Genomic DNA, 115,343 nt, shown 5'->3' with positions numbered 1-115,343 from the left:
TCACTGCATCTGGATGCTGATTCAGCTGTCGTCCGATCATGAAAAAGGTAGCCTTCGCTTCGTGTTGCTTCAAAATATCCAGCAATTGTTCCGTATACTCCGTTGGGCCATCATCAAACGTTATGTATGCCAATTTGCGAACCTGGCCCTGGAACCGTACCGGCTCCTCCTTCGCATCCGGAGTAACTTGTATCATACCCAGCTTGGCGGGCTGTTCGATTACAGTCATCGGAGGCGGCGCAACAACACTTTTGATCCAATGCGTCATACCAAGGAATATATAGGTTACACCGGTAACGAACAATACCAGAAGCATTAGAGCTATGCTAATCCTTCCATACCGGATTTTTCTTCGTTTATGTGTTTTCTTGCGACTTGTGCTAGGCGGAATACTTCCACGTTCTCCCGCTCTCTCTTGTTGGACTCTCACTGCCATGCCACTTCCTTACTTTCATTTATTCCCGATTATTGGTATATTATCTCGTTTCATGTCTCTATATAGAAGATTAATAGAAAAATGGATCGGGAGAATGACAGAATAGTTACAAGCCCGGTTACAATCTGCTTATCTCTTTGTTCACTATATCTTTCCTGCGGTTACCTTCTCCTGTATAATGAAGTGATTTACGCCATCAGACTTCAAGAAGGAGCTACACCCATGACAAGCTTGAACCGTGCCGGCAGATCCATCTATCTGTTATTCTTTGTCGGCATTATCGCGATTTCTTTCTCTTCGATCTTTGTACGCTGGTCTACCGCAGACGTTGCGGTCATTGCCATGTACCGTCTTTTTCTGACCAACCTGCTGATGCTCCCTTTTGTCTGGAAATATAGACACGAGATGATGCGTCTGAATGCACGACAGTGGGGATTGCTGCTTGCATCCGGTGTGATGTTGGCCCTTCATTTCCTGCTCTGGATGGGTTCGCTTCGGCTCACCAGTGTTGCCAGTTCCACCGTTATTCTTGCGCTGGAGCCTATCCTGATTCTTGCAGGTTCGGTATGGCTGTTCAAAGCCAAAATTAACCGGATGATGATCATAGGCATGGGTATCGCCCTGCTTGGTTCGATTGTCATTGGTGCAGGAGATTTCCAGTTGGCTGGTACTGCCCTGCAAGGGGATATCCTGTCTTTACTTGGCACAATTGCCGTCGCTGTCCATATGCTACTGGGTCAATTTTTACGAGCGGGACTAAGTGCATTTTCGTATAACTTCTGGGTATTTTTTGTCGCTGCTTGTACGCTGGCGGTATATAATCTGATTATGGGCCACCCATTTGGGGGTTACGCTGCGTCAGAGTGGGGGATCTTCCTACTGCTCGCCATTGTGCCAACGATCTTCGGACATTATCTCTTCAACTGGTTGCTTCAATATATGAATGCCACGACGGTATCCATGGGTGTACTTGGAGAACCCGTATTCTCTTCATTACTGGCCTGGATGCTGCTCGGTGAATCCCTCAGTGCAGTACAGATGTCTGCCGGGGTCGTCATTATATTCGGGGTATGGATCTTCATTCGATATGGCAAAACCAAACCTCAACCTATTCCCACCGATGCTCCTATCGCTGGTAAAGGGCCTGTTGAACCTACAGTGGTGTAACTTGCGTTTGTATTAGGATTTTTGTAAAAAACAACTGGGACCTGCACCACGCAGATTCCGGTTGAATCCATCCCACTACATATAAGGCGGTGTGTTTTCATGAAAAATATTGTATCCATGCGCTGGCTGCTCGCCAGAATGTATGAACCGGATGTGGTCATTGCCGATTGCCGATTCTTGCTCGGTCAGCCGAAGGCTGGACGACAAGCCTATGAAGCTGGACATATTCCAGGAGCTGTCTATCTCGATTTGGAAAAAGACCTGTCTTCTCCTGTATCTACGCATGGAGGACGTCACCCGCTTCCTGATCCGGCTGTACTCGCCAATCGTCTCGCCAAAGCGGGGATTGGCTCCAATAGTCGAATTGTTGCTTATGACGATCAAGGCGGCATGAATGCTTCACGGTTGTGGTGGCTGCTTCGCTATATCGGTCATGAACAGGTGTACATCATGGACGAAGGCTTCTCCGCTTGGCAAAATGCCAAATTCCCGGTGACTCAGGATGTGCCAGTTCAAATCCCGTCTTCCTTTGAGGTGAACGTACAGCCGCAGATGCTGGCAAGTGTGCAAGATGCGCAACAAGCCTCGGTAACTAGCAGCGCTGTCTTGATCGATTCTCGCGATGCCCGCCGTTATGCGGGGTTGGAGGAACCGATTGATGCCAAGGCCGGACATATACCGGGTGCGTTGAACTATTTTTGGAAAGATGTGTTGGATTGGGATGGACGTTGGACAGGTACTGAGGTGTTAGAAGAGCGTTTCAGTAAGTTGGACAAGGATGGGGCGATCATCGTGTACTGTGGTTCTGGCGTCTCGGCTTGCCCGAACGTGATTGCGCTGGAAGAAGCGGGATATACAAATGTGAAGTTGTATTCCGGAAGCTGGAGTGACTGGATTAGTTATGAGGAGAATCCGGTGGCTACAGGTAATGCGGAAGCGGACAAAGACGTATAGCAGTATATCGATGTTGAATACATCGCCAGGTGGCTTATCTGTCCCGGTGATGTATTTTTCTATATTTGAATTCATGATAACAGAAAAAACCGTGATGGACGTCCGTCCACCACGGTTGAATAATGAAATCTATTATTGCTTTTTACTTAAAGATACATTTGCCGTTAACGTCTTGTCGATCGTCGTCCAGTTAACATAAGCACCGAGTATTTCATTAACAACAGTAACCGGAACTACGGTTTCCCCATTTAAAAGCTTTGGTACGTTACTATTAAACACCAGTTTATCGTTGATTGAATACACATCTGAACCAATTTGAGCACTTATATTTTTCGTACCTAATTTGATTTGCGTGGTACGCGTCTTATGATCCCATTTTACTGTGCCGCCCAATAGTTCCGAAATGGTTCGAATCGGTACGTAGAACTCATCATTATGAACAACCGGTTTGATTGTCGTACCCCCTACATTCATGGCAACGTCAACATATTCAAGGAAATCGGTCTTTCGAATGAGTCCATGAACGCCTTTTGTTCGGTCCACGACCTGAGATACTTCGTAATCCGTTGCGGCTGACAGGTACGCATAAGCTACACTTCTATCCATATCAAGCTTATCGGATAAGAATTGAATCGATTCACGTACTGATTCTTTCATAGCTTCATCCAGATCAGGGTCCAGTCCAATTGGAATCCAATAATCCTCCGTTTCAGCAAAGGGTTGCGTGAATTCTCCGCTGTGTGGTAGTGATGGATCACCTTTCTTTAATACCGTTAACCGAACTGTTCCCCTCAAGGAAGCTTCCAATGCAGTTAACGCTACTTCTCCATCCCCTTGAGCAAAGTGCGGATCTCCAGTATAGAATAGCCCGCCTTTAACTTGGATCGGATAATAAATAGTTGCACCAACACCCAACTCATTAATATCCATATTGCCTCCTGTTTCAATAGGTGGAATGGAACTCACAACCTCGCTAGTATTTGGTGCAACCCCCATCACACCTAGAAACGGGTTAATGGGGAAACGTACATTTTTGCCAGCTTTTGTTGGTAATACCCCATACCAGTTACCGTTGATTTCTTCTATCGGCGTAAATATAGATACATTATTATATAATTCCGGTTTTGTTGCGCTAGCTCCCTCTTGTGGGCCTGTGTTTTCTGGAAATTCGTTAGGAAGGGCACCTTTGCCATGGCGGTTAGAAATGACACCATATGGAACTCGCGTTTGCAACGAAAGGACTTCTACTTTAAGAACATCACCCGGCTCTGCTCCCTCAACCGCTACTGGCCCAGTGATAATATGAGGTCCGTCTTTTACAAAATCATGCTTAACCCCAGAAGCTGCAATTGCCTTCGCATCATCCAACACGCCATCGGATGAGATACCAAATTTGCCGAAGTACTCTCCTGGATTTCTCCCTTGATCCTCCATAAGTCCCTCATGCGATACCGTATCAAATGTTACAGCACTTCCTGAGGGTACAGTAAGAATCGGAGAGCTGTCTCGATTAGGCAGTGATCCCCAGCGAATGTTCTCAATCGCAGACGTTACATAATAATCACCTTCAACCTTCTCAAGGGTTGTTGGTTGCAGTGGCATACTAAAGCCCACGGAAGGTAGAGCAAATGTAAACATACTTAAAATCCCTACTGAAACCCCAAATTTCCTAATCGTTCGGTTAATAAACATAATGCTCCCCCTCTTTACTATGTAATGTTATCTAACACAAATAAACACTAACATAAAAATACATTTACAACAATATCATTTTTGTTAGAAAACATAACAATAAAAGGCTAGAATTCAAGAATAAACTTATAAAAATATAAAACAACGTTAATATATCTAACATATAAAAGCATGTAAAACTTAAATATATTTCCTAAACTTGATGAACATTCTTCAGAGATTTGAACAAACAAAATGAAGCAAGTTGGAGCGACTAGATCCGTTATGAGGGGAATGCGGTGGTTGCCCTTATTTTGTTATCTATTAAACGTGGTAAAAAAGGGTTTGGACCTGCTAAACTTATTGAGGGATACCCCTCGATCCATGAAGAAGAGGTGAACAACGATGACGGAGTCATATCATGGAATACATTCGAATTTGCAATTTCCAAGCAGCATCTTTAATATCGATCGCAAAGATGTTCCAGCATTTCTGTCTGCCCCAGACTTTAAGCAGCAGGAGACCATTGTAGAAAGACTGATTGGTTCAGAGTATGCACTTCATCTGATCCTCGCTGTAGAAGCTGCTAAGCAACTAGTAGCAGAATGGACTGAAGCATTACAGCAGTGGTCACCACCGCTTACGCCTGATCTGTCCATATGCTCAATTGACTGTTCTGTTGAATTCCTTCAAAATCCTGAGCGGCGACTGCTTCGCTTCTGGTTTTATTCCGAAGATGTTCCTGAGGACTGGAGAGAGGCTTCAGGTGCTGCTGATCACTAACAATCGTAGTTCACTTTATTTCAGGGGAATCTTTATTTCCAGCTCTTCAATATAATTTTTCATAGTCTTCCACTCGTCTCTGTCTACTTAGGCAACTCCGCCATAACAACGTTTCTTTTGCGCATACGCAGCACCTGATTACATTCGTTGGGCAGGATGCGAATCAGCCACGTTTTAAAATACCTACCCATTCACCATTCTCCCAGATGTAGACCAGTTCCTTACCTCTAATGAAACAGGATCTGCAAAAGAAAATGAGGAGAAGCATTCATGAGTCCATGAATCAGAATAATCACCCATATTTTACGATAGCGGGCCCACATATAACCAAGAAACAGACCCGTAACCCCATGATTTGCAATCACTGTTGCCACATCTATATCCCACTGACCATTTCCTTGAATGGCGATATGCCAAATGGACCATAGTATTGAAACTAGTAGTATGGCGGGCCATCTTCCAAGCAACGCCTCCAATCGGGTTTGCATCCATACTCGATAAAAAACTTCCTCCAATACGCTATTGATCACAAAACCAATCAACACCAAGAGAAGTAATTCTGTCGTATCGGTTCCTACAATTGCTCCTTCTGGTTGTGCAATTGGAGAATAGAACTTTAGATAACCCCACACCACAATAACGATTAGTGGTGCGATGACGTGTCTGTGGGTGCGAGGCTTTGCAGAGATATTATCTTGCTGTCCGCCAGTCATTTTTCGATAAATCAGTAATAAAATCAATGGGATTAACAATAATGTCGTCAACTTGAACGTCAAATAATATAGCTGGAAATGTAATCCTTGCGGGTCTATCGTTATCAGAGAAACCGTAAATAAAACGCCTGACAGCAATAATACAATGGATTGAACGACCAAGTGCTTTTTCTCCATTTGCTTGAAATAAAAGAGATCTTGACTTTTATAAGGAATAATACGGATTAGAACAATGCTAAGGAATGCCGGCAACATACTATGCCATATTGGAATCACTTCCTCACGATCAGCCGTGTACCTTATATTCAAGTTTCCGGTCCACACTAACCACAATTCAGCAGCAAATATCATGATCATGCATAATAAGCCGATTGCCTTTCCCCATGCTGGAAACATTACTTTGAATTGCTGATTCATTCCAATTCCCCTCCTTGAGTGCTATGTCGCCTTCGCTTCTTTTTTAATTCAATTGAGTTAAATAAACTCTAGCACATCTCATCTTCATCGTCTATTTATTTCAGTTGAGTTAAATAATATGATATTCTGTGTGTATGCCAAAAATCGTGGACCATGAGAAGATGAAGAATATTATTGCTGAAGCAACTTGGAAAATCATTAGTGAGCAAGGCATTCATCATGCAACGTCAAGAACAATTGCGAAGGAAGCCGGATTATCACAAGGAGCCTTAAGACATTATTTTCCCAAACAAGAGAGCCTGCTAGCATTTGCAATGGAGTTAGTTAAAGAAAAGGTACTTACTCGGCTAAGGAATCTGAATGCAAAAAAACTAGCGCCTCAAGAAAGAATTGTTGAATACTTGCTCGAGCTAGTACCTACGGATGAACAAACATTATTGGAAATGGAGGTTTGGTTTGCATTTGTAACCTATGGAAAGACGCAAAAAGGGTTCGATGCCAATTATGAGGACCTGCAGAGTGCAATCAGGAATTGCATTATGTACTTAAAAAATGAAGGTCTTCTGCGCACTACCGATGAAGAGAAGGAACACGAAAAGCTGTATGCCTTTATGAATGGGATGGCTCTCAATTTGTATCTAGAGCCGCATAAGATAAATCGAACACGAAGCAAAGAAATGATACAAGACTACATCTATTGGATTATACGTTAGAGGAATACCTGACGCGTAAACGGGGAGTTATGTCAGCTGGCACGTTCCAAGCAGAGTACACAGGCGAATCCGGTGAAGATCGGGGAAAAATAAAGACCAAAGAGCCCACGTCCTGCGCGGGCTTCTCTGTGCTTTCATTATATTCATGTACATTCTAGATACTTACATTAGCCCACTTCTGTCACGTTCAGATTTAGCTTATGTTTTTGGCATACTTCGTAAAAATCTTTTGAAACGATGGGTTTGAATATATTGATATAATCCAGCATAAAAAATTCATGTTCGCCAATTCGCTCTTCATGAAGGCAGATCCGAGATACAACTTTGACGATCTTACGTGGAGGCTGTTGTACAGATGCAGCAATGACCGCTTTGCGCCCATATTCCGAACGTTCATAATCGAAAACATCCAGACGATCAAGCTGATGTGCAGTCCAATAGGTTTCTTCCACCGTACGACCGTCATGGTAACATACCGTTGTCGGAATAAACTGTGTGTTTGTATTCGTTTCCTCCAACAGCTTTTTAAAACGATCTGATACATGTCTTGTTCCTGTGATCGTCTCAAAATAATCTACATTCAGGTTGCGCACCGAAGGCACTAACTCAACCTCTGCAGTCGTCCCCTCTGGCAATGGATTCTCTACCGCCACATAATTCATATCTAATTGGGGAGTAAAAATCGTTCCACCACTAATAAACCCTCTGCGTGGATATTGAGATTCCAGAAAATAGTATTTCAAAGAACGATGTCTCCTTTCCGAATGAAGTGCTTTTCATCCATTGTACTGTTTAAGAGGTTTAAGTTTCGATTAGGAGGGAATACAAAAAAATCCAAGTGTCTTAATTGATGTCAACAAAGAGTCAACTTGCATACAAAATAGGGGGCGGATCACTCACTAAAGTGAGTACCCGCCCCCTTGCTTTAATATACATATGAATATACAGACCTTAAGCAACACTATAACAGATCGAAAAGAAACAGTCTATATTTTTGGAAAAATGTTCTATATATTTAGATTGCTGGCCGGCAAAATACAGATGAAACGGAGCATAAATCAATGATTTTCAACAATCATCTTACTCGTGAAGAATTACAAGATTATGTGTACAATGTATTTGGAGCCAGTTACCTTATAACACAATGCGCAAGAATTCACGGAGGCGCACAAAAAGTCATTTACAAAATGGATTGCACGAATGGTTTTACTTGTATGTTGTACGTTTGGGATATTTCCAGCAACTATTTTCAGGAAGAGATCGTGAATGAACCCACTTTTCACAGTTCATATGGTAGCGAACTTTTCTCTTTGAATACTCGCTTTTTTGCACAACATGGAATTCGAACACCGAACTTGTATGATCTGAATACCGATAGAGACCGGCACCCTTATGATTTTGCTCTTGTTGAATATGTAGATGGGCAGAAAGCCGAAGCTTATTTCCAGCATAAAAATCACAACGATCGGGATGAGTTATTTCACCGGATCAGGGATATGTTGTCTACTATGCATAACCTCCAAAGAAATGTTTATGGAAACGCCAACGATAACAGCAAAAAGGCTGGGCCTTGCTCTCATATTCAGCGCTTGGATGCCGAAACAGCCTTATCCTATGCATCCAAGCACATGACAGATATAAGGAAAAATGACGAAAGGCTGCTTGAGAAACTTTACGAATTGGAAGCAGCCATTCAACCCAGAGATCTCTATAGTTTCATTCATGGAGAGCTAGGGCCGGATCATATATGGATAGATCATGCGATGCAACCATGCCTTATTGATATTGATGGTGCAGGATTTTTCGATCTCGAACATGAGCATAGCTTTCTGGAGATTCGCTTTGGAGACTTTTATCATCACTTGAGAAATTACGATCTCGACCCGGAGCGGATGATATTTTATCGATTTTGCCATCATTTGTCCTTAATATCAGGAGGACTGAGACTGCTTCACAGACAATTCCCCGATCAGCAATTCGCCAGGGATCTCGTAGAGTATCATGCCAGATGTGCAGTTCAGATGCTCAAGCAATAATAACCACAAACATATATATGGATATAAGTCTGGAAGGAGATTTGAGCATGGAATTGATTTACGAAGATGAAAGACTTGCCGTGAGCGTTATTCAAGCCATTCATACTGGAGATATTCCATCGTTACATCAATTGCTGGCTGAGCACCCTGGATTGGCAAAGATAAGAATATTGGAAAAAAAGCCTGACAACATAAATTCAGACTCTAACATCTCTCGAACGTTGCTGCACGTGGTCACAGATTGGCCGGGGCACTTCCCTCATGGAGCGGATGCCGTGCGAGTATTGACCAAGTTCGGTGCGGAAGTGAATGCTCCTTTTGTCGGTGCACATATCGAGACACCTTTGCATTGGGCTGCAAGCTCCAATGACGTTCAAGTGCTCGATGCCCTTCTTGATGCTGGAGCAGACATTGAAGCGCCAGGCGCGGTAATCGCAGGTGGTACACCACTGGACGATGCTATTGCTTTCGCACAATGGGATGCAGCACAACGCTTGGTTGAGCGCGGGGCGACCTTTGCCCTATGGCATGCGGCCGCCCTTGGAAATATTCACGCCATACAAGAACACTTCAAAGGAGCCAAACTCCCTGAAAATTATCCTTGGGGAACAAGCATCTCCCCTTCTCCTCCCGATTCAGTAACCGTTGCCTTCTGGTGTGCTTGTCATGGAGGTCAAAGAGAATCAGCAGAATACCTTCTTGACCGAGGCGCCGAACTGAACTGGATAGCTACCTGGGATGGAATGACTCCACTGGACACGGCCAAACGACATTCATGGGTTGAACTGATTCCCTGGCTTGAGAATCAAGGTGCCAAATCTGCTGGCGAGATTCACAATTAGATGAATGACTGGAAAGGAAAAGCCCGCGATCTTTGCGGGCTTTTTTTGCGCGTGCTTATAACCGAAACGTTTACCGCAAAATCGATATTTCGAAGTTGGATGGGTTTTCCTCTATCTCCTCATCTACTTTGCCGTAGAGCTTTTCCATATGCATCACATGCCCTGCTCCCCAGTCGCTCATTATCTGGAGCACAGGTTTCATGAGCTGTCCGTACTCCGTAATCGAGTATTCGACCTTAGGCGGAATTTGCGGATACACTTCCCGACGCACAAAATTGTGAGAAGATCGGCGTGGATATCTTTTTTATCGTTCTTGTGTTGATCATAACCATTGGTAGACTGTTTTTTAGAAAGATTAGGCGTGCAAGTCTGTTTCCAACCTGTCTTAAAAAACAATAAAGTATAGTAGCATTTCTAGCTATCCTATTACAGGGTAATCACGTATAAACAGGGACCCCTCGTTATATTTGTAAGGGTCCCTGTTTAAGAACTTGCTATATAAATTTCCGTTAAGTGATTGTAAGCCCACCGCTTGCATAACCGGCCACGGTTGTAGCCACATCAATTCCGGCTGTTACGGATGCTGAGAAGACCATCAGCAGGCGGTCACCTGCCGATACCGGAATACTCAGTCCCGTAGTTAACCCGCTGGATATTGTCCCCAGTGCCAAAACCCCGGTAAGTGCAGGAGCCAAAGTTACCAATGCACCCGGTACAGCTGTAAAGGAGTTATTAGGTGTAGTGGAACGGAATAATTGTGCAGTTATCGTTACTGTAGATCCCACCAAGCTAAGTCCGGCAGTCGTGCTGAAATAAGCGGCCAATGAAGTAATCGTTCCTGAACGTGATGCCGAGAACGCAAAGTTAAGCAAGGTACCCGCAGCGCCAGTGAGATCAATAATTCCTCCGGTAACACTTACTCCTGTAGCATTGTTACCAAAACCAACTAAACTGGAAGTATTCAAAAGTCCACCCAATACCGTAGTCAACGCAACCGGAAGTCCTGATGCATACGGAATAATTGCTCCAGAACCTGTCGCTCCCGTAGCCCCAGTTACACCTGCTGTGCCTGTTGCTCCCGTTACCCCGGTTACACCTGCTGTGCCCGTTGCTCCCGTTGCCCCGGTTACACCTGCTGTGCCCGTTGCTCCCGTTGCCCCGGTTACACCTGCTGTGCCTGTCGCTCCCGTTACTCCGGTTGTACCTGCTGTGCCTGTCGCTCCCGTTACTCCGGTTGTACCCGCTGTGCCTGTTGCTCCCGTTACTCCAGTTGTACCTGCTGTACCTGTCGCACCCGTAGCCCCGGTTACACCTGCTGTCCCCGTTGCTCCCGTTGCCCCGGTTACACCTGCTGTGCCTGTTGCTCCTGTAGCTCCGGTTACACCTGTCGTGCCTGTTGCTCCAGTTGCCCCGCTGCCTGTCGCCCCCGTTGCTCCGGTTGCCCCCGTTGTGCCTGCTGCTCCTGTAGCCCCGGTTACACCTGCTGTACCTGTCGCTCCTGTAGCCCCGGTTACACCTGCCGTGCCTGTTGCTCCAGTTGCCCCGCTGCCTGTCGCTCCGGTTGCCCCCGTTGTACCTGCTGTGCCTGTAGCTCCGGTTGCCCCCGTTGTACCTGCTGTGCCTGTAGCTCCGGTTACACCTGTCGTGCCTGTCGCTCCAGTTGCCCCGCTGCCTGTCGCCCCCGTTGCTCCGGTTGCCCCCGTTGTGCCTGCTGCTCCTGTAGCTCCGGTTGCACCTGTGGCTCCCGTGATACCTGGGATTTCACCCAGCAATTCGGAAGAAACCAAACGATGGGCTGTTACCAATGAGCCTGTACTGCTCTTACCCCATACAGATACTTGAATAGGATCATTAACCATGGTTGTTGTTGCGAAAGTAAACTCGAAGGCGTCCAGATTCGCAAAATAATTGTTGGTTATTACTTGATTCGGTGCGATGTCAAAAGACTCACTGACATACAAAACCCTTAAGCCACCGCTCATATAATACCCTTGTATCTGCACGGTTGATACTGTCACATCACTACGATTATCTATTCTTACTGTAACTGTTTGAGTCGGTCTTACACCGCCAACCGCATTATTTTCTATCGGCCCTGTTGATAAAAAGCTCATCGCTCCATCTCCTCTTTTGGTTATTTCTGCTCTGCTAGTTGTTATGAACTGTTTTTTCGTGCTCCACCACCCGGTGGGCATCAACCAATTGCCCGGACGATTGCTTGCCCCACACTGAAATTCCCACTTCGTCCACACTTTCTGGTGCTGTTACAAAAACAAACTCGAAAGCATCTAAATTCGCAAAATAATTTCGGGTCACTGCTTCATTAGGGGCAATACTGATCACTTCATTCACATACAGCGTTCTTGTTGTACTTAACACATAACCCTGAATGGATACTGTTACAGAGTCCACATTAGCCCGACTTGTCAATCTAATCGTTACCTGTTGTGTCGGTCTAATCCCGGAAACCGGATTGTTTTCTATCGGCCCAGTTGATAAAATAGACATTTTTCCCATCCCACCTTTTATGAAACCTTATACTCTAGCAGTATTTGGCATAAGCTCACTCAATAGTAGTATTCAAACACTAAATCGACGGTGTGGACAAAACACATGCGGCAATTGCACCATTATTACTAACCAGACCGTTATGAATAACCGGAAAAGCCCGCACCATATGGCGCGAGCTTGTTTCGAATATACTTACAATAACCCCTTTCAAAGCTTATCTAGCAATCATCTCAGGAAAATCATTCAGCATCATCACTTCATAATTTTATCTGGTCTCGATAAAAGTGACTTTTCCGCTAATGCTCTTGTTCATCCTCTACTAAAAAATAGAAAAAGATTGTATTATCTTTAAATTGTGATATGATATCGTCAAGTTAATAAACATTTAAAAGAAAATATGAAAAATAATTACATTTTAAAGTGGCCAAATGTCTTTCTTCGCCAAATTTCAGTCTTCTCCCCCATTTTATTGAAAGCGATTACAAAAAGAAACCTGACAGATTATAGCTTTTCTCCTCACATACTCAGATGAGGCTTACTTCGGGTTCTAGCCACTCCCCTTCACGCCGTGACTAAATACGCGGTGCACAGGTCGTCTGGCTTATACCATACATGACAACATGAAGACTTACCTAGCTGCCAACCTAATAACTATTCAAAAAGGGGGTGACATGAGGGACAACTCTTCATTTTTTCGACATTTCATCATCTCAGCTATTCTGAATTTCGGTTCACCACTAATCCAATCTCATGGAGGCGAAACGTATGATTCGTAAACCGCTAGTTATGTTGTTGTCGTGTCTGCTCATCTTTGTCACACTGCCCGTTGAATCAAGCCATGCGGCCAATGCAGCCGTTGCCAAACTTCCTGGAAACGCCAACCCCCTCGTTGATCATAAACTTGGAGCCGACCCTTACGTGCTTGTCCATAACAATCGGGTCTATGTCTACATGACAGGTGATGCATATCTGTACAACAGTGACGGCTCTGTCAGAGAGAACCAGTACAGCACCATCGGGAAAATTAACGTCATCTCTTCAGCTGACATGGTGAACTGGACAGACCATGGTTCCGTCCCTGTAGCGGGTGCGAATAATGCCAATAATGGACAAGGTATTGCCAAATGGGCTACCCAATCCTGGGCTCCTGCCATGGCGAAGAAAACTATTGCTGGCAAAGAGAAATTTTTCCTGTATTTTGCCAACTCGGGCGGAGGTATTGGGGTACTCACAGCGGATTCCCCCATCGGTCCTTGGTCCGACCCAATCGGACGTGCCCTCTTGACGCACGGAACACCAGGTATGTCAGGTGTAACCTGGCTCTTTGATCCGGCTGTACTTGTCGATGATGATGGCTCTGCTTATTTGTATGCTGGAGGAGGCATTCCGAACGATACCAATGCTGCTTCCATTGCCAATCCCAAAACCGCTCGGGTCATTCGTCTTGGTGCCGACATGACTAGCGTGGCGGGCAGTGCCGTTACGATTGATTCTCCTTATATGTTCGAAGATTCGGGCATTCATAAGTATAACGGCAAATATTACTACTCCTACTGCATCAACTTCGCGGGAACACATCCCACGGCATATCCAAAAGGTGAGATCGGATACATGGTTAGCGACAGCCCGATGGGGCCTTTCACGTATAAAGGACACTTTCTGAAAAATCCAGGCACGTTCTTCGGCGTAGGCGGCAATAACCACCATGCCGTGTTCCAATTCAACAACGAATGGTATGTGGCATACCATGCACAAACAGTAAGTAAGGCATTCCTCGGGGATGGCAAAGGGTACCGTTCCACACATATCAACAAACTGACACATAATGCGGATGGAACAATCCAAGAGGTTCAGGGAAACATGACTGGTGTATCCCAAACGACCAACCTCAACCCGTATGTCCGGGTGGAAGCGGAAACCATTGGCTGGCAAGCAGGCATTAACACCGAGCCGAGTCAAGCGAGCGGTGGACCTGTATCCAATCAGAATGTCACTAATATTCATAATGGGGATTGGATCGCAGTCGGCAATGTTGATTTTGGCTCAGCTGGAGCCTCCAAATTCAAGGCTAACGTCGCTTCTACCGGAAATGGCAACATCGAGATTCGACTGGACAGTCCGACAGGTCCTCTGGCTGGAACACTTAACGTAAGCTCAACCGGCGGTTCACAGACTTGGCGGGAGCTGGAGACGAATGTTACCAACGCGACAGGTGTACACCGGTTATATCTGGTGTTTACAGGCGCAGGTAACGGAAATCTATTCAATCTGGATTATTGGCAGTTCACATCCGGTTCGGGTGGCAACCCTAACCCAAATCCCAATCCAAACGTTACCCGTTACGAAGCAGAGAATATGACACTTGGCGGCCAATATGCAGGTGTAATCAGTTCCCCATTTAATGGAGCCGCTCTTTACGCGAACAATGATTATGCAGCATACAATCAATATTTTGCATTCCCAACCCATCAATTCTCTGTCCGCGGTGCTTCCAACAATAATAATACAGCCCGTGTTGATCTGGTCATCGGGGGTGTAACCGCAGGCTCATTCTACTTCACCGGAACGGAGCCAACCGTTCAAACGCTTACCGGCATCACTCATGCTACAGGCAATCAGGAAATCAAGCTGGTAGTAACAACGGATAATGGCACTTGGGATGCTTACATTGATTATCTGGAGTACTCGCTTTAATTCATAGGACATGATCGATCGGGAGGATAGAATATGTGGAAAAAACTGAGTACTCTTCTGCTCGCTCTTCCTTTGCTTCTGGCATCATTCCCATTGACAAGCCCGGCTGCTTCCGCAGCAACGTTTAGCAATCCGGTGATTTATGCGGATGTTCCTGACAGTGATGTCATCCGGGTGGGCAATGCCTTTTATATGACCAGCACAACGATGCATATGAATCCGGGTGTACCTGTGATGAAGTCTTATGATCTGGTCAACTGGAGCATCGTAAACTATGTTTACGATACGCTTGGAAACGGCGATATACAGAATCTGAACAACGGACAAAACGAATATGGACGTGGTTCCTGGGCGAGTAGCTTGCGGTACAACAACGGTGTTTATTATGTGGCTTTTGGCTCGCTTTCCACCGGCAAGACGTATATTTACCAAACGAGCAATATTGAAACAGGGCCATGGACACCTTACACCTTGAACAGTTATTACCATGACCCCTCCCTCTTGTTTGACGGGAATCGAACCTTTCTTGTTCACGGCAGTGACAACATCAGTATCGTTGAGCTGACACCTGATGCCAAGTCCGTCAAGTCCGGCGGGCTCAATCAGGTCCTGATTCCCAACGCGAGCAGTGTAGCTGGCTCCAACATGATTGTGAAGGCAGAAGGAGCACACATTCAGAAGATCAATGGCATGTACTATGTATTCCTGATTGCCTGGCCATCGGGTGATGGTCGCATTCAGCTTGCTTATCGTGCAAACACATTGACAGGGCCATACACAGGTAAAGTTGTACTCAGAGACTCGGGCATTGCGCAAGGAGGCATCGTGGATACCGCATCCGGTGCATGGTACGGATTGCTGTTTCGGGATAGCGGGGCCATTGGACGCATCCCTTATCTCGTTCCGGTGACGTGGTCGGATAATTGGCCTGTGTTTGGGGTGAACGGGAAGGTTCCCCTGAACATGAATATGCCCGTTGAAGGTCAGCCTGCTGCCAAAATCTACGGGTCCGATGAGTTCAACGCAACCACATCAGGTACACCCTTAGTATCGCAACTGTTAGTGAACGGCGGCTTTGAGGATAGCACCCTTCAGCCGTGGACCAGCAACAATACGGCAACCATCAACTTAACGAATGGCGAAGCGTTTAGCGGTACCAAAAGCTTGCTCGTCAGCGGCAGACAGCAGACAGCAGGCGGTGCCAAACAGATGGTGACAGGCAAGCTAGTACCGGGAGAAACGTACTCTTTTTCGGCAAAAATTAAATACACAACTGGTCCTGCAACCAAAACGTTCAATCTTAGCATCCAGAACGGTGCAAGTTACACCGGAATTTCCATTATGGGCAGTGCGACACTAGCCCGCGGACAATGGGGCACCCTTCAAGGTACGTATACCGTTCCGTCGAATGCAGACCTGTCCCAAAGCTTTATTTTTGTGGAAACACCGTATAACTCGAATCCGGACCCGACCAATGATCTGATGGCGTTTTATGTGGATGATGTCTCCCTGACGAGCAATTCATCTACCGGTACATCTAAGCTAGCCCCATTCTGGCAGTGGAATCATAACCCTGATGCTGCTAACTGGTCCCTACTCCAGCGGCCCGGTTTCATGCGGTTAACTGCAGGCAAAATCAGCAAAAACCTGTTGGAAGCCCGCAACACGCTGACACAACGAACCTTTGGTCCAAAAAGTACAGGCATTACCGCTTTGGATACAGCAGGCATGAAGGATGGTGACTATGCCGGATTTGCTGCTTTTCAGGCCAGATATGGTTTTGTTGGGGTAAAAATGACAGGCAGCACCAAATCCATCATTATGGCTAATGCCAGTTCCGGCACCATGACCGAAGTAGCAACTGTGCCATTAAACCAGAACAGAATCTATCTCCGCGTCATCTGTGATTTTACGAACCAGACAGACAAGGCCTACTTTGCTTATAGTCTGGATGGTAGCAACTGGACAACCATTGGCAATACACTTCAAATGTCTTACACCCTGCCACACTTTATGGGATACCGGTTTGCACTATTCAATTATGCAACGAAGGCTACCGGAGGATATGCAGATTTCGATTATTTCCGCGTAGAATAAATGTAGTTTTATTCGGTTATTAATTTTTCGGTTATTGATCAGGACCTGGAACTCCATCCTGTGTGGAGGCAGGTCCTTTTCAACATACTTCTTATGAAGAATTTTACCTTGTTAACTTCAAAAATCCCGAAACTGTTTTATATAACGCACGTATCCTTCAGCACTTCGGTTAATCTCTTCAGCGGTTGCCTGGAACGAGGCACCATAGACTGCATAATGCGGCAATGCCTGAGCCCCTACATGATTCATGCTTGCTATGAAAGGGGCAACAAGTTCCTCAACGCTGTATCCGATAGGACCATCCTGCGCATAGTTTTCCTGCTTATCCCCTATGGACATCGCTAGCCCCATGCGCTTTCCCTTCAATTGATTTCCTTTCGATCCGTACGCCCATCCATGGGTGAACACATCATCAAACCATTTTTTCAGCAACGGTGGATAACTGTACCAATAGAACGGGAACTGCAACATAATATGATCATGCGTCTCCAGCAGCTCTTGTTCTCGGGATTCATCAATCTTCCCATCGGGATAGGTCGTGTATAATTCGTGAAGAGCAATATCATCTGTATACCGTAACAACTCCTCCTTCCAGCGACGATTGACTCTTGAACTTTCTATATCGGGATGTGCCAGAATAACAAGTGTTTTCATTATGGCGTTACCGCCAACACCATCGTGGATGTCATGTGTACTTGGGGAAGGGACAATATCGCTCTCAGACAGCAGCGGGGCGAAGATGTTGTATTGTTGGAGAACAACCAGCCCGAGTCTTGATTTCACAGTTGCACATCCCCCATACATTATGTAGGACATATGTCTCTTTTTCCACGAAAACGTTTAAAAAACCTTTATATTCCAGACCAAATGATCGATATACAAATTGGGGCACCTGAATATCCCGTGTTGAGCATTGGATTCACATCTCACAAATGCAACACGGGAGAACAGAATGATACATACGGTAGCCAGTATAGGAAAAAGATAAGCTCTATCTGGTGAGATGGAAAGGGCTAACAAAGGAGAGTCATATGAAGGTAAGAACGAGTCAAAGAGGAAAAACACGCCACATCTACATCAACTTGCTGTTATCAGTTCTGTTGTTGATTAGCAGCATCCCGCTGTGGCCGGTCTCAAAAGTGAACGCCGCAGATGAGGAACATCATCTGTTATCCCTGAACCGGCCTGTGTACAGTTCCTCATCTCTGGGGGGCAATACGGCAGATCATGTGGTTGACGGCAACAAAAACAGCCGCTGGGAAAGCATATGGCAGCAAGATCCGCAATGGATCTATGTTGACTTAGGTGCGGTAGCCTCCATCTCGGGCATCTCCATCCAGTGGGAAAATGCGTATGCTTCCGCCTTTGATCTGGAAGTATCCAACGACGAGGTCAACTGGCAGTCTGTTTACTCGACAATGAAGGGGCAAGGCGGCCTGACCGAAATTGAGGTCACAGCGGAGGCACGATATGTGCGCTTGTTCAGTCATCAAAGAGCACAGCAAGCCTATGGCATCTCTCTATACGAATTCAATGTATACGGGACGGGCGGAGCAAATCCACCTCCCAAACCAGTAGCCATGAACCTTGCACTTGGACAACCGGTTACCGCGTCTTCGGAAGAAATTGATGAGCCCAGCCGTTCAGCCGAGGATAAATCAAAAATGGAAAAAAAGAATTACGAAGCTCGGAATGTAACGGATGGCAATCCGGATACACGCTGGTCTTCCATCTACAAGGATCAGGAATGGATTGTTGTAGACCTTGGATTGATCCGGGAAATAGGGAACGTATCCCTGCAATGGGAGAACGCTTTCGGACGTGCATATGATATTCAAGTATCCAATGATGCACAGCAATGGACTACATTGTACCGGGAACTGCACAGCGACGGTGGACGGGATGAAATTCCGGTATACGCAGAAGCAAGGTATGTGAAATTGGCCGGACTTGGCAGAGGAACAACCAACGGATACTCCCTGTACGCATTTGATGTCTACGAGTATATCGAAGGCGATGCCAAACCTGTGCATACCATTCCGAATATCCCTGAACCGTCCTCGGTACAGGTGGGTTCCGGCAGTTACGCTGTAAATGACATCACGATGCTGCAGCCGAAAAATCCGAAAAATCGTACGGCTGATATTACGGCTCCCCTCCCTTCCAATGACTGGTGGCAGTCCATTCTTGTATCCGATCTGGGGGATGGGAACAGTCTGGTCACACTCCCGCTCAAAAGCAGATATACCAAACAAGGACTTCAACTTCTGAATCCCGGAGCTGGTTACGTTTCGGCTGATGGCGGTTCTATGGACGCTGACGGGGAACCGGATCTGATCATGACCACCAGCAATATGAATCCGGTGGAGGTCAATACCAAGGTGGCGGGATATGGGGATTATTCCGCAACGATCATCATGAGCGACGATGACACGGCCAAAATGAACACCACGTTTGTGAAGGGTTCCCCTTTCCTGTACAACACCTTCGATAACCCGGATACCATTATTGTTCGTTCGCCGAACATCACACGTCTCTTCGATGATCAGAACCGTGAAATTGTTCTGAAGGATGGAGAATCACTAACGGCCGATCATATCGGCGTTGAAATAACCAATCAGGACAGAGCGCCCACGCCTCAGACCTTTACAAGAAACTACGGGATCTTTGCACCTGAAGGAACCGTATTTATGAAACTTGGCAATACGCTCAAGATCAAGCTTGGCCAAAGCGAAAACTATCTGTCACTGGCTACCCTGCCGTCCGCGGCAGAGCTGCCTTATTATTACCAGCATGCCTACGCCTTTGTTACCGATACACAAGTGGACTACAATTATAACGAGAGCACTTCACTGGTAACGACTACCTTCAACTCGGTAACCCAGACGAAGCGGGCAGGCTATTCCTCCGAGACACTCATGGCCTTGTTCCCGCACCAATGGAAACTGGCGACTACTCCGGTAACGGAGCTTGCTTACCCTTCCATTCGCGGCATGATGAAAGTAAGTGAAGGCAATTCGTTTACGACACAGGATCGATTCTACGGCATTATCCCACAATTTGTGGAGGCGGATGATCCAACCTACTCGCGTGCACAATTAATCAGCTATCTGGATCAGCTTGACGCGGATACGGCAGGCAATCTGATGAGCGAGGATCCTTACTGGCAAGGGAAAAAGCTTCATCCGCTTGCGCTGGGTGTGCTCATCAGCGACCAGATCGGAGATACGGCAAGGCGAGACCACTATCTGTCCCTGCTTCGAACCATTTTGACAGATTGGTATACTTATTCGCCGGATGAACCTTTGCATTCGTATTATTTTTATTATTCAGATGAATGGGGAACCATTTTCCCTTACGGTAGCGGATTTGGTGTTAATACCGGATTGACAGATCATCATTTTACCTACGGCTATTATGTGTTTGCATCGGCTGTGCTGGCCACATATGACCAGACATTCTTGCAAGATTATGGCGACATGGTTGAGCTTCTGATTCGCGACTACGCCAATCCTTCACGGACAGATGATCAGTTTCCAAGGCTTCGCAATTTCGATGCGTACGCAGGTCACTCCTGGGCAGGTGGTTACGCCGATAATCGCAGCGGGAATAACCAGGAGGCCGCAGGTGAAGCCCTCTTTAGTTGGGTCGGCCAATATATGTGGGGTGAGGTGACAGGCAACAAAGCCTATCGCGACACCGGGATCTGGGGTTTCGTAACCGAAGAGAAGGCTGCCGAGCAATACTGGTTTAACTATGACGGGGATAACTGGCTGGAGGACTACCAACATGCTACGGTAGGTCATGTCTACGGCAGCGCCTACCTGTATGGAACGTACTTCTCGAATGAGGCCGAGCACATTTATGGTATTCACTGGCTGCCGCCAGCGGAATGGATGACTTATTATGGACGTGATCCGCAGAATACTAAGGCTCTCTACAATGGTCTCATCAAGGATCTGGGCGGTCAGCAGGAGCGCACATGGCAGCACATTATCTGGCCGTTCCAGTCCATTGGAGACCCGCAAGGTGCTCTAGCCAAATGGAATACGAGCGAGATGCAGCAAAATGAAGTCTTTAACGCGTACTGGTTCATGCACAGCATGGCTTCTACGGGAACACGCACGATGGAAATATGGGCGGATGATCCAGCAGCAACCGTGTACGAAAAAGACGGCGTCTATACAGCGCAAATCTGGAATCCGTCCGACACTGTCAAAACAGTGCACTTCTACAATGCCAATGGCGCTTTGGGTTCGGCTGCCGTTTATGCCAAAGCGCAAGTAAAGGTTAACCCGCTGGAACATTCCGTTGTTAAACAGCCGGATGCCTCTCAGGGTGTAGTCTATCTCGATCGGAGCCAATGGACCATTACGGCATCCTCCAGTTCAGAGCCGGTAGAGCGCATGGTCGACGGTGATCTGACTACACGCTGGTCATCCGGACAGCTTCAGAAGCCCGGCGATTGGCTGCATATCGATCTGGGGAGCGAACAGTCTCTGGATACGGTATTCATGAACTCCGGCAACAACGGCGGTGATTATGCTCACGGGTACGAAATCTACGTATCCAAAGATAACGAGAACTGGAGCCAGCCTATCGCAGAGAGCGCTGGAACATCTCCAAGTCTATCCGTGGAATTGGGCATGCAAACCGCCCGTTATGTCAAGATTGTACTGACTTCCTCTGCAGACAGCTGGTGGTCGATCTCTGAACTCAAGCTTGCCCGATTTGGCAAACTTGAAGCAACACCGGAGTTCCCACAGCCCGCACCGCTTCCAGATCGCTCTTCATGGATCGTAACCGCCTCCTCTACTCAAGGAGCCGATGTGACAGCCAATATGCTGGATGGACGTTCAGATACCCTATGGACCAATGGGAGGAAACAAATCGAAGGACAATGGATTACCATTGACCTCGGCCAAAAGAGTTCTTTCGATGCCATAGAATTGGACCCGGGTCATGCGAAAGAAGACTATCCGAGACAGTATCGGATTTATGTCTCGGATGACGGCGAACACTGGGGCACGTCCATTGCAGGCGGCGAAGGCAAGCCTGGACGCATGTCCATCACCTTCCCTGAACAACAGGCACGTTATGTGAAGGTGGTACAGATCGGGGATTCCGATCAATGGTGGTCTATCTCCGAGTTGTTTATTCATCATAATGGGACGGGCAAACAAAAGCGGTTGCTGCCAGACGGCTGGTCCGTGATCACTTCCACCGGAGACGATGCAGCGGCTATACGCGACGGCTCGGACCAAACACGCTGGACCTCCGGCCAGACTCAAACAGGCGGCGAATGGATTCAGATTGATCTGGGAGCCTCGCAGCCAGTGAATCGGATTGTGCTGGACAGCGCGCACAGCCGGGAAGACTTTGCTCGCGGTTATGAAGTATATACTTCCCTGGATGGAGAGCAATGGGGAGAAGCCCTCGCTTCGGGTGAAGGATCAGATCCGCTGGTTTCCATCCCCTTTGCATCGCATGAAGCACGTTATATTAAGGTCGTACAGACGGGTACTGATTCTCATTGGTGGTCCGTGGCTGAATTAGAGGTCTATACCGCTGATCAGACACCCTGGATATCCGGGGAACAGGATCATCTGCTACCTGCTGAACTGGATCGAACATCATGGACAGCGACTGCCTCCACCTCTGAAGATGTTGTGGCGATGCTGGACGACGATCTGAATTCACGCTGGACCTCTTCATCTGGTCAACATGCCGGTCAATGGGTCCAGATTGATCTGGGAAGCAAACAGAACTTCAGCCGCTTGACCATGGATTCGGGCAGCAGCAGTAACGATTATGCTCGCAGTTTCCAGTTCTTCACTTCTGATGATGGCGAGCACTGGAATGGAGTTACGGAAGTCCTGGGAACAGGACCCGCCATTTCACATACGTTCTCCAAACAAACGGCGCGATACATCAAACTGGTATTGACCGCGGACACTCCCGAGTGGTGGTGGTCCATTGCCGAGTTAAAACTTTACCATTAATGTCATCACGATCTGTTCAACCACCTCTCTCCCGTCCCTGCGGGACAGGGGTGGTTTTTCATTGCCAAGGATGAAGCATACCTCATTCAAACTTCATGTTTCATATATCATCTCTGTAGTAAGATATAGATTAATATAAATTCACTACATTCTATTCAACAAGGAGGGTTCCGTATGAAAAATATGATTGTTTTCGGTGCAAGCAAAGGATTGGGCGATGCCTTCGTCCGGGGTGTGCCACAGTCCGGTGATAAAGTCTGGGTGGTCTCCCGTAGTAAGCCGGAAAGTCTGACCATTGAGGATGGCGTCCAACGAATATGGATTCAGGCCGATCTTTCCGAGCTTCAGGCCGCAGAGCATATTGCCAGCCAGCTTCAAGGCGAGACGTTGGATGTGCTTATATACAACGTGGGGATCTGGGAAAAGGAAGGATTTGAAGAGCACTATACGTTTGATCGGGATGAACCCGCAGATATCAGTCAGCTGATCCATGTGAATGTGACTTCAACGATTGTATGTATACAGGCTTTACTGCCTCATCTTCGCCAGTCAGAGGCAGGCAAAATCATCCTGATCGGTTCAACAGCCGGTTTGAGCAATGCAGGCAACAGCCAGGTTTCATTTGTCGCCTCCAAATTTGCCATACGGGGTGTTACGGAAGCTCTAAGAGAGCATACGAGAGAAGATCGCATCGCGGTGACATGTATCAACCCGGGAGAACTGGCGGGAGAAATTCCTTATGAAGACGGAATCGAGCGTGCACTTGCCGAGTATGATGGGACCCGCATTCCCTTACAGGATATGGTCGCCATCGTTCGATGTATTATCAGCTTGTCCAAAGCGGCCTGCGTGAAAGAGATCAACATACCCGCATTAACGGATACGAACACTTAGATAGTAATGACATCGGCCCACCTCAATCGGTGCGTTCACCTGAATTCGCTCTGTTACATACGCTGGACAGAAGCCCGTTTACATTAATACATGCGACAAATGTGCAATACCTATGGAATTCATACGTTCATGCTCAGGGATATTTTCATATAACAAATGAGACTTTCCTGCCTTGGCCAGGTGATCACGCATAGCTGCAATCCGTCCTTTATTAACATCAATATAACGAAAATCGATTTGGCGCAAGTGCTCCAGCCCGGTCAGTCCAGCAAAAGAATCCGCCTTGAGCGCCGTATTAATCTCTTTTAGTTCAATAGACTCCAAAGCGCCGGCTGTCCATAGATGTTCGGTATCTCGTAACGATTTCATATAGTCCAGTTCGAGCTGTCTGAGAAAGGACATATGGGAAAAGTCACATAACCGCTCCAGCTTGGGCAAGGACAGATGCAGATATTCCAGCCCGTGCATCTGTTCGATTCCCTGAACACTCGTCAGCTTGCGAACAGAGCTTAGCTTCAACATCGAGATGGTTGACTCTGTCAATACATCCAGTCCCCCTTTTAACTCACCATGATCCAGGGACAGATATTGAAGCATAGGAAGTTTCGCCAACACATCGAGCGTTTCAATGGAGCAGTTCAGAATTATCGTATTGAGACTTAGGCATGTTGCAATTGAAGCAAGATCTTTGAATTTGCCGCGGAGTTCAAGATAGGTTAATTGGTTATAGTGTTTAATAAAATCGAGGCGGGTTGCCTTTGCAGGTGAATTCAATCTTAGAAACTGCATTTGCTCCATGGCGCCCAAGATCGTCAGGTCTTGCGCCTGAAGTAGATCAAGCTCATGCTTCAACTGACCAAGTCGCCCCAGAAATCCCGATGAATATGCTGCTGTAGGGTCCGCATTCGATATGTGAAGAATCAGATCGGGCCTGGCAGCGAACACGTTGGTATCCAGTGCGGCAAGATCCTCGAATGTATCCGCACCAACGCGAAAATGAACCGTCCCCCTGCGACGCAAGAGGTTCACCGCCTGGTCCATTTTTTCGGCATTCCATGGAATGCCTTGTATCGAAGCGTGCCATGTCTCACTCATAGATATTCCTCCTTTTTCTCCATGCTGATCATCCCATTCCATTTCATTCCATTATAAACAACATCGTCTGGATGAACCACCAACAATCCCCGTCCTTTCTATTCCTTTCATCTCTTCGTTCCTCCCTTTCATCCTTCCCATTCATTTCACCCTGGTCCTTCTTTTTATTCTCAATATCATTCGACATAAATCTACACAAAACTATAATTCATACCGACATATAACTTAGGACTTTCAAGCTATTATTAAACATCTGGGGAGATGGAATATGTCGAACATGTTGAACAAGTGGGGAAAAACGGGAGCAAGGACATCCAGTATAGCAAATACGTTGTCTATTGTGCTGCTGGTTATTATCGTAGTTGTCTTTAGCGTACTGGGGACATTTATGTTTACAAGCACACGAAACATTCTGATTAAACAGCAGGAATCCATGCTCCAGACCAAGACACAAGCTATTGTTAGTGAATTTGATGCGTTATTCAAGGAAAAGGGCGCGCTGGTCAAACAAATGTCCACCAACACATTATTTAAGCAATACATAGAAACAACAGCATCTGCTGCAGATGCGGCGAGTTCAACCTATGCTGCGGAAACACAGTCAACACTGGCCGCTATCGTTAAGGCAGAGCCTTCGTTTGCCGATGCCTGGGTCGGGGGTCTGGATGGAAAAGGATTCTGGATTCAAAATGATGGTGTCGTATCTGCACCGGACTTTGAAATTCAGTCTCGTCCATACTATAAGCCCGTTATCGATGCAGACGGACTTTATTTCTCCGATCCATACATTGATATTGCAGCAGGCGATGTACTTATGGGTATCTTTTATCCCATCAAAGACGACAACAACAACATGATCGGATTCGCCGCAGCGGATATTGCATTCAAGGATATTCCAGCCATCATGGAGAGTTATTCCCTTGGTAGCACGGGTTATTCCATGCTGTTGTCCAAGAGCGGAGAAATTCTGTACCATCCCGATCAAGAGAAGGTGCTGAAGGAGAACATCCTCGACAGTACGGGGGACATGGGGGAAATCGGTAAGAAAATGCTTGCCGGTGAGAACGGCGTACAACTTATGAACGACAATGGGGAACGTCGTTATATCGGCTACGCTACGAGCGAGGATACGGGATGGTCCGTTGGTCTGACCATATCCGAAGAAGAAGTTCTCGCGGAATTAAAAACATTCACATGGATTACGCTTGGCGGTTTTGCTGCAGCCACCCTTCTGCTTGTGATTATCTGTTACATTACCCTTCGCCGTCTGTTACGCTCCATCCCGCAATTGCTGGCCAAGATCAAGCAGATTGAACAAGGTGACCTGACTGTCAAACTGGATATCAAGTCTACTAATGAGATTGGACAGATTGCCACAGGCTTGAATTCCATGGTACAGAAAATTCAGAGCATGCTGCAAATGGTCGGTAGCTCGGCGCAGGTTCTGAACCAGTCGTCGAATGATCTGCAAGCCATCTCTTCACGAACGGCTGTGACCATGAATGACACATCGACAGCTATTAACGAGATAGCCAATGCAACAAATTATCAGTCCATCGAAACAGAAAATATTTTACGCAAAACAGGCTCGTTATCCAGCCAGATCGATGAAATTGCTACTGATGCGCAGGCTATGGAAAAAGTTGTGCAGACATCTGCCGATCAGAGTAGCCAGGGGCTTTCGGTCGTGGAACAATTATCGAAATGGTCCGAGGAGAATCATCAGTCCACCCAAGCGGTGTCCTCTATTATTCAGGAGATTGATCTGAGCCGGAATGAAATATCCAGTTTTGTGGACACGGTCAAACAGATTGCCTCTCAGACGAACCTGCTCGCACTGAATGCTTCCATTGAGGCTGCACGTGCTGGCGAACATGGAAGAGGATTTGCCGTCGTTGCCGAAGAGGTCCGCAAACTGGCCGAACAGACAGCTCAGGCAACTGAGGAAATTAACAAAAAAGTGAATGTGATTGAGGAGAAAACAACTCTGTCAGTCGAACATACCATGCGCGGTATGAAGATTGCGGAGGAGAATGCCAAATCCGTAGAAGATACCAAGCAGGTATTCTTCAGTATTAACCAAGACCTGAAAGATCTGCAGCAGCGTATGATACAGATTACCAGCAACACTGCCAATGTGCACAAACACAAAGACGAGATATTCCAGGCACTGGAGATCATTTCTTCCACCACAGAGGAGAACTCGGCATCTACGGAAGAAGTAAGCGCCAGCACGCAGGAGCAGCTGGATAGTATCGAACAAGTAGCGGATCTGTCAAAACAGTTAAACCAGCTCTCTGGTAAACTGCAAGACGAACTGAGCCAGTTTAAAGTGGAGTCATGATTTACAAGCTTCCCTCTGCTCTTCTCTTTTAGTCGCTGTCCATTTATTATTAATGAATATGTGTACGAAGAGGATTGGAGGCTGAATCATCATCATGAACTTTGCTAAACGAATGGATCATTTCAATGAAGGAATCTTCACCCGGTTGCTGGAGATCAAGCGCCGCAGACTGGAGAACGGCCAGCCCGTAATTGATCTCAGTGTGGGTACGCCGAATATCCCACCTGCACAGCATATTATAACTGCACTATGCGAGGCCGCAGCTGATCCGGCTAATTATATATATGCAGTGAATGATCAGACTGAGTTGCTGCAAGCTGCAAGCGATTGGTACAAGCAGCGCTATCAGGTCGAATTGGACCCGGCAACACAAATCTGTTCCTTGCTCGGTTCACAGGAAGGGCTTGCACATATATCCCTGTCCATTGTAGATGAAGGTGAACTGGTGCTGGTCCCTGACCCTTGTTATCCCGTTTTCGCAGATGGACCACTACTGGCAGGTGCAGAACTGTATTATATGCCGCAAAAAGAAGAAAACGGATATGTTATTCAGCTTCAAGATATTCCGGAAGATATCGCTCATCGAGCAAAATTCATGCTGATATCCTATCCCAACAATCCGACAACAGCGATGGCACCGGATCAGTTCTATCTCGACCTGATTGCCTTTGCCAAGAAATATGATATTATCGTGCTTCACGATAATGCGTACAGTGAACTCGTATTTGATGGAAAGTCTTGCGGAAGCTTCCTCGCGTTCCCTGGCGCCATGGACGTTGGTGTGGAATTCAATTCCTTATCCAAGACCTATGGCCTGGCCGGAGCTCGAATCGGCTTCTGTGTGGGCAATACAACCCTGGTTTCCATGCTGAAAAAGCTAAAATCCAATATGGATTACGGGATGTTTCTGCCGATCCAAAAAGCAGCAATTGCTGCCATTACCGGAGATCAATCCGAGGTTGAACGGGTCAGAGCGATATATGAACAGCGTCGAGACATCCTCTGTGAGGGCTTCAGCCAACTCGGTTGGCCTATTGCCAAACCGGAAGCAACCATGTTTGTCTGGAGCCGCATTCCGGCTCACTACGACAGTTCGGAGCGATTTGCCATGGATCTGATCACACATGCGGGTGTCATTGCAACCCCAGGCAGTGCCTTTGGTCCTTCAGGCGAAGGTTACGTTCGATTCGCGCTTGTTCAGGATGTTGAAGTATTGCAGCAAGCTGTGGAATCCGTCGATCACAGCGGGATTTTGAAATCCAGCTAACGGAAACACGATTCGAATGTGCTTACCCCATAATCCCCTCAAGGTACACAGGAAACGAGAACTTCACGTTTGGACACGTGACTCTCTATCCCTTAGACCTGAGGGGATTTTGTCATTTGCGAAGAAATATAGGCATTTATTAAGTGATTCTGCATATTTTGTGGACAGCAAAAAGCCTGCTCAGGGAGCAGGCTTCCGGTTTCAACCATTTATACAGACTTGCGCCAGTTAGAACGATACATCAGATACAGGAAATACGGCGTTCCAATGATTGCAATGAGTATGCCTGATGGAATCTCGGTCGGTGCCATGACGGTTCTGCCGATGGTATCGGCGAGCACCAGCATCACTGCACCCGCTAATGCGGACAGGAACATGGATCGTCTTAACTTATTCCCCGTCAATAGCCGTACCATATGTGGAGCAATCAGACCGATAAAACCGACGGTTCCTACACAAGCAACAGCACCTGCTGCAAGTAATACACCAACTGCCATGGCCAATAATCGTGTACGGCGCACACCCAGTCCAAGCCCGGATGCACTATTGTCGTCGAATACAAGTAGTTCGAAGCGGCGTGCCAACCACCACGCCACGGGTACCAGAATAACTAAAAATAATCCGATAACCTTCACCTGTTCCCAGGTACGAGCATAGGTACTTCCTGTTAGCCAGATATATCCGCTGCTACCGTATACCGCACCACGTACAATCAGAATCTGAATACCTGCCCCAGCAATGGCCGACATCGCGATCCCGAGCAACACAACAGCAGACGGATTCAGCCCTTTTTTCCAGGAGAGGGAGAATACAACCACCGCGGCAACGGCTGCACCGACAATTGCTGCAATTGGCAGCAAGTACATTGGAAGACCCGGCCATAAAATAATGACCATCATCGCTCCAAGCCCTGCACCAGAAGACACTCCAACAATAGAAGCATCTGCCAGGGGGTTACGTACCGCCATCTGAATGAGCACACCGCTAATTGCCAGTGCTGCACCAGCACCTGCGGCAACAAGGGTACGTGGAATCCGAAGCTGAATCAACCCGGAGAACAGTCCATCCGACTGGAACAGACTCGGCAACAGATCAGCCAGCGGAATTCGCATACCACCAAACATTGTGCTGAGCAGGATAAGAACGACGGTAATGACTGAAAATAATGCGGCCATCGGGCCAAATGCAAAGCGACGTGAAGGTGCTCCTGTGCTCATGGAGGTGGACATGCCTGAGCCGTTCGCGGCCTTCATGCGTGTAAGAACAAGCCAGATGAGCCAAGGTGCACCAATGATCGCCATAACCGCACCTGTCGGCAGCTCCATACTGGAGTTACGTACCATCTTGGCAAGTACATCCGCCCCAACCAGGAGCGCTGCGCCCCATATGAACACACCGGGTAACAGTAGTCGGTTGGAACGTACGCCGCTCAATCGAACCAGATGTGGCGCAACCAGTCCCACGAAACCAATCGGCCCAATTACACTGACGATGACTGCAGCCAGCAATACCGCGAGAATTAAGCCACCCGATCGAGCCAATCCTACCTTTTGCCCCAAGGAAGAAGCCGTTGATTCATCCAGCTCCAGCATATCCCACTGTCTGGACAAGATTAACGCGAGAAGGGTAATGCCAATCACCCAAGGCCAAGCATAGGTCACACCACTCCAGTCATTCTGAACAAGCGTTCCGGAGCCCCAAAGGAATAATCCTTGTGTCTCCATGGAGAAAAAAATATGTAATGCGCTTGTAAATGAACCAAGCACCATCGATACAATTATACCGGACAATGCAAGCCGAACCGGGCTTGATGTTCGTCCGCCACCCATGAAATAAGCCGCAAATGCTGCAAGCAGACCACCAAGAGCTGCGAAGAGAAAAGGTGACTGGCTTAACAGGCCTGGAAAAGCAATAGCTCCCAGCACCACCACAAAGTATGCGCCTGCATTAATTCCCAGTGTATCCGAAGCAGCCAGTGGATTGCGCGTAATCGTCTGAAGCAATGCGCCTGCAACAGCCAGTGCACCACCTGCAAGAATACCAATGACTGTACGCGGCATACGCAAATCCCAAACCATATTGTGCTCTAATGTATCCTGTCTTCCTGAAAGTGCATCCCAGACGACATGCAAAGGAATAGCTGCCTCTCCATAACACAGACTTACAAAAAAAAGCACGATGAGAGCGGTTAGACCGCCCCCATATATGCTTATTGTGCGCCAATTCATCGTTGGCTTAGATCCTTGAACCGAACTCATTTGGTGATCGCCTCAACTACGCCATCAACCAATACTTTGGAGGAAATCGGTCCACCAAATGTCCATGTTGTGCTATCCAGCTGATAGGTGCGTTTTTCCTTCACAAAGTTCAGTCCGTTCCAAACCGAATTATCTTTCATTGCTGTGCCAAAGACGTCATCATCTGGTTGTGTAATATAAATGAAGTTACTGTCCTGCACATCGGATAAGGATTCAATGCCTACTGTAGAGAAGCCATAGTTCTCAACTTTCTCGGGCTTCCAATCGTTAACCAATCCAATTTTGTCCAATGTACCAATAACAACCGAGTTGTCGGTAAACATACGCAGGCTGACTGCATTTTGATACGTGAATGCTTGAGTTAATGCAAAGTTGAAGTTTTCTTTACCCGCAGCAGCCAGCTTTTCTTTGGCATCTGCATAATGCTGATCGAGGTCACTAAGAACTTCTTTTGCTTTGTCTTCTTTACCAAGAGCAGTTGCAATGTTAGTAAAGATCTCTGTCATTTTGTCATAATTATAACCATCGCCATCATACGGATCGAATTCAATCGTTGGTGCAATTGCATTCAGTTGATCATAGACCGCATTATTATTATCTGCATTCGCAATGATGAGATCTGGCTTCAATGCAGCGATAGCTTCCAAATTCGGTTCACTGCGTGTTCCGATATCCGTTACACTGTCATCCAATGCTGCTTCAGAGGTTACCCACACTTTATAATTAGCGTTATCCGCATTACCTACTGGTTGAACTCCCAGAGCTACGACATCTTCCGTATATGTCCATTCAAGTGTAACTACACGTTCTGCTGGCTTGTCCAGCTTAAGCTCTCCACGTTTATGCTTCACGGTAACAGGACCTGCTGTTTCTTCAGCTGGAGCACTACCCGAACCAGCACCTTGACTTGGTTCTGATGTAGTCGTGGTTTTACCACACCCCGCCAAAACCAGCACAAAGGCCAGCATAATCAACAGTCCATTCAACCCTTTTTTCATATCTTGATCTCCCCTGTTTATATGTATTTACATGATAACAATTATCATTATCACTATTGGATTATGCCGTAGGAATGAATTTTTGTCAATGGAAAGTACCTTATTTCAACTCTTTAATACAAATAAAAAAAGAAAGGGGTAGCTCAACTGGCCATCCCTCCCTTCCATTGCTTCTCTGTTTGCGTTAACTCAACTGCATCGTAGTGATGCATGTATTATCATTTTCGTATGTAGATAATTGCGTTTCTGCAACCTTTCCATCTTGAACAATACGAATCAGATAGGTTCTATCTCTGGGCACCCAAAAATCCATAAAGCCGTTCGCACCAGACTTGATCACTTCATCTTTCATAAAAGTGTTGCCCTGAGAATCGTGAATGGTAACACTGAATTCCTTATTGCTCAGTTCCCCCTGACAACCTGTCAAGCTATGAACGGCACAGGGATGAGTCTGGTCCATATAGGGTGCGATAGAAAGAAAAAATTCATTCTCAGGCAAATCATATGTAGTCGTATGTTTATCTTGATCTGTGACGATTAATTGTTTGGCATTGATGGAAGCAGATTCCGGCTTCTCTTTTCCTGTGCTGATCTCTTCCACCATTTTTCTGATGTTGGGTGCATCGGCTGTACCCGCCTCTTCCTTGCCCGTATTGCTTGCAAACAGGTAGGTCCCGATTACAATTACAACCGCAATACTTGCAATGATCCACATTTGTTTTTTCATCTGGAGTCCATCTCCTCATCCGTTTTCATTAAGTATAATGGAGAACTTACCATCATGGACCTATACAGCGAGGAATTCACCAGATATTCACATATATGGTTAGCTAGGTTCCGAACAAATCATATGCGGAATATCTGAATGAAAAGTTAATCTGTTCATACTATTACATAAGTGGCGATACTCAACGTGCCATAATCCGCTCTGCCATTTCCTCGGCTTGCAGCACCGCAGACAACGGGTCGGACAGAAAATATCTATTCCAATCAAGGTTAATAATGCGGCAGTGCGCTGTCTCGATCGATTTCTGCCATGGTTTCACAGAAATTGGATCATCAAACCCCTGTCTTGGACCATTATCCAACACCAGCAGGTAATCCTCCAGATATCCACCTACCGCACTCCGCGCAACGTCCAGGTATTCCAAGCCCGGCTCCAGCAGCTCCTGGCGAACTTTGCCTGCCGGCTTCAAGTTCAGTAATCCGTAGGCCGCCTTACCTCCACGTGTTCCCGTATCTCCCACAAGGGTAATATGTTCTCCCCAGTTCGGATCAATGACGGTAAATGTCTTCTCTGTGGAAACCTTGCCCGGGATCTTTTGCTGCAAAGAATGTACTCTCCGCCCGTATTCCTTAATCCATGTTTCGGCTTCTGCATGGCGATTCAGAATACGTCCCATCTCACGAATCTCCTCCTCGATAGAGCCGTACCCAATCCCTCCGTAGACAACTGTAGGTGCAATCCGGGCATAGGAAGCGTAGGCAGCAGGATTCCAGGTGATAATCAGATCCGGTTCAAGTTCTAGCACCTTTTCAACCGAGATAAAATTATGATTGCCGATATCTTGTACTTGGTCACTGATATAAGGCTCTAGCATTTGATTGCTTTGAATGAGTGAATGCGGTGCTCCAAGAGGTGTCACACCCAGTGCCAGTACTTCTCCCAAATTCCAGTCCACGACAACACGGCTAGGTTTATCCGGTATCGTAATCTCGCCCATACTTGAGGCAAACATCCGAGTTTTGGCCCGTGACATCGCAGGCGCCGAGGATTTCCACTCTTGGATACCTGTCAGGTTTCTATTCTCTTGAACTGGCCGAGTTCGGTCAGCTTCAATTATAGGTACCGTTCGTTCGCTCCATTCCGGATAATGACTTTCCAGAAGGGAGTGTGGTTGGCATGTATTCGGAGATACATTTGGTACGCTACTGTCTCGATGCTTTCTGTACAACCCCGGAGAAACCCCATAATGTTTCTTGAAATAGCGACTTAGTGTATAGCCATTCTCATAGCCTACTCTCTCTGCGATTTCCTGTAAGGTCCCTTTCGTACTTACCAGTAGTTTCATCGCCTGTTCCATCCGAATCTGTGATAGCACACGACTGGGACTTGTGTTCAATTGAAGCTGAAACAATTGGTTCAGATACCTTGGACTACAATTCATCATTTCAGCTACCTGTTCTATCTTGAGTGGTTCCCCGTAGTGACGTCTCATATAATGCACCGCCTGATCTACCCGATCCAGCTTAGCATCGTTAAACCTCTGCTCCTGCATTTGTTTCAGCATCTCAGCGAGCCATTGGTAGAACAACGCCTTGGTTTGAATCCGGCCTGCTGACTGTAGTTCATTCCATTGTCTGTATATCAACTGCATGATTTCAATTAATGGTAATGGATACGCTGGTTCAAAACCAAAACTTACGTGCAAAGACTCCACCCCAGTATACGTTTGGGATCTTTCAGTATTTGGCTTCTCTGACTCTGGTGACGAATACGACAATATATGTATATCCATCTGCTTCTTAGCCAGACAATTCAGACGTGTTCCTTTGGAGGCGTGCAGAATATAATTTCCTTTAATCTGATGCATCTCTTGCCCAAGCCAGATCTTCCCCTTGCCATTCGTAACTAATAAAAAAGCATTCGAGGGAAGCGTCCATGTACTAGGGTCTTCACTGATGTTAACGGTCAAGATTCGAATATCCAGTAATCGGATGGTTATATGCTCCCATAATGCCCCGTGTTCTTCTATGTTCATCGTCATGGACCTTTCTTTTATTTCTCGTTACCACATCCACAGCTTTGCCTCATCATATATGATAATCATTCTCAGTTCAACCTGTCGATAGAGTTCTGAAATGGGTATGCTTTCGCTTCCGAATCGGTTATTGTGCAATCGTAAGATTCCCTCTAGAGTTATATTAAATGAAAATCATTATCAATTAGAAAGAGGGTTCGTCATGTTGTTTAAGAAAGTTTGGTATCGTATGACCCTGCCTGTTTTGTTGGTCATGGCCATATTCATGAGTGGTTGTACCCAGAACGAGGCAGTGGGGCCAGCAACGACAGAAAGAGAAAACACCGCACCACAGATAAGAACACTTTCCACGATGATGGGAGACGTCACCGTCCCCCTCACCCCGGAGCGGGTTGTCGTGGACTGGAATATAGGACATGTTCTGGCTGTCGGCGTAACACCTGTTGGTGTGCCGAGCAGCCTGCTGGATTATGGCATGTTTCTGCGTGACAAACTTGTGGATAGCGCGGATCTGGGTAACCATAGTGAGGTTTCACTTGAGAAAATGGTAGAGTTGGAACCGGATCTGATTATCACATGGGATCAGGAGAAATTTCAGACCTATTCCAAAATTGCTCCGACTGTCGTATTCGTGCCCGATCAGTATGATTCCATGGAAGACGAGGTAACCGCCATGGGCGAGATTCTGAATCGAGAAGCAGAAGCCATCGCGTGGAACGAAACATTTAAACAACGGATCGCAGCGGCTCAGGCCAAAATCAAAGACGTAATTCCTGACGATGCCACATTCACCGTTGCCGATTTCAACTTTTTGAAGAACCCAGCCATTATCGGCAACAGTGCCAATCGTGGCGGAAGGGCAGCCTATGAATTGCTAGGACTGACTCCGGCACCCAAGGTGAAGTCCGAACTTCTGGACCAAGGTAAAGAAAACCTGGAGGCCAGTGCAGAAGTGTTCGGAGAGTACGTGGGGGACTACCTGCTGATGATGGTTACAGAAGGCACGAAGGATCATTCCCTGTTGCCTAACGTCTGGGACAATCTTCCTGCAGTGCAGCACAATCACATCTTCAAACTGGATATCCATAAATATTTCACCGCTGATCCCTATACCTCCATTCTACAAGCCGAAGAGATCGCAGATCGACTGGCAAGATGACAAACGGAGCTGAACTAGAGCGAGTCTATAATCTATTGAAAGCCAGTGAAGACTACGAACCTGAACGTGTTGAGACTAGCAAGAGCATCGAATCCAGAATGTACGAGAGTGTGCCCATCAAGTGCCAGCATGCGATCGAGATATCGTAAAAACAAAACTTTCACCCTTACTACGAAGTTACGCTTCGAGCGGCATTCAAGGTCGTTTTCTCGCTCTCTTGTCCTCACCGCCGGGGTTGGGGTTGCGGTTGGGGTTTGATCAAAGCATGGAGCGAGCACTAACGAATCTGAGGCGTCTTATTCAACGATTTGAAGCCACATCGGAAATCTAAGGAACTTGAGACACGCTATATTTGAATAAAAAGTCGTTCTCAGTGTTTTTATGAGGAGATTTTGATAGATAACGTGCCTGATGTTCCTTAGGATTTGAAAAGAGGAACTAATGGCCAATTAAGATGTCCTGAGTTCTTTAGAAAATCATCTATCCATCCATGATAATCGTCTATCCATTCGCCAAGATCGGCAGTCCAGGATTCAAGACTTTTTATCCAGCTCAAAAAAAGAGCAAACAAAAAGCGCCCACCAGAATGATTCAGGTGGCGCTTTTTGTTTGCTTGAATATGGTGCTTTTTTCAATAAAGATACGCAAGAACCCGACGCAATTTCGAGGAAATCTCGACGTTGTTCGGGCTCTTCAGACTACCTTCCATCCGCGCGAACCTAACTACGTATTGGAAAGGGCTTTGTTTTTTTCATAGAAGCGCGCATTGTGAGAAGATACACCTGCCATATCAGAAGCATCAGGTTCCAGATACATCTTGGCACTGTTGACCGCGAGTACCGCATCGTTAAAAGCACCTGCGATCAGTCTAACTTTGCTTCCATAGGTAATGAAATCACCTGCTCCAAATACGCCCGGAATGTTGGTGCGCATTCGCTGATCAACGGATACGCCGTAGTCTTCCCGTGCCAGTCCCCATTGAACGAGGTTGCCAAAATCACGATCATACCCATGGCTTACGACGACTTCATCGACCTCCACATATGTGATCTCACCGGTTTCTACATGGGCCAGCTCGACACGATCAATTGTGTCACCTGTACCGTACAAACGTGAGATGGTATACGGTGTCATTACTTTGGATTGAGCTTTCATCTGGGCAACAGGCGACTCATGTCCCGTGAATTCATGACGTCTGTGTGCTACTATTACTTCACTTGCTATCTTGCCCATTTCATTGGCCCAGTCGACTGCAGAATCGCCGCCGCCCGAGATCAGAACACGCTTCCCGGCAAATAGGGAAAGGTCGGTTATCGTGTAGTGCAGATTCGTCAACTCATACCGATTGGCACCGTCGATATCCAGCTTTTGCACCTGAGTCATGCCTCTGCCCGCACATAACAGAATGGTACGTGTGTAATGACGCTCACCCGTTTTGGAGATAAGTACAAATGCACCATCCTCACGTCGCTCAAGCTCAGCAATTTCCTGCCCAAACACAATCGTTGGATCAAACGTTCTCGCTTGTCTTTCCAGTGCTTCAATCAGCTGCTCGCAGCGAATTGGATCAACCCCGCCCACGTCCCAGATCAGCTTCTCCGGGTATGTACGCATGAATCCGCCCAGTTCCTGTTTGGCTTCGATGATTTTGGTGCGCATGGCTCTCATGCCACTGTAAAAGGAGGCGTACATTCCAGCAGGTCCCCCGCCAACGATAGTAATATCATAAATATCCAAATGATTCGCTGTAGTCATCTATGGCACCAACTTTTCAACAACATAGTCCATTAACTTCACAGAACCAATCGGGCCCACACCAGATACAAATTCACTTGTCTTCAGTGGGAAGACATGATCATTCTTCACAGCCTCCAGATTCGCCCACACCTGACTTGCTTTCAGATCTTCCATGGATTTCTTCGTGTCATAACCTACGAGAGTTCTGTCTTCGAGGAAAATATAGTCCGGATTCATCTCAGGCAAGAATTCTAAAGAGAACTGGCTAAACCAATCTGTAGAGTCTTTGATCGCTTCAGGACTATTCAGGCCCAAGATATCATAGAAGAAAACACTGCTGCTTCCTCCTTTAGAACCCATAAAACGGTAACGATTGTGCTCCACACGAAGAACCAATACGGTCTTGTCTCCAAGGGCTGCCGCAATTTTTTCTTTGGCTTGGGCTGCTTTCTCATCGAATTCAGCCAGTACTTTGGCTGATTCCTCGGTCTTGTCGAATATGGCTGCCAGCTTCGGCATGGCACGTTTCATCTCACTATTGGCATCCAGTGCCACCGTTGGAGCAATTTTGGACAACTCGTCATATACGCCCTGCTCCATCCCTTCTCCTGCTGTAAGGATCATATCCGGTGACAACGCAAGCAATTGCTCATAGTTATATTGATACTGCTCGACTTCGATAACCTGAACTCCGTGTTCTTTAAAATAAGCAGGCCGGTATTCCGCTTCAACTTCCGGAGTTAGCAAAACCATTTGGGGTGTAACCCCCATCTCAATCAGGTACTCGGCATAGATCGAATCGAACACCATTAAATTTTGAGGATTGGCAGGAATCGTAACTTCGCCAAACTGATCCTGTACCACTTTAGTTCCGCTTGCATCCCCTGCATCTTCCGTTGTAGTTGCTGCGCCTTCCGTCTGCATCTCTGCTGTCCCAACTGTTTCATTTTCTTCTTTTGTTTCACCAGAACATGCCGCCAGCATTACACTGATCACCAATAGCAGGATGCCCAACCCTTTGAATCTTCGTAACATGATATACTTCGCCCCTTATGTACATTGATAATGATAATTATTATCAGATAGTATCAAATAAGAAGTGTCTGTTCCATAGCATATCGTGCGTATTCAGTTGGATTATTGTGCTCTCTCATGATGAGATTCCGTAAGATGGCGAATGATCTGATTGAGAATAAAAGTATGTCCCGTAATGCCGTGACCATCCACCCACAGATGAGTATCTACGTAGAATACCCGATTATTTTTCACGGCCTTCAGGTCTTTCCACTGTGGACTCTCCCATAATTTCCTCATATTCTCTTCAGCACTAAAGTGTTGCATGATCCGTTTCTCTACAAAGAGGTAGTCGGGATCAGCTTGTGTGAGCAGTTCAAGCGAACATGGATTAAACCAGGCTGCACCTGAATGCAGTGCTTGCGGCAGTGCTAATCCAAGCTGTTCATATAACAAGTGTGATACCCCGTGTGAATGCCCACCCAGATATCGATAACCAAATGCTTCTACCCTTAGCAGCATAACTGTGGATGCGGATTGGATGATGGGTTGCAACTGTTGCTTCGCTACACTGACCTCGTGATTCATCTGCTGATGCAGTCTATGAGCCTCCTTTTCTTTAAGAAACCAGGCTGCCAATTGATCGAGCATTGGTTCCACATCTTGATGAAGTCCGGTTAGAATCGGTGCAATTGTGCGCAGCTCCCTTTTGACCTCTTCCGTCAATACGTTTCCTATCAACATCTCCGGTTGAACTTGCCGAACAAGTTCGATCTCCACCTCATACTGTGTTACCTCCAGCATCTCTACTCCATACGCTGTAAATTGTTCATGGTGATGTGGGGACAACAGGATCGGGGTGACCACTACCGCATGGGGGATGACACCCAGATGAATCATAATTTCTGCACAGATTGGAGAAAGTGATACGATCTTGCGCTGCGTCATCGTCTGCCTATATATCTTAGGTGATACGCCAGTCAGTTGTTTGAAGCGTCGGCTAAAATAATGAGCATCTTCAAATCCAGTCTTTTTGGCAATATCCTGTGAGGTTGCAACTGTTAATATCAATTCTTCCTGCGCACGGTAGATCCGGTAGTGTGCCAGATAATCCAGAGGTGGCTTACCATATCGCTCGCTAAATTTGCGGGAGTAATGCCATGGACTCGTACCGGCAATCTGAGCTAACTGTGTACGTGTAATGACCTGATCATAATGTTGCCGCATGTAGTCAATGGTGCGAAGTATACCGTGTTCTGGCTTCAACTCGTTATCCAGCTGTGTCCGATATAGATTACTTAACAACTCATATAACAAATGTTGATGGCCAACCCTTCCTGCACTCTGGTCCTGTGTATGCACTTCACTCCAATGTTGAATCATACTTGCCAGAGCTCCACCGGACAGTTGCACTTTCTGATACGCCTCTCCTGACGGTAACCGCCATTCGAACTTCTCAGCTTCCCGTCGATCATGCAGTACCGAATATGTATCGAACTGAACATGCCAGCCTGCCAGATCCAGGTTCCCACCTTCAATGACCTCCATTACGGAGTTCTCTTCAAGCGCAATTAATTCGCCAAAGGAGACGTGGACCCGGTGTCCATTGATATTCCAGATCGCTTTGCCATCAATAATAAATATCAACGTGTGACTGGGAAAGTGGTGCAATTCACCTTTCGTTATCCATGCATTGGTTAATGCTTTGGTTGACTGCCACTGAGCAATCCATTCCATGTTGTCAGACATATTGTTATCCTTTCTAAGGGATTAATCATCCTGAATTATTACATTTCACTATATCAAATTACATGACAACCCCATATCCAACAAGCTATGGCATGATAAAATGATGGAACAGCTTTGATACATTTCATACATATATCATTGAAAAAAAACGAAAAGAGCCCGTACCATCAGGTACAAGCTCCTTCTTACAACAGTTGCACTCCTTTTTTAATACTACGTTTCTATGTTTTACTCATTATTAGCTTTTGGCGAGGTGTATCCCTACTTCTGTCCTCTTCCAACCATCCAATACGTCAGTCCACCGGAGACACCGAAAGCAATGACTACACCGATGCAAGTGTGTAACAGATTCAGGCTACCCTCTTCAATGAAGAGTGGGAAGCTTACCAAACTCGGATTTCCAACAATAGCGAACGCCTGGACAGATAACAATCCGAAGTAGAGTCCACCTGCAGCCCCACCTAGCAATGCCGCGTAGAAAGAGGATCTTTTTCTCATGTTGACCGCATACAATGCAGGCTCTACAACTCCCAGGAGTGCTGTTCCAGTAGCCCAGAAAGCCAGTCTTCTGGACGCTGGCTCCTTCGAGCGCAATCCACTTGCAAGCGCAGCCCCTGCTTGTCCAACAATCGCCACTAACATCGCAGCAATGACTACAGAAGAACCGTTCATGACGATTTCATTAATGATGATGGCAAGCATCCAGTAGTGTAACCCCGTAATTAACATTAGCGAGAAGACTGCTCCTAGTAACATCAATGACACCACTGGAGCATTAGCTACTAGTGAATCCAATGCCTCCGGCAGATACTCATCGATCCAGGTGCCGACTGGACCAAGAATCATCAATACTAACGGCACAAGAATCAGTAATGTCAGGAATGGAGCAACTATCCCTTTGGAGAATTTTGGACTCCATCGTTCAATGACTCTTTCCAGGTAGGCCGCTGCACAGATCGTGAGAATGATCCAGATAGCCGTAGAGTAAAAAGCAGGCTGGGACACGAGTGGCACACCCAGGAAATGCACCTCCTTTTCACCCGACATCAGCATGGTTATCTCCGGATAGAACATCAATCCGCCAATAGATGCAGCCACATAGATATTGCTCTTCAACCGATACGCTGTGCTTATGGCTACCAATACAGGCAGTAGATAAAATACACTCTCTCCAATGATTCTGAATATTGCAAAGGTCTGGCTGTCCATCAGCGCAGAAGAATCCGATGAACTGTATGTATCCATAAGCGTAATAATTGCGATTGCAATCTTAATAACGGCAGCTCCGAGAATCGCAGGCATCAAGGGCCTAAACACATCGGATACAAAATGTAAGATCGAAAATCTGTTCTTCTTCGCGTGTTCTACTTCCTGCACTCCTGTTCCTTCCGCTTCCCCGAAGCCCATACTCCGTAGCGCATTGTAGAGCAGGAAGAATTCATCTCTTAATGCCAGATGACACTGCTCATCTGTTACCCGAATATCTGCCTTCTCATCTGTGGTTGCCAGAACCGACATATTTAATAGGCTGCTATTCTTCAGTACTAGCGTCGTTGCGCCTTTATCATGCTTTACGAACTTGATGTTCTCCTTCCCACCTGCGAGTTTCAAGCAATCTTCAATCTGTGTGTCATGCATGATATACAATCTCCTCATGTTACGGTAAACCCGTGTTTTGTGATGTGATACGCTAATATGCTCTATCTATATAGACATTTCCACGAAAGAACTTCAATAGGATAAATAAACTAATTTCCCTTTCATTTCATGTTCATTTGCACAAGGTATATAGACCTAAGTCATTATTTATGTAGCAAAAAAAGCCTGCAAAAGCGCAGGCTCCTTACATATCTTATACTCAATTCATGCCCCTATGACAATGCCAACATCGCGTTCATATCTTCTTCTGCTGTTGTAATTAACTTCAGACCGAACATATCCACGAGTACATCCAGGACACCTTCGGATATGAATTCAGGTGGTTTTGGTCCAATCCGAATGTCCTGAATCCCGAGGCTGAACAGGCCAAGCAGGATCGCAACTGCTTTTTGCTCAAACCAGGACAGGACAATGCTGACAGGTAACTCGTTCACGGTACAGCCAAAAGCATAAGCCAGAGCCATTGCAATTTTCACCGTAGAACCGGAATTATTGCATTGACCCAGATCGATGTAACGCGGTATACCCGTGTCTCCAACCGTGCCATAATCCACATCGTTGAAGCGGAACTTGCCACAAGACGTGGTCAGAATTACAGTATCATTCGGCAATGATGTCGCGAGTTCACGATAGTAGTTGCCACCTTTGCCTGGTGCATCACAGCCTGCAATAACGAAGAATCGACGGATATGACCGTCTTTCACCGCTTGAATAATCTCGGGCGCAAGGCCAATCACGGTCTCATGATGGTAGCCTGTCGTTAAAACTTGCTCGGACTGTATATCGGCCGCAGGCAGGGACAATGCACGTTCAATCAGAGGTGAGAAGTCATCACCCATAATCTTGGCAACGCCCTCCAGACCCGCCACTTCGTAGGAGAAAAAGCGGTCTGCATATGTGCCTTTAATCGGCATAACACAGTTGGTCGTTGCGAGAATCGCACCTGGGAATTGTTCGAACAGTCTTCTTTGATCGTACCAGGCTTTGCCGATATTGCCCTTGAGGTGGGCGTATTTCTTCAACGCCGGATAACCGTGTGCAGGCAACATTTCCGAGTGGGTATAGATGTTGATTCCTTTCCCTTCAGTTTGACGCAGCAACTCTTCCAGTGCATACAGATTATGTCCCGTTACCACGATACATTGTCCTTCGATCTGGTTCTGGCTAACCGTAATCGGTTGCGGTACACCAAAGCGGTCCGTGTGCGCTCGGTCCAGCACGTCCATAATGCGAATGGCTGCATTACCTACCTTCATCGCCATATCCAGATGTTCCTGTACATTAAAATTCGAGTTCGTTAATGTCATATATAATGCCTCATGTGTAATCCGATCCACCTCAGGATCAGAATATCCCAACTGGCGTGCGTGTGTCGCATAAGCAGCGATTCCTTTTAACGCAAAGATCATCGTATCCTGCAGGCTTGCGATTGTTTCGTTTTTGCCACATACCCCTACCACGGTACACCCGCCACTCGGCGTCTGTTCGCATTGATAACAAAACATATGGATTCCCCTCCAAACTTAGATTAAACGCAGTTCGTTATGTAATAGCGTAACAGACCCTGATATGAGCTAGTGTGATGGTGCACACAGTTTCTGATCTAACATTTATATCTGTTTCTCTGAGACTATCATCCAATCCACACCCTTCCTCCCAACATATAGTGTTCAATAGACCAATCTGTCCGAACAGCCAGGTTGTCTATAAGCAGAGGAGGAATGTACTTTGAATAAACCTGTGTCGATCTCGCGGACGTATCCACGTCTGGCCGTGTATAGTCAAGAGAATTTCAGAGGATTACGTAGAGTATACCGTGGTAACTTGGGTATTGCCGATATCGACGCTGTCCTCACCGGGATTGAGAGTCTACGATTCTTCTCGACCAATCCGAACGCTACGCTTGTGTTGTTTGATCGGTCACGCTTTCGTGACAATTTCTTTATCTTGCGGGGAAATCGCAGCATTCGCGAACTGGATGACATCCTTAGAAGGGGTGACGTGGAGTCATTAATCGCCACCAATCAGCGGTTAACAGCAGCACAGGTTCGCAGAATCCAGCGTACAGGCAACCTGCCTCCAGGCTATCGTCTGATCTAAACGTTTCGCTTGGTGATAATCAGCTCCAAGATCCATTCCAGTGGTGCATGTTATGTCTCTGCATCACTGGAAATAATAACATTGGAAAAGAAGCATATCTAAGCTCATTATGAAAAATACTGTGTACATAAAAGGTAAAAATTTATCAATTCTATAATCTAAAAAAAGATGGAAATGAAACGATTCTAGATTTTGCCCGTAAGGGTAATACACAGAGAGAAATCTAAATATTCAAGGAGCTGGTCAATTGCAACATTACAGACACAGTGCAGAGGAAACCCTTCAGGATGTGCAGAGTTCCTCCAAGGGGCTCACGACCTCCGAAGCTGCTAAGAGACTTGAAACCGAAGGTTATAACGAGTTAAAAGGCAAAGATGCAACGCCTGTCTGGAAACTGTTCCTCGAAAATTTCAAAGATCCGATGGTTATCGTGCTGCTGATTGCAGCCGCCGTACAGGTTGTACTTGGACACCTGATTGAATCGTTGATCATATTCCTGGTTATTTTGCTTAACGCCGTAATCAGTGTTGTGCAGACCAAAAAAGCCGAGAGTTCACTCGACGCGCTGAAACAAATGTCTGCTCCTGAAGCCAAGGTCATTCGGGACGGGCAGAAAAAAACCATCCCGGCGAGAGAACTCGTTCCCGGAGATATTGTTATGCTCGATGCAGGCGATTATGTTCCGGCAGACGGGCGAATCCTGGAATCAGGAAGTTTGAAAATCAACGAAGGCATGCTGACCGGAGAATCCGAAGCAGCCGAGAAACACGCCGACACCATCCCCGACGAAGCTCCAATTGGAGATCGTCGCAATATGGCCTTCAGTGGCTCACTGGTTGTATACGGACGGGGCATGCTCGTTATTACAGGCACGGCTCTCAAGACGGAAATTGGCAAAATTGCCGAACTGATTGAAAATGCCGAAGCCAAGAACACACCCTTACAGCGCAAGTTGGAATCATTCAGCAAAAAACTGGGTTTTTTCATCCTGGGCTTGTCGATTCTTATCTTTGGCATTGAAGCCGGTCGTGTATGGTTGACCGAAGGTACCGAGAATATCGGACCATCCATCGTAAATGCACTCATGTTTGCTGTAGCCGTTGCAGTTGCTGCCATTCCTGAGGCACTTTCCTCCATCGTGACTATCGTGTTGTCACTCGGTACGAATAAGATGGCCAAACAACATGCGATCATTCGCAGACTGCCTGCCGTGGAAGCACTCGGTTCTGCCAGCATCATCTGTACGGACAAAACAGGAACGCTAACTCAGAACAAGATGACTGTCGTGGATTATTACATTCCCCATGGCACCAAGGACGAATTCCCCGATGATCCCGATCAGTGGTCGGAAGAGGAACGACGTTTATTACATATTGCAGTGCTCTGCAATGATTCGAATATTAACCAGGAAGGCAAGGAATTGGGTGATCCCACCGAAGTGGCCCTCATTGCCTTCAGCAACCGGGTGAACAAGGATTACAATGAAATCCGTGACCAGTTCCCGCGTGAAGCCGAGCTTCCTTTTGACTCGGATCGGAAACTCATGAGTACGGTGCATACGTTTGAGGGCCAGACGGCTTTGCTGACCAAAGGTGGACCAGATGTGCTGTTCAGCCGCTGTAGTCATGTGTTTATCAACGGCGAAGTTCAGCCCCTCACACCCGAGATTCGCACACAATTTGAAGAAAAAAATGAGGCATTCTCCAAACGTGCCTTCCGTGTGCTGGCCTATGCGTACAAAAAATTTGATGATAAAAACCAGGTTACGATTGATGACGAGCATGATCTGACGCTGGTTGGACTGACTGCAATGATTGACCCACCGCGTGAAGCGGTATACGGCTCTATTGAAGAGTCCAAAAAAGCAGGCATTCGCACCATCATGATCACTGGAGATCACAAAACAACGGCCCAGGCCATCGGTGTGGATATCGGCCTTGCCGAACCGGATGATCTCGCCATTACCGGCGCCGAACTGGACAAAATGTCCGATGAGGAACTGGATCAACAACTGGAACACATCTCGGTCTACGCCAGGGTATCTCCTGAGAACAAAATCCGTATCGTGCGTGCATGGCAGCGCAAAGGTAAAGTTGCAGCTATGACCGGAGATGGAGTTAATGACGCACCTGCGCTCAAACAAGCTGACATCGGCGTAGCGATGGGTAGCGGAACAGATGTTGCCAAGGATGCGGCTGCCATGATTCTGACAGATGATAACTTTGTCTCCATCGTGAATGCGGTCAGTGTGGGGCGGATGGTATTTGATAATATCAAAAAAGCCATCGCTTACCTGTTTGCCGGTAACCTCGGCGCAATTATTGCCATTTTGTTTGCCTTGATCGTCGGCTGGGTTAATCCATTTACGGCCCTTCAGCTGCTGTTCATCAATCTGGTGAACGACTCCCTGCCTGCCATCGCTTTGGGCACAGAGAAGCCCGAGCCAGATGTCATGCGGCGTAAACCACGTGATATTAACGAAGGCATCTTCGCAGGCGGAACCCTGCAAGCGGTGATTACGCGTGGTGTCCTGATCGGTGCGGCTGTAATCGTCTCCCAATATATCGGGCTTGGCATCTCGGAGGAAATCAGCGTAGCTATGGCCTTCACTACCTTGATTCTGGCACGCAGTCTGCAAACATTTGCAGCACGTTCCAACACACAGACCATCTTCCAGGTGGGCTTCACGACCAATAAATTCGTGCTTGGTTCCATTCTGGTATGTCTCTGTCTCTATGCAATCACACTGATTCCAGGTGTTCGCGGCGTCTTCGCCATCCCGGATACATTCGGTTGGAATGAGTTCCTGATTGCAGGTGGACTCGCTCTCGCTGCCGTCATTCTGATGGATGTCATCAAGTGGCTTCGCAATCGTGGCAAACAAGTTACTGCGGCATAAGATCTGCAGGTATCGCACGTATGCACAAACAGGCGCCCGTGATCGGAGCGCCTGTTTCTGTATCAAATTCACCCCTGTTTGATGCCAAAAGCGATCCATCGTCCATCGATATCCTCGATCACAAACTCTTTGTTATTATAGTCAGTATGATTGAGGGCACGTACGATTTTCACATCTGCATTAATCAATTCCTGTTGAAGCTTTTCCTGATTTTTGGTAATAAAATATGCATCATATCCGTAACCATATAATTCTCTGTTGGGCATTACCTTTTGTCCATTACTTTGGGTTAAAATAATCTCGGTAAGATCACGATAAAGACAGATATGAGGTTCCGCGGCCTCGAGATATTCGACCACACGAAAGCCCATCTTTCTTTCATAAAACTGTGCCGTTCGCTTCATATCCAACGTCGGAAATACGCTGTGGGGCATTAGTAGTAAGTGATTCATACTGTTAACTCCTTAAAATATAATGAAATTAGTTATGTATTCCAATCACCATCTTACCCAATTTCAGGGAAATAGTACATACAGTATGACATTATTGCCATATGATAAAATGAAGTGTAAAATGATATATTGCTTTTCATCATATTCATACCCAAGACAGGAATGGTTACGTGAAAGATAAAATTGTCATGCCACTCTGGACGTGCTGCCTGTTCATTGTTGTGATGAACACCACCATGTTCAATGTTTCATTGCCCGTCATTATTCATGATTTGCAGATTACCTCAGACCTGGGTTCTTGGGTCATCTCAAGCTATTCTATTGGTTACGCCCTGTCGACGGTGATATACAGTCGATTATCAGACCGTATTCCGGTACGCAAACTGTTAACGGTCGGGCTTCTGATTCTGGGGTTATCTTCGTTGCTCGGATTGTTCGCGCATAACTTCGCAATCTTGTTGCTGACACGCATACTACAATCAGCAGGTGCAGGAGTTATGGCCGGGCTGGGTCTGGTCATTGCAAGTCGTTACATCCCTGTGGAACGACGCGGAGCTGCCATCGCACTCATCTCATCAGGTAGTGCCATGGCTTTTGGACTTGGCCCCATTGTCGGCGGACTCATTAGCGAATACTGGGGTTGGAACGGACTTTTTGCCATAACCGTGCTCGTCCTGCTCGCCCTGCCTGTATTGCTCTATTTTCTCCCACGTGAATCCGTCAAAACGGATCAGCCGTTTGATGTTATTGGTGCCATATTAACCGTCATTAATGCAACTACACTTCTCGTCGCGATCACCCAGCAGTCCTGGTTATGGTTTGCCATTGGCGTGATTTCACTTGCTGCACACCTCCTGTATATTCGGAAAGCGAGTCTTCCATTCGTGAATCCACACGTGTTCCGAACGCCAGGATACACCCGGTTAATCCTTATCGGATTCTGCGTGCTGGTCGTGAATTTGGGCAATCTGTTTCTCATGCCGCTTGTGCTTGCAGATCTATATGGACGCTCATCGCTCGCCATTGGTTTGCTGATTGCTCCAGGAGCCATTGTTGCAGCATTCTGCACCCGTTTCGTCGGACGCTGGATCGACCGTTATGGCAATATGCGATTTATGATCATCGGACACATCCTGCTCGCAGCGGTACTTGCCTTATTCATGCTCGGACTTGATCAATCCGCCCTGATCATTACCAGTGGTTATCTCTTTTTCTCACCGGCACTCTCGGCATCCATGGCTTCATTGAATAATGAAGCGTCACGTGTACTGCCCAAAACACAGATTGGTTCTGGTATGGGGATGTTACAATTGATTCAGTTCTTCGGTGGATCGGTATCTGTAGCCGTGTGCGGGTTGCTGTTGCACAGCATTCCGGGAGTATCAGTAGAGGAAGCCTATCATGTGGTATACGCTTGTCTGTTGCTCGTCTGCGTTGTTTCTCTGGGTCTGACCGTCTGGCATAGCAGAGCTTCACGCTCAGGCATTGAACCTCTTGCGTTGGAAGATTAATATTTGATGTTTAAAGTTCAGAACAAAAAGGCCCGCATCAAGCGCGAGCCTTTTTAAATCTGGAACAGAAATGCCGTTTTTTTAAAGTGAATCACTCAATGAACTTGAACTTACCGATTACTTTCCTTATTTCACCTTACAGCAGCGCTAACTATTTCCCGTCCAGTGCTGACTTCCAGGCCTCCATGATGCTAATTGGGGATTTGCTGCTGCTCTCGCCGCCACCTTCCTTCGTCCAAAGTGGTGGATAATATGCGAATACTTGTCCTGTCTGAAGCTGTGTCATATCATCCTGCCAACCTTTCCAGCGAAACGTCTGATAGAACTGCCCCAGGTCACCATCCGCCAGCCAGTTGATGAACTCCGAATATGTCAGTTCTGTCGATTCCCATTCAAGTGTATCCGGTGCAAAATAATAGATGTGTCCCGTACGGCCATACTTGCCTGTATCCAGTCCGAAGAAACCACCCGCCGCATCATATGCGACGACCATCATACCTTCCAGAACATCTACCCAAGGTTGCTCACTCACACCATTCCAACTGGTGAGGCTTCCATATGTACTGTCACCACCCGCACCAAGCAGCGTAATCCAACCATGGTCCAGTACGATACCTTCTGTCTCATAGGCAACAGCTCCCAAATAGGATTTGGTGCTTATTTGCAGACGATAGAGGACATCCTCTCCAGCCTCCTGCTTTGCTGGAACATACACATATGTATTTTGCCCATTATCCAGGAGTTCCTTGAGTTCTTCCCATGCGTGATTCTCTCGATCTACTAATTCAGCTATCGTTAATGTATTCATGAGCAGTCTCCTCACTGATTTTGTAAAAAGCATATCATGGCTTATTAACCCGTTCAAATCTGCTATAATCTAGCTCACAGGTAAATTTAAGGAGGAACAACTTTGCTTCGTACAGTTTTGCTGATTATGCCGATTCTAATGTTATTCGCATCTGGTTGTCAGGACCGTACCCTGTCCATGAAGACACCCGTTTCTGTTCAAAAGTCTGATCCTCAAGTCATCCATTACATATCTCCCCAAGGAAACGACTCGAATAAAGGAACCCTTCAGTCTCCGTGGAAAACGTTGCAGCACGCAGCCGAACATGCTTCGCCAGGAAGCACGATCTATCTGCGTGAAGGTCTCTATCATCAGAAAGTCAAAATCACCCGGAGTGGCCATTCCTCCGGTAATCCGACCCTATTTTCCAGCTATCCGCAAGAGAATGTCATCATTGATGGGGAAGGCCTCTCTGCAGAAGGGATCGAAGGGCTGATCGAGATTGAAAATGCCAATTATATCACCATTCAAAACCTAGAAATTCGTAACTTCACAACCACACTCAGAGGTCAGGTTCCAACCGGAATCTATGTCCACGGAGCGGGTGAACATATTCAGCTGTTGGGTAACACCATTCATGCGATCGCTAGTTACGCTTCTCCTGAGGGTCCCGATTTGAGTGGCAGGGATGCCCACGGTATTGGCATATACGGCACAGAACACCCTCGAGCATTACGCAATATCATCATTAAAGATAATGAATTATATGATCTTACCCTTGGCTCCAGCGAGGCCCTTGCCATCAACGGCAATGTCGATACGTTTGCCATACAGAACAATATCATCCACGATTCCGACAATATTGGTATTGATCTGATCGGGTATGAGGGTACATCCGAAGACGACACGTACGATCAGGCTCGGAACGGCATTGTACGAGGCAACGAAGTATACGATATTACATCCAATAACAACCCTTCCTATGGAACAGACCTGCCCAATGATACCCATTCGGCCGGTGGCATCTATGTAGATGGCGGAAAAGATCATATCATTGACAAGAACCGGGTATACCGGAACGATATCGGAATTGAGATTGCCTCGGAGCATGCCGGACGTTCAACCAGCAACATTACTGTGCGTGATAACCTGATCTATTCCAATAGATTAACGGGCATTGCCATGGGAGGTTATGACGAGGAACGAGGAGCTACTGAGGATAGCGAAATTATGTACAATACGCTCGTGGGGAATGATACCCTGAATGCAGGCAACGGACAGTTATTCATGCAGTCACGGACGAAGAACAATACATTTATGCGCAACATTCTCGTATCGGGCAGCTCGGAAGTATTGATATACAATGAATATACCAGCAATACTGGCAATGTGTTTGACCATAATGTCTATTACTCACCAGGAGAACAGGGAGATGCCCTATGGGTCTGGAAAAATAAAGCCTACTCCGGCATTGCCGCCTACATGAAGGGATCTGGCAACGATGCACACTCGATATATGTGAATCCAGCATTTATGAATGACTCCAACGAAGATTTCCGTCTTCAGGCGAATTCTCCGGCGAAGTCGTATGGCTATCTTGCTCCGCGGTAAAGGTAATCTGGTACTACTCAAGTGAAATTAGCCCGTCTATTTACACACAAATAAAGGAGCTGTGCGATGTGGGATCGTTTTCCTCACAAATGCACAGGCTCCTTTTCGCTTTCTTTTGATGCAATCCAACCGTTAACTTCTTACCATCTGAGCTGCATGTGTCACCCGGTTTCGTCCTCCAGTTTTGGAGGCATACAGTGCCTTGTCCGCTCTTTGGAACAAGGACTGTTCCGTATCTTCCTCTACAACAGTGGCCGCACCGATACTCACAGTTATGTTATATTCACCCCAGTCGGCTGAAGCAACCTGTGAACGATATCGTTCTGCGATACCGATCGCCTGCTGCTCTTCACAACCTGGAAGAATGATAACAAATTCCTCCCCGCCGTAACGTGCAACCACATCCGTACTTCGCGACAACGATTGCAGCAGCCCTGCCAGATTGCCGAGCACCAGATCTCCGATCGGATGTCCGTACGTATCATTAATGCTTTTAAAATGATCAATGTCCACAACGAGAAGGGAGAAATAACGTTGTTTCTCCTGAAACATCATTAAACTTTCAAACATTTTTTCCTGGAAAAACCTGCGGTTCTTCAATCCTGTCAACAAGTCGGTGGAGGCCAGTGTCTCCAACTGATCATTCACTTTAATTAACGCCTGCTCTTTAATTTTATATTCCTCATGCAGTCGTTCAAGTTCTTTGTTCGCTTCTTGCGTCGCTTGATACAGCTCCTGTAGTTTGGTTTTGGTATGCAAAATATCCTTCTCATGTTCGATTCGCTTACGCATGACTACAACAACACAATCCATAACACTTTCCCCGTCACGTGTCATACGAATACCGTTGAGCAGCACAGGAACAGACTGTTGATCACGGGTACGGAACGTGAAGTACATCTCGTCCACATGTCCGTATAGCTGGATGTATGGATAGAAATACGTATGGAAAAACACCTTGTTGCTCACCGACATGGTGGACTCAATATGTCGTCCCATAAGCTCGTCTCGTTCGTAACCAAGCATCGTAAGAAAAGTTTGATTAATAGATTGTACAATCCCTGAATCAGAAATAGAGAAGTATCCACAGGGGGCCAGATCTAATTGTATGTCCATGAATAACTGCCTTTCTTCCGATTTTTATGCGCTCGTTAAATAATCCTTAATCATGCGGATCGTTTCTTCCGGTTGACTTAGATGCGGATAATGTCCCTTAGCCGTCATCTGTTGCAACCTGCTATTCTTCAGATGAGCGTGCAAGTAATCCCCGACTTCTACCGGAGCAATGCTGTCATCGGAGCACTGAAGAATCAATGTTGGCACAGTTGCCTGCTCCAGATCAATCCGGCAGTCCGATAGAAACGTCACTTCGGCAAATTGTCTCGCAATATGCGGGTTTCTGGAGCAGAAGCTTTTCTCCAACTCTTCCGACAGATCTCTTCGTTCCGGATTGTTCATCACAATGGGTGCCATATAACTTGCCCATCCAATAAAATTCATCTGCATCATCTCAAGCAATTCATCGATATCATTCCGATCAAATCCTCCATAATAATTCGGCAGATCATTCACGTATCGTGGGGAAGGCCCTAACATGACGATTTGTTTGAAATATTTGGAGTTCTGAATGGATGCCAGCATCCCAATCATACTGCTGACGGAATGCCCGACAAATATGGTGTCCCTTAATTCGAGTGCTTCCATAATCTCCAGCACATCCTGGGCGTATCCTTGGAGGTTGCTATATTTGCCAGCATCATAATAGTTAATTTGAGATTCGCCAGATCCAACATAATCAAACAACACCACACGGTAGTTGTCCATAAAACCTGGAACAATGTAACGCCACATATCCTGATCGCACCCAAAACCATGAGCAAATACAATTGTTTGGCTACCTGAGCCAAGCACTTTAACATTATTTCTTACAAGCACATCAATCGTCATTTCATATCACCTCTCCGAGGTAGTATTCACTTGAATCAATACATCTGATTATTATATCGGAAAATGTTGGAATATGAATTAAAAATGTTTAATAACTTCTCTCATTCACCAAAAATCATGAATACATCATTTGAATGCGCGCTTTACAATCTGACTACCGTCAGGTAAAATCAGTTCAACATGTCGCGCGACAGAGATCAACATTACGGAGGAAAACCATGAGTACTTCTACATTCAGCCCTACACCTCAGCAACTCTGGGGAAGATCATTTATTTTCATCATGTTAGCCAACGCATTATTGTTTATGGCCTTTGAAATGCTGCTACCTACCTTGCCTTTGTTTGTCTCAAGTCTTGGTGGCGAAGCCTCCCAAATTGGGCTTGTTACCGGCGTATTTATGTTTTCCGCCATCTTGATTCGCCCCTTCACATCTGTTTTGGCAGCTCGAATAGATAAAAAATATCTGTTGATTATCGGTATCACTATCTGTGCATTAATGACAGGTGCATACTACCTATCGTCAGGTATTTGGATGATTCTTCTATTTCGAGTGATCCACGGATTCGGATTTGGTTTGGCAACAACATATTTTGCAACGATTGCCACTGAAAACATACCAAGAGATCGTCGGGGAGAAGGTATGGGCTATTTTGGCGTAGGGGAGACGGTCGCCATATCCATCGGTCCATTGATTGGAACAAGCCTGTTGTTTAGGTACGACTACCAGAGCCTGTTTATGGGAGGTATGTGCATTTTGCTGCTCGCTCTCCTGATGACGGTATTTGTATCCCGTAAGCCGAAAACAGGGGGTAGTAGCGAGTCCATGCAAACTCATGTCCCTTCGGTGAAATTGATTGAGAAGAAGGTACTTTTCCCTTCACTTCTCATTATGCTCGTTGGCATTGCAGCGGGTTCAATCATGTCCTTTGTGGCTTTATTCGCCGCCGAAAGAGGGTTCGAGAATATAGCCTGGTTTTTCTTCATCGTCGCCATCGCCAGCTTTGCTGTCCGACTGTTCTCTGGGAAAATGTTTGATCGATGGGGACCGGGATCCGTGTTGCTGCCTTCTGCCTTGTTTGCAATCGCAGGACTGCTGGTTCTGATTATCGCCCAAAGTGATGTGCAATTCCTGATTGCCGGCGCGTTATACGGCTTTGGCTTTGGTGCCATATTCCCGGCGATTCAGACTTGGTGTGTGAATCTTGTAGAAGAACATGAGCATGAAAATGCGATGGCTTCCTTCTTTAACTTCTTTGACCTCGGAATTGGTGGTGGTTCGTTGATTCTGGGCGTTGTAGCTTCTGCATTTTCCTATACGGTGGTGTATGCTATATCTATAGGCATTTTTGTGGTATATATCTTGTTATATTTGGTATACTCCCAAAAACAACAGAGATATACAGCTCACCAACTGGAGGTAGACATTGAGTAAAAAACGAATCAAGGAAATTGCCATTCAACATTTCAATCGTCTGGGTTACGAGGGGACCAAGATGGCGCAGATTGCCGAAGAGGCCGGCATTCGCAAGCAATCCCTGGCTTATCACTATTCATCCAAAAAAGCGTTATTGCTGGAGTTATATGAGGAAGTTGTGCAGGAGGAACAACAGTTTGTACGCCAATTTTTCAGTAAGTCTATTACCCAAACTCTAGATCAGCAGCTATATGCTTTTTTGCATGAACACAAAAATCGCTTTCTAACTCATCCGAACGTCGCTTTTATGTATATCCTGTCCTTTATCACACCACTGGAGGTGCATGATTTTGTACTGGCCCAGTATCGAACGTACCTCGGGACACTGAAGGAAGAGCTGGCAGCCGTATTTACCAGACATCCTGACATACGCCTGAGTCCGGAAGAAGCCACCATAGCCTTTGTCACCGTAATGGATGGATTGGATGTACAACTCGTGTATGAGACACGGCAATCCTATGAACAAGCTTTGGCAATTACTTGGAATGTCTTCTGGTCAGGCATCCAGCGCTAACCAATCGATTATGATTAGACTACACCAATAAGAGAGGGGTGCCCCGTCAGCCATGTTAATGACTTTTGGGACAGCCCCTCTATTTCTTTATTTCACAGTTAGGATCACACGTTGATAATGCTTCAACTGATGCTCTCCGTCGTCCTGTACTTCAGCAACGATATGAAGGGTATCGCCCGATTTGGCATCATCCGGAACAGTGAATTTCACCGTTTCGGTATCACTTCCCTGCAATTTTATCGTATCTACCTGCTCATCCTTGGCAAGTTCACGATGCAGTCCAAGCTGCAGATCACCCGCCATTTCAGGCTGAACTTTGTTCGGTTCTACTTTGGAATCCTCATAGGTGTCCGCTTCGAAATATCTCCACCACGTATAGGTCAGTTGATCTCCATCCGGGTCTGTGCCTTCCGCGTGAAGAGTAACTTCCTCCCCAGGACTTACACTTAGATCCAGCCCTTCCTTAATGGTTATGGATGGATTGTGGTTGGCACCTTCGTAAGTGTCTGCAATTGCCCAATCTGCACGTGCTGCAAAATCATCCTGGATATCGTCAAACCATCTCATCAGAGAATATTCGGCTTCGTACCGTTTGGTGTAGGGATCGTAATCAAGCACATTGTTTCTAAATAGCTTGTCGTTTACATCGCCAAAGCGTCCTCCCCAACCGCCGTAGGAAGGGTCTTCCATACTGCGCAGCCCATTATCGATCAGATAAAAGAAGGAAGGAGAATCACCCTCGGATATAAAATCGTACTTGTCATATTGCGGATTGTTCTTGAGATATTCAGCACTTCCCCGCTGTTCTTCGGCCAGTTCGCCTTCGATCATTTTGCCGTCACCCATCGACGCGTACATGTCCATTAGCTTGCCATGTCCGTTCAGGATATTCTTGACCATCCAGTCACCATGTAGCTTGCTGTTTACTTCTTCGGCATGCATCTTCCATGCATAGGCAAAATGCCAAAAGTTCGATTGATCGTTGAGAATCCGGATATCTGGCCAATTTTTCGCAATGTATTCGTTGTAGCTGTCATCCTGGTCCAAAATGATATACAGAACCAGTTTGTCGCTCACTTTTTTGCGAATCGTTTCCCACTCGGCCGTGTCTTTGTACTGTTCCTCAATTGATTTCAGCGCTCTGGCTGTGGTATTGGTGCCACCCCATGTCTGAACAATCAGGTCTCGGGAATCATTGTCAAGGAAAAGAGTTTCGAGAAATTCGGAACCTTCGGTTTCCTTCTCCATCTCCCCTTTATCGGAAATATTCCCGATCTTGGTCATCGCTCGAAGCTGTTCCGGCTCCGGGTAGCCCTCCGCATGTTTGGACAAGTTCGGATAGATCTCGCCATAGGCATCGATCATGTCGTACACCCACTGTGTACCTGTCCAGCGGAACGGTTTGATCCCTGCTTCCTCATCTCCTGCATAATGGTACACTGAGCTGGTCAGTACGATCCCGGCGAGGTCCATCTCATTGGAATACAAGAGGAACCGAATAACCGAGTTCATATCATCCACTTCACCGTCGGTTGTAATCACCGTTCTTCCTTTGGCAGCTTGGTCATTTGCAGGTTTCTGGGTTTCATTTTCGGTCTGCTCTGTCGCCGGATTTCGTGTGTCACTCGCAGTCTGTGGCGCTTTGGATGCACATCCACTAATCACCAGAATTAAACTAAGACAACCTGCGGCCAATCCTTTTAACCATGTTTTCTTGTTCATGATGCTCCCCTTTCTTCTGTACAGCGTGATGTAAGTGTTGGGATACGTACGTTCTCTGTTTTTCTATCGTTAATATGGACCGTAACATGCAAAAAAACCCGAACATCAATATGAATGGCACAAAGTCCACGCATAATGATACTCAGGTTTTGCCTGCCCGAAGCAGTAACAATCCTTATTTGAGTGAAAGTATATCATGTTCAACAAACAATGTAAACGTATTCAAATGTTTTTGATTCATCTTTGATATTGTATAATGCCTATAGCGAACAAAAGAATCAAACGAATTGGCATGATACTACATAATATTATCAGGAGGAATCAGCCATCATGCAACAACTGGATGCGGCCTTGAACCGTTTTGTAGAACAGCAGGATTTATATAATGAAGCTTATGGACTTTTCAAAAATCATGATCTGCGCCCTCGTGAACAACAATACCAGGTGGAAGTAGATACACGAATCACTCTTTCTCCAGAACTTGAGTATCTGTACAGTCACTATGAAATGGTAGATGGTCAAGCTGAAGGTACACTCAAAATGAAAAATGCCGCTGTTGAGATCGGTGATGCTGCACTGATCTTCTTTGTAGCACCTGAACATCTGCTTCGTCAGCAACTGGGTTTCCGATGGATTGGCATGAATGAACCCTATGAGGAGTCTCCTACTTGGCCAAAAAATCATATCGTCATCGCAAACTTTAACGATGATCCTTTAATTGTAGATGTGGAAGCACCGAACTCTCCCGTATATGTCGCTTTTACAGGTGGAGAACCAAACCGCGTTGCCGATTCGTTGTCTGACTTTTTCAATGCACTATCTATCCTGATTGAAGCGGCACGCACCTATGCCGGAGAATTGAAAGATGAAGAGACCTATGAGACCAAGCCAGAGGTTCTGGAGCAAGTGGAGCCTTTATTGCAGGATCTGTTGGGAGAAGAATATACTGCTCATCTCTTCGAGTATCTGTCATTTTGCTAAACCATTGAACTAGAGGAATTGGAGGGGCATCCCTATGATCTATGTGGCTTTGCTACGTGGCATTAATGTAGGCGGGAACAATAAAATTAATATGAAACAGCTGAAAGAAACGTTTGAACAAGCTGGCATGCTCGATGTCGTTACATACATCAACTCTGGCAATATAATTTTTGCCGATTATCAAGAAGAACGTGCCGATGCAAATAGGGAGATATCCCTTGTGCTGGAACAGGCCATCGCCGCCGACTTCGGCTTACAGATCAGGGTAATGGTGCGGAATATGGATGAGATCCAGAGAGTTATTGAAGCACTGCCAGAAGAATGGACTAATGATGACACGGCCAAAAGTGATGTAATGTTCCTCTGGGATGAGATCAATGAGCCCTCCGTGCTGGAGCAATTGCCCATTAAACCGGAAATCGGCACACTGATTTATGTTCCCGGAGCTATTTTGTATTCAGTCAGCAGAGAGGATGCTTCCAAAAGTGGCATGAACAAGCTTGTGGGTTCCAAAGTCTATGCTTATATGACCGTAAGAAACGTGAATACGTCACGTAAGATATACGCCCTGATGCGAGCAGCAGCAGAAAATTAACTCGGAAACAGCAAAATGAACATTCCATTATTCCCCGTCTGAATTGTATGAAAATAAAGCATGCAGAAACCATCCTTATGGATGTCTCCTGCATGCTTTTCACCATGTTTAAGAAACTATGCTTTTCTTTCGTATATTAGTTAATCTGAATTCGTCTGCGAGATTGATCATCCCCAGGACGTTTCGGAATCTCAAGCTTCAACACGCCGTCTTCCAATCTGGCCTTAATATTCTCCTCATCAATATGATCTACATAGAAACGCCGGATAAATTCGCCGGATCGGCGTTCCTGCCGAATGATCCGATTGCAGTCATCCTTCTGTTCGATCATGTCATGACGTTTGGCACGAATAATCAATTCTTTACCTTCAACTTGGATGTCTATATTCTCTTTGGCGATGCCCGGAAGCTCGGCTTCTACGCAATATTTGTCTTCTTCCTCACGAATGTCCGTACGAAATGGCTGGGAGCCAGTTCCAAAAGGGGAGAGGAATGAATTCTCAACCATGTCATTGAAGGATTTCAACATGTGTCCGAACGGGTCTTCATTTCGCTTACGAAACGGAATCAGATCAAACATGAAAATCAGCTCCTTTAGTGTGGTTGGTTTATTGGTGTTGCTTACATGGTTTATTATAATACCCGTGCAATTAAGGCTCAAAGTCCGTAATAGACGAAAAAAAACGATTTTCTTTCACCATGGTTCACTATTTTAAAATAGATCCTTTTTTCTTTTATTTTGACTTATTTTGACCTTCTGACTTTGTCTGACTATAACGAATGAATAGTGTCCAAGTATGATCATTGACGCGGATGCCATTTCAACCACTTCATCTGAATGAACTCCATGATCAACATCGCTGCTCTGATCGTTACCCTTTAAGCTGAAACCGATCCAGAAAACGCCGAATAATAAGATTGGAGGATTGATTCTCCCGCATGACCCAGCCAATTGAAATAACACGTTGTATGCTCTCAATTTCAATGATGGTAAAGTCATGATGTAGTACACTTCTGTCATGTGTAAAGGAGTATTCATGCCCAATCGTCACAGCATTTAATTGAGCAAGCGCAGCATTGACCACTTCAGAATTATTGGTTCGAAAAAGTACATCCACCTCGCCTACCCTTTGTGAAAGCTCCTTCATGAAATCATCCACCAGCTCGTCATTAAATAACACAAGCGTCTCATTCTTCAGCTCTTGCAAGGAGATTGATTTTTGGTCAGCCAACCGGTTCGTAAGATTCACGCACGCGCGCATGACTCCTTCATCAATCGGTACAAAGTGTAGGCCTGCCAGGTGCTGCTCCATATCATCTTGGTAAAGGGCAATCAGTCCGAGATCCACCTGTTTGTTACGGACATCTTTGATAATATTGCGTGCAGCACTCTCGGAAAGTTCAAATCTCAGATCAGGATATCGCTTCTTCATACTCGCGATGGTAGGTATAATACCGGGTACACCGCCGGGTATGGCTGACAATCGCAGTTCTCCACGGATGGACTCCCCAATATATTGGGCATCCTCTTTGATTGTTTGTACGATGTCCACGACGGATTTCATTTTATCCACAATCGGCTTGGCCTGCTCCAGCATAAACGCACCATTTCGAGAACGGCTGAACAAGGGCATGCCAAGCTCAGTCTCCAGACGTGTTATGGCCTGACTGATGGTGGATTGCGTTACTGACAGAGCCGAAGCAGCCAGTGTAATTGATTTTGTTTTTTCCACTTCAAGTACATATTGCATTTGTTCCAAATTCATAGACGACCTCTATTCTTCTATCATTAATTTTATTTAAGTTAACTACACTTTTGTTAAATATACATGAACCAAAAAATTAAGTATACTTTGAACAGAAGCTAAATGTAAGCGAAATCATATTATCTCACTTGACAAAGGAGCGCTATATATGAATACATTTGAGAACCGTTTTGCGGGTAAAGTAGCCATTGTTACAGGTGGAGCATCCGGTATCGGTTATGCCATTGCAAGACGACTTGTCCAAGAAGGGGCTTCTGTACTTGCCGCTGACCTGAATACGGAACGCTTGGAAGCCATCCAAGGTGAACTTGGGGAACGTTTTGTCGGAGTGAAAGCTAATGTGACCGTCGAAACAGATGTGGAGGAAATGGTCCAAGCCGCGGTTAAACAATTCGGAAAGCTGGATTTAGCCTTTAATGTGGCTGGTGCATCCCGGGCAGGTGTAATCACTGAACTATCCGAGAAGGACTGGGACTTTACCGTGGACCTGTGCATGAAGGGGGTCTTCCTAAGCATGAAACACGAAGCTATTGAGATGGCCAAACATGGTGGCGGAGCCATTGTGAACGTAGCTTCTCTCAACTCCCAGGTGCCTATGTATGCCGGATCGGCTTATGCTTCTGCCAAAGCTGGCGTCGAAATGCTTACGAAGAACGGAGCGCTTGAAATGGCTCGCAACGGTATCCGTGTGAATGCTATCCTTCCCGGCCTGATCGATACGCCGTTAACTGCGGAACTGCTCTCCAATGCAGACATTAAAGAAGCTTATATGGAACGCATCCCTATGAAACGGGCTGCACAACCAGAGGAAATGACAGGACCTGCCTTGTTCCTCGCGAGTGAGGATGCGGGTTATGTATCGGGTTCCAGTCTGATCGTGGATGGCGCGTGGGCGACTACCGGTTATCCGGACTTGAGCCGCTGGTTCTAACCCTTCAAAAGGTATAGCCCTCTCGTGTAGTGACCCATACTAACGCAAAGTAAAGCCTATTGGACAGAAATCATTCTGCCAATAGGCTTTTTGTTTTCATTGATATCTGGAAAACATCATTTTTACACAAATTGCAGACTTCTCTTACCTCTCCTTAACATAAGCTCTCTATACTGAAGCAGTTGTAACTACCATCACACACGAAACGATAAAGGGGATCTGGAAACATTGAAAAAGAGAACTCAATGGCTCACCATTCTGTCGATGACCGCCATTCTTAGCATAGGAGCAACCAGCTATACATCCATGATTCATGCCGCTGACGTAACTAAACCTAATAACGAACACGTTGTACTGCGTACAGCCATCCAAAATATGCAGGGTACGGTCACATGGAACGGTAGCAGTCGCAGTGTCGATATCCAGATCGCAGATACTAAAGTACAACTTCCTATAGGAACGCCCTCAGCTACTATCAACGGTGTAAAAACTCCTTTGGACAGTAAAAGTTACATCACCAAAGGTACAACGTATGTATCTCCCCAAACGCTTAAATTAATTACGGACCAACTAATCCTCAAACAAAATAAAACCGGTTTTGAACAGACCTCATCGTTTCAGATGCCCGGTGGCAAAGCAGAAATATCAGCCTCTACGCCAGATGGACAGCGCCTGCTCGTAACCGAAGCGGACAATGGCAGCATTTCCGTACTGGATATTGCTGACCTGAAAAACATCAACGTATTGAAAACAGTCAGTTTCCATGATCTCTCCTCCAAAGCTGAAGTTACCAGTGTAACGGTGTCCAAAGATGGCAAATACGGTCTGGCTGTTATTCGTACAGGGGATACGGACAGTGAAGCAAACAAAGGATTGCTTGCCATTGTGGATCTGACAACCTACAAAACTGTAAAAACATATGAACTCGGTATTGGTCCTGACTCGATTGCACTGTCACCTGACGGTCTGAATGCGGTGATCGCCATAGAGGACGAAGAACTGAATAAAGCTGCCGATGAAATTGACTATGCCAATACCAAACGTCCGGGTAGCATTATGGTTGTATCTTTTGCTGACGGAAATGTATTGGAGGGCGAAATCACCAACTTGCCAGTATCTCTGGACAATGTAGAAGGTGCCATCTATCCGCATGATCCACAACCGGAGTATGTTGCTATTAGCCCGGACAGCAAAACAGCAGCCATCACGTTACAGGAAAACAATGTTGTTGCCATCGTAGATTTGGAGACCAAAAAGATCAGCTCCATCTTCGCTCTCGGTACCACCTCACACCAAGCGGATCTGAAAGATGACGGGATTGTTCAGTTTAAAGAAACATTGACAGCTCGTTATGAACCGGATGGAATTGCTTTCTCGGCAGATGGTAAATACCTGCTGACAGCGAATGAAGGAGACTTGGGCAAGAATGAATTTGAGGATGGTGTAAAAGCGGGCGGACGCAATATTGCTGTGTGGGATCTGCAAGGCAAGCGGATGTACGATAGCCAGAATCTCATTGACGAGGCAACCGCTATGGTTGGCTTGTATCCAGATGATCGCAGTCCCAACAAAGGCAGTGAAGTAGAGAATCTCACTGTTGCTACTGTTGACGGAAAAACATACGCCGCCGTAGCTTCCGAACGAGCAGATACCATTCTGTTCTTCGATCTTGCTGATCCGGTCAATCCGGAATACCTGGGCCTGATCCCTACAGCAGGAGAGTCACCAGAAGGAATTCATCGTGTTAACGGCCGTAGCCTGTTTGTGAGTGCAGATGAAAGCACCGGAACACTTAGTTTTTTTGCCAAGAAATAGATCGAGTGCCCATGTCAGACAAAGAATGAAATGAATACTTCGTTTATATTGAGTAGGAAGGGGTGACGAACCCCTGTCCTCTCAAATATTCTCTGCTGGTCTAGCATTACCTACTGCTCACCTTTTTAAATAGGACAACAGCAACAAGGACAGCTATACTTACAGCGGCAAAGCCCACCCAATTCAAATATAGGACAGAGGTCTGACTTATAACAAACCCACCTAATCCAGATCCCAATGCAAAACCAAACTGGATAAACGATGTATTTACACTAAGGGCAATGTCCGGATTTCGAGGCGACAGCGTAACCAGATATAGTTGCTGGGCCGGGGAAATACTCCACGTTGCTAACATGAAAATCATCAATATCAAGATTAATACTACGGTATTGACTCCCGCTAGCGCAAATAACAGCAGGGTCGTCCCTTGTAACAAGAGGCCCAAAAAAATGGTGAATTTCGATCCCTTTGTATCTGCCAATTGGCCCCCCAATTTCGAACCAACAAAGCTGCAAACCCCCGCCAGAAAGAGTACTCCGCTTATTTCCGTCATAGAGAGAGAAGATGTCATCTGCAAAAACGGCGTAATATACGTGAACAGTGCAGCGTATCCTCCAATATAAAATAACGTAACAACTAAAGCCATCAGAATAGTTGGATTTTTAAGAATAGAAAGCTGCATGCTGAGTGTAATCTTTTCTTCTTCTTTGATTGCTGGAATCTTTTTATAGATAACAAGTAATGGAAACAGAATTAATGCACCCACGAATACAAACAGAACTCTCCATCCGAACATCTCACTAAAAAATGTACCCAGAGGAACACCAAGCACTAGCGAACTACTAAGCCCCATTAGAATGATGCCGATAGCATTACCTCTCTTTTCCTTCTCAACAAGTCTTGTAGCTATGGCCATAGCTACAACGGTAGCAATTCCTCCGCTAGTGCCTTGAATAATTCGTATCCATATTACCGTTTCATAAGTAAGATCTGCAAACATAAGTCCGTTGCTGGCAATAAACACACCAAGCGTGGTCAGCAGCAACTTCTTACGATCCATATTTATCGTGAGTGTAATCAAAACAGGAGCGATAATCGCCGCTGCAAGGGCAAATACTGTCACCAGTAATCCAGCTTCAGAAGTGGTTACTCCCAGGTCCACAGCGATTATTTCAATGACTCCTGTAATAATATATTCAATCGTCCCGATCAGAAAAACAGCCAGTGCCAGGACGTAGATGATTCCTTTATTTCTCATTTGACTCTACTCCACCTTTTTCAATGATCTATTCTGTATGGGTATCTGTATTTCGATGAATTGGGCATCTTGTGCTGGGGATAACGGTAAATAGAGTTCTCTGCCCAATTCGTTTTCCTTGATCTGATAGTTATTGCTCTCTATCCATTTCGCCAAATGAGCACAGGCGGCAACATCAAACTCGGAACTCGAATGAAAAGCCATGGCGGCCATCATCGGTTCAGGAGGAAGAGTCCTCAGCTGAAATGGATCTGGAGATACTTGCATCTCACCCGTTAAGAAGTATCCGACTTCAAACTCAAACTCATCCTCTTTTCCTTCGATATCTTTCCATAAAACAACCTGAGGTCCTTGGATGAGCTGGCGAATTTTCGTTGTTATTAACAGATCGAATTGACGAAATAACGCTGGAATGTCATCTTCTCTGCCAATGGCTTTTTGAAACAGAAATGATTGAGCAGGTTCAGCTTTGATGCGGATCTCTTGGCCTGTTTCGATTTGTCCCTCTTTTTCGATAAGATGCATGCGTTCCTCAATCCTGGCGAGTTTGGCTTGTTCCGTATCTATAATCTGCTGGATTTCACTTCTTTTCAGCTTAAACATGCCTTGAATATTCTCGAGCGTAATATCTTCCTGAAGGAGCTGAGTGATCTGGGGCAATGTAAAACCTAACTCCTTATACATCAAAATTCGGTTAAGCTCAAAAAGCTGATCTGCGGCATAGTATCGATATCCTGTATTGTGATCTACCTTTCTCGGCTTGAGTATGCCGATCTGGTCGTAATAACGCAGTGTTTTCAAGGAAACCTTGCTTAATCTGGAAAACGCACTGATTTTGAACAAAACATCATCTCCAATCCATAACATAATCCGAGTATACAGCTTCCAGTGTAGGGTAAAGTCAAGCGTATTTCTAACACATATTAATAAATCACAACAAAAAGAGGACATGAGATTATCTCCTGCCCTCTTCCTCATCATATTATGCTATATCGCATTGGATTTCATTATTCCCAGAAGAAACGGCCCGCGAACACTTTTTCCGTCAACAGTTTGTATGTTTCTTCAGGCAATTCTTTTTTCATTTTCGCCATAACGGCGTCTTTGCCTTGATTATATTGTGTGGACATGCCAATCTCTGGCGTTGTGTTGCTTGCATCCAGACGCATGATCGGGGCTTGAGCATCTTTCGTCCAAGGTGTCCACGCCGCCAGTTCAGGGGATCCGCCCGTACCTGGATTGCCTGTGTACAGGAACTGTTTCAGGTATGCTGCCATCGCGGTGGACAACTCATCACGTCCTGGTTTGTTCGTCTCGCTAAAGTACCCCTCAGGGAAATAAGCAGCAATGCCGTCCGCGTGTCCCGTATAGAAGTCCATATCCGCACCATGAGGTGCGCCAAGTAATGTGAGCAGACGCTCAGAGATGACGCCAGCTTGTGTGCCCCATGCAAAACGATACGCATATACCGGCGGCTGACCTGCTTCACTCGTCAATTGTTCCGCTACACGCTCTGCATTAAAGCCTGCATAAGCTTCGCTACCATATTTCAGAGCAGCCGCATATTGCTCCGCCTTGGTTTTATCGGTAAACAGGGTGCCATCCGCAATGGATGGAGCGAAGTTCGGATCACCGAAGGCAAATCCGGAGAACTCCGTTTCCAGGCTGCCCAGCAATACAGGAACTTTCGTGTAATTACCGCTCTGGATGGCGTCAAAACCTTCTTTTGGTATCACGGTGCCGTCCTGGAACAGATGCGGGAATGGTTCCATACGAATCGCGGTTGCACCAAACGCTGTGACCAGCTTGTCCGCAGGCAGTGCACGCAGGTAGCTCTCAAGTTCTGCCGGAGTTTGCTTGCTTATCCACGTTTTTGCCTCTTCTGCATTAGCCGCTTTCCCTTCTTGTACGAGCAGCTTCACGAGTACATCCTCGGATTTTTGCTCGCCTTCTTCCGGGGCAGCTGTCGTCAATCCTCCGCTGAAAGCAACTGCTTTTTGATACAGTCCTTTGCCAAGTGGAGAGATCAGGGTTGCCAGCACATCGCGTGCACCAGCAGATTGTCCGGCTAATGTAACATTTCCTGTATCTCCGCCAAACCCTTCGATATTATCCTGTACCCACTCCAGTGCACGGAATGCGTCAAGCAGACCATAGTTACCGGAGTCATCCAGGGCATTGCCGGTTTTCAGCGCTGCATTCTCGAAGAATCCAAGGGCTCCCAGACGGTAGTTCACCGAGATGATGATACTGTTGGTGCTACGTGCAAGCTGTTCACCTTGAAAATCTTTGCCTGATCCGGTCATATTCCCACCGCCGTGCAGGAATACCATCACCGGAAGTTTGGAACTGGTTGTGTCAGGACGCCAGATATTGAGATACAACGAATCCTCGCTGCCTACCGTATTTTTACCGGAGATCTGCAAGCTGTTCGCAGCAAATTCCTTAGCCGATCTGGTTCCTGTCCATGCCTCCGGTTCTTGTGGGGCTTTCCAGCGCAGTTCACCTACCGGAGGTGCCGCATAAGGAACACCGAGCCAGCCGAGTGTGCCATATTGCTCATAGGTTCTGCCATCAATCGCACCATACTTGGTCTGTTGCACCGTTTGTGGTTTGAATGCTCCAGCTTCCTTATGTTTTAACCAACTTTGCTCCAAGGTCCCACTGCCATTTTTGAGTTGCACTTGCAAAGCCTGTGCGGTTGCCTCCGCCATCAGGCGATTGGTAAGTTCACTCGCACCCTTCCCTTGAAGTGCATTGATTCCTTTACCAGTTGCATAAGTGGAAGCCGCTCCCTGCTCATAATCCGTACCCGCTTCATATCCAAGTACCTTCAGCAGCATTCCGGCATAACCTTCCGCTGTAACTGGTGCATTAGGTTCAAACTTTTCCGTTCCTGTTACGATCTCAGCCACATATGGATGCTGCTTCAAATAACCAACAACCGGTTGCAATACTTTGCCTGCCTGAGCGGCATCGTCATACGTTTCCGTCCCCTGATAAGCGAGTGCTTCTTTCTCAAGTCCAGACAAACGCAGGTAAAGTACTGCCGCCTGAATCCGTGTAGCTTTTTTGTTCAGATATGCCGCATTAACACCTTGGCCATTACCACGAATAAGCTCGGATTGGATCAGCCTGTCCATCGCTGCTGAAGTAGAAGATGCTGTATTGCCTGCTGCATATGCCGGTATACCGGCGACACATAATCCCAAAATTGTTGCTACGGCGATCGAACGTTTAATCGTTTTCATGTTATAAATCTCCTCGCTGTCTAATAGTGTGTGGGATTTCAGAAAAATTAAATCTACTGCGCTCCTTTCTGCTCGAAATATCTGCTCCGGCGCTTGCGGCCATGCCATCAGGCATTTTTTTATATAAAAAAACCTGAACCGAAGGCAAACAGACATCGCTTTAGCGTGGTCTACTGCCCTCAATTCAGGTTTTGCCTGCAATCAGTAACAACCCTGAGGAATGAGGCTCATTCCATATGAAAATGTAAACGCAATCAATCGTTTGATGAACAAAGAACCAACGAATGAACTGACACAGGTATTGCCCTTAACGGTTACAATCCTGTTGTTATGGTGATGTTAGCACAGAATGTAAGCGTTCGCAATATATTTTTATAAAATCGTCCTCATAAGGATTACTGACAGGGTAACATTAGAAAAACTCATTCTCAACTCTTCATCCGAAGCCAGTACCTCTTCATTTCGGGGTGATGATGTGCAGATCCGAACTTGATCGCTCGTTATTAATCGTAAATTTTACATATAGTTAACCCATTTCATACGTTATTTTAGCAATTGTTGTATACACTTGGTTTGGGATACCAACTATACATATTTTCTAGGAGGATGCATTCATGTTAAACCGTTTTAATGTCCGTGCAGCCAAAATGATGCTCGCGGTGACAACAATTGTTACGGCTACACTCGGAGGAAGCAGTGCAGCGTGGGCTGTGGAAAACAATACCTCAACGACATCTGCATCACCGATTAAAAATGTGATTATTCTCATTCCCGACGGCATGGCTAACGACGCCACTGCTCTGGCTCGTTGGTATAAGGGCTCGTCCCTGACGCTGGACTCCATGGCAAGCGGCATGGTTCGTACACACTCCGCTGATGCCCCGATTGCGGACTCGGCTCCAGCAGGAACCGCTTTTGCCACAGGGTATAAATCTCATACCGGATTTGTTGGTGTACTGCCGGACAAGGCTACAATGCCTGGACAGAAGGCTATTGCACCTGGAGACGCAAGAAAACCGGTCGCTTCTGTACTCGAAGCTTCGAAACTCGCCGGTAAAGCGACCGGGATTATAGCCACATCCGAGATTATGCACGCCACACCAGCGGACTTCTCCGCTCATTACCCTGACCGTAAAAACTATGATGCACTCAGTAAACAACAAGTCTACAATGGCATGGATGTTGTGTTGGGTGGAGGCAGCAAATACCTTGAGCCTGCGGGACGCAAAGACGGCGAGAATCTGGTTTCGTCCATCAAAGCACTGGGTTACGATTACGTCACTACACCGGATACAATGAAAGCATCCGATTCGAACAAGCTGTGGGGTATGTTCGCGCCAGCGGGCATGGCTTATAATATGGACCGTGATCCTGCGAAGCAGCCAAGTCTTGCTGAGATGACATCCAAAGCCATTGAGGTTCTGTCCAAAGACGAAGACGGCTTCTTCCTGATGGTTGAGGGCAGCAAAGTGGACTGGGCAGCTCATGCCAATGATCCGATTGGTATTATCAGTGATGTGCTGGCATTTGATGATGCCGTAAAAGTAGCCATGGATTTTGCCAAAGCCGATGGAGAAACTGCTGTTGTGGCTGTTACGGACCATGGTAATGGTGGACTCACGATTGGTAACAACGCAACTAGCGGCACGTACGATAAAGAGCCGTTGTCCACATTTATCGGACCTTTGAAAAAAGCCAAGCTGACAGGTGAGGGTGTTGAAGCGAAGCTGAATGCCAAGCGTACGAACATCAAAGCAGTGATGAAACAATACTATGGCATTACCGATCTGACTTCCGAAGAAATTGCAACCATTAAAGCGGCCGAACCAGGTAGCCTTAACTATGCAATTGGCCCAATGATCAGCAAACGTGCAGGGATCGGTTGGACAACTGGTGGGCATACAGGTGGAGATGTCGTGTTGTACACCTATGCTCCGAACAATGATCGTCCATTCGGTGTGATCGACAACACGGATGTCGCTAAATATATGGCTCGTGTATTGGATCTGGATCTCGACAGCGTGAGCAAACAATTGTTTGTACCTGCTAAGCAGGCATTTACAGCCAAAGGCGCGACGTACAAGCTGGACCTGACCGACGCCAAAAATCCGAAGATCCTGGTTACCAAAGGCAACACCAAACTGGAACTGCAAATCTACAAAAATATTGCACTGGTGAACGGCAAAAAGACAGCCTTGGAAGGTGTCATTGTTTACAACGGTGTAGAAGCCTTTGTTCCACAAATGGCTGTTGATCTGATTCAATAATGCGTTAGAACTTATAGAGCGACTGGAGATTACTTCCCTTAGCTGCCGAATATTTCGGCAGCTATTTTTTTGTTTTCTAATCAGCAGTAGGTCCCCGTTCCGGCTTATCGTATAATGGACGTAATGTTGAGAAATAGGATATAAAAGGAGAGATTCACCCATGTTGATCAAATTAAACTGGATTACGTTGAGGGTCAGTAATTTGGAAGCTTCGCTCGGGTTCTATCACGACATGCTCGGACTTCCCATTCAGCGCAGATTCGAGAGCCGTGGACGGCAGATTGCCATGCTGGGCATGGAGAATGAAGCCAAGCTGGAACTAATTGAGGGCAGTGAATCCATTCTTAAACCAGAGGCCGGCGTGTCGATCGGATATGAGGTGAACTCGCTGGATGAAGCCATGGAACGACTGACAGAACTGAATATTCCGATTGTACGTGGCCCCATCCAGCCCAATCCGCATCTACGGTTTATTTACATTACAGATCCAGATGGCTTCGAGGTGCAACTCGCAGAGCATGTCTAATTAGGCGAGTGTGAAATGAGTGTGCGTATGTCTGTTTACAGCTTCATGCGGCGCATCAGCGGCACACCTATGCGATTCAACAACCGATCAAGCAGCAGCCAGCACCAGCGTCTGCCCCATGGAAGATGACGCTCATACACAGCCGAATACTCGAAATCTGCCACAGCACCACGATTGCGCTTGAACTGCGCCGCCCCGGCGCTCTCATGTAAAAGATGGCCGTTCTCGCGAGCCTGTCCGATCAGACAAGCCGACAACATGCGGTATAGTCCGACGGACTGAGACACCGCCGTGTCGTAACCAAACAGCGGCGTTGTCATGATTCCATTACGGCAGAAATAACCCATCACCGCATCCAAGCGTCCCTCCTTTCGCAGTCCATAGATCCTGAGTGTTCCTGATGCCATCGCAGCAGCAATGAAACGCTCTGTAAATTGCGGATTGTGATAGGAGTATTTTTCAAGGTATAACAGCTTGTACAACTCCGCGATTCGCGGAATATCGGCATCCGTCATATCTGTTGCGGATACGCATTCGTATCCATACTTGGCCAATAATTCGAAATCCCGCTTCAACAGCCAGCGCGATTTCGAGTTGCCAAAATTCGGATCATGCGCTCCGTACAGATAGATCTGTCGGCTCGGAATCAGTCGACACCCCGCTTCTGTTAGCTTCGTCATCAGATCAGGATGAAGTCCCGGACACAAGGAGCGAAATACAATGACATGCTCAGGGTATCGATCTTGAACCGCTGCAAGCAAACATTCTGCCTGTTCACCAGACATGGCTGGATACAGATTGGTGGACAACAACCAGTTGTTCACATGTACGACTTTGTTAATCTGCGATTGCTTCATTCCCCAACCGATTAGACTGAGCAGCGCAGAAAGACTTTTTTCCAACACGGGCTTCTGCAACATGGTCAATTCCTGCTTGGCGTAACTCACATAATGCGTATATGGCGAACAGACATAAGCATTATCATACTCTGTATCATTCACCGTCAGTGGAAGTACGAGATCGTCGATTCGGGCGAGCAGCACTGTGGTCTCCACGTTCGACATAAAGCGCCGGGACCCTTGCTGCATTATGGGTTCCAGATAATTTCTGGCATATCTGCCGTCCTCCGTATCGGGCCAGTCCATGTCTTTGAACGAATGCTGATCATAAAGACGCACGCGTTCAGCTGAATTATCATTCCTATGCTCATATGTACGGTCATCGTAGGCCAAGCTGTCTTTCATTTCTGTATTCTTCAACCTTTTACTCCCCCATGGGTAACATCTTCTCTTTAACGACCACTTACAGCTTCAGTGCTATCCTCTCCGGGATAATTGCTCTGCAAGCTGACGATACGCCGGTCCGTCTTCCCTCTCGTTAACTTCATCTTCATCCATCTCCATCCAATAGTCCGCATCCAACAGTTCTGCCATATCCAGTCGCGTAATGTCTGCACATTGGGGATGTTCGCATGCCGCAATCATCGGCTCAGGGCTGTCGTCCCAGTTGTATCCATTCACGATAGCATGCAGGATTATAGCTGAATCCAGTGTACGGATTACGGCAGCTGCCTTGTCTGGAGACTCCTCGTACAAAATTTCATCTACAATGTTTTGCTCCGCCGGAGTCAGGTTCAGTCTGACTGCACCTTTGGTGTTTAGCAGCATATCGGCTATATCCGGATTACGTCTAGCTGCGTTCCAGGCACTGGCCTGAATTCCAAGGGGAGCGTCCAGTTCGACGCCATGTTCAAGCAATAGCTGAATGGCTTCAATCTGCTTGAACTTCACGGCTTTTTTCAGCGCGGTATCCCCAAGCTTGTCCTCTACTTCCAAGTCCGGACCAGATTCCAGAAGACACCGGATCGCTTCAGTCGGCATACGATTTGTCAAAAAGAGCATCAGCGGTGTACGCCCACGATTATCCTGTTCGTTGATATCCAATACACCGACGGCTGCTCTGACTTGTTCCACATCTTTGGATTTGCTAATCTCCACCCAATTCATAGTTCGTTTTCCTCCATCCTCTTCATACTCTACACAACACTGTATAGGAAAAAAATGTCGGCATCAAGATATACTCCAGACGAAAAGAGCCCGTCCAGTACGCAATATACGCACCGACAGGCCCTCCACTATTAATGATTAACGTTTATTCTCAACGGAAGAAGCCTGATGATCCGAGACCAATTCATTCAGGTCCACAATGAGTTGCTCCAGTTCTCCGAAGCTCTCCACCATCTTCTGTGTCAGGTTGCGCTGTTCTTCCATGCTCGCCAGAATCTCTTCTGTCGCTGCACTGGATTGCTCTGTTACACTCGAAATCTCGGAAACTTCATTCACTACTCTGGTGGAGGATTCCTTCATTGTAGCCGAACTAATCTCAATATCTGTCGCTTGATTTAACACATGCTGAGAGTTGCTGTTGATCGTACGGAACACTTCATCTGCCGTTTGCACACTGTCTCTTCCTTGTTGTAACGATAGACGAATACGTTCGAATCGATCTGTCAGTGCCTGCGTCTGTCCTTTTAATCGCGACAAAATGGTTGAAATATCACTCGCGGATTGACCAGAGCTCTCAGCCAGCTTGCGCACTTCCTCGGATACAACGGCAAACCCGCGTCCATGCTCCCCTGCACGAGCTGCTTCAATGGCTGCATTGAGCGCGAGCAGGTTCGTCTGACTTGCGATATCCGATATGCTGTTCAGCATAAGCGTCATGGATTCACTTTCCTCGTTGAACTTTTGCATGTCATTTGCCGTTGTATTGATCGTGTCATATAGCTCTTGCATCTGGATGTTCAGCTGGTCCATCTGTACGCTTCCTGTTTGCGTGCTTGTTGCCATGCTAGCTGATAACTCTTTCATCTGCTGGGAATACAACGCAACATCCTTAATATGCTGGTCCGATACAGATAAGGATTCCGAAATTTCAGCCACACTGGTCGCCTGGAACTCCACACCCTTGGCAACCTCACTGAATCCAAGGGTCACTTCATGGGTAATGGAACCTGTTGAATCCACCTTTTGCTTCAATTGATCCGTATACCGAGACAAACCTTCGACGGATTCCTTCACACGCTCCAGCATGGTTTCCACCCTTTGTTTGGCCTGTTCAACCTCACTCTGGCGTACTTCACTTTCATGAAAGAGCCTTTGATTCAGCTGTGAGACCAGCATTAAAATGGCTCCTGTGAGAGCAAATAACCCCACATTGACAATATTACCTATGAGTTCAACAGAATCAACGGTATTCATAACAAATAACTGAAGAACACTGTTGACTAGTAGGACCGAAAATCCAACCACAAAAAATTTCTTGTTAGGAAATAAAAGCAGAACTGCCGTTATAACCAAACTTAACGCAAAGTTGACCGTTCCCCAACCAACATAAACTCCACATATGGTCAGCAATACGGTAATCAACCATGGAATGAGATAAATATGTTTCTTTTTCGCATTAGCGTATGTAATCCAAGCTACAAAGATTATAGCTACTCCATTGGAAACAAATAACTTCGGCATGATAAAAGCCAGGACCATGCCAATCGCAACGATAATCCACAGAATGATACTGATTAATTTGTTCCTTTTCCAAATAATTTCGTCCATACGATCCATGCATACCCCGTCCTTTTATGTAGGTTAAATATGAGTTGTAGGGCCTTACTGTACACATCTAGTAGTCTTTGGTCCTGCTTGTGCGCAAATCGCAAATACGCAGCGTCTTAGAATAGTACATATTAACTTCATAAATGTGAAATCAGCGCTACTTTATGTATATCGGTATTCAACATTAAAAATGAATATGAATTATAAAATGATAAATAGACATATCATTTTACATACAAAACAAAGCCTGTCTTATACGTTATGGCGTACAAGACAGGCTTTGTTGGCATAGTGCGAATGTAAGGGCAAATTATTATTTGCCGAATACCAGTGTCGTATTGGATGAGCCTGCATACTTGGTGACGAACTCACGCGCGTAGCTGGCACTCTCTACCTGATAACTGTAATTGGAGCTTGGTCTCCAGTTCGTTTTAGGTGAAGTTGGGCTATTAAGTGCTGGTGTACTACCCGAATCCGTAAACTCACCTTTTCCTTTGTCATCCAGGATGCCGCCCTTTTCAGCGCCCGCACCGAAGTAGTTGTTTTCGGAATATATCCGTGCCTTTTCACCAATGGTGATAGCCTGATTAAAGTTGTTGGCATAGTTGTTTTTGAGATGGAAGTAACCGTATCTTAGAAGTCCGGGACCACGTACAAACAAGTTTTCGAAGTAATTATTGGACATCGTCACATGAGGTACTCCATTGTAACTGCTGTTACCATCATTCGGGTGACCGAGGATGACGCCATACTTATGGTTCGCAAATTTGGAATTGCTAATCGTAATATAGTCGGCGCGATCACCAATATACAGAAGTTTGTCCAGATCACTACCGCCAGAGCTGTAGCTGTGACCCGCAAACGTCACATGATCGATCCAGTAATTGGAGCCTGAAGTGATATACATCTGGATATCATCATTGGCATTAATATTTGCTGAATGTTGGAAGGTCAGATTCTGAAAAATCACATTGCTTGAACTGCTTGTCGATCTGAAATGAATATTCGTTAATGTATGTTTGTCAAAGGAACCTACGAGTGTCTTGTTCGCTCCGAATTCAACCTTTTGTAACGTAGAGGAAGAAATATTCTGTTCAACGACGACAATCTTGGCTGTAGCGCCCGCCATATGTGTTCTCAGGTCATTGAGATTACTAACGTAAACCACCTGACCATTCTTGCCACCTGTCGTGGCTGACTTGGATACGCCATTTTCATTCTTGGCACTGCCTGCAAAACCGGTCAACCCGTTCGTACCCGTGTTCGGATAACTGGCTGCGCCAAAGGTAGAAGGAGCCGTTGAGATCGTTAACAACAATAGAGTTACAGCGAGTAAAAGCATCGAAAATTTATTCAAAATTTCACCATCCTTTATAATATTATCCTCAAAGACAAGTCGATTATATCGTGTAACTTTGGTTGTGACAATACAAAAACTGCAAAAAGACAACAAATATCACTTTTATGCAACAGCAGATCAGATATCGTGAAAAAACAAAAAAAATGAGATCAAGCCACGACTATTGCCATGACCTCATCTCACCAATACGATCCTATCTTATTTAATTTTGATCCCCAGTTCATCCTTCTTAGCTTCTTGTAAGTCATCATAGACCTTACCTGGTTTGCCATGAAGTTTTAAAATCATTGACTCTGGATTATCCAGAAAATTGCTGCTGAAAGAATACATCATTCCATCTTCCGTTCCGCTCCCACCTACCCTGGATAACTTGGTCTGCTTCCCATTACGGGAGGTCGAAATGATCTCGATAGGCAGAACGATCTCGTTGAGCGATAACCTCGTTTTGTAATCAATCTCTTGATCAGGTGCATGGGCAAATTTGACCCGAGTTACTAGCGGAGATACCTCCACCTCCGACAACAAGACCTCATAGCCTCCAAGAGTAAAAGTCCGATTAACCTTGATGATTTCCGTTTTGGGGATAGAAAACTTGGGATCCAGAGGGAAAGAAACATTCATCTTTTTGGAAAATTTATATTTTCGTTCTTTCTCCCCGTTGTCTGCATAATTCACCACATCTGGTACAACTGAGGACAACTGGAATTGTAGATTCACTTGCTCAGGCAATGGTTTGTCTCGATCTCGATCAATTGTATTTCGGCCATACACCTTATGCTTATTCTTCGAAAAATACACACCGCCTGAGCTACCGTTGTCAAGCAAGTTGCCTGTTGATGCGTCCGTCATCTTCATATTGACAGTCGAATACATTTCCTGTGAACCATCCGTTTGGGCAGTATACAATACCGTTATTTGATTCTCATCCGCCATAACTGCATTCACCGTAAACGTATATATGCCCGATGTAATCGTCTGATCTACAAATTGCACGTATCCATTATTAATCGCGGATGTTATCGTCGTTTTTTCCATATCGGTTGCCAGCTCGCGAAAGGGTTCAAGTACCCCCCAATTGGCTATAGGCTCAGTATATGTTGCCTGTTCTTGCCCGTAACTCCCAAGCGGGCCCACAAGAAACCAACCTGCAGCCAGAACCGTGACCAGCACTCCCGTAATCCATTTGATACGAACGCTCCTACCTGATCGTCTGGTTCTGGCCTTCGCGAGACCACGTTGAATTGCCGCAGTTGTGTCCGCCGGATTCCAGTGCTGTTTCGCTCTTTTCACCTGATATGCATCTGCAAGAAGTGCTTTCTCCTCCGGGTTAGTGGTCATGCCAATCCCTCCTGTTCTTCATCAACTTGCGCAACTGCTGGAGTCCCTTGTGCTGCCAGGTCTTGATTGTACCCTCTGGTTTGCCAAGGATGGAGGCGATATCCGCCAGTGTCATGTCGTTATAATATTTCAGCAATAATACATGGCGATATTTCGGTTTCACCTTTTGCAAAAGAGATTCCATCGCGATTCGATTATCATCAACGCTGATCATCCAAGAGGCTGGAATGCTGCTCTCTATGTCTTCCTTTGCCAAAGGTGTCGACCGCTTACGGCGTCTCTGTTCATCGATGCAGATATAGATCAGAATCCGAATGATCCACGACTTGAACGCCTTCTCATTGTTCAGCGTACGACGTTTGATCCAAGCCCGGCACGTCATCTCCTGCACAGCTTCCAGTGCATCTTGCCGATTACGCAGGTAACTGTAGGCAATGGACATGAGCGTATCTTGATGTTCCATAATGGATTGCACAAATACCGTCTCATCTTCGGTCTGTACATAAATCCTCTGGTTCAGCTCTGCTTTTGTTTCCACCCCGCAGCCCTCCTTCTCTCTCTTTCTTTGATATAAGACGGGTGAGTGAAGTAAACGGTTTTTACTATTTACTCGTCAAAAAAGCCCCACCATCATCATGAGGGAGCTTGATTGTTTAGCCATAGGATCACTCCTGTTCATGCAATTTCACTACTAATCAGAGTTCAAACCAGGTTAAACCGCCATCAACCTGCCTGGTTTCTAGCTCCATCTGCTGCATCCAGCTCCGGCCCTCTTCACCCCAGATATGAAACAAACAGTAGATATACGAATCCCCGTCCGCAACCTCTTCCAACCCGGATGCCTCTTCTATCCACACTTCAAGGGCTGTAGGCCAGGACGGATCTTCACGTTTCAACACAAAGCCGTTGACTTGGTGTTCCAAACTATACACTTCAGTAAATGTTAATGCACTTGCCAGATGCTTCACAACTTCGGGTAAAATCGCAGGTTCTGTTGTTCTAATCCCATATTCCCAGCCCATATGTACAACCTCCTTCAGACTTCGTTCGCTCCAGATTGTTGCTTTTGTTCGTGCATTTCCTGGATCGAACGATCCAACCACAACTCATACCAGTCCAGAAAATGCAGCCGATTCGTATTGCCCCAATACTGATCAGGATAGATTCCATTTCGGTTAGCCCGGTCATCCACCCAGATTTCTCCGTAGGAAGCTCCGTTAACGATCAGATTCATGGAAATGCCACACCCAAAATCACTGATGCGCAGCATGCCTGCAGACCATTTCGGATCAAAATATTCATGTTCCAACGCTTCCCATTCCTCTTCTTCCTTGCTGTCATCAAACCAATCATAGTTCCAGTTCCATGCTTCCGTGAATTGAAAAGGGTCCGAGATCGCATTCAGCTCATCATCATAACCAAGCACAGCGTATACACCATCATCCGGGTTCTCCAGACCATAATAAGGTCCTGCACCACTCGTACCCATATGAAGAAGCCATACCTTATAGTCCTCTGGCAACTCAATTCGCCATTTCTGTTCAAATTGAGCAATATCCTTCTGCGTCCACACAGATGCCATTTCATATTCATGGCTCTCTGCTCCGAACAGGTCCAGATGCGAGTCCAGACTTCGGAGATTGATTAACTTTTCACGCATACGTTCCAGTTGTACATTGTACATCATCTACCGCTCCTCCTTCGCGACGCTACTACGTTTGATTTACCGCGTACCCCCGGTGCTGCAACTCATCCAGTGCGGCTGCCACATCTCGTTCAGGACACAACCGCTTAATCAGGCTGGCAGTCACCGTCTTTCCTTCATATACTTCCGCTACGGCTTCCAATGGCACATCATGCATATCGTAGTACCCTTTGGCCCAATCAACATAATCTTCCGCGTTCTTATTCATATATCCTAACAAAAATTCTGCGCCACCTCTGGCGTCCGCTTTCTCTTCTTCGGCCATCGCCATCTGAATCCAGTTACCAACCTTCCATGACAAGTCGTTCCCTTCCTGCCATAGACAAAAGGTTACATCCTCCAGATCCAATATCTCCTCCTGATCCCTTAGAACAGCCATTAACGTCGCCGGCACTTCATCGTACATGCCTGGATAGATCTCACCATCCTCACGAGCGTGCGGACTTAAAGGTGACTCATGATCAAATCCCTTGATCAACGTGCCTGAGTTCGTAAACAAGACATGCAGATGATCACCTGCGCCGTTATTGATGCTCCCCCATGCCACACCTGGCTGAAATTCATTTTCGAATTGATGAACTCGTAGCCATTCTTCTTCCGAAAAGATGATATCCAGTGCGGCGAGTATTCTCATCCGTTTACGCAGGGCATCTGTACTCATCATCGTTGTCTCGTTCCAATTCTGCACAGGTATCCCTCCTGTTCACATATGTACACTATATCCGGATTAATTCATTCAGCGAGTTATTTCCCTGCATACTTGGTTTCATGACAATCGCGATCCGACTGACTTCTCTGGAGATGATACACGCATAGTTCCCTGGCTTTAATTGAAGCAGGACCCCTTCACACGTTTCATCCGGCTCCAGTTCACCGCCAGTAACATCATCTGCCGCTCCCAGATAGACGTGCCCAGACGGAACTTGCAGATGATATACCTTTTCCCGTTCCGCTACATCATCTGAATCTGACTCTACCTCTGCATCCTCCAGGCTCCACTCCACCTCATATACTCCGTCCGCACCCAGATTCAGGAACAGACAATGACCTTCATTCACCTCAGCCAGCTCATCTTCCGGAATGGACCACCAGTCCGAAGTATCCTCTACACGATGCTTTAGCGCTGCCAGATCATACAGGCACAATGTTGCCGTATCGGTAACCATTTGAAATGTCCCTCTCATATTCTCCCGTCCTTTCGGTCTGAATCAGATCTGACCCCAGAAATATATTCCATCATTATATCAAGCCTGATGCACGTGGAAAAGGAACCCATGAACCATCTCTACTCGCGCAACTCTTCATTTCTCGCTCCAAACGGTCGATATAAGCATAACTGACTTTTTTGAACTTGATGGAGGAAGCCATGTCAATAAACAATAGAAAAGAACCCTTTCGCTACACTTTGAAGGAACCGATCAGTTTTGAGATCTATATTCTCAGCATCAACGGAGTCAATGCACCACCGAAACCCATTCAGGCTGAGTTATGTGATATCAGTCGGTCCGGCTGTCAGCTGTCATTTCCGCTGTCTCTTCCTGTAGAGAACAACGATATCCGGATCGGAATGAATATGCTGCTCTTTGAAGACCCTTTATACATGGAAGGCACTCTCCGCTGGGGTCAAGAAAAAAATACATCATGGCACTATGGTGTTCAGCTCGAAATGCAGGACGGGAACCAAGATCGTCTCTCCAGAGAGATGAGAATGCTTGCAGGACAAGGTAAAATAATCGTGAAATAGAGAGTGGCCATATAGCTCTGTAATCAAAAAAAAAACAAAAAAAGCAGCCCAATCAAGCTGGACTGTCTCAAGATAAAACTTATTATGCCGCTTTGCTAACGGTCACGGGTTGTTCCATTTTGGACCAATTGACGGTTTTTTCAAGAACGAGTGAGACCACTACACCAATGACGAGACCGTTGCTTATGATCGGAACGAGGTACATGGGCAAGGTTTGAAAGGCTTCAGCAGGAATATTCATTACAGCAACTCCTGTGAGAACCGGCAATGCTACACGATAGATCGTCTTAGAATTAAATGTCGTCCCTTCAAGCGTTCTGAGTGCCGTACCGAACATTTGAAGATACGCCACGAATAGAACCGCGCTGCCAACGCTTGGTGGTATTTGTGCAAAGAAGGCTGTGACAGAAGGTGTAAGACCTATTATACATAACAACCCCGCTCCAATAACAAAGGCAGCACAACGCAGAATACGCGTACTCTCCAGGAAGCCGATCGATGACGCAAATAAACCAAATGGCAGCACACCTACACAGGCTGACAACATCGAGAATAGACCTGTTAACGCGTAAGAGCGTCGGTACTGATGGCTTGTTGTCTCTGTCTGATATAGTTTCTCTACCGTACTTAATGTGGTGATTGAATTCGTCATATTCACCAACCCCACGAAAAATGCAGTAATAACAATGCCTGGTTCCCATCTAGGTGCTCCCCACGGAAACAGGGTGAGACCTGCCGAAGTCTGATTCGGCTGTCCACCATGTTGTCCAGGAAACAATAAACTATAGGCGATCCAGCCTGCCACAATTCCAATCAGGATCGCATAGTTTCCCAGCTTCCCCTTACCCTTTAATTGAATCCAGGCGACCAGAAATGCAATGACAACGGAAAGCGCGGCAACCGGCAAATCAAAGCGGCCAAACTCCGTATATCCAATCATGCCTTTGAAAAAATTCATGGTTAATTGAATCGTCATTAGAAACAACATGGCACTCTTCACCATGGGCGTGAACAGCTTTTGCAGCACTTGCGCTGCCCCCAGCCAACCCAAAATCATCATTGTGAGTCCTGCTAACAGAAAACCAGCAGCCAATCCACCACCAATACGTTCCAGACTCATACCGGCCGATGAAGCAGATACCGTTAAACTTAGCGTTAATCCCCACCATAATCCTGACGGACCATCCATAACCGCATATCGATGACCGAATACGGCTTGAAAAATACATACTGCTCCAGTAAGTATGAATGCGTTCTGCATCGAGGCTGCGATTGCATCCGGGGACAGATGAAAATTATGTCCAATGGATAGCGGAACAACAACAGTATTGGTGAACAGGAAGAAAAACCACTGTATACCTGCCAAAATCAGTGAAGATACGTCCTTCATATTCTTTTGTAAAAAATGCTCTTGATGTCTGTTCATTCGTTTGGAATATCCTTTCACTGTTCTGTATCATAAATGTATAAGTCTCTTCAGGCTTGGGTTAATAGTAGTTCCATCTCGACATACCGATGCCGGCTCGCATGTGCAAGCGGTGTAATCCCGTCCCGATCCGCGATCTTTGGATCTGCACCATATTGTAAAAGCAAGGCAACAATCTGCTGGTGACGCGGCCCACCATCTCCCAAAATGACCGCTTCCAGCAAGGCTGTCCACCCCAGGTTGTTGATATGGTTCACATCCACATCACTGCGTGTCAGCAGAAGCTCCACAATGTCCACATGGCCCCGATCCGCTGCAGGGATAAGGGCTGTGCCGCCAAAACGATTTGTTAACCTCGTATCTGCACCTGCTGTAATCGCCAATTCGACCATGTCATACATCCCCTCGGCACTCGCGTATAACAGCAGGTTGTCCAATCGTGCATCCCGAAGATTAATGTCGGCTCCGGCGTCCACTAACATCCTTGCCGTGTCTGTCTTGTTACCGTGCACCGCTGCCAGCAGTGGTGTCCGCCCCAATGCATCCCGTTCGTTCAACCGGTTACCCTGTTGTGTGATAAATCGAATGACCTCATCGGTATGGCCCGCTTGAGCAGCATCATGTATTGTTCTAACCACGTTGTTTTATCCTCCAATTCAAGGTCTTTCTCATACAGTAATATTCATATAGAAACCAAACCCTGTTAGTCAGGTATGCAAATCTAATGTATGGTAACATAAGATCGTAGTATATTAAAAATACATGTTTTGTTGCCTTTCCATACGAATTACATATACATTGCAGGCGAAGGAGAACAACCACTTGGATATCAAACAATGTCGCTATTTCATTGCCATTGCTGAGGAGAAACAGATTACAGCAGCAGCCCGAAGACTTCACATGGCTCAGCCACCCTTAAGTCAGCAGCTTAAATTGATGGAGGAAGAGCTTGGCGTAATTTTGTTTGAACGCAAAGGGCGTATGATGGAACTAACACAGGCGGGTCGCAGCTTCTATGATTATGCGGTTACCTTGACCAAATATATGGAGGAAGCTGTAATGGAGATGCAAAGTTTCCGTCACGGCATACGGGGCAAACTCGCCATCGGCATCAATACCATATCGGATCGTCTGATCCCGCAAGCCCTACAGCAGTTTCGTACCACCCATCCACAGGTTACCTATAAAATTCAACAAAATGAATCGGCGCAATTATGCCGATTGCTGGAGGATGGCAAAGTTGAACTCGCCTGTGTACGCATGCCTGTCCAGACTGAACGTTATGAGGTGCTGCATCTGCCACAGGAGCCCCTTTTCTATATTTCTTCAACACCGCTCAATAGTCCGACAGAGATGGGATCAGGAGTGGAGATGGAGACTTATTTCAAGCAGCTTACAGGTATCCCTCTACTGCTTCCAAGTACAGAAGGACTTGGTATGTTCGAGCTAATTTTGGACAAATTCCGTGAGCATCAAGTTACGCCAACCATCATGGGTGAGTGCTCAGACATTAATATGTTACTGGAGCTGGTCCGACTCGGCTTCGCCAGTTCCATCGTGCCTCATACGGTACTGCAGTTATACCAAGAGCACCCTTTCCACGTATACCGAATTCAGGATCAGCATTCAACTGTCGGCTCGGCGCTGGTCTGGCTTCAGAACCGTTATCTGTCCAAGCCTGCACAACACTTTGTGCAATTGGTACAGGGTATGCTTCCTGTGGTGTAAAAGGCTATAAGCCAAAAAAACAGCAGCTCTACCGGATTACATCCATTCCGGTGAAGCTGCTGTTTTAATCGTATAATTAAGCTTTAGCTGTGAACAGCAAGTCTTTTTCTTTGATCGTCGTGCGACCAGCAGACTCAATGGACTCATACTGATGCATGTTTGTAATAATAACAGGTGTAATCGTGGTGTAACCAGCTTTTTCGATCTGTTCCCGGTCGAACTCCATCAATACATCACCTACGGTAACCTTCGCACCTGCTTGAACTTTAGGAGAGAAGAATTGACCTTTCAGCTTCACGGTATCAATTCCGATATGAATCAACATCTCTGCGCCAGTATCACTTACCAGACCAATGGCATGTCCACTCTTCGATAATGAGAATACTGTACCATTGATTGGAGATACCACACGTCCTTCAGATGGTTGAATCGCGAATCCTTTACCCATAATCTCTTCAGAGAATGCAGGGTCCGGCACTTCGCTCAGCGGTTTAACTTCACCTGTGATCGGGCTGAATACTTGCTCATCTTGTGCTTTTGCTTCTTCAGTTACAGCAGCAGAAGTTGTTGCTGCTGGTGTTGCCGGCTCAGCTGCTGGTGCAGCCACTGGCTCCGATGCATTTTCTTCTTGGAATCCAAGAATGTACGTCAGAAATGCGGCAGCGACGATGGCAATCAAACCACCAGCCAGAGCGTAGAGCAGTGTACTAATTGCCGGGCTGATGAATGCTGCCACACTCGGCAGACCTGCAAGTCCTGTGATAACGTACGATTTAACATTGAAGATACCCATGAATCCACCGGCAACCGCTCCCCCGATAAGGGCTGCAATAAACGGTTTTTTGAACTTCATGTTGATACCATACATCGCTGGTTCTGTAATCCCCATGATAGCCGTAAGACCTGTGGAATATGCAAGGGATTTGGTTTTTCCATTTCTCGATCTGAGACCTACACCAAATGCTGCACCACCTTGTGCCAAGTTAGCCGCAAACATCAATGGGATGATAAAGTCGTAACCCAGTGTTGTCATTGATCCAACAACGATTGGCAGCAACGCATAGTGCATACCTGTGATAATCAACAGTGACATCGTACCACCAATCAAGATACTTGCGAAGATGGACATGTTATCGAACAACCATGAAATACCACCAGACAAACCATTACCAAGAACCGTACCCAATGGACCTACTGTCATCAACGTCAGTGGAACCATAATCAACAGGGTAACCGTTGGAACAACCAAAAGTTTCAATGAAGCATGTGTTACACGATCAACGGCTTTCTCTACATATGAAGCAATCCAAACTGCTAGAACAATCGGAATAACTGTAGAAGAATACGTTGCCGCTATAACTGTAATCCCCATAAAGGATGAGTTGTGACCATCCGCCAGCAGTGCTGTAATGGTCGGATGCATAATCCCTGCTGCGAGCGCTGCGGCAATATACATATTGCTACCCAGTTTACGTGCAGCACTGATTGCCAGAATGATCGGCAGGAAGTAGAATGCACCGTCACCAATCGCCGACAAAATGATATAGGTTGAACTAGTGTCGGACAACCACCCAAGTGCGACAAAGATGGCCACGATACCTTTGATCATACCTGCACCCGTAATTGCAGGCAGGATTGGTGTAAACATACCTGAGATGAAGTCGAACAGCGCACTTATTGGATTTCTCTTTTTCTTCTCCCCAGTTGAAGCGCTTGAGGTTGCATTATCTGTGGTTGGGGATTTGGACATGTTGCCAACGAGTGCGTTATACACGATAGGTACATCGTTACCGATGATAACCTGGAACTGTCCACCGTTCTCCATCACGCCCATAACGCCTGGTGTATTTTTCAGCGTCGCTTTGTCCGCTTTTTGGTTGTCATTCAGGTTAAATCTGAGTCTTGTCATACAGTGTGTGACTTGATCGATATTCTCTTCGCCACCAACAAGCTTCAAAATATCCTTGGACAATTGTTGTTTATCCATTGTGTTTTGCTCCTTTTATGTGTAATGAAGGTTAAAAAAAAACCTAAACACTGAATAATGACAAAGCAGAAAAGCTTATCATTATTCAACGTTTAGGTTTTGCCTTTTTAGCAGTAACAATCCCAATTTTATTCAATTGATTGTTCATTTCTGACAACGCGTTCAATATGAATGGTCAGATACAGTATTTCTTCCTTGGACAACACCCGATTATAGATCTTCCGGGTATAGTCACTTATCCTTACTGCACAGGCATGTGCTTCCGGATACTGCTTGCTTACCAAGTCATGAAGCGGATTATCTTCTTCTTTATCTTCAATCGCCATTCCTTGCAACACACGTTGTGCAAAGAACTTCAGATGAGTTAAAAATCGATAATAACTCAACGAATCTTCATCAAGCTCGATCACAAAACTACGTCTTACGATATTAAGAATGTCCTTAACGATGTTTGTAATACTGATCGTTTCCCTCATCTCACCGTTCATCTGGGCATTGACCAGATGCATTGCAATGAATGCGCATTCGTCTTCGGGAAGCAGGACACCTAACGTTTCCTCAATAATCTGTAGCGCCTTGAGTCCAATGGCATATTCCTTCCGATACATGCGCTTGATCTCCCAGAACAGTGCGTTACGGATCTGCAATCCTTGACGATGTCGGTCAATGGCAAAATGAATATGATCCGTCAGTGAAATGTAGATGCTCTCATGCAGCTTCTCACCTAACACCGTCTCGGCATAACGGATAATTTCATCCGAGCACTCGACATATTCAACCGGGATATCAGACAGAAGTGTTTTAAGTTTCTGTGATACTTCCTTACTTTCAAGCGAGAATATTTTTTCGACGAGACTCTCGTCTATCGATTCACCAGTATGCTTTTTGAAGGCAATTCCACGTCCCATAACAACCAGTTCGTTTCCTCCCGGATCAATTACGGTAACTACGTTGTTGTTCAGCACCTTCTCAATTTTCATTTCTTCACATCACCTTGCACCGTCAAAGTAGTAAAAGGCAAAACCAAAGCAGGTCACGAAACATGCCCGCCTCTGGTTTTGCCTGATTGAACAGTAACAATCCAGTATTCATTAGCCTTAGGCCCATCTTACCATATAATTATCCATATGACAATGTTTTTGTGAAAGCGGTTAATGTGCGTTAATGTGACATAAGAAGGTGCTTGTAGAACTATGCTTATAGAACTAGCATTTACTCGTTGTTGTTCTTAAGACTTGCGCCATTGGTACTAATAACTTCCTTGTACCAGTGGAATGATTTTTTCTTGTAACGATCCAATGTTCCTGAACCATCATTGTTGCGGTCTACATAGATGAAACCATAACGTTTCTTCATCTCTGCTGTTGAAGCGCTCACCAGGTCAATACAACCCCATGACGTATAACCCATCACTTCTACGCCATCCTCAAGCGCTTCGCCCACTTGTACCAAGTGGTCGTTCAAGTATTGGATACGGTAATCATCGTTCACCGTTTTATTGCCATTTTCGTCTGTGATCAGTTCATCCACTGCACCTAGCCCATTCTCGACAATAAACAATGGTTTCTGATAGCGGTCCCAGTATTTGTTCAAGGTTACGCGCAGTCCTTGCGGATCGATCTGCCAGCCCCACTCACTCGCTTTGAGATAAGGGTTTTGTACACCTGCGAACAGGTTTCCTTTTCCTTCGATACGTTTCTCAGGATCACCAGTCTCACAGATACTTACATAATAACTGAACGAGATAAAGTCTACAGTATGCTTCAGAATTTCAGCATCGCCGTCTTCAAACTTAATATTGATATTATTCGCTTTGAAATAACGATTAATGTATTTCGGATAGTAACCACGTGCATGGATATCAGCAAAGATATCATTGCGCTGTTCAGCATGCATCGCTGCAACCACATCATCCGGATTCGGAGTCAACGGATACGTAGGCATGCTCAGTACCATACAGCCGATTTTGGCTTCTGGCATAATTTCATGACCCAGCTTAACAGCCAAGGCACTGGCTACCAGTTCATGATGGATCGCTTGGTACAGATCCTGCTTGGACAGTTCTGCTTTTGGCGTATAGATTCCGCCGCTCATGAATGGCTCTTCCAGAATGGAGTTGATTTCGTTAAACGTCAGCCAGTATTTAACTTTGCCTTTGAAACGGTTAAACAGCACTGTTACATAGCGCTCGTAGAAATCGATCATTTTACGGTTAACCCAGCCATCATACGTTTTGGACAGATGCAGCGGTGTCTCATAGTGAGAGATCGTTACGAGCGGTTCAATGCCGTATTTGTGACACTCATCGAACAGGTCATCATAGAATTGCAGACCTTTCTCGTTTGGCTCCAATTCATCACCTTTAGGGAAGATACGGGACCAGGCGATAGATGTACGGAACACTTTGAAGCCCATTTCAGCAAACAGTTTAACATCCTCTTTGTAACGGTTGTAGAAATCGATACCGATCAGTTTCAGGTTATCTTCTGTAGGTGCTTCTGTTCTAGGTGTTGTAATCCCGTGTGGCATTACATCTTGAACAGACAGACCTTTGCCATCTGTATTATAAGCTCCTTCAAGTTGGTTGGCTGCTACAGCGCCGCCCCATAGGAAATCCTTCGGAAATGGTGTTGTCATGTCAATCATTCCTCTCTAATTAACGGTATTTTCATTCTTTGTTTAAATGCATTACTCTATCCTTTGCCGACATGAAAAAGCGGACAATCTCCAACTAAAAGGGCCATCAGGAAATTAGATTCCTTCCATGCCAACTTTTGTGTTAGGTTTTGCCCGCTGTTTATGCGGTAACAATCCTTGTAACGAGAGAATTACAGCTGCTCACCATTGCTGGAGATTACATTTTTGTACCAGTCGAACGAATCTTTTTTGGAGCGTTTGAGTGTTCCGTTTCCTTCGTCATCCAGATCCACGTAAATGAATCCATAACGTTTGGACATTTCGGAAGTGGACATGCTCACCAGGTCAATCGGACCCCATGCTGTGAATCCAATCAGATCCACGCCATCTTTGATGGCTTCTTTCATTTGTTCGATGTGTTTTTTCAGGTAATCCACACGATAGGAGTCATGGATCGAACCATCTTCTTCAACTTTATCATAGGCACCCAAACCATTTTCCACGATGAACAATGGTTTCTGGTAACGATCCCAGAAGTTGTTCAGGGTTACGCGCAGACCGATCGGATCGATTTCCCAGCCCCAGTCGGACGCTTCCAGATAAGGATTTTTCACGCCACCAGTCAGGTTGCCGGATGTCTCTGCTTCGTTGGCAGAAGCCGATTTGGTCACGGACATGTAGTAACTGAAGGAGATGAAGTCAACTGTATTGTTCAGCAAGATCTCATCATCGCCTGCTTCTTTTTGAATGACAATGTTATTCTCTTCAAAATAACGAGCCATGTAGTTCGGGTACTTACCGCGAGCATGCATGTCTGTGAAGAAGAGGTTGATCTGATTCTCATGTTGAGCCAGACGAACATCTACCGGATTACATGTTGCTGCATAAGTTTCCATACGCGCAAGCATACAACCCACTTGGGAACCAGGGATAATCTCGTGTGCAAGCTTCGTTACCAATGCGCTTGCTACAAATTGATGATGCAGCGCTTGATATGTTGTTTGCAACTTGTTGTCCACTTTATCGATCAGAATGCCGCCGCCAGTGTACGGGCTGAACAGCATAACGTTAATTTCATTAAACGTCAGCCAGTATTTCACTTTATTTTTATAACGGTTGAACACCGTCTCTGCGTAACGAACGTAGTGCTGGATTACTTCACGACCAGCCCAGCCGTTATATTTTTGTGTCAAGCCAAGCGGTGTCTCATAGTGAGACAATGTAACGAGTGGCTCAATGCCATATTTCAATAATTCGTCGAATACTTCATCGTAGAATTTCAGACCTGCTTCATTTGGCTCTTGATCATAACCGTTCGGGAAAATACGTGCCCAGTGAATGGACAAACGGAATACTTTGAAGCCCATTTCAGCGAATAATGCAATATCTTCTCTAAAGTGATGATAAAAATCGATACCAAAACGTTTCGGGAAACGTTCTTCAATTTTGCCGGAGAGGATCTCTTCAATTCGGGAAGAGGAAATTTCCATGGCATGTCCGCCTGTACGCTTCTCTTTGGGAACATGAGCGATCATGTCCGCTGTGGAGAGGCCCTTGCCGTCCTTATCGAATGCACCCTCCAATTGATTGGCAGCTGTAGCGCCGCCCCATAGGAAGTTTTCGGGGAATCCTTTTTTTGCCGTGGTCATGAACAACAACCTCTTTTCGAAATTTATTTTGGTTTTTCCAGGTAACGAACTGTAATGAAGAGCAGAAAACAAGAAAAACCTAAACTCAAGGTAAAATAGCACCAAAAAAAAGGGGCCTTCATTTCACCATCAGTTTAGGTTTTGCCTGTCTTCACAGTTACAATCCATCAAAAGATGTTATTGCATATTCTGTTGTGTTTGCTCTTGTAATGTAAGCGTAACATATCTATTTTGCAAAATCAACTTCACTAGATCATATGATCGTTCGCCACAATCTCACCATCGGAAAAATTAACGCGGCATACGCAAAATGGCTGCCCTTAATGCCTGCGCTCCTTCCTCCGTTTTCAGGTAAGTAGCAGGACTTTGGTCCTCTAGAGCCGGGATATCTTTCTCTATCCATTCAAAAGCGTATTCCCCCATTTCACACAAAAGCACCCGACTTATATCCTCGGGAATCCCTTGTAATCGGGCACGTTCTACCCACGCAGGGTCCAGCTTTTGTCCAAGTTCTTCAAACAGTTCGAAAAATGAGTCCCAGTTTGCCTGATTAAACACACTTAAATACATATCTTTCATACTCATGTAACTTCACTCCCCATATCGCCATTTGTAACCCTCTGGTCCTATATCACACAATTCATCCTTAAGCCGCTTGAAACCACTTCTGTAACAGGTAGACTTAATTTTAAATGTTTTTCGGGGGAAAGAACAGTCAAGGAGGATTCAAAAATGACTCAAGAAGAAAATACATCGGGTTGGGATGCGATTGACAAAGCTATCGAAGAACTGTACGGGGAACAGGAACCGAAACATTATGGCACCTCCATTCCTTATATGCTCGGAGGTCCCGATCCACTTGATGGCATTAGCGTTTATGCGGTCAACTCACCTATGCCTCACTGGCATTTTGTCACATATGGTTTCTCTGAATTATATGAAAAAGAGATGCAGGATGCATCCAAGAGCGGGTATGGTTTTGAGCTCACCTTTCGGCTTACACGCAGTGAAGAGGAGACTGACCCGCCAGCTTGGGCGCTGAATCTGCTACAGAATGTAGGACGTTACGTGTTCAACAGCGGAAATATCTTTCAGCCAGGAGATTACATGGACGCCAATGGTCCCATCTGTCTGGAATCTGATACTTTGCTGACTGCTCTCTCGTTTATTGAAGATCCGGACCTACCTGCGATCTCTACGCCTAATGGTTCAGTGCAATTTATTCAGATGGTTGGCATTACAGGTCGGGAACTGGAAATGATTCAAAGCTGGAATGCTCGTGGATTCCTGTCTGCCTCCTCCATGTTCATGCCCAAATATGTGACGGATCTGATGAGAAATTCGTACGCAGATATTCCTTCGGTTATACAAGCGGTCGAGCATGGAATCGAACAGGACGGGTCCAGCACAGCGTTTTTATTCATACAACAACTGGGTTGGGAGTCCCCTCGCAAAAAATTGCTACAAAAAACAGTTCCGGCCAAACTCCAGCTTGGGGCCAAACAAGCCGTATTAGTTGGCACCATCCTTCGTAGCCGGATCTCGAAAGGTGTATCTCTGTCCTTGATCGGACCTGATACTAATATCCTGTTCGAAGCCGGAGAGGCTCCTGCAGTGCTGGAATCAGATAAACAAGTTACCCTGGCGGTGAACACACAAATTGTTGAGGAGCTGGCTCAGAACCTTCGCCCGGTTGAAGGAACATTCGAGATACCTTCATTGGATGATATGCTCGTTCAGATCGTTAGAACAGAAATCAAGGATCAGGAAGGACACGTCATTCAAACGATTGGATGAGAACTGTGCAGCAAGGAGGAAAACACATGTCTGCCATTACAATTGCCACACGACACGAAGAGTCCCATTGTTGCTCGCTTGCAGCAGGAACGGCTCCATTTGATTATTTACCGAAATCCGGTCTGGATAAGCTTCGTAAAATCAATCATTTCCTAATTCATGCCTTCCAGAATAGCATCTCGGTTATCCAGGAGAATTTAACAAGCACTTATCTTTTTCTACTGACAGACACCAATGGTGTGCTCCTCTCTATGAATTACAGTTCAGATCTTAAAGATGCAGTAGAACATTCCCCCATTCGTCCGGGCATGATCTTCACTGCACAGAGCTGCGGAGTCAACGCCATTTCTGTAACGATGGACAGCAATGAACCTGTGCTTCTGATGCCCGAGCAGCATGAAAGCCCCTATTTTCAAAGCTGGCATTGTTACGCTGCCCCTCTGTCCATGGGATCGCAGCATTTCGGTTATCTGGATGTGTCCACCATTAACGCGGATATGCAAGGTGAGCTCATTGCTATTGCCAAGTTGATTCCCGCATATATGCAGAACAGTTACCAAAGTCAAAAGGCTGCTAAACCTTTTGATAAACCAGCGGTCGAGTTCACCAAGCGTCAGTTAACCATTCTGGAAATGATAGCGGAAGGCCTCACCGTAAAAGCCATTGCTTTACAATTGAAAATCAAGGAATGCACTGTGAATCATCATAAAAAAGTGATTTTCAACAAATTAGGTGTGCAATCCAGCACGGAAGCTGTTTCAATTGCCAGCCGATTGTCTTATTTATAAAGGACCCCTATAGATTCCTATAGGTAGTAAATGGGAACGTTTGTGCTACAATTTAGAAAACAAGCAAGATGTAGAGAGAGAAAACACACACACATTTCAGGAGGGTAATATGACAATTCCAAAGAAAGCTTCTTTATTCGCAATGCTCATGATGATTATGCTGGTTGCAGCCGCTTGCGGTGACAAGGCAGATAACACAGCCGCAACAAAAGAGCCTGCCGCAACCGAAACAACGACTGGTACTGATACTGAGACAGCGAATACAGAAGAAACAGAAGAAACAGAGAACACTGAACCTGCAAGCGAAGAGTCCAAGGAAACGGATAATTCTCTAGACGTTGAGCTGGGGACTACACAAAAAGGCTCTTATACCAACGACTATTTCGGCGTATCTCTGAAATTCCCGGAAGCTTGGGAGTTCCAGGATGCTGCGGGTATGAATGAACTGACAAGCGCATCATCCGAAGCGATTGCTGGTGATGATGAAACGAAGAAAAAACAAATTGAACTGTCTCAAACCAAAACATTGAATCTGCTTATGGCTTCACAGTATCCATTGGACGGAGGTCAAGTTGGTCCTTCCGCTATGGCCATTGCTGAGAAAGTAAGCTTGTTGCAAGGCATTCGTACAGGTAAAGACTACTTGGAAGCAACCAAAAAATTCATGGTGGATAGCCAGTTCCCTTACGATTACAAGGAAATGACAACGGAAACCATTGGTGGTAAAGAGATGGATCTGATGCAAATCACGATGGATCCAGGTGACGGTTCAACCATTACTCAAGATTACTATAGTACAATTATTGAAGGATATGCTTTCAACTTCATCTTCACTTACATGGATGATAAGACCAAAGCCGAGATTGATACCATCAAGAAATCAGTTCAATTCAAATAATCGCTTTCGATGACTGCTATTATACGAAGCTCATATAACACAACCCCGATAACGATCTGTGGAGATCATCGTCGGGGTTCTTTTGTATGTGAAAAAGACTATATGTTGCATTTACTAACTAGATATTGCGACCCAATGTCCATCCTTGACTTCTACCCATCTGGAATGTTCCAGATTATAACGGTCCTCTACTTCAACATTTTCTCTAGCGGTTTCTTTGACAACATGTCTCTTTTTCTTCGCTTCTACCTCCGGATCAGGCACAGGAATAGCAGACAGCAATGCCTTGGTGTAGGCGTGTTGCGGGTTGGAATACAGTTCTTCGCTCTCAGCCAGCTCCACAATTTTCCCGTTATACATCACAGCCACCCGATCACTGATATGTTTAACCATGGACAAGTCATGCGCGATGAAAAGATACGTCAATCCGAGTCGCTGCTGCAACTCTTCAAGCAATTGTACGATCTGAGCCTGTATCGACACATCCAGTGCAGACAATGGTTCGTCGCATACGATGAATTCCGGCTCCACAGCCAGAGCTCTTGCAATGCCGATCCGCTGTCTCTGTCCACCCGAGAATTCATGTGGATAACGCTGTGCATGGGTGGGATCGAGACCCACCATCTCCAACAATTCCTCCACCCGCTTCTCCCGCTGAGCGGCGGTACCTGCAAGCTGATGAATATCAAGGGCTTCTCCAATGATATCCATAATTCTCATTTTAGGATTCAGAGATGCATAGGGGTCCTGGAAAATAATCTGCATATGTCTGCGCATTGTCTTCATCTCAGAAGCTGACAAGCGATTGAGCGGGACTCCTTTAAACAGTACATCCCCACCTGTTGGCTCATGCAATCGAAGAATCGCACGCCCCGTAGTCGATTTACCACTGCCGGATTCTCCCACAACGCCGAGTGTCTCTCCTTGCCGAATATGGAAACTGATATCATTCACAGCCTTTAAGGTGTTGCCTTTGCCCAGATTAAAATGTTGTTTGAGCGATTTTACCTCTAGCAACGGCTGATCATCTTCCATATCTCTCGGGACCAGTGATACAAGTTTGGGCTTTTTCTTCTGATCCAGACGTGGTAATGCATTCAGCAGCCTGATTGTATACGGGTGTTTGGGATTAGCAAAAATCTCTGTCGTCGTCCCGGTCTCCACAATCTGTCCTTCTTTCATCACAACAACCCGATCACACATGCCTGCTACTACGCCCAAATCATGGGTGATCAGAATAATAGATGTCCCAAGTTGCTCTTGCATATCTTTCATCAAATTCAAAATCTGTGCCTGAATGGTAACGTCCAGTGCGGTTGTCGGTTCATCGGCAATGAGTAATTCAGGACGACAAGCGAGTGCAATACCGATCATAACCCGCTGACGCATGCCTCCAGAGAATTCGTGAGGATACTGGTTGTAGCGTATTTCGCTGCGAGTTATCCCCACACGCTCCATCATGGCAATCGCTTGTTTCTTGGCTTCCCTTTTGGACACCTTCTGGTGTTTGATCAGACTCTCAGAGATCTGTTTGCCGACTTTAATCGTCGGATTAAGAGAACTCATTGGGTCCTGAAAGATCATGCCAATATCACGTCCACGGATGCTCTCCATCTCTTTCTGAGTTTTATTCGCCAAATCAACCCCTTTGAACAGAATCTCTCCATTCTTCATCTGTGAAGGTGGCGATGCAAGCAGCCTCATAATGGAACGTGCGGTTACACTCTTTCCACTGCCCGATTCTCCTACAATACCCAGCGTCTCGCCTTTTCGCACTTCAAAACTTACTTCTCGCACTGCCTGAAACTCACTCTCACCGGAGTGAAAAGAGACAGATAGATCATTAACTTTCAGTAAGGGTTCCATCATATCACCAGCTCTCATCCGTTTTTTCACATACCCATATGTATACAATTATTACCTTGACAATTGTTTAGACCCTAAATAATATATACTATATCAATCGGAATAATGCAATTTAAACCTGAATGAAAGGAGGTACGTTTGGTTTGAATTTTGCAGAAGGCAGCAGAATCTCGCGGTTGGTAGACAATTTAAGCTTTATTTATGGCAAAATGCTGCTTCATCCTTCCTACCGATATGTTCTGTTCATTCTTGGATTACCGATCACTCTGGTCGTGTTTCTGATATGGCGTTCCACTCAAAAAAATGACGGCTGGGTAGCTGCCAGGCAGGCAGCTGAGCAAGAATTACTCGCTTCTTCCTACCGGAACAAGCTGAAGTTGGAAGTGGAAGAACAACTGCATCGCAAATATCGTTTTTTCCAGCAGCAGGTCAGTGAGGGAGAATTCAAGCGTCAGACCGAGGACTGGTTGGAAGATAGTGTTCAAACGGCATTGAAGGAGCGGACATCCCGCATACTTCAGGAACAGGGAAGTCAACGTCTTACAATGGCCGATACGTTCCACTCACTGATCGGTAAACCATGGTTTTTCGCGATATCCATTATTCCAGGCTGTCTGATGTATAGCATTCTGTTTTTGTATGGTAATCCTTATCTAAAGTACATATTTGAAAGAATACTGATGACGGTATTTGTCATTCTGGGCGTAGCTACACTCGTATTTACGATTTTGTATCTGTCTCCGTTCAACCCGGCAGCTAACATTCTGGGAGAGACAGCGACGAAGGAACAGATTGCAGCATTCAATCAGGTGTATGGCTTGGACCAGCCTTATCTTACACAGCTCTGGAACAATATCAAGGGAGTCGCCTTCTTCGATCTTGGCAAGTCTTTTGCAGGAAATGAAGACGTAACCGCAACAATTGCAAGGAAGTTTCCCATTACCTTGACGCTGGCGGTCATCTCTCTGCTGTTAGCACTCGTCATTGCATTGCCCATTGGTATCATCTCTGCAATTAAGCCTAATTCGTGGTTTGACTACACCTTCATGTTTATTGCTCTGATTGGTTTATCGATCCCGAATTTCTGGCAAGGACTTATTTTCATTCTGAATTTTTCGATCAAAATGCAGTGGCTTCCCGCCACCTTCAACCCGCAGAATTGGCTATCGATCATTATGCCAACCATTGTGCTGGGTACGGGACTCACGGCTGCGGTGGCTCGGATGACCCGTTCTTCTACACTGGAAGTCATTCATGAAGACTATGTCATGACCGCCCGTGCCAAGGGATTAAGCGAACGCCAAGTCATGCTGAAACATGCAGTACGTAATGCATTGATTCCCATTGTAACTGTCGTTGGACTTCAGTTTGGGGCCATGTTGGGCGGGGCAGCAGTGACGGAGAAAGTGTTCAATATCAGCGGTCTCGGCAGTTACATTGTGGATAAACAATTCATTCCCGATATTCCGAGTATCATGGGCGGAGTAATATACACTGCCATTACGATCTCCATTATTAATGTAGCAGTCGATCTGCTCTACGCTTTCATTGATCCAAGAGTGCGCTCCAAGATGAAACAATATTAAAGTGTGTGTTGAACTACCTCTTAAAGCAGGTGTACTATGACAAACTCGTCTTTAACACAAGAAATGCGTTTCCGGCTTAAGTCTTCTCGCGAATACAGTCAGGCGAGCTTCGCCTGGGTCACGTCCCTTCTCTTGACTGCATTGTTGCTGTTCAACAGTTACGACTGGAGCGGGCAGAAGTTTAAACCATTTCTGCTAACGATCCTTGGGATCTACTTATTTTTCACACTCGTGCAAACTGTCATCACGTTTCGGATTCGAAAAGACTTGATCCGTACGGGTACCGTCTCTGCTCTGACTCGCAGGCTTGCCTGGGTTCAGCTGCTTGCTATCATTTCAGGCAATATATTTATCGTAACGGCAGCCTTTCATCTGATTCGAAAATCCAGAAACGTGGAGTATACCTTTGCGGTATACATGCTGTTAACCCAGCTGTTCGTGATCGGTGTATCCGCGTTAAATATCTTCAAACCTTATGTGGCTGACAACTTTCTGCCAGCCATGGCGGTGCTGATCTTTATTCTGGTCATCGACTTGGTTGTGCTGATTATCGTATCCCGATATAACGCAACCTCGATCCTTCCTCGCTGGATGATCGGTGTCAGTGTAGTGTTGATGCTGACCTCGATCACAGGTAATGTATTTGCACTATTGCTCGGTATTTCCATCATTGGACGCATTCGCAGACAGGGGAAACAAAAATCAAACTTCTGGAATGATCTGTGGGAGCGCCTTGCTCCGAATATGACGGCCATGTCCGGTTTGTTTTTTATCATTTTTCTGTTCTCGATATCCATCTGCAGTTTCTTTACCTTTGACTACAGCATGGCTGTGGAAAATAACTATTCCGCTCTGCTTCAATCCCCTTCCCTGGCGTATCCGTTGGGAACGGATGACTTCGGACGATGTTTATTTTCCCGGATTGTATTCGGTGCACGGATCTCCTTGATTGTAGGTTGCATGTCGACGATCATTCCTGTGTTGATCGGTGGAGTCCTCGGAGCGCTCTCCGGCTTCTACGGCAGGCATACGGATAATATCATCATGCGTCTGCTTGATATTCTCTATGCGATTCCGGGAATTCTGCTCGCCATTGCGATTATTGCAGCGTTCGGAGCCAACACCGTCAATCTTATTCTGGCGCTTAGTCTGGGTTCCATTCCAACGTACGCCCGTACGATGAGAGCCAGTGTACTCTATGTATCTACTTTTGAATTTGTGGAAGCTGCGCGTGCACTGGGGTACAACAATCGTACGATTATATTCAAACACATTATTCCCAACTCCCTTGCGCCCATGATTATCAAGTCCACACTCACGATTGGCGGAGCTGTTATTGCTACCAGCAGTCTGAGTTATCTGGGACTCGGCGTGGAGCCGCATATTCCGGAATGGGGTAACATTCTGAAGCTGGGCAGCACATACCTGGAGACTCACTCTTATCTGGCCATTTATCCAGGCTTGGCTATTATTTTGCTGGTTCTTTCGTTTAACTTCCTCGGAGACGGTCTGCGTGATGCGCTTGATCCCAAACTGGAGAAGGCCTAAATGATTGGTTGAATGAAGAAAATATATAAAAATTCACACATCACACATTCTAGATATGGAGGGTAATCCCATGAAAAAACGGACACTGATCTCATTGCTATTAATTCTCGTTATTGTGATTTCCGGCTGCAGTGTAAAAACGAAAACCGAATCCCAGGCGGAGACCGCACCAGCGGACACAACTGAAACTGCACAAAAACCGGCTGACATTGAACTGCTCGCCATGAGTTCCTCCGAAAATGATGTAAACATTGTACGCGACCAGCTGACCAAAAACGGCTTCAATGTGAAGTTGAACCTTCAGCCGGATTACGGCAGCTTCAAATCCCAGCAGGATGCAGGAAATTATGACATTGCCTTGTCCAGCTGGACAACGGTAACGGGGAATCCCGATTATGCGGTGCGTTCCCTTTTCAAAACAGGTGGAGATTACAGTATCCTTGCAGATGGGGAACTTGATAAGCTCATCGATCAGGCAGCTACTCAAACTCCAGATGAATACAAAGATACATACAAACAATTGGAAGATCGTTTGGTAACCGATCAGGCGTACATCGCGCCTTTGTACATTTCCCTGAAAAGTCAGGCTGTGAACAAAGACATTCTGAATGTCGACACCGTGCGTCTCTCCAAATCCCGCGCGATGGCTTGGGAACCGATTGAGTTCAAAGACAGCTCCAAAAATGCCAAAGATCCGTTGATTCTGACACAAAGCGCATCCGTACTGACTTCCCTTGATCCAATCAAAGGAAACGACGGTTCCATCAACCAGTTGAACACCAATATGTATGTACGTCTCGTTAACTTGACAGATGATGATCAGCTAACAGCAGAAGGATCACTGTCTCATAATTTCAGCATTGCTGAAGGTAATTCAGACTACTACTTTATTCTCAGAGACGATATCAACTTTGCGAAGATTGATAACAAAAAAGCGGTAGATACAGGCGAACGTGTGGGTGCAGATGATGTGATCTTCTCCCTGGATCGTGCTAAAAACAAAGATTCTGTTCCGGATCACCGGACATACAGTCTGCATGAACACATCAAAGACGCTGAGGTTGTAACGGATCTGAATGCATTGCAATCCATTAAACAATCCAGCGGTAATGGTACAATCCTTGAAGCATTGGAACAAGGACTTGGCAGCAAAATTACAGAACTCGTGACTGACAAAACCAAAGCAGATAATAGTGCAGGTAAATATCAGGTCGTTAAATTGACAACAACGGAACCATTCCCACAAGTACTGAACTACCTGGCTCACCAATCTGCCGGGATTGTATCCAAAAAACAGGTGGAGAGCATCAACACCTATGATGTGGCTTCCTTTGACGTCAACAAAGATATCCCCTACGGTGATCAGAATACGGTGACTGAAGGCGCAGCATACAATAACACCCTTTATACTAGCGGACCTTATATTTTGTCTTATAAAAATGACTATGAAGCTGTATTCTTGCAAAATCCGGGATACCGCAAAGGTACTGAATATGCTCCGAAAATCGCTCAGGTCAATGTCCGGTTCATCGCGGATGCAGACAGCGCCCTCTCTGCTCTTCGCAGCAGTGAAGTTCACTTATACTACGGTGTGCCTGAAACCAAGTATGACATCATCGAAAATGACAGCAAGCTGACACTGCAAAGCATTCCAAGCAACGCCGTTTCTTATCTCTTGTTTAACACGGCCAATCGTGATGTTGCCAAGAGCAGTGACCTGAGAAAAGCCGTACTGTACTCCATTAATCAGGATGAAATTTTGAGCTTCTACAAGAACAACAAACTCAAAGCATACTCCACAGTAAGCCCGCTCGTTCAGACCGGGAATGAATTGAAAGCTGATCCTGCAAAAGTAAAAGAATTCTTGAGTAACTATAACGCCTCCAAGTAAACGTATAGCAAAAAGGCTGTCACTGGATCATCTACCGATCCTGGTGACAGCCTTTTTATTCTTCCAGCACACGGCAATCTGCCAGAACATCCGGGTAATTGCGCATGCTGTCTGCTTCTGTAATTTTGCGAATCACCTTACACGGAACGCCTGCGGCAAATGAATGTGGTGGAATATCACGAGTCACAACACTTCCTGCTCCAATGACACATCCATCTCCAATGGTAACTCCCCCGCACACGGTGACGTTCGCCGAGATCCATACATCGTTCCCAATCGTGACCGGTTTGGCATAACACAACGACTTCACATCACCCTTCTGATCCACCATCTGTCTCCGCTCGCTGGCAATCATGGGATGAATGGGGGTAACAATCGTAACGTTGGGACCAAAACTGGTATAGTCTCCGATCGTCACTTGTGCATCATCTTGTATCGTCAGATTGTAATTACCGAAGAAATAATCGCCTATCCGGGTATGCACACCATAATGAAAGAAGATGGGGCCTTGTATAAATCCACCTTCACCGATCTGCCCCAGTAGCTGTTGCAATATCTCATTCCTTTCCTCAGTCTGTTCTTCAAAGGTCTGACTGTAACGCTGACTGAGATTATGGGCCCGCCTTTTGATGGTCTTTAATCCCGGATCACTTGGACTGAACAAGATGCCCTTACTGATTCTCTCTTCTTCACGCATCATGAATCCTCCTCTTCAACGCCTTAAGAACCATTCCCCTTAACCCAGCATCAAAATCATGTTGAAATGAGTCCTGATGTACGATCTCGGGCAATGACGGCATGGGATGCTGCTCCCCGTACTGTTTCCACGCCAAATCCAGTTCTTCTCTCTCCACACGTTCCTGATAAATGACAATCTGGTGCGGGGCAACAACGGCATTGATCGTTTGCAGAATATGACATACCTGCACTACAAAGTCATCTTTGCTCAAGTCACGTTTCCAATCTGGTGAATAAGGAAGATACTTAATTTCACCAAACATCCCGTTTTTCCCGCGGATCATCTGTCCATTCAACATCATGCCCATACCCGGCGGATATCGGTTCGGAAAATAAATGCCTGCTACACTCTGTTCCTTAATATCTGCATGCTGTGTACAGTACCCGCTAATCGCTGCATTCACATCATTCTCCACGAGAACGTTCAGTTGGAACTCGCTCTCGATCTCCCGTATCAGATGGGAATGGATCAGCTCATCATGACTGCTCACCGTGATATCCCCATCCACGGCTTGTCCCGGAATACCGATGCCGATCATATCAATGCTGGGATACTCCGCAACGAAACGCGCGATAAGTTGCAGCACATGCTGTTTATCAAAAGCAGGCAAGATATTCTCTTCCTTCAACACAACCTTATTTTCCAGGTTTATGACCGTTGCCGAGATCAACTCTTGCCCCTTCAACTCTTTGATGTAGAGAACCAAAGCAAGCTTGAAGTTATAATTATATCGATATGCCTGAGCAGGACGACCGCCGTTAGAGGGAACCACTTTGTCCTGGAACAATTCTCCGCCGTCACATAATTCCTGAATCAGCGCATTAATGGTAACCACACTAAGATTGGTGCGTGAAGCTAATTGCGGTTTGGTCGCCGTCTCAATCTGCTGCATGACTTCACGCACATTATTCAAATTGATGTATTTCATCATTGTAGCATTGGCTTTTTTCATAACCCTCTCGTTTCTACTCTGGTTCAATGGAGCCAAAGCAATGGTATGGATGTCATTTCACTCCATATCATAGCATAACGCAATACCTTACTCGAACCCACGAGTTCCATCGTCCTGGCAATAGATCAGAATCGGAAGAGCAGATCTGTTCACTCAAACAAATCATCCATCGATTTCACAGGCTTCACTTCAATTGGCTGTTTTGACAAGACCATACTTGCATAGGTACCAGCCCAAATTATAATTGCCATAATAACGTATACCATCCATTCACACCTCCCTGTTTCCTGCAAATTTATGACTTTGCGATACTCATACATATGCTTATGCCCTTTTAATAAATAGACTTTATAAAGTATATTACGTAAGTATGCGAGGAGATCCGTTCTTTGTCAACTACAACAACACGTTTCCGCTCGATGCCCATAACAAATAGCCGCTGAAAGAATCATTCAACGATTCTTTCGACAGCCGTTTGTTCCATATACAAGCAGTTTATTTCGAATATGTTCGCTGTACAGAAGGTAATAAAGTCACAACTTGAATACCCACTCCCCATGCAAAATAGACCAAGTGAATGATAGAGACATCCTGAATCCAATACACCTGCGCCATAATCCAGATGATGAGGGCAAACCCCGTGTATAAGGAAAAAGTCCAAGCCCAGTAGCGGTCAGGATAGAGATTCAACCTCTCACCCGGCGCCCAAGGAGTGTAGCGGATGAGTGCAATAGCAATCATTATAGGCATCACACCAAGAACCAGCAATAGGATGATTCCCGGAAACAAAAAACTGGAAAACGGAGAATTCAGCAACAAAGATTCAGGCAAATTCACCATACTTCCAGTGGGGTCGATGATTAAAATACTTCCTCCAACGATCGCCCCAATTCCCAGAATTCCATGCATCAAAATGAGTAACCACGATCTGCCTTCACTCTGCTTCATCATGAATTGCTCCTTTCTTCCTCTCGTTTCTCAACCCCTGTAGTACCATTCTCACACATGCCGTGCATTGTTCCTGTGCTTCTTTTCACTATATTGGTCTCGAAAATCATTCATTATGGTAAAACTTGATAAAAGAACGTACGTTCGGTATAATAGAATTATCCTGAATAAGCGAGAGGCAGATATGGACGACAAATTTATTAAAGAATTACGCGAGATTAGTCGGGATGACAGACGAAGATCTGAATTCATGATTCAAGGTTTGAAGGAAACACTGCAAGAACGCAAAGAAGAAGGTGTACTCAAGCGCTGGATTCGTCGTAAGAAAACAGAGAAGAAAATCTCTCAAAGATTTAATCAAGATCCTCACTCGGATCAAAAGTAACAACATAAAAAGGAGGCGGAATACGCCTCCCTTGCTATTTACATATTATAATTATTTGGACTTCGTTCGTGTCAGACTTATTCACGGCAGAATGGCAAAGGAACGAACGGGAAAGCCGGATGCTTTCTCCGCTTTAGGAACAATGTTGAAGATCACCGCGCCTTTAGCCGGTACCTGATCCAGATTCGTTAGCAGCTCGACTTGATATGTATCCTGAGCAAGTACATAATATTCTGCCAAGAGTGCCCCATTCTTCTGATAATCTATGGCTGAATCCGTGTCAAAGGTTTCATGCCCAATGGCTTGTATTTTTCGTTCCTCAAATAAAAATGTAAGTGCACTAACCGACCAGCCGGGTGCATGACTGTTGCCCTCATCATCTTTGTTATCAAATGCTTCATGGCTGGGCCAACGCTTGCTCCAATCCGTACGCAAGGCCACGAAGCTACCTGCTTCAATCACACCATGTTCTCTTTCAAAGTCAAGAATATGTTCCACATCCAGTGTGAAATCCGGATTGTTCACGACTTCGGCTGACTGGTCAATGACGACAAGCGGGAGCACTAGCTCCTTCAAACCTAGCTCATCCAGATACCGGGTATCCCGAACGAAGTGAATCGGGGCATCAAGATGTGTTCCATATTGACCGGGAAACTTGAAGCTCTGAGCAAAAAAACCTTGATCGTGATCAAACAGCGTATCGAATTGTGCTTCTTCAAAAGCTGAAAAATGTGGAGAATCCGGTCCAAATGTATGGGTCAGATCCACCCACTTCTTTTCTTTCAATAATTGAATGGCTTGAATGAGTTCGTTGGACATCCATATCACCTCATGCACAGATTGGAATAAATTTCTCCTATTATATCTTATTCCGCCACAAAATAAATAATAAAGTAATCTTTGGGGTGAAACTCATGTCTAAACTGGATAATATGTTAGCCATTCTATGGATGCTGAATTCAGGCAGAAAAATTACGGCACAAGAACTATCTGAAAAATTAGAAATCAATATACGAACGGTTTACCGTTATATTGATGCACTTTGTGCCAGTGGTGTACCCATAATATCTGACACAGGTCATCATGGCGGGTATACTCTGTTAAATCAATTTATTAAGAGTCCCCTTCTTCTAGATGTGGAGGAGACAACGACATTACTTCATGCCGCTGTCTTCGCAAAAGAAGCTGGGTATTTTTTAGAAGAACCCTTGAATAGCGCAACTGCAAAACTTATGATGTACTCCAATCCAGAACAGGAGAACATGCTCAAGCAACATTTCGAAGGCGTTGAAGTTGTAGGTTCCCCTGGAAAACCAACGAAAGAGCCCATATTGAGAACCTTGGAGCAAAGCATACTTAACGAATTTTCAGTAGAGATGGATTACCAAACAAATCTTGAAGCGCAGTCCAAGCGTAGAACCGTGGACCCCTATGGGATGATCTATTGGAATCATAACTGGTATGTTATAGCTTTTTGTCAGTTTCGGAATGAAATTCGCAGTTTTAGAGTGGATCGCATCAATCATGTGAACCAAACAGAATTAACATTCAAGCGCCCGCCGCTTTTTTCGGCAAGTACATTTTTCAGGAATACCCTGCTTCCAGAAGCAGATGATCCGCAAACTTTTATTCCTCTAGTTCTTACGGGTAAATCAAGCACGCTGGATGGCCTATGTCGGCATTGGTATATGAGACACCATCTCCAGGAACGGACTCCTGAGCGTGCTGTATTTTTAATAGATCAAGAAAAAATGCATAAGTACGTTCCGAGCTTACTTTTGCCTTATGGCAGATCTGTTCAAGTCCTGGAACCCGTCAGTTTGAAGCACAAACTGGTTGAAGTTCTATATGACCTCATTGACTATTATCAAGGATAAAAACTTCACTGACAGTAGATGTCAGTGAAGTTTTTTTATAATACGAGAGTATTCCATTCAATTATGAATAACAAAAGGAGTGTGTATGATGCAAACAAAGAACGTATATCTATATGTATTCGATACGATGTCAGACTGGGAGGTAGGGTATTTAACTGCTGAACTGAACTCGGGAAGATATTTTAAGAAAGATATCGCGCCAATACAGGTCGTGACCGTAGCCGTAGATAAACATCCGGTAACTACCATGGGCGGATTGAATATCCTTCCTCATATTTCTATTGATGAATGTACATTGAACAGTACAGATGTCATCATTCTTCCGGGAGGAAACACCTGGATGGACAACATCCACGATGCTCTATTGAGTAAAGTTACTGACGCTATAGAAAAAGGTACAGTTATTGCGGCCATTTGTGGTGCCACTGTTGGACTTGCAAAGACGGGGTTACTGGACACCAGGCAGCATACAAGCAATGATTTAGAATATCTGAAGATGATATGCCCAGAATATACCGGAGAAACTTATTATCAAACGGAGCCAGCAGTAACCGATGGAAATGTGGTCACTGCCTCTGGAATAGCTCCGTTAGAATTTACGATGCATGTACTGAACAAGCTGGATGTCTTTGCACCAGAAACATTACAGGCGTGGTACAAACTGTATCAGACTCAAGAGTCAACATACTTCTACGAGTTAATGAACTCTATTGCACCTGAATAACGAGTTTCCCGCGTGTATGATGGGATTCACTTTTCTCGTGTGCTTCCCTTACTCCCTGCTCAGTTAACGGGTAGGTTCCATCAATAATCGATTTGAGCTTGCCTTCCGCAGCCAGTTCAGCCAATTGATCCAGTTGATCCCCTTTGGGCTCCATCATGAACACATTGGCCGTTACTCCAGCTTCCTTGGCAAGCTTCTCATCCGGTTGTTCCACCAAGGATACCAGATGTCCGCCGGACTTCAACACCTTGAAGCTGTCGCGCTGAATATCACCACCCATGGTGTCCAGTACAACATCATAATCGGAGAGAATCTCCGAGAAATCTTCTTTTTTATAGTTGATAAAATGATCCACACCCAACGAGCGAAGTAACGATTCGTTTGAATCACTCGCTGTAGAAGCCACTTCAGCGCCGAGGGACTTGGCAATCTGAATTGCATACGTTCCCACACCACCTGCACCAGCATGGATGAGCACCTTCTGCCCTTTGGCTAAACGTCCATGATCCACAAGGGCCTGCCAGGCCGTCATCGCAGCCAGCGGGATCGCAGCTGCTTCCTCGAAGCTCAAGCTCTCCGGGATACGGGCAATAATATCTGCATCAACGGCAACGTATTCTGCATAGGTTCCGAATTGACGCGGACGCGCAAATACGCGATCACCTTCTCTGAACCGCGTGACATTCGAGCCTACTTCAGCCACAGTACCCGCAACATCTCCGCCCAGAATCAACGGAAAATTATCCGCTGCTTCTTTCATATAGCCTTGTCTAATCTTAAAATCCACCGGGTTGACTGACGTGGCATGCGTTCGGATTAGCACTTGATTGACTCCACATGCTGGCTTGGCTACTTCTTGTTCCTTCAGTTGTTCCGGTCCACCAAATTCCTCAATCACAATTGCTTTCATTAGAGATCCCAGCCTTTCTATTGGATTATCGTTATGCTCTCTCTCCCTTCATTACCCTTTCCCCGTGCTCACTTGACCTATTCATTCAAAAATCCATAACAACCTGAAATTCACTACCCCTTTCAACAATCGTGATATAATGTCGAGTATCGATTATGTTAAACCTTAATCCAATACCTAATCCAATACTTGAACAAGTGAGGTAACGATATGGAAGTTGAAGTAAGTACATTACATGCATTTTCGGACAAGGCTCTTGGCGGAAACCCCGCTGGTGTTGTTTTACAGGCGGCGCATCTATCTGAATCCCAGATGCAGGAGGTTGCCAGACAAGTCGGATTTTCAGAGACTGCGTTTGTTATGCCATCGGATCAGGCTGATTTCAAAGTGCGTTTCTTCACTCCAAGTGATGAAGTCAATCTCTGCGGGCATGCCACGATTGCTTTATTTTATCTAATGAAGACACAACATCTCGTTGATGTTGGTACATATACACTGGAGACACTGGCTGGAATTCTTAAAGTCGTTATCGAAGTCAATGGAGAAGTCTATCTGTCTCAGACGTTGCCAGAGTTTGGGGAGATCATGGATCGACAGCAGATTGCCGATTCGTTACGTATTTCTACGGAGGATTTGCATGCCGAACTTCCTGTACAGATTGTATCTACCGGCCTGCCCGATATCATGATAGTCGTTAAAGATGTTGATGTTCTGACCAAAATCGATCCTGACCTCCAGCGTATCACGGAAATAAGCAAGGCTCATCATGCCATAGGTTATCACGTGTTTACCCTTGAATCAGATGTTATGGACGTTCTGGCAGAATGCCGTAATTTTGCACCACTGTACGATATACCGGAAGAGAGCGCGACGGGCACCTCCAATGGTGCCATGCTCTGTTATTTATCCCAGTACAACCAACTCACAGATCCTCATCATCACACGTACAAGATCAGACAAGGGTATACCATGAACCGCCCCTCCGAAATCCGAGCCCGATTAACGCTGGATAGCTCTAATGAAATCACACAGATTCAGGTTGGCGGTAGCGCAGTTCATATCGAAAACATCAAAATACACCTCCCTTAGTGGGAGGTGTTTTACGTACTGAGGATATGTAAAATATCTTATGCGAAGCAGTGTAGTAGCCTGGCCTGTGGTCATCATTTAATTTGTTGTAAAAATCGTAGTACCGCTACCTCCAACTGGTTCAGTCCTGGCTGCTCTATAGGAAAATGGCCTGCCCCTTCCAAGATCACACATTCCTTGTCCACCACCAGACGATCAAAAAAAGATTGGCTGAACCTGATCGGTGTCATGGGGTCCAGTTCAGGGTGAACCAACAGAACCGGACACTGGTTGAACCGTTCCGGGCTTACCTCCGGTTTTTTATTAAGAAATGTTCTTAATAATTCCAACGGAATACGTGTAGCTGCCGCTTGTGGATCATCCATAATAAGCCGGGTTAAGTCCTTGTTATTAGTAATTAGTTGCATTCGGGATACCTGTTTGACCGAAATACGTACATGATCCAGCAGACCAGGGAACATATCCATCATACGTTTTCCCGCCCGGCTCACCAGACGATTCGGCGCAAGCTGGTCACGCATTTCCGAATTACTCGTGTCTACAAATGTAGTTGCGATCAAACCCTTAATCCGCTTGCTGCGTGCACTGGTATGATAGGCAAGCATCCCTCCGATGCTACTTCCCAATACAACGATTGGCTTGCCGTCTTTTTTGTGTTCCCGTTCGATGAGTGACACAAGTAGCTCTATCCAAAGTTCGTAGTTAATACGTGTACCAGACATTGCGTAACTTAACCCATACGGCGGAAGATCTGGCGATACCACCTCGTATCCATGTCGCTGCAACATGCGGGCATACGGAGCGAGCAACCTGCCATTGCCTCCCGCACCATGAATGAACAGAATTTTGATTGAAGACTCCGGCGCAGGTAAACGATCGATATGCAGATGAACCCCATTTGACTCCCACCATTCTTCCTCAGGAGCTGTATACTCCCCTAGCCTCACTTCTTCCGGGAAAAAGGCTTGATACTGTTTCCAATAGGGATGTGTTGTCTGATATGAAGGCAAACTTTTTTTCATGCGGTTGCTTCTCCTCTTTTCATGTACCCAAAAAAGCCGTACAATGTACGACTTTTCGTTAAGAATACGTCAATGAACATACTTCTTTTTATAACACCTTCGTATATCTGTCAATCCGGAAACTGGACATTGCCCGGTACGCTATATGCACCTCCCGAGTAACCCGAACCCGTATAAGTGGCGTAACCATGATATGTATCGTTCCATGCGGCAGATGCAGGTAGAGCAAATAATACGAGACTGAGCAATATCGTTGTACAGGCCCATTTATACCGTTGAAATCTTAAATGGGTGAAATGGACATCGTAACAAAAGCCGTTGGATCGGTTTCCCATAATAAATAAAAGCGCCACACCGTGGAGTGTTGTCGCTCTCCAAATGGTGTGACGCTTATTAAATATCAGTCAGGATTCCCTGGATATCCCATCACAGCTGTACCACCTCATCCTGTCTCCCTTCGTTTCACCCGCTTCCTTAGTCGCTCATACTGTGCGTAGATCCGCGGAGATTCTTTGGTCAGGATAGGCCCCAGCACAGCCAAGATCAATACATATAATACGGCAAACGATTGAATGGATGCCATGAGTCCACCGGCCTTGCCGATGTTCGCCATGATAATGGAGAATTCGCCCCGGGATACCAAGGTAAAGCCCACATTCAACGAGGCCTTTGGACTCATTCCAGCCAATCTGCCAGCAATCATACCTGCACCATAGTTACTGGCGATCGTCAGAATAACGGCAATAATCGTCATGCCCACAGCTCCGCCAAGTGACGATGGCTCAATGGTCAGGCCAAAGCTGAAGAAGAAAATCGCACCAAAAAAATCTTTGAACGGCATGATCTGATGCTCAATCCGACTGACGTGCCTTGACTCGCCCAGCACCAGTCCCATCATCAAAGCCCCGATCGCCTCGGCTACATGCAGTGTCTCCGAGAAACCTGCCACCAGGAAAAGCAGTGTCATGACGGTAAGCAGGAACAACTCTGATGACTTGATATTCAGTGCCTTATCAATATATTTGATGCTTTTCCTCCCAATAATCAGGAACAGCACAATAAACAGCAGGGCGGACAGTGATACCAGCAGTACACTTAAGAATGATGTTGCCCCGCTGAGCACAAGCCCGGTCAGGATGGAGATATGAATCGCGATGAACAAGTCATCAAACATGATCATGCCCATGATAATCTCTGTCTCCGGGTTTGCCGTCCGTTTCAGATCAACGAGCACTTTAGCTACAATGGCTGTAGAAGAGCTGGTCATGATCCCGCAGACAACCAGTGTCTCCTGAAGGGGCAGATTCATGAACCACCCCAACAGTAATCCAGAGACAAAATTAAGCCCTACATAGAACATGCCTCCAGTCAGAATGGCTTTACCAGACTTTAATAGACGGGAGACCGAGAACTCCAGACCCAGGTAAAATAGCAAAAACAAAATTCCAAGCCTGCCCATAAATTCAATAAAGGTCGAACTTTCGATAAAACGTAAATCCACTATGCCAATCTGTGGTGCATGTGGTCCAACAGCCATACCAATCAGGATATAGAAAGGAATGACCGAAAAACGTAATCGTGAAGATATCAGCCCAGTAAGTGTAATCAGCGCAACGGCAATTCCCACTTCAAATATGAGCATATCCATAGGCTAAGTCCGTCCATCAGTCAATAATTGTTTGAGTTGTTTGATCTGATTCCGTTCACCGGCAACCACAATCGTAGCTCCAGCGGTAAAAGCATAATCCGGACCTGGATTAAAATGCTTCTCCTTATCCTTGGTCACAACAGCGAGAATAACAGCGCCCGTAGCCTGACGGATATCTAGTTCACCAATCGTCATGCCTACGCTCGCTGCGTGAGGTTCAATTCGCAACCATTCGATTAACAACCCTTCAAGCATGACTTCACGCTCATCCTGAAACTTCGGCTTGTAGGTCATACCACCAACGATGGCGGCTACCGCCCGGGCTTCATCATCGTCCAGGGTGACAAGAGATACCATATCACCCATCTCTTCAGGCGTATCCCCTGCCTCCATATGGAACAGGTCACGTCGCTCGTCGTTATGAATCACAATGACCAAATGTTCACCACTTCGGGTATGCAGCCAGTATTTACGTCCAATCCCTGGTAAGTCCGTCTCTTTAAAGTGCATGATCTGCACCCCCTAAGGCCGACTCGTTCAAGGTTTCGCTCCTGAGCTCAATCCCCGTGATACGTATTCGCATGGATCCTGATGGTGTATGAACAGACCTGACTTCCCCTTTACTGCCAAGCAATAATTGACTGCCTACTGGAGAGAGGAAGGAAATCCGCCCCTCATCGGGATCCGTATCTTCTGGCATCACAATCATGAACGAATCTGACGTATGAAAATCGATATATTCAAAATCAATATGACTGCCAATCAATACAGCCGAGTCCAGATCTTCATCAGGGCCCAGGAGCAGTTTTTCCACATACTCCGTGTACGCTGACAGTTGTTTTTCCAATTGTATCCTTTCCGGATCACGCACGTCGAAATAGGCGTCGAGAAATGTTCTTTTCTCTTCACCGAATGTAAATAGCTGGCTGACCAGCTTCTCTCTGCAATTATGGCGGGAAGTCCTATGGTTCATAGTAGATTTCACCCCCTATACAAGCCTTGTTCTCCATATTAATAGGCATGTTTCTCTTCATCATCTTGTTGTCCTCCTTCTAATTGTTAAAAGGCCCCGAGATACGAGACCTTCTTACCATCTTACCAAAAGAAAAATATTAATCCAGTGTATTCAGCTAACTTGCTGTTAATGTTAATTAATTTGGTTTTATTATACATTTAATAATCTAATTCTTTACATTAGATGATAGATCCATAGAACATTTTAATTACGGCATAAAAAACATTTTATGGATTTCTATCTCGTATTTTTATTTGCTTTAATGTATATTTAACTACAAACTTTTATGCAATTTATACAAATAAGCATCTACAGACTTTAACACAATAAAGGAGTGCATCGAAAAAGTGTCCACGATAACAAAAGAAACTACAGAGTCCGTTCAAGTTACTGCCGCAGAATATGTTCATTCCGTCTATGAGTCGGTTGTCGCCAGAAATCCGCATGAAGACGAGTTCCATCAAGCTGTCAAAGAAATTTTGGATTCCCTTATTCCTGTTATTGAAGCACACCCTAAATACAGGAACCATAGTCTGCTGGAACAGCTGGTCGAGCCAGAACGTGTAATCACATTCCGTGTCCCGTGGGTAGATGATCAGGGCAAAGTTCAGGTTAACCGTGGATTCCGGGTGCAATTCAACAGTGCCATTGGCCCTTACAAAGGCGGACTTCGCTTCCACCCTTCTGTATACTCGGGCATTATTAAGTTCCTCGGCTTCGAACAGATCTTTAAAAATGCTTTGACTGGTCTGCCTATCGGTGGTGGTAAAGGCGGTTCTGATTTCGATCCCAAAGGAAAATCGGATCTGGAAGTCATGCGTTTCACGCAAAGCTTCATGACAGAGTTATACAAATATATCGGCTCGGATACCGATGTACCGGCAGGTGATATTGGTGTAGGCGCTAGGGAAATCGGTTACATGTTCGGTCAATACAAACGTATCCATGGCGGACATGAAGCAGGCGTATTGACAGGTAAAGGTCTGCTGTACGGAGGAAGCTTGGCACGCAAGGAAGCCACTGGCTTTGGCTGTGTGTACTTCGTGAAGGAGATGCTGCAATCCAAAGATCTCAGCTTCCAAGACAGTACTGTCGTTGTCTCTGGCTCAGGTAATGTATCCATCTATGCTATTCAGAAGGCCCAGGAGCTTGGAGCCAAAGTCGTGGCATGTAGTGACTCAGGCGGCTACATCCATGATCCACAAGGCATCAACCTGGATACCGTGAAACGTCTGAAAGAGGTTGATCGTCTTCGCATCAGCGAATACATCAAGGAACATCCGCATGCTACATATACCGAAGGCTGCGAAGGCATCTGGTCTATTCCTTGTGATATCGCTCTTCCGTGTGCGACGCAAAATGAGATCGATGAAGAAGCTGCGGCCCTTCTGGTCAAAGGTGGCGTGAAAGCCATTGGCGAAGGCGCAAATATGCCTTCCACCCTCGCTGCCATCGACATCTTCCACGGCGCTGGCGTACTGTTTGGACCAGCCAAAGCGGCTAATGCTGGCGGTGTAGCCGTGTCTGCTCTTGAAATGTCACAGAACAGCATGCGGTTGTCCTGGTCATTTGAAGAAGTAGACGCCAAACTGCATGACATCATGAAGAATATTTACAACAGCTGTGTCGAAGCTGCCGAAGAATATGGCTGTGAAGGTAACCTCGTCGCCGGAGCAAATATCGCCGGTTTCCTCAAGGTAGCCGATTCCATGATTGCTCAAGGTGTCGTTTAATTTGAATATGTGATTCCCCACGATGAAAGGGCGTTCCCATCTTATTTGGGGAATCGCCCTTTTTTTCATTGCCTTTAATTGCTCTAATCGCAGGGCAATGGTAAAGTGGTACAGACGTAATTCCATTGATTTGTATTCGTATAAGGAAGTGTTTACATTGTCTAACCAACCATTTGCCAGTACTGCGAGTCCTCATCTGAGCGCAGACTGCGAGCAATGTTTTGGCCTATGCTGTGTTGCCTTGCCCTATGGCAAGTCATCTGACTTTGCTTTTGACAAGGACAGCGGCACACCCTGTCCCAATCTGCGCACGGACAATCGCTGCGGCATTCATACCCAGCTTCGGCAGAAAGGGTTCAAAGGCTGTACAGTGTACGACTGTTTTGGAGCTGGACAGAAGCTGTCTCAAGTGACCTACGCGGGCAAGGATTGGCGAGATCATCCAGAATCTGCTAAGGAGATGTTCGATTGTCTGCCTGCCTTGCGACAACTTCACGAGTTGCTCAGTTATATGAAGGAAATGATGATGAGACCGGAGACGTCATCCCTTCACTCGGCATTCGGTGAGTTGTACCAGGAGATCGAGCGCTTGAGCAATCTGGAGCCTGCGGCACTTCTCCGTCTGGACATCTCTGATTATCGGTCCACTGTGAATCAACTCTTGATTCAGGCAAGTGAGATGGTACGTGCGAATGTGCCACCCACTGCTCATGGACAAGGGAAGTCGAAGAAGAGTAAAAAACGTACCGGAAGTGACTTTTTTGGTGCCAACTTAAAAGGGGCTGACCTGCGGGGCGCGAGCTTCCGAGGAGCTTTAATGATCGCAGCCAACCTCCAAAATGCAGATATGCGAAATGCCGATTGGATTGGTGCAGACTTGCGCGATACGGATCTGGGCGGTGCAGACCTGAGAGGTGGCATTTTCCTCACGCAATCGCAGATTAATGCAGCCAAAGGTAATGTGAATACCAAGTTACCTGATCATCTCAGCATTCCCTCACACTGGGTGTAGCAAAAACAAAAAAACAGCTCGTCCTGTATATCCAGGGACGAGCTGTTTGTTATTGAAACGAATTACAGGAAAGAATCAGAATTATAACAAGTCACGGCGAAGATCTTCAGCCGATTTCGGGGACAGGTGACCGAGCGGAATATCAAATACCGTTTTCGCTCCCTTATGTCCTTCCACGCTCAAACGTTGTGCGGCTCTCGCATACGCCACAAGTACGCTCGCTGTAAATTCAGGATTGCTGTCGAGTTTCAGACCGAATTCAATAATTTGCTTTTGACCGGCACCTGTAACTCCACTACGAATCACAAATCCACCATGTGGCATACCTTCATGCTCGGATTTCAATTCTTCTTCGCTAATGAACGTTACCGTTGTATCGTAATCTGCAAAGTAGTTAGGCATCGACACAATTGTCTCACGGATCTCATCCTGATTAGCCCCATCTTCAGCTACCACATAACATTGACGCAGATGTTTCTCACGTGTAGACAGCTCTGGTGTCTCGCCTGAACGAATGCGGTTGATAACCTCTTCCACAGGTACAGTATACTGTACACCTGCCTTAACACCCGGAACACGACGAATAGCATCCGAGTGACCTTGGCTCACGCCTTTGCCCCAGAACGTATACTCTTTTCCTTCTGGCAGGATGGACTGTGCAAGCAGACGGTTCATGGAGAACAGACCTGGGTCCCAACCTGTGGAAATGACACTTACATGACCGCCTTGCTCTGCTGCTGCATTTACTTCCTTGTAGAATTCAGGAATCTTCGCATGAGTATCGAAGCTGTCTACCGTATTGAACAACTTGGCGATGGCCGGTGTCTGCTCCGGAAGGTCCGTTGCCGAGCCACCACAGAGGATCATAACATCGATCTTGCCTATGTATTGCTCCGCTGCAGAGATATGCTCAAAACGAACTTCTGTGCTTTCAGCCACCATCTGCTCCGGATTACGACGTGTAAACACAGCGATCAGTTCCAGATCCTCGTTCTGTGAAATGGCTTTCTCTACACCTTTACCCAAGTTACCGTAACCAACAATACCCACTCTAATCATGTTCAATCCTCTCCTGTCTTCTTCTATAGTTGTCTATTACTCTATTATAATGATATAACATACCATGTAACCTGTCAGGTTTCCAGTTCGAAATAAAATACCTTGCAGCGGTGCAGCAATAATGCGGCTCCGTATGCAAGGTATTTTGGCGTTCATTCGTTATATTTGCTTATGATTCTGACCAGGTTAATGTCAGTTCAATAACGCCTTCCTGTGACGCTAATGCCCCTCCAATTAAAGACCAGACATCCTGCGTTTCCGGGTCAGTTCCCTGAATAATAATATTTT

Annotated in this window: 96 protein-coding genes and 1 pseudogene (2 of these 97 running past the window's edge); 39 read left to right on the top strand and 58 right to left on the bottom strand. The window is 46.0% G+C overall.

Features of this window, described 5'->3' with window-relative positions:
- A protein-coding gene (locus MHH93_RS14765) for a polysaccharide deacetylase family protein (protein WP_500054650.1) crosses the window boundary here: on the bottom strand, positions 1-430 show its start. The gene continues 473 nt to the left of window position 1, outside the view; the window shows 430 of its 903 coding nt (coding positions 1-430); its start codon is at positions 428-430; its stop codon lies off the left edge, out of view.
- Positions 431-658: 228 nt separating this feature from the next.
- Here MHH93_RS14765 and MHH93_RS14760 point away from each other — a divergent pair, with 228 nt between their 5' ends.
- Positions 659-1,603 (top strand): DMT family transporter, encoded by a 945-nt coding sequence (locus MHH93_RS14760; protein ID WP_500054649.1) that lies wholly within the window; start codon positions 659-661, stop codon positions 1,601-1,603.
- 99 nt (positions 1,604-1,702) lie between these two features.
- Positions 1,703-2,557, top strand: coding sequence for a sulfurtransferase (locus MHH93_RS14755; protein ID WP_500054648.1), 855 nt, complete (start codon positions 1,703-1,705; stop codon positions 2,555-2,557).
- 132 nt (positions 2,558-2,689) lie between these two features.
- On the opposite strand, the gene MHH93_RS14750 is transcribed toward MHH93_RS14755, so the two are convergent.
- A complete protein-coding gene (locus MHH93_RS14750; protein ID WP_500054647.1) occupies positions 2,690-4,249 on the bottom strand; it encodes an acetamidase/formamidase family protein in 1,560 nt (519 codons plus the stop codon).
- Positions 4,250-4,633: 384 nt separating this feature from the next.
- Between MHH93_RS14750 and MHH93_RS14745 the strand changes: the two genes are divergently transcribed.
- Positions 4,634-5,011, top strand: a complete 378-nt coding sequence (locus MHH93_RS14745) for a hypothetical protein (protein ID WP_500054646.1) — start codon at positions 4,634-4,636, stop codon at positions 5,009-5,011.
- 227 nt (positions 5,012-5,238) lie between these two features.
- Here the strand turns inward: MHH93_RS14745 and MHH93_RS14740 are convergent, their stop codons facing one another.
- Positions 5,239-6,141: a CPBP family intramembrane glutamic endopeptidase gene (locus MHH93_RS14740; protein WP_500054645.1), complete on the bottom strand. Its 903-nt coding sequence runs from the start codon at positions 6,139-6,141 to the stop codon at positions 5,239-5,241.
- Positions 6,142-6,275: 134 nt separating this feature from the next.
- On the opposite strand from MHH93_RS14740, the gene MHH93_RS14735 reads away from it, so the two are divergent.
- Positions 6,276-6,854: a TetR/AcrR family transcriptional regulator gene (locus MHH93_RS14735; RefSeq protein ID WP_500054644.1), complete on the top strand. Its 579-nt coding sequence runs from the start codon at positions 6,276-6,278 to the stop codon at positions 6,852-6,854.
- Between the two features lie 167 nt (positions 6,855-7,021).
- Here the strand turns inward: MHH93_RS14735 and MHH93_RS14730 are convergent, their stop codons facing one another.
- Positions 7,022-7,597: an imm11 family protein gene (locus tag MHH93_RS14730; protein ID WP_500054643.1), complete on the bottom strand. Its 576-nt coding sequence runs from the start codon at positions 7,595-7,597 to the stop codon at positions 7,022-7,024.
- Positions 7,598-7,915: 318 nt separating this feature from the next.
- Here MHH93_RS14730 and MHH93_RS14725 point away from each other — a divergent pair, with 318 nt between their 5' ends.
- Complete coding sequence (locus tag MHH93_RS14725; protein ID WP_500054642.1) at positions 7,916-8,890, top strand: phosphotransferase; 975 nt, start codon at positions 7,916-7,918, stop codon at positions 8,888-8,890.
- Positions 8,891-8,937: 47 nt separating this feature from the next.
- The gene (locus MHH93_RS14720; RefSeq protein ID WP_500054641.1) at positions 8,938-9,732 is read left to right on the top strand and encodes an ankyrin repeat domain-containing protein; all 795 of its coding nucleotides are present in this window, start codon (positions 8,938-8,940) and stop codon (positions 9,730-9,732) included.
- A 70-nt stretch (positions 9,733-9,802) separates the two neighbouring features.
- Here the strand turns inward: MHH93_RS14720 and MHH93_RS14715 are convergent, their stop codons facing one another.
- The 3 genes from MHH93_RS14715 to MHH93_RS14705 all read right to left on the bottom strand — a co-directional run bounded on the left by MHH93_RS14715 (position 9,803) and on the right by MHH93_RS14705 (position 12,240).
- Entirely contained in the window at positions 9,803-10,003 is a 201-nt protein-coding gene (locus MHH93_RS14715) for a winged helix-turn-helix transcriptional regulator (RefSeq protein ID WP_500054640.1), read from the bottom strand.
- A 238-nt stretch (positions 10,004-10,241) separates the two neighbouring features.
- Entirely contained in the window at positions 10,242-11,846 is a 1,605-nt protein-coding gene (locus MHH93_RS14710) for an exosporium glycoprotein BclB-related protein (protein WP_500054639.1), read from the bottom strand.
- A gap of 34 nt (positions 11,847-11,880) precedes the next feature.
- Positions 11,881-12,240, bottom strand: a complete 360-nt coding sequence (locus MHH93_RS14705; protein WP_500054638.1) for a hypothetical protein — start codon at positions 12,238-12,240, stop codon at positions 11,881-11,883.
- Between the two features lie 768 nt (positions 12,241-13,008).
- Between MHH93_RS14705 and MHH93_RS14700 the strand changes: the two genes are divergently transcribed.
- Together MHH93_RS14700 and MHH93_RS14695 are read left to right on the top strand one after the other, a co-directional pair.
- Positions 13,009-14,937 (top strand): carbohydrate-binding protein, encoded by a 1,929-nt coding sequence (locus MHH93_RS14700; RefSeq protein ID WP_500054637.1) that lies wholly within the window; start codon positions 13,009-13,011, stop codon positions 14,935-14,937.
- A gap of 33 nt (positions 14,938-14,970) precedes the next feature.
- Entirely contained in the window at positions 14,971-17,034 is a 2,064-nt protein-coding gene (locus MHH93_RS14695; RefSeq protein ID WP_500054636.1) for a beta-xylosidase family glycoside hydrolase, read from the top strand.
- Between the two features lie 117 nt (positions 17,035-17,151).
- Here MHH93_RS14695 and MHH93_RS14690 read toward each other — a convergent pair whose 3' ends face one another.
- Positions 17,152-17,688: an NAD(P)H-dependent oxidoreductase gene (locus tag MHH93_RS14690; RefSeq protein ID WP_500054724.1), complete on the bottom strand. Its 537-nt coding sequence runs from the start codon at positions 17,686-17,688 to the stop codon at positions 17,152-17,154.
- Positions 17,689-18,065: 377 nt separating this feature from the next.
- Between MHH93_RS14690 and MHH93_RS14685 the strand changes: the two genes are divergently transcribed.
- The gene (locus MHH93_RS14685) at positions 18,066-23,036 is read left to right on the top strand and encodes a discoidin domain-containing protein (RefSeq protein ID WP_500054635.1); all 4,971 of its coding nucleotides are present in this window, start codon (positions 18,066-18,068) and stop codon (positions 23,034-23,036) included.
- Positions 23,037-23,210: 174 nt separating this feature from the next.
- Entirely contained in the window at positions 23,211-23,930 is a 720-nt protein-coding gene (locus MHH93_RS14680) for an SDR family oxidoreductase (protein ID WP_500054634.1), read from the top strand.
- A gap of 78 nt (positions 23,931-24,008) precedes the next feature.
- On the opposite strand, the gene MHH93_RS14675 is transcribed toward MHH93_RS14680, so the two are convergent.
- Entirely contained in the window at positions 24,009-25,025 is a 1,017-nt protein-coding gene (locus MHH93_RS14675; RefSeq protein WP_500054633.1) for a hypothetical protein, read from the bottom strand.
- Between the two features lie 268 nt (positions 25,026-25,293).
- On the opposite strand from MHH93_RS14675, the gene MHH93_RS14670 reads away from it, so the two are divergent.
- Together MHH93_RS14670 and MHH93_RS14665 are read left to right on the top strand one after the other, a co-directional pair.
- Positions 25,294-27,369 carry a methyl-accepting chemotaxis protein gene (locus MHH93_RS14670; protein ID WP_500054632.1) on the top strand — a complete coding sequence of 692 codons (2,076 nt, stop codon included), beginning with the start codon at positions 25,294-25,296 and terminating at the stop codon, positions 27,367-27,369.
- Between the two features lie 94 nt (positions 27,370-27,463).
- Positions 27,464-28,636 (top strand): aminotransferase class I/II-fold pyridoxal phosphate-dependent enzyme, encoded by a 1,173-nt coding sequence (locus tag MHH93_RS14665; protein ID WP_500054631.1) that lies wholly within the window; start codon positions 27,464-27,466, stop codon positions 28,634-28,636.
- Between the two features lie 209 nt (positions 28,637-28,845).
- On the opposite strand, the gene MHH93_RS14660 is transcribed toward MHH93_RS14665, so the two are convergent.
- The 4 genes from MHH93_RS14660 to MHH93_RS14645 all read right to left on the bottom strand — a co-directional run bounded on the left by MHH93_RS14660 (position 28,846) and on the right by MHH93_RS14645 (position 34,654).
- Positions 28,846-30,894 (bottom strand): iron ABC transporter permease, encoded by a 2,049-nt coding sequence (locus MHH93_RS14660; protein ID WP_500054630.1) that lies wholly within the window; start codon positions 30,892-30,894, stop codon positions 28,846-28,848.
- Entirely contained in the window at positions 30,891-31,892 is a 1,002-nt protein-coding gene (locus MHH93_RS14655) for an ABC transporter substrate-binding protein (protein WP_500054629.1), read from the bottom strand. Before MHH93_RS14655 ends, MHH93_RS14660 begins: the two co-directional genes overlap by 4 nt.
- A gap of 184 nt (positions 31,893-32,076) precedes the next feature.
- Positions 32,077-32,619: a CueP family metal-binding protein gene (locus tag MHH93_RS14650; RefSeq protein ID WP_500054628.1), complete on the bottom strand. Its 543-nt coding sequence runs from the start codon at positions 32,617-32,619 to the stop codon at positions 32,077-32,079.
- 181 nt (positions 32,620-32,800) lie between these two features.
- The gene (locus MHH93_RS14645; RefSeq protein WP_500054627.1) at positions 32,801-34,654 is read right to left on the bottom strand and encodes a helix-turn-helix domain-containing protein; all 1,854 of its coding nucleotides are present in this window, start codon (positions 34,652-34,654) and stop codon (positions 32,801-32,803) included.
- Between the two features lie 202 nt (positions 34,655-34,856).
- Here MHH93_RS14645 and MHH93_RS14640 point away from each other — a divergent pair, with 202 nt between their 5' ends.
- Positions 34,857-35,813 (top strand): ABC transporter substrate-binding protein, encoded by a 957-nt coding sequence (locus MHH93_RS14640; protein WP_500054626.1) that lies wholly within the window; start codon positions 34,857-34,859, stop codon positions 35,811-35,813.
- Positions 35,814-36,536: 723 nt separating this feature from the next.
- Here MHH93_RS14640 and MHH93_RS14635 read toward each other — a convergent pair.
- From MHH93_RS14635 to hcp, 5 genes are all read right to left on the bottom strand, one after another.
- Positions 36,537-37,568 (bottom strand): NAD(P)/FAD-dependent oxidoreductase, encoded by a 1,032-nt coding sequence (locus MHH93_RS14635; RefSeq protein ID WP_500054625.1) that lies wholly within the window; start codon positions 37,566-37,568, stop codon positions 36,537-36,539.
- Positions 37,569-38,585: an ABC transporter substrate-binding protein gene (locus MHH93_RS14630; protein ID WP_500054624.1), complete on the bottom strand. Its 1,017-nt coding sequence runs from the start codon at positions 38,583-38,585 to the stop codon at positions 37,569-37,571.
- A gap of 102 nt (positions 38,586-38,687) precedes the next feature.
- The gene (locus MHH93_RS14625; protein ID WP_500054623.1) at positions 38,688-40,313 is read right to left on the bottom strand and encodes a helix-turn-helix domain-containing protein; all 1,626 of its coding nucleotides are present in this window, start codon (positions 40,311-40,313) and stop codon (positions 38,688-38,690) included.
- 261 nt (positions 40,314-40,574) lie between these two features.
- Positions 40,575-41,951, bottom strand: coding sequence for a PTS sugar transporter subunit IIC (locus MHH93_RS14620; RefSeq protein WP_500054622.1), 1,377 nt, complete (start codon positions 41,949-41,951; stop codon positions 40,575-40,577).
- A gap of 233 nt (positions 41,952-42,184) precedes the next feature.
- The gene (gene hcp, locus MHH93_RS14615) at positions 42,185-43,477 is read right to left on the bottom strand and encodes a hydroxylamine reductase (protein WP_500054621.1); all 1,293 of its coding nucleotides are present in this window, start codon (positions 43,475-43,477) and stop codon (positions 42,185-42,187) included.
- Between the two features lie 223 nt (positions 43,478-43,700).
- On the opposite strand from hcp, the gene MHH93_RS14610 reads away from it, so the two are divergent.
- Together MHH93_RS14610 and MHH93_RS14605 are read left to right on the top strand one after the other, a co-directional pair.
- Positions 43,701-44,072, top strand: coding sequence for a hypothetical protein (locus tag MHH93_RS14610; protein ID WP_500054620.1), 372 nt, complete (start codon positions 43,701-43,703; stop codon positions 44,070-44,072).
- A gap of 247 nt (positions 44,073-44,319) precedes the next feature.
- Positions 44,320-46,971, top strand: coding sequence for a cation-translocating P-type ATPase (locus MHH93_RS14605; protein WP_500054619.1), 2,652 nt, complete (start codon positions 44,320-44,322; stop codon positions 46,969-46,971).
- 68 nt (positions 46,972-47,039) lie between these two features.
- On the opposite strand, the gene MHH93_RS14600 is transcribed toward MHH93_RS14605, so the two are convergent.
- On the bottom strand, positions 47,040-47,423 hold the full coding sequence (locus MHH93_RS14600; RefSeq protein WP_500054618.1) for a VOC family protein: 384 nt from the start codon (positions 47,421-47,423) through the stop codon (positions 47,040-47,042).
- A gap of 170 nt (positions 47,424-47,593) precedes the next feature.
- On the opposite strand from MHH93_RS14600, the gene MHH93_RS14595 reads away from it, so the two are divergent.
- Positions 47,594-48,934, top strand: a complete 1,341-nt coding sequence (locus tag MHH93_RS14595) for an MFS transporter (RefSeq protein WP_500054617.1) — start codon at positions 47,594-47,596, stop codon at positions 48,932-48,934.
- 151 nt (positions 48,935-49,085) lie between these two features.
- On the opposite strand, the gene MHH93_RS14590 is transcribed toward MHH93_RS14595, so the two are convergent.
- Positions 49,086-49,742: a DUF2625 family protein gene (locus tag MHH93_RS14590; protein WP_500054616.1), complete on the bottom strand. Its 657-nt coding sequence runs from the start codon at positions 49,740-49,742 to the stop codon at positions 49,086-49,088.
- Between the two features lie 102 nt (positions 49,743-49,844).
- Here MHH93_RS14590 and MHH93_RS14585 point away from each other — a divergent pair, with 102 nt between their 5' ends.
- Entirely contained in the window at positions 49,845-51,332 is a 1,488-nt protein-coding gene (locus tag MHH93_RS14585; protein WP_500054615.1) for a right-handed parallel beta-helix repeat-containing protein, read from the top strand.
- A gap of 132 nt (positions 51,333-51,464) precedes the next feature.
- Here the strand turns inward: MHH93_RS14585 and MHH93_RS14580 are convergent, their stop codons facing one another.
- Together MHH93_RS14580 and MHH93_RS14575 are read right to left on the bottom strand one after the other, a co-directional pair.
- Positions 51,465-52,448 carry a sensor domain-containing diguanylate cyclase gene (locus MHH93_RS14580; protein WP_500054614.1) on the bottom strand — a complete coding sequence of 328 codons (984 nt, stop codon included), beginning with the start codon at positions 52,446-52,448 and terminating at the stop codon, positions 51,465-51,467.
- A gap of 24 nt (positions 52,449-52,472) precedes the next feature.
- A complete protein-coding gene (locus MHH93_RS14575; protein WP_500054613.1) occupies positions 52,473-53,279 on the bottom strand; it encodes an alpha/beta fold hydrolase in 807 nt (268 codons plus the stop codon).
- Positions 53,280-53,497: 218 nt separating this feature from the next.
- Between MHH93_RS14575 and MHH93_RS14570 the strand changes: the two genes are divergently transcribed.
- Both MHH93_RS14570 and MHH93_RS14565 read left to right on the top strand, forming a co-directional pair.
- On the top strand, positions 53,498-54,712 hold the full coding sequence (locus tag MHH93_RS14570; protein ID WP_500054612.1) for an MFS transporter: 1,215 nt from the start codon (positions 53,498-53,500) through the stop codon (positions 54,710-54,712).
- Complete coding sequence (locus MHH93_RS14565) at positions 54,705-55,268, top strand: TetR/AcrR family transcriptional regulator (protein WP_500054611.1); 564 nt, start codon at positions 54,705-54,707, stop codon at positions 55,266-55,268. Before MHH93_RS14570 ends, MHH93_RS14565 begins: the two co-directional genes overlap by 8 nt.
- 87 nt (positions 55,269-55,355) lie before the next feature.
- Here the strand turns inward: MHH93_RS14565 and MHH93_RS14560 are convergent, their stop codons facing one another.
- The gene (locus MHH93_RS14560) at positions 55,356-56,990 is read right to left on the bottom strand and encodes a DUF1593 domain-containing protein (protein ID WP_500054610.1); all 1,635 of its coding nucleotides are present in this window, start codon (positions 56,988-56,990) and stop codon (positions 55,356-55,358) included.
- Positions 56,991-57,320: 330 nt separating this feature from the next.
- Here MHH93_RS14560 and MHH93_RS14555 point away from each other — a divergent pair, with 330 nt between their 5' ends.
- Complete coding sequence (locus tag MHH93_RS14555) at positions 57,321-57,971, top strand: hypothetical protein (RefSeq protein ID WP_500054609.1); 651 nt, start codon at positions 57,321-57,323, stop codon at positions 57,969-57,971.
- 34 nt (positions 57,972-58,005) lie between these two features.
- On the top strand, positions 58,006-58,566 hold the full coding sequence (locus MHH93_RS14550) for a DUF1697 domain-containing protein (protein WP_500054608.1): 561 nt from the start codon (positions 58,006-58,008) through the stop codon (positions 58,564-58,566).
- Positions 58,567-58,702: 136 nt separating this feature from the next.
- Here the strand turns inward: MHH93_RS14550 and MHH93_RS14545 are convergent, their stop codons facing one another.
- Both MHH93_RS14545 and MHH93_RS14540 read right to left on the bottom strand, forming a co-directional pair.
- Complete coding sequence (locus MHH93_RS14545) at positions 58,703-59,146, bottom strand: Hsp20/alpha crystallin family protein (RefSeq protein WP_500054607.1); 444 nt, start codon at positions 59,144-59,146, stop codon at positions 58,703-58,705.
- Positions 59,147-59,438: 292 nt separating this feature from the next.
- Positions 59,439-60,332, bottom strand: a complete 894-nt coding sequence (locus MHH93_RS14540) for a LysR family transcriptional regulator (RefSeq protein WP_500054606.1) — start codon at positions 60,330-60,332, stop codon at positions 59,439-59,441.
- 148 nt (positions 60,333-60,480) lie between these two features.
- On the opposite strand from MHH93_RS14540, the gene MHH93_RS14535 reads away from it, so the two are divergent.
- Both MHH93_RS14535 and MHH93_RS14530 read left to right on the top strand, forming a co-directional pair.
- A complete protein-coding gene (locus tag MHH93_RS14535; RefSeq protein WP_500054605.1) occupies positions 60,481-61,263 on the top strand; it encodes an SDR family NAD(P)-dependent oxidoreductase in 783 nt (260 codons plus the stop codon).
- 228 nt (positions 61,264-61,491) lie between these two features.
- Entirely contained in the window at positions 61,492-63,078 is a 1,587-nt protein-coding gene (locus tag MHH93_RS14530; protein WP_500054604.1) for a choice-of-anchor I domain-containing protein, read from the top strand.
- A 106-nt stretch (positions 63,079-63,184) separates the two neighbouring features.
- Here the strand turns inward: MHH93_RS14530 and MHH93_RS14525 are convergent, their stop codons facing one another.
- The 3 genes from MHH93_RS14525 to MHH93_RS14515 form a co-directional block, all read right to left on the bottom strand.
- Complete coding sequence (locus MHH93_RS14525; RefSeq protein ID WP_500054603.1) at positions 63,185-64,336, bottom strand: MFS transporter; 1,152 nt, start codon at positions 64,334-64,336, stop codon at positions 63,185-63,187.
- Positions 64,337-64,342: 6 nt separating this feature from the next.
- Positions 64,343-65,179 carry a MerR family transcriptional regulator gene (locus MHH93_RS14520; protein ID WP_500054602.1) on the bottom strand — a complete coding sequence of 279 codons (837 nt, stop codon included), beginning with the start codon at positions 65,177-65,179 and terminating at the stop codon, positions 64,343-64,345.
- A gap of 164 nt (positions 65,180-65,343) precedes the next feature.
- Positions 65,344-67,587, bottom strand: a complete 2,244-nt coding sequence (locus MHH93_RS14515) for a carboxylesterase/lipase family protein (protein WP_500054601.1) — start codon at positions 67,585-67,587, stop codon at positions 65,344-65,346.
- A 647-nt stretch (positions 67,588-68,234) separates the two neighbouring features.
- On the opposite strand from MHH93_RS14515, the gene MHH93_RS14510 reads away from it, so the two are divergent.
- Together MHH93_RS14510 and MHH93_RS14505 are read left to right on the top strand one after the other, a co-directional pair.
- Positions 68,235-69,854 (top strand): alkaline phosphatase, encoded by a 1,620-nt coding sequence (locus tag MHH93_RS14510; RefSeq protein ID WP_500054722.1) that lies wholly within the window; start codon positions 68,235-68,237, stop codon positions 69,852-69,854.
- A gap of 160 nt (positions 69,855-70,014) precedes the next feature.
- A complete protein-coding gene (locus tag MHH93_RS14505) occupies positions 70,015-70,380 on the top strand; it encodes a VOC family protein (protein ID WP_500054600.1) in 366 nt (121 codons plus the stop codon).
- Between the two features lie 35 nt (positions 70,381-70,415).
- On the opposite strand, the gene MHH93_RS14500 is transcribed toward MHH93_RS14505, so the two are convergent.
- The 10 genes from MHH93_RS14500 to MHH93_RS14455 form a co-directional block, all read right to left on the bottom strand.
- Positions 70,416-71,639: a GNAT family N-acetyltransferase gene (locus tag MHH93_RS14500; protein ID WP_500054599.1), complete on the bottom strand. Its 1,224-nt coding sequence runs from the start codon at positions 71,637-71,639 to the stop codon at positions 70,416-70,418.
- Between the two features lie 57 nt (positions 71,640-71,696).
- Positions 71,697-72,386 (bottom strand): DUF4274 domain-containing protein, encoded by a 690-nt coding sequence (locus MHH93_RS14495; RefSeq protein ID WP_500054598.1) that lies wholly within the window; start codon positions 72,384-72,386, stop codon positions 71,697-71,699.
- Between the two features lie 138 nt (positions 72,387-72,524).
- Positions 72,525-74,003: a methyl-accepting chemotaxis protein gene (locus MHH93_RS14490; RefSeq protein WP_500054597.1), complete on the bottom strand. Its 1,479-nt coding sequence runs from the start codon at positions 74,001-74,003 to the stop codon at positions 72,525-72,527.
- Positions 74,004-74,307: 304 nt separating this feature from the next.
- On the bottom strand, positions 74,308-75,351 hold the full coding sequence (locus tag MHH93_RS14485; RefSeq protein ID WP_500054596.1) for a pectate lyase family protein: 1,044 nt from the start codon (positions 75,349-75,351) through the stop codon (positions 74,308-74,310).
- 201 nt (positions 75,352-75,552) lie between these two features.
- Positions 75,553-76,692 (bottom strand): DUF4179 domain-containing protein, encoded by a 1,140-nt coding sequence (locus MHH93_RS14480; protein WP_500054595.1) that lies wholly within the window; start codon positions 76,690-76,692, stop codon positions 75,553-75,555.
- A complete protein-coding gene (locus MHH93_RS14475; RefSeq protein WP_500054721.1) occupies positions 76,682-77,155 on the bottom strand; it encodes a sigma-70 family RNA polymerase sigma factor in 474 nt (157 codons plus the stop codon). The genes MHH93_RS14480 and MHH93_RS14475 overlap by 11 nt, the downstream gene beginning before the upstream one ends.
- Before the next feature lie 232 nt (positions 77,156-77,387).
- Positions 77,388-77,714, bottom strand: coding sequence for a hypothetical protein (locus MHH93_RS14470; RefSeq protein WP_500054594.1), 327 nt, complete (start codon positions 77,712-77,714; stop codon positions 77,388-77,390).
- Positions 77,715-77,728: 14 nt separating this feature from the next.
- On the bottom strand, positions 77,729-78,379 hold the full coding sequence (locus MHH93_RS14465) for an SMI1/KNR4 family protein (protein ID WP_500054593.1): 651 nt from the start codon (positions 78,377-78,379) through the stop codon (positions 77,729-77,731).
- Between the two features lie 25 nt (positions 78,380-78,404).
- Complete coding sequence (locus MHH93_RS14460; RefSeq protein ID WP_500054592.1) at positions 78,405-79,085, bottom strand: hypothetical protein; 681 nt, start codon at positions 79,083-79,085, stop codon at positions 78,405-78,407.
- Positions 79,086-79,113: 28 nt separating this feature from the next.
- Positions 79,114-79,581 (bottom strand): DUF6386 family protein, encoded by a 468-nt coding sequence (locus tag MHH93_RS14455; RefSeq protein WP_500054591.1) that lies wholly within the window; start codon positions 79,579-79,581, stop codon positions 79,114-79,116.
- Positions 79,582-79,763: 182 nt separating this feature from the next.
- Here MHH93_RS14455 and MHH93_RS14450 point away from each other — a divergent pair, with 182 nt between their 5' ends.
- Positions 79,764-80,141 (top strand): PilZ domain-containing protein, encoded by a 378-nt coding sequence (locus MHH93_RS14450; RefSeq protein ID WP_062835701.1) that lies wholly within the window; start codon positions 79,764-79,766, stop codon positions 80,139-80,141.
- 82 nt (positions 80,142-80,223) lie between these two features.
- On the opposite strand, the gene MHH93_RS14445 is transcribed toward MHH93_RS14450, so the two are convergent.
- Positions 80,224-81,567, bottom strand: coding sequence for a uracil/xanthine transporter (locus MHH93_RS14445; protein WP_500054590.1), 1,344 nt, complete (start codon positions 81,565-81,567; stop codon positions 80,224-80,226).
- A 50-nt stretch (positions 81,568-81,617) separates the two neighbouring features.
- The gene (locus tag MHH93_RS14440; RefSeq protein ID WP_500054589.1) at positions 81,618-82,205 is read right to left on the bottom strand and encodes an ankyrin repeat domain-containing protein; all 588 of its coding nucleotides are present in this window, start codon (positions 82,203-82,205) and stop codon (positions 81,618-81,620) included.
- 184 nt (positions 82,206-82,389) lie between these two features.
- Here MHH93_RS14440 and MHH93_RS14435 point away from each other — a divergent pair, with 184 nt between their 5' ends.
- Positions 82,390-83,295, top strand: coding sequence for a LysR family transcriptional regulator (locus MHH93_RS14435; protein ID WP_500054588.1), 906 nt, complete (start codon positions 82,390-82,392; stop codon positions 83,293-83,295).
- A gap of 76 nt (positions 83,296-83,371) precedes the next feature.
- On the opposite strand, the gene MHH93_RS14430 is transcribed toward MHH93_RS14435, so the two are convergent.
- The 5 genes from MHH93_RS14430 to MHH93_RS14410 all read right to left on the bottom strand — a co-directional run bounded on the left by MHH93_RS14430 (position 83,372) and on the right by MHH93_RS14410 (position 90,153).
- Positions 83,372-85,282 (bottom strand): beta-glucoside-specific PTS transporter subunit IIABC, encoded by a 1,911-nt coding sequence (locus MHH93_RS14430; RefSeq protein ID WP_500054587.1) that lies wholly within the window; start codon positions 85,280-85,282, stop codon positions 83,372-83,374.
- A 128-nt stretch (positions 85,283-85,410) separates the two neighbouring features.
- Positions 85,411-86,262, bottom strand: a complete 852-nt coding sequence (gene licT, locus MHH93_RS14425) for a BglG family transcription antiterminator LicT (RefSeq protein WP_500054586.1) — start codon at positions 86,260-86,262, stop codon at positions 85,411-85,413.
- Between the two features lie 232 nt (positions 86,263-86,494).
- Positions 86,495-87,919, bottom strand: coding sequence for a glycoside hydrolase family 1 protein (locus MHH93_RS14420; protein ID WP_036617361.1), 1,425 nt, complete (start codon positions 87,917-87,919; stop codon positions 86,495-86,497).
- A 191-nt stretch (positions 87,920-88,110) separates the two neighbouring features.
- Positions 88,111-89,568, bottom strand: coding sequence for a glycoside hydrolase family 1 protein (locus MHH93_RS14415; RefSeq protein ID WP_278298729.1), 1,458 nt, complete (start codon positions 89,566-89,568; stop codon positions 88,111-88,113).
- Between the two features lie 291 nt (positions 89,569-89,859).
- Positions 89,860-90,153 carry a hypothetical protein gene (locus tag MHH93_RS14410; RefSeq protein WP_500054585.1) on the bottom strand — a complete coding sequence of 98 codons (294 nt, stop codon included), beginning with the start codon at positions 90,151-90,153 and terminating at the stop codon, positions 89,860-89,862.
- 147 nt (positions 90,154-90,300) lie between these two features.
- On the opposite strand from MHH93_RS14410, the gene MHH93_RS14405 reads away from it, so the two are divergent.
- The 3 genes from MHH93_RS14405 to MHH93_RS14395 all read left to right on the top strand — a co-directional run bounded on the left by MHH93_RS14405 (position 90,301) and on the right by MHH93_RS14395 (position 93,051).
- Positions 90,301-91,365, top strand: a complete 1,065-nt coding sequence (locus MHH93_RS14405) for a suppressor of fused domain protein (RefSeq protein WP_500054584.1) — start codon at positions 90,301-90,303, stop codon at positions 91,363-91,365.
- 26 nt (positions 91,366-91,391) lie between these two features.
- Complete coding sequence (locus MHH93_RS14400) at positions 91,392-92,153, top strand: helix-turn-helix domain-containing protein (protein ID WP_500054583.1); 762 nt, start codon at positions 91,392-91,394, stop codon at positions 92,151-92,153.
- Between the two features lie 109 nt (positions 92,154-92,262).
- A complete protein-coding gene (locus MHH93_RS14395; RefSeq protein WP_500054582.1) occupies positions 92,263-93,051 on the top strand; it encodes a hypothetical protein in 789 nt (262 codons plus the stop codon).
- Positions 93,052-93,165: 114 nt separating this feature from the next.
- On the opposite strand, the gene MHH93_RS14390 is transcribed toward MHH93_RS14395, so the two are convergent.
- Entirely contained in the window at positions 93,166-94,917 is a 1,752-nt protein-coding gene (locus tag MHH93_RS14390) for an ABC transporter ATP-binding protein (RefSeq protein WP_500054720.1), read from the bottom strand.
- Positions 94,918-95,060: 143 nt separating this feature from the next.
- Between MHH93_RS14390 and MHH93_RS14385 the strand changes: the two genes are divergently transcribed.
- The 3 genes from MHH93_RS14385 (at position 95,061) to MHH93_RS14375 (ending at position 99,942) form a co-directional block, all read left to right on the top strand.
- Positions 95,061-96,503 carry an ABC transporter permease gene (locus MHH93_RS14385; RefSeq protein WP_500054581.1) on the top strand — a complete coding sequence of 481 codons (1,443 nt, stop codon included), beginning with the start codon at positions 95,061-95,063 and terminating at the stop codon, positions 96,501-96,503.
- Positions 96,504-96,539: 36 nt separating this feature from the next.
- Positions 96,540-98,051 carry an ABC transporter permease gene (locus MHH93_RS14380; RefSeq protein WP_500054580.1) on the top strand — a complete coding sequence of 504 codons (1,512 nt, stop codon included), beginning with the start codon at positions 96,540-96,542 and terminating at the stop codon, positions 98,049-98,051.
- Positions 98,052-98,121: 70 nt separating this feature from the next.
- Positions 98,122-99,942: an ABC transporter substrate-binding protein gene (locus MHH93_RS14375; RefSeq protein ID WP_500054579.1), complete on the top strand. Its 1,821-nt coding sequence runs from the start codon at positions 98,122-98,124 to the stop codon at positions 99,940-99,942.
- 55 nt (positions 99,943-99,997) lie between these two features.
- Here MHH93_RS14375 and MHH93_RS14370 read toward each other — a convergent pair whose 3' ends face one another.
- The 3 genes from MHH93_RS14370 to MHH93_RS14360 form a co-directional block, all read right to left on the bottom strand.
- Positions 99,998-100,642, bottom strand: a complete 645-nt coding sequence (locus tag MHH93_RS14370) for a sugar O-acetyltransferase (RefSeq protein WP_500054578.1) — start codon at positions 100,640-100,642, stop codon at positions 99,998-100,000.
- A complete protein-coding gene (locus MHH93_RS14365; protein ID WP_500054577.1) occupies positions 100,632-101,633 on the bottom strand; it encodes an ROK family protein in 1,002 nt (333 codons plus the stop codon). The genes MHH93_RS14370 and MHH93_RS14365 overlap by 11 nt, the downstream gene beginning before the upstream one ends.
- A gap of 495 nt (positions 101,634-102,128) precedes the next feature.
- Entirely contained in the window at positions 102,129-102,584 is a 456-nt protein-coding gene (locus MHH93_RS14360; protein WP_500054576.1) for a hypothetical protein, read from the bottom strand.
- A 181-nt stretch (positions 102,585-102,765) separates the two neighbouring features.
- Here MHH93_RS14360 and MHH93_RS14355 point away from each other — a divergent pair, with 181 nt between their 5' ends.
- Entirely contained in the window at positions 102,766-102,966 is a 201-nt protein-coding gene (locus MHH93_RS14355) for a hypothetical protein (RefSeq protein ID WP_253439700.1), read from the top strand.
- A gap of 81 nt (positions 102,967-103,047) precedes the next feature.
- On the opposite strand, the gene MHH93_RS14350 is transcribed toward MHH93_RS14355, so the two are convergent.
- Positions 103,048-103,785: a cyclase family protein gene (locus MHH93_RS14350; RefSeq protein ID WP_500054575.1), complete on the bottom strand. Its 738-nt coding sequence runs from the start codon at positions 103,783-103,785 to the stop codon at positions 103,048-103,050.
- 95 nt (positions 103,786-103,880) lie between these two features.
- Here MHH93_RS14350 and MHH93_RS14345 point away from each other — a divergent pair, with 95 nt between their 5' ends.
- Positions 103,881-104,843 (top strand): helix-turn-helix transcriptional regulator, encoded by a 963-nt coding sequence (locus tag MHH93_RS14345; RefSeq protein WP_500054574.1) that lies wholly within the window; start codon positions 103,881-103,883, stop codon positions 104,841-104,843.
- 88 nt (positions 104,844-104,931) lie between these two features.
- Entirely contained in the window at positions 104,932-105,567 is a 636-nt protein-coding gene (locus tag MHH93_RS14340; protein WP_500054719.1) for a type 1 glutamine amidotransferase family protein, read from the top strand.
- Here MHH93_RS14340 and MHH93_RS14335 read toward each other — a convergent pair.
- On the bottom strand, positions 105,551-106,477 hold the full coding sequence (locus MHH93_RS14335; protein WP_500054573.1) for an NADP-dependent oxidoreductase: 927 nt from the start codon (positions 106,475-106,477) through the stop codon (positions 105,551-105,553). The genes MHH93_RS14340 and MHH93_RS14335 overlap by 17 nt on opposite strands.
- Positions 106,478-106,687: 210 nt before the next feature.
- Between MHH93_RS14335 and MHH93_RS14330 the strand changes: the two genes are divergently transcribed.
- On the top strand, positions 106,688-107,566 hold the full coding sequence (locus tag MHH93_RS14330; protein ID WP_500054572.1) for a PhzF family phenazine biosynthesis protein: 879 nt from the start codon (positions 106,688-106,690) through the stop codon (positions 107,564-107,566).
- 74 nt (positions 107,567-107,640) lie between these two features.
- On the opposite strand, the gene MHH93_RS14325 is transcribed toward MHH93_RS14330, so the two are convergent.
- The 5 genes and pseudogenes from MHH93_RS14325 to MHH93_RS14305 all read right to left on the bottom strand — a co-directional run bounded on the left by MHH93_RS14325 (position 107,641) and on the right by MHH93_RS14305 (position 111,209).
- A complete protein-coding gene (locus MHH93_RS14325; RefSeq protein ID WP_500054571.1) occupies positions 107,641-108,588 on the bottom strand; it encodes an alpha/beta hydrolase in 948 nt (315 codons plus the stop codon).
- A gap of 146 nt (positions 108,589-108,734) precedes the next feature.
- A pseudogene (locus MHH93_RS14320) lies at positions 108,735-108,923 on the bottom strand (hypothetical protein); the annotation flags it as partial.
- A 107-nt stretch (positions 108,924-109,030) separates the two neighbouring features.
- A complete protein-coding gene (locus MHH93_RS14315; protein ID WP_500054570.1) occupies positions 109,031-110,236 on the bottom strand; it encodes a cation:proton antiporter in 1,206 nt (401 codons plus the stop codon).
- A 3-nt stretch (positions 110,237-110,239) separates the two neighbouring features.
- Entirely contained in the window at positions 110,240-110,746 is a 507-nt protein-coding gene (locus MHH93_RS14310) for a cation:proton antiporter regulatory subunit (RefSeq protein ID WP_440390438.1), read from the bottom strand.
- The gene (locus tag MHH93_RS14305; protein WP_500054569.1) at positions 110,736-111,209 is read right to left on the bottom strand and encodes a GreA/GreB family elongation factor; all 474 of its coding nucleotides are present in this window, start codon (positions 111,207-111,209) and stop codon (positions 110,736-110,738) included. Before MHH93_RS14305 ends, MHH93_RS14310 begins: the two co-directional genes overlap by 11 nt.
- A 389-nt stretch (positions 111,210-111,598) precedes the next feature.
- On the opposite strand from MHH93_RS14305, the gene gdhA reads away from it, so the two are divergent.
- Together gdhA and MHH93_RS14295 are read left to right on the top strand one after the other, a co-directional pair.
- Positions 111,599-112,984 (top strand): NADP-specific glutamate dehydrogenase, encoded by a 1,386-nt coding sequence (gene gdhA, locus MHH93_RS14300; RefSeq protein WP_500054568.1) that lies wholly within the window; start codon positions 111,599-111,601, stop codon positions 112,982-112,984.
- 157 nt (positions 112,985-113,141) lie between these two features.
- Positions 113,142-113,996 carry a pentapeptide repeat-containing protein gene (locus tag MHH93_RS14295; protein WP_500054567.1) on the top strand — a complete coding sequence of 285 codons (855 nt, stop codon included), beginning with the start codon at positions 113,142-113,144 and terminating at the stop codon, positions 113,994-113,996.
- An 81-nt stretch (positions 113,997-114,077) separates the two neighbouring features.
- Here MHH93_RS14295 and MHH93_RS14290 read toward each other — a convergent pair whose 3' ends face one another.
- Both MHH93_RS14290 and MHH93_RS14285 read right to left on the bottom strand, forming a co-directional pair.
- Positions 114,078-115,055 carry a diaminopimelate dehydrogenase gene (locus tag MHH93_RS14290; protein WP_500054566.1) on the bottom strand — a complete coding sequence of 326 codons (978 nt, stop codon included), beginning with the start codon at positions 115,053-115,055 and terminating at the stop codon, positions 114,078-114,080.
- Between the two features lie 169 nt (positions 115,056-115,224).
- Positions 115,225-115,343: the 3' portion of a hypothetical protein gene (locus MHH93_RS14285; protein ID WP_500054565.1), read on the bottom strand. It continues 463 nt past the right edge of the window; only the last 119 of its 582 coding nucleotides appear in the window; its start codon lies off the right edge, out of view; the stop codon is at positions 115,225-115,227.

It is taken from the genome of Priestia sp. FSL H7-0729, assembly GCF_038005685.1.
Classification (GTDB): Bacteria; Bacillota; Bacilli; order Paenibacillales; family Paenibacillaceae; genus Paenibacillus.
Note: the sequence above shows the minus strand (reverse complement) of the source record. Positions and strands in the feature narration are given on the sequence as shown.

What these genes read in the sequence shown, in the direction of transcription:
- MHH93_RS14760 (WP_500054649.1), top strand. Translation starts at nt 659, where the DNA reads ATGACAAGCTTGAACCGTGCCGGCAGATCCATCTATCTGTTATTCTTT.
- MHH93_RS14755 (WP_500054648.1), top strand. Translation starts at nt 1,703, where the DNA reads ATGAAAAATATTGTATCCATGCGCTGGCTGCTCGCCAGAATGTATGAA.
- MHH93_RS14750 (WP_500054647.1), bottom strand. Translation starts at nt 4,249, where the DNA reads ATGTTTATTAACCGAACGATTAGGAAATTTGGGGTTTCAGTAGGGATT.
- MHH93_RS14745 (WP_500054646.1), top strand. Translation starts at nt 4,634, where the DNA reads ATGACGGAGTCATATCATGGAATACATTCGAATTTGCAATTTCCAAGC.
- MHH93_RS14740 (WP_500054645.1), bottom strand. Translation starts at nt 6,141, where the DNA reads ATGAATCAGCAATTCAAAGTAATGTTTCCAGCATGGGGAAAGGCAATC.
- MHH93_RS14735 (WP_500054644.1), top strand. Translation starts at nt 6,276, where the DNA reads ATGCCAAAAATCGTGGACCATGAGAAGATGAAGAATATTATTGCTGAA.
- MHH93_RS14725 (WP_500054642.1), top strand. Translation starts at nt 7,916, where the DNA reads ATGATTTTCAACAATCATCTTACTCGTGAAGAATTACAAGATTATGTG.
- MHH93_RS14720 (WP_500054641.1), top strand. Translation starts at nt 8,938, where the DNA reads ATGGAATTGATTTACGAAGATGAAAGACTTGCCGTGAGCGTTATTCAA.
- MHH93_RS14710 (WP_500054639.1), bottom strand. Translation starts at nt 11,846, where the DNA reads ATGAGCTTTTTATCAACAGGGCCGATAGAAAATAATGCGGTTGGCGGT.
- MHH93_RS14705 (WP_500054638.1), bottom strand. Translation starts at nt 12,240, where the DNA reads ATGTCTATTTTATCAACTGGGCCGATAGAAAACAATCCGGTTTCCGGG.
- MHH93_RS14700 (WP_500054637.1), top strand. Translation starts at nt 13,009, where the DNA reads ATGATTCGTAAACCGCTAGTTATGTTGTTGTCGTGTCTGCTCATCTTT.
- MHH93_RS14695 (WP_500054636.1), top strand. Translation starts at nt 14,971, where the DNA reads ATGTGGAAAAAACTGAGTACTCTTCTGCTCGCTCTTCCTTTGCTTCTG.
- MHH93_RS14690 (WP_500054724.1), bottom strand. Translation starts at nt 17,688, where the DNA reads ATGAAAACACTTGTTATTCTGGCACATCCCGATATAGAAAGTTCAAGA.
- MHH93_RS14685 (WP_500054635.1), top strand. Translation starts at nt 18,066, where the DNA reads ATGAAGGTAAGAACGAGTCAAAGAGGAAAAACACGCCACATCTACATC.
- MHH93_RS14680 (WP_500054634.1), top strand. Translation starts at nt 23,211, where the DNA reads ATGAAAAATATGATTGTTTTCGGTGCAAGCAAAGGATTGGGCGATGCC.
- MHH93_RS14675 (WP_500054633.1), bottom strand. Translation starts at nt 25,025, where the DNA reads ATGAGTGAGACATGGCACGCTTCGATACAAGGCATTCCATGGAATGCC.
- MHH93_RS14670 (WP_500054632.1), top strand. Translation starts at nt 25,294, where the DNA reads ATGTCGAACATGTTGAACAAGTGGGGAAAAACGGGAGCAAGGACATCC.
- MHH93_RS14665 (WP_500054631.1), top strand. Translation starts at nt 27,464, where the DNA reads ATGAACTTTGCTAAACGAATGGATCATTTCAATGAAGGAATCTTCACC.
- MHH93_RS14660 (WP_500054630.1), bottom strand. Translation starts at nt 30,894, where the DNA reads ATGAGTTCGGTTCAAGGATCTAAGCCAACGATGAATTGGCGCACAATA.
- MHH93_RS14655 (WP_500054629.1), bottom strand. Translation starts at nt 31,892, where the DNA reads ATGAAAAAAGGGTTGAATGGACTGTTGATTATGCTGGCCTTTGTGCTG.
- MHH93_RS14650 (WP_500054628.1), bottom strand. Translation starts at nt 32,619, where the DNA reads ATGAAAAAACAAATGTGGATCATTGCAAGTATTGCGGTTGTAATTGTA.
- MHH93_RS14645 (WP_500054627.1), bottom strand. Translation starts at nt 34,654, where the DNA reads ATGAACATAGAAGAACACGGGGCATTATGGGAGCATATAACCATCCGA.
- MHH93_RS14640 (WP_500054626.1), top strand. Translation starts at nt 34,857, where the DNA reads ATGTTGTTTAAGAAAGTTTGGTATCGTATGACCCTGCCTGTTTTGTTG.
- MHH93_RS14635 (WP_500054625.1), bottom strand. Translation starts at nt 37,568, where the DNA reads ATGACTACAGCGAATCATTTGGATATTTATGATATTACTATCGTTGGC.
- MHH93_RS14630 (WP_500054624.1), bottom strand. Translation starts at nt 38,585, where the DNA reads ATGTTACGAAGATTCAAAGGGTTGGGCATCCTGCTATTGGTGATCAGT.
- MHH93_RS14625 (WP_500054623.1), bottom strand. Translation starts at nt 40,313, where the DNA reads ATGTCTGACAACATGGAATGGATTGCTCAGTGGCAGTCAACCAAAGCA.
- MHH93_RS14620 (WP_500054622.1), bottom strand. Translation starts at nt 41,951, where the DNA reads ATGCATGACACACAGATTGAAGATTGCTTGAAACTCGCAGGTGGGAAG.
- hcp (WP_500054621.1), bottom strand. Translation starts at nt 43,477, where the DNA reads ATGTTTTGTTATCAATGCGAACAGACGCCGAGTGGCGGGTGTACCGTG.
- MHH93_RS14600 (WP_500054618.1), bottom strand. Translation starts at nt 47,423, where the DNA reads ATGAATCACTTACTACTAATGCCCCACAGCGTATTTCCGACGTTGGAT.
- MHH93_RS14590 (WP_500054616.1), bottom strand. Translation starts at nt 49,742, where the DNA reads ATGAATACATTAACGATAGCTGAATTAGTAGATCGAGAGAATCACGCA.
- MHH93_RS14580 (WP_500054614.1), bottom strand. Translation starts at nt 52,448, where the DNA reads ATGGACATACAATTAGATCTGGCCCCCTGTGGATACTTCTCTATTTCT.
- MHH93_RS14575 (WP_500054613.1), bottom strand. Translation starts at nt 53,279, where the DNA reads ATGACGATTGATGTGCTTGTAAGAAATAATGTTAAAGTGCTTGGCTCA.
- MHH93_RS14570 (WP_500054612.1), top strand. Translation starts at nt 53,498, where the DNA reads ATGAGTACTTCTACATTCAGCCCTACACCTCAGCAACTCTGGGGAAGA.
- MHH93_RS14560 (WP_500054610.1), bottom strand. Translation starts at nt 56,990, where the DNA reads ATGAACAAGAAAACATGGTTAAAAGGATTGGCCGCAGGTTGTCTTAGT.
- MHH93_RS14555 (WP_500054609.1), top strand. Translation starts at nt 57,321, where the DNA reads ATGCAACAACTGGATGCGGCCTTGAACCGTTTTGTAGAACAGCAGGAT.
- MHH93_RS14550 (WP_500054608.1), top strand. Translation starts at nt 58,006, where the DNA reads ATGATCTATGTGGCTTTGCTACGTGGCATTAATGTAGGCGGGAACAAT.
- MHH93_RS14545 (WP_500054607.1), bottom strand. Translation starts at nt 59,146, where the DNA reads ATGTTTGATCTGATTCCGTTTCGTAAGCGAAATGAAGACCCGTTCGGA.
- MHH93_RS14540 (WP_500054606.1), bottom strand. Translation starts at nt 60,332, where the DNA reads ATGAATTTGGAACAAATGCAATATGTACTTGAAGTGGAAAAAACAAAA.
- MHH93_RS14535 (WP_500054605.1), top strand. Translation starts at nt 60,481, where the DNA reads ATGAATACATTTGAGAACCGTTTTGCGGGTAAAGTAGCCATTGTTACA.
- MHH93_RS14525 (WP_500054603.1), bottom strand. Translation starts at nt 64,336, where the DNA reads ATGAGAAATAAAGGAATCATCTACGTCCTGGCACTGGCTGTTTTTCTG.
- MHH93_RS14515 (WP_500054601.1), bottom strand. Translation starts at nt 67,587, where the DNA reads ATGAAAACGATTAAACGTTCGATCGCCGTAGCAACAATTTTGGGATTA.
- MHH93_RS14510 (WP_500054722.1), top strand. Translation starts at nt 68,235, where the DNA reads ATGATGCTCGCGGTGACAACAATTGTTACGGCTACACTCGGAGGAAGC.
- MHH93_RS14505 (WP_500054600.1), top strand. Translation starts at nt 70,015, where the DNA reads ATGTTGATCAAATTAAACTGGATTACGTTGAGGGTCAGTAATTTGGAA.
- MHH93_RS14495 (WP_500054598.1), bottom strand. Translation starts at nt 72,386, where the DNA reads ATGAATTGGGTGGAGATTAGCAAATCCAAAGATGTGGAACAAGTCAGA.
- MHH93_RS14490 (WP_500054597.1), bottom strand. Translation starts at nt 74,003, where the DNA reads ATGGATCGTATGGACGAAATTATTTGGAAAAGGAACAAATTAATCAGT.
- MHH93_RS14480 (WP_500054595.1), bottom strand. Translation starts at nt 76,692, where the DNA reads ATGACCACTAACCCGGAGGAGAAAGCACTTCTTGCAGATGCATATCAG.
- MHH93_RS14475 (WP_500054721.1), bottom strand. Translation starts at nt 77,155, where the DNA reads ATGGAACATCAAGATACGCTCATGTCCATTGCCTACAGTTACCTGCGT.
- MHH93_RS14470 (WP_500054594.1), bottom strand. Translation starts at nt 77,714, where the DNA reads ATGGGCTGGGAATATGGGATTAGAACAACAGAACCTGCGATTTTACCC.
- MHH93_RS14465 (WP_500054593.1), bottom strand. Translation starts at nt 78,379, where the DNA reads ATGATGTACAATGTACAACTGGAACGTATGCGTGAAAAGTTAATCAAT.
- MHH93_RS14455 (WP_500054591.1), bottom strand. Translation starts at nt 79,581, where the DNA reads ATGAGAGGGACATTTCAAATGGTTACCGATACGGCAACATTGTGCCTG.
- MHH93_RS14450 (WP_062835701.1), top strand. Translation starts at nt 79,764, where the DNA reads ATGTCAATAAACAATAGAAAAGAACCCTTTCGCTACACTTTGAAGGAA.
- MHH93_RS14445 (WP_500054590.1), bottom strand. Translation starts at nt 81,567, where the DNA reads ATGAACAGACATCAAGAGCATTTTTTACAAAAGAATATGAAGGACGTA.
- MHH93_RS14430 (WP_500054587.1), bottom strand. Translation starts at nt 85,282, where the DNA reads ATGGATAAACAACAATTGTCCAAGGATATTTTGAAGCTTGTTGGTGGC.
- licT (WP_500054586.1), bottom strand. Translation starts at nt 86,262, where the DNA reads ATGAAAATTGAGAAGGTGCTGAACAACAACGTAGTTACCGTAATTGAT.
- MHH93_RS14420 (WP_036617361.1), bottom strand. Translation starts at nt 87,919, where the DNA reads ATGACAACACCATTTCCGAAGGATTTCCTATGGGGCGGCGCTGTAGCA.
- MHH93_RS14415 (WP_278298729.1), bottom strand. Translation starts at nt 89,568, where the DNA reads ATGACCACGGCAAAAAAAGGATTCCCCGAAAACTTCCTATGGGGCGGC.
- MHH93_RS14410 (WP_500054585.1), bottom strand. Translation starts at nt 90,153, where the DNA reads ATGAGTATGAAAGATATGTATTTAAGTGTGTTTAATCAGGCAAACTGG.
- MHH93_RS14405 (WP_500054584.1), top strand. Translation starts at nt 90,301, where the DNA reads ATGACTCAAGAAGAAAATACATCGGGTTGGGATGCGATTGACAAAGCT.
- MHH93_RS14400 (WP_500054583.1), top strand. Translation starts at nt 91,392, where the DNA reads ATGTCTGCCATTACAATTGCCACACGACACGAAGAGTCCCATTGTTGC.
- MHH93_RS14395 (WP_500054582.1), top strand. Translation starts at nt 92,263, where the DNA reads ATGACAATTCCAAAGAAAGCTTCTTTATTCGCAATGCTCATGATGATT.
- MHH93_RS14390 (WP_500054720.1), bottom strand. Translation starts at nt 94,917, where the DNA reads ATGGAACCCTTACTGAAAGTTAATGATCTATCTGTCTCTTTTCACTCC.
- MHH93_RS14380 (WP_500054580.1), top strand. Translation starts at nt 96,540, where the DNA reads ATGACAAACTCGTCTTTAACACAAGAAATGCGTTTCCGGCTTAAGTCT.
- MHH93_RS14375 (WP_500054579.1), top strand. Translation starts at nt 98,122, where the DNA reads ATGAAAAAACGGACACTGATCTCATTGCTATTAATTCTCGTTATTGTG.
- MHH93_RS14370 (WP_500054578.1), bottom strand. Translation starts at nt 100,642, where the DNA reads ATGATGCGTGAAGAAGAGAGAATCAGTAAGGGCATCTTGTTCAGTCCA.
- MHH93_RS14365 (WP_500054577.1), bottom strand. Translation starts at nt 101,633, where the DNA reads ATGAAAAAAGCCAATGCTACAATGATGAAATACATCAATTTGAATAAT.
- MHH93_RS14360 (WP_500054576.1), bottom strand. Translation starts at nt 102,584, where the DNA reads ATGATGAAGCAGAGTGAAGGCAGATCGTGGTTACTCATTTTGATGCAT.
- MHH93_RS14355 (WP_253439700.1), top strand. Translation starts at nt 102,766, where the DNA reads ATGGACGACAAATTTATTAAAGAATTACGCGAGATTAGTCGGGATGAC.
- MHH93_RS14350 (WP_500054575.1), bottom strand. Translation starts at nt 103,785, where the DNA reads ATGTCCAACGAACTCATTCAAGCCATTCAATTATTGAAAGAAAAGAAG.
- MHH93_RS14345 (WP_500054574.1), top strand. Translation starts at nt 103,881, where the DNA reads ATGTCTAAACTGGATAATATGTTAGCCATTCTATGGATGCTGAATTCA.
- MHH93_RS14340 (WP_500054719.1), top strand. Translation starts at nt 104,932, where the DNA reads ATGCAAACAAAGAACGTATATCTATATGTATTCGATACGATGTCAGAC.
- MHH93_RS14335 (WP_500054573.1), bottom strand. Translation starts at nt 106,477, where the DNA reads ATGAAAGCAATTGTGATTGAGGAATTTGGTGGACCGGAACAACTGAAG.
- MHH93_RS14330 (WP_500054572.1), top strand. Translation starts at nt 106,688, where the DNA reads ATGGAAGTTGAAGTAAGTACATTACATGCATTTTCGGACAAGGCTCTT.
- MHH93_RS14325 (WP_500054571.1), bottom strand. Translation starts at nt 108,588, where the DNA reads ATGAAAAAAAGTTTGCCTTCATATCAGACAACACATCCCTATTGGAAA.
- MHH93_RS14315 (WP_500054570.1), bottom strand. Translation starts at nt 110,236, where the DNA reads ATGGATATGCTCATATTTGAAGTGGGAATTGCCGTTGCGCTGATTACA.
- MHH93_RS14310 (WP_440390438.1), bottom strand. Translation starts at nt 110,746, where the DNA reads ATGCACTTTAAAGAGACGGACTTACCAGGGATTGGACGTAAATACTGG.
- MHH93_RS14305 (WP_500054569.1), bottom strand. Translation starts at nt 111,209, where the DNA reads ATGAACCATAGGACTTCCCGCCATAATTGCAGAGAGAAGCTGGTCAGC.
- MHH93_RS14290 (WP_500054566.1), bottom strand. Translation starts at nt 115,055, where the DNA reads ATGATTAGAGTGGGTATTGTTGGTTACGGTAACTTGGGTAAAGGTGTA.